Source organism: Dyadobacter sp. CECT 9275, assembly GCF_907164905.1.
GTDB classification, from domain to species: Bacteria; Bacteroidota; Bacteroidia; order Cytophagales; family Spirosomataceae; genus Dyadobacter; species Dyadobacter helix.
The window spans coordinates 748,699-864,041 of record NZ_CAJRAF010000001.1; the positions used below are offsets into that span (position 1 = coordinate 748,699).

Annotated in this window: 114 protein-coding genes (2 of these 114 only partly in view); 76 read left to right on the forward strand and 38 right to left on the reverse strand. The window is 44.6% G+C overall.

Annotation, left to right across the window (positions count from 1 at the left end; all coding sequences use genetic code 11):
- Positions 1-1,677, reverse strand: the 5' portion of a protein-coding gene (locus tag KOE27_RS02970) for a KUP/HAK/KT family potassium transporter (RefSeq protein ID WP_215237361.1). Its footprint begins 273 nt before the window's first position; only the first 1,677 of its 1,950 coding nucleotides appear in the window; the start codon lies at positions 1,675-1,677; its stop codon lies beyond the left edge, outside the window.
- Positions 1,678-1,768: 91 nt separating this feature from the next.
- Entirely contained in the window at positions 1,769-3,121 is a 1,353-nt protein-coding gene (locus KOE27_RS02975) for an Nramp family divalent metal transporter (RefSeq protein ID WP_215237362.1), read from the reverse strand.
- A 154-nt stretch (positions 3,122-3,275) separates the two neighbouring features.
- On the opposite strand from KOE27_RS02975, the gene KOE27_RS02980 reads away from it, so the two are divergent.
- The 10 genes from KOE27_RS02980 to KOE27_RS03025 all read left to right on the forward strand — a co-directional run bounded on the left by KOE27_RS02980 (position 3,276) and on the right by KOE27_RS03025 (position 14,194).
- Positions 3,276-3,938, forward strand: a complete 663-nt coding sequence (locus KOE27_RS02980) for a metal-dependent transcriptional regulator (protein ID WP_215237363.1) — start codon at positions 3,276-3,278, stop codon at positions 3,936-3,938.
- 13 nt (positions 3,939-3,951) lie between these two features.
- On the forward strand, positions 3,952-5,028 hold the full coding sequence (locus KOE27_RS02985) for an LptF/LptG family permease (protein ID WP_215237364.1): 1,077 nt from the start codon (positions 3,952-3,954) through the stop codon (positions 5,026-5,028).
- 3 nt (positions 5,029-5,031) lie between these two features.
- Positions 5,032-5,946: a DMT family transporter gene (locus KOE27_RS02990; RefSeq protein WP_215237365.1), complete on the forward strand. Its 915-nt coding sequence runs from the start codon at positions 5,032-5,034 to the stop codon at positions 5,944-5,946.
- Positions 5,947-6,090: 144 nt separating this feature from the next.
- Positions 6,091-7,041, forward strand: coding sequence for a glycosyltransferase family 2 protein (locus KOE27_RS02995; protein ID WP_215237366.1), 951 nt, complete (start codon positions 6,091-6,093; stop codon positions 7,039-7,041).
- On the forward strand, positions 7,034-8,446 hold the full coding sequence (locus KOE27_RS03000) for a DUF6056 family protein (RefSeq protein ID WP_215237367.1): 1,413 nt from the start codon (positions 7,034-7,036) through the stop codon (positions 8,444-8,446). Before KOE27_RS02995 ends, KOE27_RS03000 begins: the two co-directional genes overlap by 8 nt.
- Before the next feature lie 4 nt (positions 8,447-8,450).
- Positions 8,451-10,154: a hypothetical protein gene (locus KOE27_RS03005; protein WP_215237368.1), complete on the forward strand. Its 1,704-nt coding sequence runs from the start codon at positions 8,451-8,453 to the stop codon at positions 10,152-10,154.
- Between the two features lie 74 nt (positions 10,155-10,228).
- Positions 10,229-11,173, forward strand: a complete 945-nt coding sequence (locus KOE27_RS03010) for a glycosyltransferase family 2 protein (protein ID WP_215237369.1) — start codon at positions 10,229-10,231, stop codon at positions 11,171-11,173.
- Positions 11,174-11,177: 4 nt separating this feature from the next.
- Positions 11,178-12,647, forward strand: coding sequence for an MBOAT family O-acyltransferase (locus KOE27_RS03015; RefSeq protein WP_215237370.1), 1,470 nt, complete (start codon positions 11,178-11,180; stop codon positions 12,645-12,647).
- Between the two features lie 100 nt (positions 12,648-12,747).
- On the forward strand, positions 12,748-13,128 hold the full coding sequence (locus KOE27_RS03020; RefSeq protein WP_215237371.1) for a co-chaperone GroES: 381 nt from the start codon (positions 12,748-12,750) through the stop codon (positions 13,126-13,128).
- Between the two features lie 43 nt (positions 13,129-13,171).
- Positions 13,172-14,194, forward strand: a complete 1,023-nt coding sequence (locus KOE27_RS03025) for an aldo/keto reductase (protein ID WP_215237372.1) — start codon at positions 13,172-13,174, stop codon at positions 14,192-14,194.
- A 75-nt stretch (positions 14,195-14,269) separates the two neighbouring features.
- Here KOE27_RS03025 and KOE27_RS30015 read toward each other — a convergent pair whose 3' ends face one another.
- Both KOE27_RS30015 and KOE27_RS03035 read right to left on the reverse strand, forming a co-directional pair.
- Positions 14,270-14,647, reverse strand: coding sequence for a DUF2752 domain-containing protein (locus KOE27_RS30015; protein ID WP_406566841.1), 378 nt, complete (start codon positions 14,645-14,647; stop codon positions 14,270-14,272).
- The gene (locus KOE27_RS03035; RefSeq protein WP_215237374.1) at positions 14,634-15,092 is read right to left on the reverse strand and encodes an RDD family protein; all 459 of its coding nucleotides are present in this window, start codon (positions 15,090-15,092) and stop codon (positions 14,634-14,636) included. Before KOE27_RS03035 ends, KOE27_RS30015 begins: the two co-directional genes overlap by 14 nt.
- Positions 15,093-15,282: 190 nt before the next feature.
- Between KOE27_RS03035 and KOE27_RS03040 the strand changes: the two genes are divergently transcribed.
- The gene (locus KOE27_RS03040; protein WP_229252610.1) at positions 15,283-16,218 is read left to right on the forward strand and encodes a polysaccharide deacetylase family protein; all 936 of its coding nucleotides are present in this window, start codon (positions 15,283-15,285) and stop codon (positions 16,216-16,218) included.
- Between the two features lie 54 nt (positions 16,219-16,272).
- On the opposite strand, the gene KOE27_RS03045 is transcribed toward KOE27_RS03040, so the two are convergent.
- Positions 16,273-16,464 (reverse strand): cold-shock protein, encoded by a 192-nt coding sequence (locus KOE27_RS03045; protein WP_215237375.1) that lies wholly within the window; start codon positions 16,462-16,464, stop codon positions 16,273-16,275.
- Between the two features lie 258 nt (positions 16,465-16,722).
- Between KOE27_RS03045 and KOE27_RS03050 the strand changes: the two genes are divergently transcribed.
- The 14 genes from KOE27_RS03050 (at position 16,723) to KOE27_RS03110 (ending at position 34,435) form a co-directional block, all read left to right on the forward strand.
- Positions 16,723-17,706: a YheT family hydrolase gene (locus KOE27_RS03050; protein ID WP_215237376.1), complete on the forward strand. Its 984-nt coding sequence runs from the start codon at positions 16,723-16,725 to the stop codon at positions 17,704-17,706.
- 237 nt (positions 17,707-17,943) lie between these two features.
- A complete protein-coding gene (gene serA / locus KOE27_RS03055) occupies positions 17,944-19,848 on the forward strand; it encodes a phosphoglycerate dehydrogenase (protein ID WP_215237377.1) in 1,905 nt (634 codons plus the stop codon).
- Between the two features lie 144 nt (positions 19,849-19,992).
- Positions 19,993-21,066 carry an aminotransferase class V-fold PLP-dependent enzyme gene (locus KOE27_RS03060; protein WP_215237378.1) on the forward strand — a complete coding sequence of 358 codons (1,074 nt, stop codon included), beginning with the start codon at positions 19,993-19,995 and terminating at the stop codon, positions 21,064-21,066.
- A 162-nt stretch (positions 21,067-21,228) separates the two neighbouring features.
- Positions 21,229-22,677 carry a Gfo/Idh/MocA family protein gene (locus KOE27_RS03065; RefSeq protein ID WP_215237379.1) on the forward strand — a complete coding sequence of 483 codons (1,449 nt, stop codon included), beginning with the start codon at positions 21,229-21,231 and terminating at the stop codon, positions 22,675-22,677.
- Positions 22,678-22,821: 144 nt separating this feature from the next.
- Positions 22,822-23,229, forward strand: coding sequence for an RNA polymerase sigma factor (locus KOE27_RS03070; RefSeq protein ID WP_229252611.1), 408 nt, complete (start codon positions 22,822-22,824; stop codon positions 23,227-23,229).
- The gene (locus KOE27_RS29575) at positions 23,226-23,441 is read left to right on the forward strand and encodes an RNA polymerase sigma factor (protein ID WP_229252612.1); all 216 of its coding nucleotides are present in this window, start codon (positions 23,226-23,228) and stop codon (positions 23,439-23,441) included. Before KOE27_RS03070 ends, KOE27_RS29575 begins: the two co-directional genes overlap by 4 nt.
- Positions 23,442-23,529: 88 nt before the next feature.
- Positions 23,530-23,799: a hypothetical protein gene (locus tag KOE27_RS03075; RefSeq protein WP_215237380.1), complete on the forward strand. Its 270-nt coding sequence runs from the start codon at positions 23,530-23,532 to the stop codon at positions 23,797-23,799.
- Between the two features lie 122 nt (positions 23,800-23,921).
- Positions 23,922-27,455 carry a PVC-type heme-binding CxxCH protein gene (locus tag KOE27_RS03080; protein ID WP_215237381.1) on the forward strand — a complete coding sequence of 1,178 codons (3,534 nt, stop codon included), beginning with the start codon at positions 23,922-23,924 and terminating at the stop codon, positions 27,453-27,455.
- 64 nt (positions 27,456-27,519) lie between these two features.
- Positions 27,520-28,254 (forward strand): ThuA domain-containing protein, encoded by a 735-nt coding sequence (locus KOE27_RS03085; RefSeq protein ID WP_215237382.1) that lies wholly within the window; start codon positions 27,520-27,522, stop codon positions 28,252-28,254.
- A gap of 144 nt (positions 28,255-28,398) precedes the next feature.
- Positions 28,399-29,517, forward strand: coding sequence for a Gfo/Idh/MocA family protein (locus KOE27_RS03090; RefSeq protein WP_215237383.1), 1,119 nt, complete (start codon positions 28,399-28,401; stop codon positions 29,515-29,517).
- Positions 29,518-29,562: 45 nt separating this feature from the next.
- Entirely contained in the window at positions 29,563-30,441 is an 879-nt protein-coding gene (locus KOE27_RS03095) for a sugar phosphate isomerase/epimerase family protein (RefSeq protein WP_229252613.1), read from the forward strand.
- A gap of 19 nt (positions 30,442-30,460) precedes the next feature.
- Positions 30,461-31,528 carry a family 43 glycosylhydrolase gene (locus KOE27_RS03100; protein WP_229252614.1) on the forward strand — a complete coding sequence of 356 codons (1,068 nt, stop codon included), beginning with the start codon at positions 30,461-30,463 and terminating at the stop codon, positions 31,526-31,528.
- 68 nt (positions 31,529-31,596) lie between these two features.
- Positions 31,597-32,760, forward strand: coding sequence for a cellulase family glycosylhydrolase (locus tag KOE27_RS03105; RefSeq protein WP_215237384.1), 1,164 nt, complete (start codon positions 31,597-31,599; stop codon positions 32,758-32,760).
- A gap of 130 nt (positions 32,761-32,890) precedes the next feature.
- Positions 32,891-34,435 (forward strand): sulfatase family protein, encoded by a 1,545-nt coding sequence (locus tag KOE27_RS03110; protein ID WP_215237385.1) that lies wholly within the window; start codon positions 32,891-32,893, stop codon positions 34,433-34,435.
- Between the two features lie 82 nt (positions 34,436-34,517).
- On the opposite strand, the gene lysA is transcribed toward KOE27_RS03110, so the two are convergent.
- A complete protein-coding gene (gene lysA, locus KOE27_RS03115; RefSeq protein ID WP_215237386.1) occupies positions 34,518-35,747 on the reverse strand; it encodes a diaminopimelate decarboxylase in 1,230 nt (409 codons plus the stop codon).
- A gap of 42 nt (positions 35,748-35,789) precedes the next feature.
- A complete protein-coding gene (pyrF, locus tag KOE27_RS03120) occupies positions 35,790-36,620 on the reverse strand; it encodes an orotidine-5'-phosphate decarboxylase (RefSeq protein ID WP_215237387.1) in 831 nt (276 codons plus the stop codon).
- Positions 36,621-36,724: 104 nt separating this feature from the next.
- On the opposite strand from pyrF, the gene rfbC reads away from it, so the two are divergent.
- Positions 36,725-37,270, forward strand: a complete 546-nt coding sequence (rfbC, locus tag KOE27_RS03125; protein ID WP_215238354.1) for a dTDP-4-dehydrorhamnose 3,5-epimerase — start codon at positions 36,725-36,727, stop codon at positions 37,268-37,270.
- 33 nt (positions 37,271-37,303) lie between these two features.
- Here rfbC and KOE27_RS03130 read toward each other — a convergent pair whose 3' ends face one another.
- The 5 genes from KOE27_RS03130 to KOE27_RS03150 form a co-directional block, all read right to left on the reverse strand.
- Positions 37,304-37,984 carry a type 1 glutamine amidotransferase domain-containing protein gene (locus tag KOE27_RS03130; RefSeq protein ID WP_215237388.1) on the reverse strand — a complete coding sequence of 227 codons (681 nt, stop codon included), beginning with the start codon at positions 37,982-37,984 and terminating at the stop codon, positions 37,304-37,306.
- A 226-nt stretch (positions 37,985-38,210) separates the two neighbouring features.
- Positions 38,211-38,867, reverse strand: coding sequence for a response regulator transcription factor (locus KOE27_RS03135; RefSeq protein ID WP_215237389.1), 657 nt, complete (start codon positions 38,865-38,867; stop codon positions 38,211-38,213).
- 79 nt (positions 38,868-38,946) lie between these two features.
- On the reverse strand, positions 38,947-39,804 hold the full coding sequence (locus KOE27_RS03140) for a sensor histidine kinase (RefSeq protein ID WP_215237390.1): 858 nt from the start codon (positions 39,802-39,804) through the stop codon (positions 38,947-38,949).
- Entirely contained in the window at positions 39,791-40,069 is a 279-nt protein-coding gene (locus KOE27_RS03145; protein WP_215237391.1) for a hypothetical protein, read from the reverse strand. Before KOE27_RS03145 ends, KOE27_RS03140 begins: the two co-directional genes overlap by 14 nt.
- Positions 40,070-40,508: 439 nt before the next feature.
- On the reverse strand, positions 40,509-40,901 hold the full coding sequence (locus tag KOE27_RS03150) for a hypothetical protein (RefSeq protein ID WP_229252615.1): 393 nt from the start codon (positions 40,899-40,901) through the stop codon (positions 40,509-40,511).
- Between the two features lie 426 nt (positions 40,902-41,327).
- Here KOE27_RS03150 and KOE27_RS03155 point away from each other — a divergent pair, with 426 nt between their 5' ends.
- The 5 genes from KOE27_RS03155 (at position 41,328) to KOE27_RS03175 (ending at position 45,016) form a co-directional block, all read left to right on the forward strand.
- On the forward strand, positions 41,328-41,603 hold the full coding sequence (locus KOE27_RS03155) for a SelT/SelW/SelH family protein (protein ID WP_215237393.1): 276 nt from the start codon (positions 41,328-41,330) through the stop codon (positions 41,601-41,603).
- Between the two features lie 18 nt (positions 41,604-41,621).
- Positions 41,622-42,281 carry a porin family protein gene (locus tag KOE27_RS03160; protein WP_215237394.1) on the forward strand — a complete coding sequence of 220 codons (660 nt, stop codon included), beginning with the start codon at positions 41,622-41,624 and terminating at the stop codon, positions 42,279-42,281.
- 3 nt (positions 42,282-42,284) lie between these two features.
- Entirely contained in the window at positions 42,285-43,826 is a 1,542-nt protein-coding gene (locus KOE27_RS03165; protein ID WP_215237395.1) for a M43 family zinc metalloprotease, read from the forward strand.
- Positions 43,827-44,048: 222 nt separating this feature from the next.
- A complete protein-coding gene (locus tag KOE27_RS03170; protein ID WP_215237396.1) occupies positions 44,049-44,471 on the forward strand; it encodes an Hsp20/alpha crystallin family protein in 423 nt (140 codons plus the stop codon).
- A 209-nt stretch (positions 44,472-44,680) separates the two neighbouring features.
- Complete coding sequence (locus KOE27_RS03175) at positions 44,681-45,016, forward strand: hypothetical protein (protein ID WP_215237397.1); 336 nt, start codon at positions 44,681-44,683, stop codon at positions 45,014-45,016.
- Positions 45,017-45,066: 50 nt separating this feature from the next.
- Here KOE27_RS03175 and metG read toward each other — a convergent pair whose 3' ends face one another.
- A complete protein-coding gene (gene metG, locus KOE27_RS03180) occupies positions 45,067-47,145 on the reverse strand; it encodes a methionine--tRNA ligase (protein WP_215237398.1) in 2,079 nt (692 codons plus the stop codon).
- 341 nt (positions 47,146-47,486) lie between these two features.
- Between metG and KOE27_RS03185 the strand changes: the two genes are divergently transcribed.
- The 3 genes from KOE27_RS03185 (at position 47,487) to KOE27_RS03195 (ending at position 51,405) form a co-directional block, all read left to right on the forward strand.
- Positions 47,487-48,632: a DUF3179 domain-containing (seleno)protein gene (locus tag KOE27_RS03185; RefSeq protein WP_215237399.1), complete on the forward strand. Its 1,146-nt coding sequence runs from the start codon at positions 47,487-47,489 to the stop codon at positions 48,630-48,632.
- Between the two features lie 202 nt (positions 48,633-48,834).
- Positions 48,835-49,833 carry an NAD-dependent epimerase/dehydratase family protein gene (locus tag KOE27_RS03190; protein WP_215237400.1) on the forward strand — a complete coding sequence of 333 codons (999 nt, stop codon included), beginning with the start codon at positions 48,835-48,837 and terminating at the stop codon, positions 49,831-49,833.
- A 165-nt stretch (positions 49,834-49,998) separates the two neighbouring features.
- Complete coding sequence (locus KOE27_RS03195; protein ID WP_215237401.1) at positions 49,999-51,405, forward strand: tetratricopeptide repeat protein; 1,407 nt, start codon at positions 49,999-50,001, stop codon at positions 51,403-51,405.
- Here KOE27_RS03195 and KOE27_RS03200 read toward each other — a convergent pair whose 3' ends face one another.
- Complete coding sequence (locus KOE27_RS03200) at positions 51,406-52,401, reverse strand: glycosyltransferase family 9 protein (protein WP_215237402.1); 996 nt, start codon at positions 52,399-52,401, stop codon at positions 51,406-51,408.
- Positions 52,402-52,485: 84 nt separating this feature from the next.
- Between KOE27_RS03200 and KOE27_RS03205 the strand changes: the two genes are divergently transcribed.
- From KOE27_RS03205 to KOE27_RS03215, 3 genes are all read left to right on the forward strand, one after another.
- The gene (locus KOE27_RS03205; RefSeq protein ID WP_215237403.1) at positions 52,486-53,781 is read left to right on the forward strand and encodes a M16 family metallopeptidase; all 1,296 of its coding nucleotides are present in this window, start codon (positions 52,486-52,488) and stop codon (positions 53,779-53,781) included.
- 320 nt (positions 53,782-54,101) lie between these two features.
- The gene (locus KOE27_RS03210; RefSeq protein WP_215237404.1) at positions 54,102-55,343 is read left to right on the forward strand and encodes a purple acid phosphatase family protein; all 1,242 of its coding nucleotides are present in this window, start codon (positions 54,102-54,104) and stop codon (positions 55,341-55,343) included.
- A gap of 38 nt (positions 55,344-55,381) precedes the next feature.
- A complete protein-coding gene (locus KOE27_RS03215; protein WP_215237405.1) occupies positions 55,382-56,299 on the forward strand; it encodes a glycoside hydrolase family protein in 918 nt (305 codons plus the stop codon).
- An 11-nt stretch (positions 56,300-56,310) separates the two neighbouring features.
- Here the strand turns inward: KOE27_RS03215 and KOE27_RS03220 are convergent, their stop codons facing one another.
- A complete protein-coding gene (locus KOE27_RS03220; protein ID WP_215238355.1) occupies positions 56,311-57,549 on the reverse strand; it encodes a M16 family metallopeptidase in 1,239 nt (412 codons plus the stop codon).
- Between the two features lie 143 nt (positions 57,550-57,692).
- On the opposite strand from KOE27_RS03220, the gene KOE27_RS03225 reads away from it, so the two are divergent.
- On the forward strand, positions 57,693-58,811 hold the full coding sequence (locus KOE27_RS03225) for a tetratricopeptide repeat protein (protein ID WP_215237406.1): 1,119 nt from the start codon (positions 57,693-57,695) through the stop codon (positions 58,809-58,811).
- Between the two features lie 160 nt (positions 58,812-58,971).
- On the opposite strand, the gene KOE27_RS03230 is transcribed toward KOE27_RS03225, so the two are convergent.
- Both KOE27_RS03230 and ispF read right to left on the reverse strand, forming a co-directional pair.
- The gene (locus tag KOE27_RS03230; RefSeq protein ID WP_215237407.1) at positions 58,972-60,108 is read right to left on the reverse strand and encodes an amidohydrolase family protein; all 1,137 of its coding nucleotides are present in this window, start codon (positions 60,106-60,108) and stop codon (positions 58,972-58,974) included.
- Between the two features lie 11 nt (positions 60,109-60,119).
- Positions 60,120-60,638: a 2-C-methyl-D-erythritol 2,4-cyclodiphosphate synthase gene (gene ispF / locus KOE27_RS03235; protein WP_215237408.1), complete on the reverse strand. Its 519-nt coding sequence runs from the start codon at positions 60,636-60,638 to the stop codon at positions 60,120-60,122.
- Between the two features lie 273 nt (positions 60,639-60,911).
- Here ispF and KOE27_RS03240 point away from each other — a divergent pair, with 273 nt between their 5' ends.
- Positions 60,912-61,382 carry a Dps family protein gene (locus tag KOE27_RS03240; protein WP_215237409.1) on the forward strand — a complete coding sequence of 157 codons (471 nt, stop codon included), beginning with the start codon at positions 60,912-60,914 and terminating at the stop codon, positions 61,380-61,382.
- Between the two features lie 190 nt (positions 61,383-61,572).
- A complete protein-coding gene (locus KOE27_RS03245; protein WP_229252616.1) occupies positions 61,573-62,670 on the forward strand; it encodes an MBL fold metallo-hydrolase in 1,098 nt (365 codons plus the stop codon).
- 13 nt (positions 62,671-62,683) lie between these two features.
- Here KOE27_RS03245 and KOE27_RS03250 read toward each other — a convergent pair whose 3' ends face one another.
- Positions 62,684-63,154 (reverse strand): hypothetical protein, encoded by a 471-nt coding sequence (locus KOE27_RS03250; protein WP_215237411.1) that lies wholly within the window; start codon positions 63,152-63,154, stop codon positions 62,684-62,686.
- Positions 63,155-63,166: 12 nt separating this feature from the next.
- Complete coding sequence (locus KOE27_RS03255; protein WP_229252617.1) at positions 63,167-63,625, reverse strand: RNA polymerase sigma factor; 459 nt, start codon at positions 63,623-63,625, stop codon at positions 63,167-63,169.
- Between the two features lie 247 nt (positions 63,626-63,872).
- Between KOE27_RS03255 and KOE27_RS03260 the strand changes: the two genes are divergently transcribed.
- Entirely contained in the window at positions 63,873-64,532 is a 660-nt protein-coding gene (locus KOE27_RS03260) for an HAD family hydrolase (protein WP_215237412.1), read from the forward strand.
- Positions 64,533-64,541: 9 nt separating this feature from the next.
- Here KOE27_RS03260 and KOE27_RS03265 read toward each other — a convergent pair whose 3' ends face one another.
- The 3 genes from KOE27_RS03265 to KOE27_RS03275 form a co-directional block, all read right to left on the reverse strand.
- Positions 64,542-66,194 carry a hypothetical protein gene (locus KOE27_RS03265; protein ID WP_215237413.1) on the reverse strand — a complete coding sequence of 551 codons (1,653 nt, stop codon included), beginning with the start codon at positions 66,192-66,194 and terminating at the stop codon, positions 64,542-64,544.
- A complete protein-coding gene (locus tag KOE27_RS03270) occupies positions 66,191-67,375 on the reverse strand; it encodes a hypothetical protein (RefSeq protein WP_229252618.1) in 1,185 nt (394 codons plus the stop codon). Before KOE27_RS03270 ends, KOE27_RS03265 begins: the two co-directional genes overlap by 4 nt.
- Before the next feature lie 142 nt (positions 67,376-67,517).
- On the reverse strand, positions 67,518-68,186 hold the full coding sequence (locus KOE27_RS03275) for a C40 family peptidase (protein WP_215237415.1): 669 nt from the start codon (positions 68,184-68,186) through the stop codon (positions 67,518-67,520).
- 319 nt (positions 68,187-68,505) lie between these two features.
- Between KOE27_RS03275 and KOE27_RS03280 the strand changes: the two genes are divergently transcribed.
- The 10 genes from KOE27_RS03280 (at position 68,506) to KOE27_RS03325 (ending at position 76,901) form a co-directional block, all read left to right on the forward strand.
- Entirely contained in the window at positions 68,506-69,117 is a 612-nt protein-coding gene (locus KOE27_RS03280; protein ID WP_215237416.1) for a fumarylacetoacetate hydrolase family protein, read from the forward strand.
- Between the two features lie 47 nt (positions 69,118-69,164).
- Positions 69,165-71,117 carry a M23 family metallopeptidase gene (locus tag KOE27_RS03285; protein WP_215237417.1) on the forward strand — a complete coding sequence of 651 codons (1,953 nt, stop codon included), beginning with the start codon at positions 69,165-69,167 and terminating at the stop codon, positions 71,115-71,117.
- Positions 71,118-71,119: 2 nt separating this feature from the next.
- A complete protein-coding gene (gene bcp, locus KOE27_RS03290) occupies positions 71,120-71,578 on the forward strand; it encodes a thioredoxin-dependent thiol peroxidase (protein ID WP_215237418.1) in 459 nt (152 codons plus the stop codon).
- 91 nt (positions 71,579-71,669) lie between these two features.
- Positions 71,670-72,527, forward strand: coding sequence for a transketolase (locus tag KOE27_RS03295; protein WP_215237419.1), 858 nt, complete (start codon positions 71,670-71,672; stop codon positions 72,525-72,527).
- A gap of 51 nt (positions 72,528-72,578) precedes the next feature.
- Positions 72,579-73,613, forward strand: a complete 1,035-nt coding sequence (locus KOE27_RS03300; RefSeq protein ID WP_215237420.1) for an AAA family ATPase — start codon at positions 72,579-72,581, stop codon at positions 73,611-73,613.
- A complete protein-coding gene (locus KOE27_RS03305; RefSeq protein WP_229252619.1) occupies positions 73,574-74,176 on the forward strand; it encodes a DUF4276 family protein in 603 nt (200 codons plus the stop codon). The genes KOE27_RS03300 and KOE27_RS03305 overlap by 40 nt, the downstream gene beginning before the upstream one ends.
- Before the next feature lie 30 nt (positions 74,177-74,206).
- Positions 74,207-75,160 (forward strand): transketolase family protein, encoded by a 954-nt coding sequence (locus KOE27_RS03310; protein WP_215237421.1) that lies wholly within the window; start codon positions 74,207-74,209, stop codon positions 75,158-75,160.
- 198 nt (positions 75,161-75,358) lie between these two features.
- Positions 75,359-75,901, forward strand: a complete 543-nt coding sequence (locus tag KOE27_RS03315; RefSeq protein WP_215237422.1) for an RNA polymerase sigma factor — start codon at positions 75,359-75,361, stop codon at positions 75,899-75,901.
- Positions 75,902-75,957: 56 nt separating this feature from the next.
- Positions 75,958-76,407 carry a hypothetical protein gene (locus tag KOE27_RS03320; RefSeq protein WP_215237423.1) on the forward strand — a complete coding sequence of 150 codons (450 nt, stop codon included), beginning with the start codon at positions 75,958-75,960 and terminating at the stop codon, positions 76,405-76,407.
- Between the two features lie 17 nt (positions 76,408-76,424).
- A complete protein-coding gene (locus KOE27_RS03325; protein WP_229252620.1) occupies positions 76,425-76,901 on the forward strand; it encodes a hypothetical protein in 477 nt (158 codons plus the stop codon).
- Positions 76,902-77,053: 152 nt separating this feature from the next.
- Here the strand turns inward: KOE27_RS03325 and KOE27_RS03330 are convergent, their stop codons facing one another.
- The 4 genes from KOE27_RS03330 to hisB form a co-directional block, all read right to left on the reverse strand.
- Positions 77,054-78,628 carry a SulP family inorganic anion transporter gene (locus tag KOE27_RS03330; RefSeq protein WP_215237424.1) on the reverse strand — a complete coding sequence of 525 codons (1,575 nt, stop codon included), beginning with the start codon at positions 78,626-78,628 and terminating at the stop codon, positions 77,054-77,056.
- 45 nt (positions 78,629-78,673) lie between these two features.
- Positions 78,674-79,324 (reverse strand): carbonate dehydratase, encoded by a 651-nt coding sequence (gene can / locus KOE27_RS03335; protein ID WP_215237425.1) that lies wholly within the window; start codon positions 79,322-79,324, stop codon positions 78,674-78,676.
- 127 nt (positions 79,325-79,451) lie between these two features.
- Entirely contained in the window at positions 79,452-79,754 is a 303-nt protein-coding gene (locus tag KOE27_RS03340) for a hypothetical protein (RefSeq protein WP_215237426.1), read from the reverse strand.
- A gap of 393 nt (positions 79,755-80,147) precedes the next feature.
- Entirely contained in the window at positions 80,148-81,272 is a 1,125-nt protein-coding gene (gene hisB, locus KOE27_RS03345; protein ID WP_215237427.1) for a bifunctional histidinol-phosphatase/imidazoleglycerol-phosphate dehydratase HisB, read from the reverse strand.
- A 184-nt stretch (positions 81,273-81,456) separates the two neighbouring features.
- Between hisB and KOE27_RS03350 the strand changes: the two genes are divergently transcribed.
- From KOE27_RS03350 to KOE27_RS03365, 4 genes are all read left to right on the forward strand, one after another.
- Positions 81,457-82,050 carry a riboflavin synthase gene (locus KOE27_RS03350; RefSeq protein WP_215237428.1) on the forward strand — a complete coding sequence of 198 codons (594 nt, stop codon included), beginning with the start codon at positions 81,457-81,459 and terminating at the stop codon, positions 82,048-82,050.
- Between the two features lie 68 nt (positions 82,051-82,118).
- Positions 82,119-82,922: a PASTA domain-containing protein gene (locus KOE27_RS03355; protein ID WP_215237429.1), complete on the forward strand. Its 804-nt coding sequence runs from the start codon at positions 82,119-82,121 to the stop codon at positions 82,920-82,922.
- Complete coding sequence (locus tag KOE27_RS03360; RefSeq protein ID WP_215237430.1) at positions 82,894-84,759, forward strand: T9SS type A sorting domain-containing protein; 1,866 nt, start codon at positions 82,894-82,896, stop codon at positions 84,757-84,759. Before KOE27_RS03355 ends, KOE27_RS03360 begins: the two co-directional genes overlap by 29 nt.
- Before the next feature lie 30 nt (positions 84,760-84,789).
- Positions 84,790-85,098, forward strand: coding sequence for a rhodanese-like domain-containing protein (locus KOE27_RS03365; RefSeq protein WP_215237431.1), 309 nt, complete (start codon positions 84,790-84,792; stop codon positions 85,096-85,098).
- Between the two features lie 45 nt (positions 85,099-85,143).
- Here KOE27_RS03365 and folB read toward each other — a convergent pair whose 3' ends face one another.
- The 3 genes from folB to KOE27_RS03380 all read right to left on the reverse strand — a co-directional run bounded on the left by folB (position 85,144) and on the right by KOE27_RS03380 (position 87,535).
- The gene (gene folB / locus KOE27_RS03370; protein ID WP_215237432.1) at positions 85,144-85,494 is read right to left on the reverse strand and encodes a dihydroneopterin aldolase; all 351 of its coding nucleotides are present in this window, start codon (positions 85,492-85,494) and stop codon (positions 85,144-85,146) included.
- 65 nt (positions 85,495-85,559) lie between these two features.
- Complete coding sequence (locus tag KOE27_RS03375) at positions 85,560-86,528, reverse strand: DivIVA domain-containing protein (protein ID WP_215237433.1); 969 nt, start codon at positions 86,526-86,528, stop codon at positions 85,560-85,562.
- A 104-nt stretch (positions 86,529-86,632) separates the two neighbouring features.
- Positions 86,633-87,535, reverse strand: coding sequence for a WD40 repeat domain-containing protein (locus KOE27_RS03380; protein ID WP_215237434.1), 903 nt, complete (start codon positions 87,533-87,535; stop codon positions 86,633-86,635).
- Positions 87,536-87,576: 41 nt separating this feature from the next.
- Between KOE27_RS03380 and KOE27_RS03385 the strand changes: the two genes are divergently transcribed.
- Positions 87,577-88,206, forward strand: coding sequence for a 4'-phosphopantetheinyl transferase family protein (locus tag KOE27_RS03385; protein ID WP_215237435.1), 630 nt, complete (start codon positions 87,577-87,579; stop codon positions 88,204-88,206).
- Position 88,207: 1 nt separating this feature from the next.
- Here KOE27_RS03385 and KOE27_RS03390 read toward each other — a convergent pair whose 3' ends face one another.
- The gene (locus tag KOE27_RS03390) at positions 88,208-89,056 is read right to left on the reverse strand and encodes a transglutaminase-like domain-containing protein (protein WP_215237436.1); all 849 of its coding nucleotides are present in this window, start codon (positions 89,054-89,056) and stop codon (positions 88,208-88,210) included.
- A gap of 212 nt (positions 89,057-89,268) precedes the next feature.
- Here KOE27_RS03390 and galE point away from each other — a divergent pair, with 212 nt between their 5' ends.
- Genes galE through KOE27_RS03425 form a run of 7 tightly spaced genes read left to right on the forward strand, consistent with a single transcriptional unit; the run spans position 89,269 to position 96,210 of the window.
- Positions 89,269-90,288, forward strand: coding sequence for a UDP-glucose 4-epimerase GalE (gene galE, locus KOE27_RS03395; RefSeq protein WP_215237437.1), 1,020 nt, complete (start codon positions 89,269-89,271; stop codon positions 90,286-90,288).
- On the forward strand, positions 90,285-91,340 hold the full coding sequence (gene rfbB / locus KOE27_RS03400; protein WP_215237438.1) for a dTDP-glucose 4,6-dehydratase: 1,056 nt from the start codon (positions 90,285-90,287) through the stop codon (positions 91,338-91,340). The genes galE and rfbB overlap by 4 nt, the downstream gene beginning before the upstream one ends.
- A 2-nt stretch (positions 91,341-91,342) precedes the next feature.
- The gene (gene rfbA, locus KOE27_RS03405) at positions 91,343-92,209 is read left to right on the forward strand and encodes a glucose-1-phosphate thymidylyltransferase RfbA (RefSeq protein WP_215237439.1); all 867 of its coding nucleotides are present in this window, start codon (positions 91,343-91,345) and stop codon (positions 92,207-92,209) included.
- A 36-nt stretch (positions 92,210-92,245) separates the two neighbouring features.
- Entirely contained in the window at positions 92,246-92,887 is a 642-nt protein-coding gene (locus KOE27_RS03410) for an O-methyltransferase (RefSeq protein WP_215237440.1), read from the forward strand.
- A 30-nt stretch (positions 92,888-92,917) separates the two neighbouring features.
- Positions 92,918-95,305 carry a LysM peptidoglycan-binding domain-containing protein gene (locus KOE27_RS03415; RefSeq protein WP_229252621.1) on the forward strand — a complete coding sequence of 796 codons (2,388 nt, stop codon included), beginning with the start codon at positions 92,918-92,920 and terminating at the stop codon, positions 95,303-95,305.
- A gap of 4 nt (positions 95,306-95,309) precedes the next feature.
- Complete coding sequence (locus KOE27_RS03420) at positions 95,310-95,894, forward strand: DUF3109 family protein (protein ID WP_215237441.1); 585 nt, start codon at positions 95,310-95,312, stop codon at positions 95,892-95,894.
- A complete protein-coding gene (locus KOE27_RS03425; protein WP_215237442.1) occupies positions 95,863-96,210 on the forward strand; it encodes an MGMT family protein in 348 nt (115 codons plus the stop codon). The genes KOE27_RS03420 and KOE27_RS03425 overlap by 32 nt, the downstream gene beginning before the upstream one ends.
- Positions 96,211-96,257: 47 nt before the next feature.
- Here the strand turns inward: KOE27_RS03425 and KOE27_RS03430 are convergent, their stop codons facing one another.
- The 3 genes from KOE27_RS03430 to KOE27_RS03440 all read right to left on the reverse strand — a co-directional run bounded on the left by KOE27_RS03430 (position 96,258) and on the right by KOE27_RS03440 (position 99,190).
- Entirely contained in the window at positions 96,258-96,653 is a 396-nt protein-coding gene (locus KOE27_RS03430) for a hypothetical protein (protein WP_215237443.1), read from the reverse strand.
- Between the two features lie 239 nt (positions 96,654-96,892).
- On the reverse strand, positions 96,893-97,471 hold the full coding sequence (locus tag KOE27_RS03435; RefSeq protein ID WP_215237444.1) for a hypothetical protein: 579 nt from the start codon (positions 97,469-97,471) through the stop codon (positions 96,893-96,895).
- 255 nt (positions 97,472-97,726) lie between these two features.
- Complete coding sequence (locus KOE27_RS03440) at positions 97,727-99,190, reverse strand: sodium:solute symporter (RefSeq protein WP_215237445.1); 1,464 nt, start codon at positions 99,188-99,190, stop codon at positions 97,727-97,729.
- 107 nt (positions 99,191-99,297) lie between these two features.
- On the opposite strand from KOE27_RS03440, the gene KOE27_RS03445 reads away from it, so the two are divergent.
- From KOE27_RS03445 to KOE27_RS03455, 3 genes are read left to right on the forward strand one after another with little or no spacing between them, the layout of a single operon-like run.
- Positions 99,298-99,573, forward strand: a complete 276-nt coding sequence (locus KOE27_RS03445) for an ATP-dependent Clp protease adaptor ClpS (protein WP_215237446.1) — start codon at positions 99,298-99,300, stop codon at positions 99,571-99,573.
- A 27-nt stretch (positions 99,574-99,600) separates the two neighbouring features.
- On the forward strand, positions 99,601-100,221 hold the full coding sequence (recR, locus tag KOE27_RS03450; RefSeq protein WP_215237447.1) for a recombination mediator RecR: 621 nt from the start codon (positions 99,601-99,603) through the stop codon (positions 100,219-100,221).
- Positions 100,222-100,248: 27 nt separating this feature from the next.
- Positions 100,249-100,959 (forward strand): superoxide dismutase, encoded by a 711-nt coding sequence (locus tag KOE27_RS03455; protein WP_215238359.1) that lies wholly within the window; start codon positions 100,249-100,251, stop codon positions 100,957-100,959.
- A 173-nt stretch (positions 100,960-101,132) separates the two neighbouring features.
- Here the strand turns inward: KOE27_RS03455 and KOE27_RS03460 are convergent, their stop codons facing one another.
- Complete coding sequence (locus KOE27_RS03460; protein WP_215237448.1) at positions 101,133-101,762, reverse strand: hypothetical protein; 630 nt, start codon at positions 101,760-101,762, stop codon at positions 101,133-101,135.
- 58 nt (positions 101,763-101,820) lie between these two features.
- Entirely contained in the window at positions 101,821-102,933 is a 1,113-nt protein-coding gene (locus KOE27_RS03465) for a hypothetical protein (RefSeq protein WP_215237449.1), read from the reverse strand.
- Between the two features lie 904 nt (positions 102,934-103,837).
- Here KOE27_RS03465 and KOE27_RS03470 point away from each other — a divergent pair.
- Together KOE27_RS03470 and KOE27_RS03475 are read left to right on the forward strand one after the other, a co-directional pair.
- Positions 103,838-104,086, forward strand: a complete 249-nt coding sequence (locus KOE27_RS03470) for a helix-turn-helix domain-containing protein (protein WP_215237450.1) — start codon at positions 103,838-103,840, stop codon at positions 104,084-104,086.
- 507 nt (positions 104,087-104,593) lie between these two features.
- A complete protein-coding gene (locus KOE27_RS03475) occupies positions 104,594-104,911 on the forward strand; it encodes a hypothetical protein (protein ID WP_215237451.1) in 318 nt (105 codons plus the stop codon).
- Between the two features lie 403 nt (positions 104,912-105,314).
- Here the strand turns inward: KOE27_RS03475 and KOE27_RS03480 are convergent, their stop codons facing one another.
- Positions 105,315-106,658 carry a tetratricopeptide repeat protein gene (locus tag KOE27_RS03480; protein ID WP_215237452.1) on the reverse strand — a complete coding sequence of 448 codons (1,344 nt, stop codon included), beginning with the start codon at positions 106,656-106,658 and terminating at the stop codon, positions 105,315-105,317.
- A gap of 171 nt (positions 106,659-106,829) precedes the next feature.
- Here KOE27_RS03480 and KOE27_RS03485 point away from each other — a divergent pair, with 171 nt between their 5' ends.
- A complete protein-coding gene (locus tag KOE27_RS03485; protein ID WP_229252622.1) occupies positions 106,830-107,372 on the forward strand; it encodes a TlpA family protein disulfide reductase in 543 nt (180 codons plus the stop codon).
- A gap of 129 nt (positions 107,373-107,501) precedes the next feature.
- Here the strand turns inward: KOE27_RS03485 and azu are convergent, their stop codons facing one another.
- Positions 107,502-107,999: an azurin gene (azu, locus tag KOE27_RS03490; RefSeq protein WP_215237453.1), complete on the reverse strand. Its 498-nt coding sequence runs from the start codon at positions 107,997-107,999 to the stop codon at positions 107,502-107,504.
- Positions 108,000-108,102: 103 nt separating this feature from the next.
- Positions 108,103-108,705, reverse strand: a complete 603-nt coding sequence (locus KOE27_RS03495; protein WP_215237454.1) for a DUF6962 family protein — start codon at positions 108,703-108,705, stop codon at positions 108,103-108,105.
- 103 nt (positions 108,706-108,808) lie between these two features.
- Here KOE27_RS03495 and sucD point away from each other — a divergent pair, with 103 nt between their 5' ends.
- From sucD to porM, 7 genes are all read left to right on the forward strand, one after another.
- The gene (gene sucD, locus KOE27_RS03500) at positions 108,809-109,687 is read left to right on the forward strand and encodes a succinate--CoA ligase subunit alpha (protein WP_215237455.1); all 879 of its coding nucleotides are present in this window, start codon (positions 108,809-108,811) and stop codon (positions 109,685-109,687) included.
- A gap of 65 nt (positions 109,688-109,752) precedes the next feature.
- Positions 109,753-110,934 (forward strand): DUF4271 domain-containing protein, encoded by a 1,182-nt coding sequence (locus KOE27_RS03505; protein ID WP_215237456.1) that lies wholly within the window; start codon positions 109,753-109,755, stop codon positions 110,932-110,934.
- Between the two features lie 43 nt (positions 110,935-110,977).
- The gene (locus KOE27_RS03510; RefSeq protein WP_215237457.1) at positions 110,978-111,760 is read left to right on the forward strand and encodes a uroporphyrinogen-III synthase; all 783 of its coding nucleotides are present in this window, start codon (positions 110,978-110,980) and stop codon (positions 111,758-111,760) included.
- A 129-nt stretch (positions 111,761-111,889) separates the two neighbouring features.
- Positions 111,890-112,867: a PorP/SprF family type IX secretion system membrane protein gene (locus KOE27_RS03515; RefSeq protein WP_215237458.1), complete on the forward strand. Its 978-nt coding sequence runs from the start codon at positions 111,890-111,892 to the stop codon at positions 112,865-112,867.
- Between the two features lie 351 nt (positions 112,868-113,218).
- Positions 113,219-114,292 (forward strand): T9SS ring complex lipoprotein PorK/GldK, encoded by a 1,074-nt coding sequence (porK, locus tag KOE27_RS03520; protein ID WP_215237459.1) that lies wholly within the window; start codon positions 113,219-113,221, stop codon positions 114,290-114,292.
- A 120-nt stretch (positions 114,293-114,412) separates the two neighbouring features.
- Positions 114,413-115,228 carry a type IX secretion system motor protein PorL/GldL gene (gene porL / locus KOE27_RS03525; protein ID WP_215237460.1) on the forward strand — a complete coding sequence of 272 codons (816 nt, stop codon included), beginning with the start codon at positions 114,413-114,415 and terminating at the stop codon, positions 115,226-115,228.
- 102 nt (positions 115,229-115,330) lie between these two features.
- Positions 115,331-115,343, forward strand: the beginning of a protein-coding gene (gene porM / locus KOE27_RS03530) for a type IX secretion system motor protein PorM/GldM (protein ID WP_215237461.1). It continues 1,580 nt past the right edge of the window; 13 of the gene's 1,593 nt are visible here — the first part of the coding sequence; it begins with the start codon at positions 115,331-115,333; its stop codon lies off the right edge, out of view.

A 115,343-nucleotide genomic window follows, 5' to 3' on the forward strand; every position in this document is an offset into this window, starting at 1 on the left:
TTTATTCATCACCATATCTTCAACCACTTTTCTGAAAAACAAATTGATGCGCTGCTCAATACGGAATCCCAGCCGGAAATTGATCTTGATCACGTTGTCGTTATTATCTTCATCGGAAAGTACCTTGTACTCCATGGTATAAGGATCGTCCGTCGTATCCACGTGGATAAACCAGTACACATCAGCCCGTTTGGGCCTTTTCTGAAAAATAGAATAAATCACTTTGGTTTCTATTTCAGACGGCCTGGACGCGTTGGTCATAAAAACAAGGTGAGTGGAATACTTCGGGATGCTAATATCCCGGCTCAGTTCATGCAGGGCGGGCAGGTATTTTTCCAGCTTGGTGTACTCCGTCAGTCGGAGCTTGATATAAAATGCTCTTAGCCAGATACTCATAAGGCCTGCAACCAAGGCCCCTACCAAAATGGTAAACCAGCCCCCATGCGTGAATTTGAGCAGGTTCGCTCCCAAGAACATCCCCTCTATAAACAGATACAACAGCATGAAACCGATCACGATCCATAGATTGACCCTTTTCATATAGAGATAATAAGAAAAGAGTATCGTGGTCATGATCATTGTGAGGGTGATGGCAAGACCATATGCAGCCTCCATATTGGACGACTGTCCGAAATATAACACTACGCCAGAACAACCTAACCATAATAACCAGTTGATACTGGGTACATAAAGCTGGCCCTTCTGGTCGCTCGGATAAACAAGCCTGACTTTGGGCCAGAAGTTGAGGCGGATGGCCTCGGATATCAGCGTAAATGAGCCGGTGATAACGGCCTGGCTTGCGATGATAGCAGCCAGAGTGGCTATCACAACACCTGGTAGAAGCCACCATTCGGGCATTATTTCATAAAACGGTTTGCGGGAGTCGAGCACATTGCCCATTTCTGAAAGAAGCCAGGCTCCCTGTCCGAAATAATTCAATAAGAGACATATCTTGACAAAAATCCAGCTGATCCGGATGTTCTCTCGTCCGCAGTGCCCCAGATCTGAATATAATGCCTCTGCTCCTGTTGTACAAAGAAATACGGCTCCCAGCATCCAGAAACCTTCTTTGTGCTTTGTCAGCAGATCAAAGCCATACTTTGGGTTAAAAGCCTTTAGGATTTCTGGATGCTCCACAATCTGAAAAAGCCCCAGAACCCCAAGCATGACGAACCAGGTAACCATAATAGGCCCAAAGGCACGGCCAACCACTTTTGTGCCAAAAGCCTGGATGATAAAAATCAGCGTCAATATCCCGATCACAATCGGGATCGTCTGGATATTGGGGTAAATGAGCTGTAACCCTTCCACTGCGGAGGAAACGGAAATGGGAGGGGTAATGATGCCGTCAGCCAGCAGGGTACTTCCCCCGATCACTGCCGGAACCGTAAGCCATTTGGCATGTTTCCGCACAAGCGCATAAAGTGCGAAAATCCCTCCTTCCCCGCGGTTATCGGCTCTGAGAATCAGGATTACGTATTTTATGGTAGTTTGTAAAGTGAGCGTCCAGAATATGCAGGAGATTGATCCGTAAATTATTTCTTCCGTAATTTTTTCACGCAGAATGATCGCCTGCATTACATAAAGGGGTGAAGTACCAATGTCCCCGTATATGATACCGAATGCAACTAGCACACCGGCTGCGGAAATCTTATCTAAATTATGCTTGGATTCCATCTACTTATTTTAGAAAAACGGCGAAAGTTAGGAAACCGTTAGCAAAGTAAGTAGTTGAAACCGTAAAATTTAATTTGTTAATCCTGAGGACTTATCTGAACAAGGTATTAAATAACAGGTAGCCGTTCAGGCCAATGATGATCAGAGAAACCAGCCAGCTAAAAAAAGTGATGGCCCGGGAGTTTGCAAAGCTACCCATCAATGACCTCTTGGAAGTAAAAAATACCAAGGGTACAACAGCAAAACTCAGCTGAAGAGAAAGGACCACCTGGCTTAGTACCAGCAGGTCGGCCGTGCCCTTTTCACCGAACAGGTAGGAAACAATCAACGCCGGTAAAATGGCAATACCCCGGGTAATGAGCCTGCGAAGCCAAGGCTTAAGCCGGATATTCAGAAAACCTTCCATCACAATCTGTCCGGCCAGCGTACCGGTCAGGGTGGAGCTTTGGCCCGAGGCAAGTAGTGCCAGAGCGAAAAAAATGCTGGCCAGGCTTACCCCAAGCACCGGATCAAGCAGGTGATACGCGTCCGTGATGTCAGCAATTTCGAAATGCCCATTCTTATGAAAAGCGGTAGCTGCCAGTACCAGTATGGATCCGTTTATAAAAAAAGCAATGGCAAGTGAAACGGTGGAGTCGATGGTCGCAAATTTAATGGCGCTTCTTTTTCCTGTTTCATCCCGTTTGAAAGCCCTGGTTTGTACGATACTGGAATGCAGGTACAGGTTATGAGGCATCACCGTTGCCCCCAGGATACCGATTGCTATATACAACATGCCCGGATTGGAAACAATTTCCTTCCGGGGCAGAAGCCCGCTGGCCATTGCGGCTATGGAAGGCTGGGCCACGATCATTTCGTACAGAAAGCACAAGAGGATTGTTCCCATAAGGCCCGCTACAATACTTTCGATGATCCGGAAACCTTTCTGCTGAAAATAAAGGACAATGAGCACATCAAACGCTGTAAATACCACGCCGGCCGGTAATGGCAAGCCAAACAGCAGGTTGAGGGCAATGGCCGAGCCGATCACTTCCGCTAGGTCCGTAGCGGCTATTGCAATTTCTGACAATACCCATAATACCAGAGATACCGGTCGCGAGTAATAATCGCGGCAGGCTTGTGCAAGGTCCCGGCCGGTAGCAATTCCCAGCTTCAGGGCCAGATGCTGCAGCAGCATGGCAAAAAGGTTGGAGATAAGGATGACCGACAGCAGGGTATAGCCAAAACGTGAACCGCCTTCTATATCGGTAGCCCAGTTCCCGGGGTCAATGTAACCAACAGCCACCATTAAGCCAGGGCCGGTGAAAGCCATCATTTTTTTCCAGAAACCGGCACCCTCAGGTACCTCAATCGTAGAGTGAACCTCCGGAAGAGACAATAACTGTGTGGGCCTGTCTTTTGTATTAATGGGCAATGATTTATTGATTACTGGCTTGTCCAACATTTCAGAAATGTCTTTAAGAAAACAATTCGGTTTATTGAAAACAAAGATATATAAATGTTTAAATATATTTTTAGGTTTGTCTAAATTTTTTTAATTCCAAATAGTAAATTGTATTTTTGCCATTTAATACAGAATGCCTGGATATTAGGAGATCATGCAAAACTCTTTCACAGAAGAAAACTATCTGAAAATCATACATGCTCTTTCGGGCCGGGAGGGACTGGAGGTAAGTACCAACGCTCTGGCGGAAAGTACTGCAACCAGAGCTGCTTCTGTTACAGATATGTTACGTAAACTAGCCGAAAAAGGATTAATCAATTATAAAAAATATCAGGGTGTAACGTTAACGGAGACGGGTGAAAGGGTGGCGATCAGCGTCATTCGCAAGCACAGGCTATGGGAGGTGTTCCTGGTAGAGAAGCTGGGCTTTGGCTGGGATGAAGTGCACGACATAGCCGAAGAACTGGAACACATCCCGTCGGATATCCTGGTAGAAAAGCTCGATGCGTTCCTGGGACACCCCCGTTTTGACCCCCACGGTGACCCGATTCCTGATGCAAAGGGCAACCTGCTTGAGCCAGACTACCGGGTACTTACCGATGTACAGGTGGGAGAAAAAGTACTGATGATGGGGGTTCTGGATCACGCGCCATCATTTCTTCAGCATCTGGACCGATCCGGGATAACACTGGGCTGTGTGCTGGAGGTAAGAGAAATAAATGAATATGATAAGTCGGCTGCCGTACAGATTAATGGTGAACAAACGTTGTTTATAAGTCTCGAGGTTTCAAAAAATTTGCTCGTCCAACGCCGCTGAGACGCACCCTGACATGAAAATACTGGATCGTTACCTGATCAAAAACTTCCTGATCACTTACTTTTTTGTTGCGTTTGTCATTGTACTCATCATTTGTATGATCGACTACACTGAAAAAGTGGACGATTTTCTAGGAAAAAAGGCGCCTATCAATGCCATTCTTTTTGACTATTACCTTAACCTCATACCTTACTGGATCAATTATATCAGTCCTCTAATGGTATTTATTGCTACGGTTTTTTTTACATCAAGAATTGCAGCCCGTACCGAAATTATTGCCATTCTGAGCAGCGGTATCAGTTTTGGACGCCTGCTGGTACCCTATATGCTAGGGGCCTCGGTACTAGGGATTGTCACGTTTGTGCAGGTAGGGTGGGTTCTTCCAATTGCCAATAAAGTCAGGAATGACTTTGAAAAGAAATATGTAAAGCAGGAGTTTTATTTCAGCGGCAGAAATGTACACATTACCATCGCGCCTGATGTATACGCCTATCTGGAAAGTTATAACAACACTTCCATGACGGGGAATAAATTTACGATGGAGACCATCAAAAGTAACAAGCTGATTCAGAAGGTATCGGCGGATAGAATTGTATGGCAGCCCAAAAGTAAAAAATGGAACATGCAGAATATCCAGGTGCGGACACTGGACAGTTTACGGGAGACGGTCACCTATCCCAAAGACCACGATACCACCATCAATCTGTCGCCCAAGGATTTTGAAAGTGATTACAATCTGTTTGAAACATTTACTCTTCCCGAGCTGAACAGCTATATCGAATTGTTGCAAAGCCGTGGAGCCGACGGGTTAGAAGTATATCTGATAGAAAAATATACCCGTTTTACTCAGCCGTTTGCTATTCTGATCCTGACAGCCATTGGAGTGATTGTTTCAGCCCGAAAAAGCAGAAGGGGCGTTGGCTGGCAGATTGCGCTTGGATTCATGCTGGCGTTTATATATATCCTTTTCTTCCTGTTGTCAAAAGGAGTGGCGGAAGCTGGTAATATCAACACGCTTTTCGCTGTTTGGCTTCCGAACATTGTTTTTGCAGGTATAGGAATCATACTTTACAAAACCCTGCCCCGATAGTTTATGGTTACTTCTGCCACGCTTCGTTCTTACTTGCATCTGCATTTTCTGGTATTGATCTGGGGTTTCACGGCTGTTGTCGGGCTGATGGTATCCGTCTCACCCATCGTGCTGGTATTCTACCGTACGTTCATCGCCGTTGCGGGGCTGGCCATTGTGATTTGGGTCAAAAGGAAATCTTTCAGCGTTTTCAACAATGCGGATCTTGGGAAAATGCTGTTGACAGGAATCATACTGGCGTCTCATTGGATCTTATTTTTTGCTTCCGCAAGGGTATCCACCGCCTCGGTATGCCTGGCCGGTATGGCTACTACTTCGTTGTGGACAAGCTTTATTGAGCCATTTGTAAATAAGAAGCCGGTAAAACCGCTGGAAGTTGCTTTGGGTATGATGGCTTTTGCCGGGTTATATGTGGTTTTTCGTTTTGAATTTAATCATGCTTTGGGGCTCGGTCTGGCATTGGCTTCTGCGTTGTTATGTGCCATTTTTACGGTTGTTAACAGCAGACTGGTGAAACGCTATGACGGTTTTGTGATTACTTTTTATGAAATGATAGGAGCAAGTATCTTCACGCTGGCCTTTGCTTTTGTGGCTCGGTGGCAGGCCTGGACGCCAGAGTCTCCCATTTGGCCAGCTGCTGCCGACTGGATCTGGATCTTGTTTCTGGCACTGGTTTGTACGGTTTATGCTGCTGCTATGTCGGTAGAGCTAATGAAGCAGTTTTCCGCATATCTCATTAACCTTACGATTAATCTGGAACCGGTTTATGGGATTGCCCTCGCCTTTTTCTTTTTTGGCGAAAAGGAACGCATGACCAGCGGATTTTACTTAGGTACCCTGTTAATTCTGATGGCGGTTTTGCTTTATCCGGTACTGAGCCGCTGGCAGCCATCTGAAAAGAGCGTCAGCGGTTCATGAGTTTTCTTTTATGAAGGGCAGGAAATACCCATTCTCTGGTTACTATGTCCCGTTAACTAAATATAAAGTACAATTCATTACATCTTAATTCCCGATCAATTAGCGATATCTGCTATTTTTGTCCGCTGAACCAACTATATTCTAATGAATTCTCCGCGCCTACTATTGGTGATTCCGTGTTACAATGAGCAAGAAATTTTGCATTTGACTTATGCAGAGTTGTGCAGATATTATGCGGAAATAAAGGACAGAGGGCTTGTGGCACAGGATAGTAAGCTTTGTCTGGTGAATGACGGAAGCAGAGACAAAACCTGGGAAATTATAGAAGAATTGTGTGCAAAAGATGAAAATGTGATCGGGGTGAAGTTGTCCAGAAATTTCGGGCACCAGAGTGCTATCATGGCCGGGCTAGAGAAAAATATGGATGATTTTGATTGCTTCATCACCATTGATGCAGATCTTCAGGACGATATTAACGCCATTACCGGTATGATTGAAAAATACAGGGAAGGCGCTCGGATCGTATACGGAGTGCGGTCCGACAGGCGTTCGGACAGCTGGTTCAAGCGGTTTACTGCCGAAGGCTTTTACACCATTATGCAAAAAATGGGCGTGCCCGTGGTTTTTAACCATGCAGATTTTAGGCTGATGGATAAACGCGTGCTGCAGGAACTGGGTAATTTCAGGGAGATCAATTTATTCCTTCGGGGGGTCGTACCTCTGATAGGATTTAAAAACGAAAAGGTATTTTACAGCAGGCTGGAAAGGCAGGCTGGCGAATCCAAATACCCACTGAGTAAAATGCTGCTTTTTGCATGGAACGGCATCACGTCGTTTTCTACCTTTCCCATGCGGCTTGTATTGTATTTTGGTTTTTTTAATTTTTTTGTGGCCATGTTGATCGTGGGCTACATTCTCTTTTCTTACCTTGTGGGTTACACCGTCCCCGGCTGGACTTCCACCATGTTGCCGATCACCTTTTTCAGCGGTTCCAATATGATGGCACTAGGGCTGATAGGGGAATATATTGGTAAAATATACGAGGAGGTGAAAGGTCGCCCCCGCTACATTATTGAAAAAGTAGTAAATGAATAAGCTCTATAAAAAATACAGAATTTTCGGTAACTGGCTTAATATCATGTTTATGGTGAGTGTGCTCGCTCCTTTGCTGGTACTGGCCGTGTACAATCATCCGTCCATCGCAGACGATTACTGTTACATTGATACTGTTTTCAAGTACAGCTGGTTTGAAGCGATGAATTTTTACTATTCGGGCTGGACGGGACGGTATTTCGGTATTTTTCTGAATCACTCCAATCCGCTTCTTTTTCATTCCGTCATCGGTTTCAAAGTACTGCCGTTTATCCTGATCCTGGGATTGATCTTTTCACTTTACAGCCTTTTCAGGCACCTGACGCCCACTTTGTCGCGGCTGGCGCATCTGGGTTTTGCGGGCGTGGTGTTTTTTCTCTATCTGATCAAAATGGCCAGTATAGTAGAAGCTTTTTACTGGATGGCTGCTTTTGTAACTTACACGGTACCTAATACTTTCACCCTTTTCTGGATTGTACTGGTACTTCGCTGGTACAGGCAGGATACGCAGCCTGCGAAAACGCTAGTCGGCGTACTGGCTGGGTTTCTGATATTCGCTATTATCGGAAGTTCGGAAACCAATTTACTGGTCATTATGCTCCTTATTGCCGCTTGGTGGTTTTACAGGCTGGTATTTCAGCGCAAAGTGGATGGTTTTATGATTGCCATGATGGCCACGGCACTCATTTCCTGCTATTTGTATTTCAGTTCGCCCGGTAACCAGGCACGCTTGGGGGGAAATCCGTTGGGAGGGAATGTGATGTTTTCATTGATTTCTTCATTTAAGAAATTCGGAGAGCTTGCCTACGACTGGGTACTGAAGAGCCCTTTGCTTTTCTTTACCATTTTGTGGCTTGTTATACTTTCCCGGTTGTCAAAAGGTGCCAGGACCTACTTTTCCATTCCGGCTTGGTTTGCATTTCTGCTTTTCGTCGGGGTGGTAACCGCGCAGTTGTTTCCTTCGTATTATGGCGTAGGCATCGAGCCCACGCCACGGGTTGTGAACTGTGTTTACTTTTTCTTTCTAATCGGCTGGTTTTATGTGGCAGGGGTAATCTTCCATAATTTTAACCTGAGCGAAACCGGGATTTTTGACATCTCCAAGACCCGCTACGCGGTCATTTATTTTATTACGATATTATCAGTGATCCTATCGTTTTACAGAAGTAATAACGTACGGATCATGTATACGGATATTCTTACCGGCAGGGCTGCCGCGTTTGATAAGGAGAATTACGAGCGTTACGCCCTCCTTAAAAATTCAAAAGAGAAAGTGGTTTATTTGCCAGCTCTTAAAATTCGTCCATCCTCCCTTTTTGTGGATGATATTACCCCGGACAACAAGCATTGGTGGAATAAATGCCTGGCCGGGTATTATGGCAAAGAGGCAGTATACTTAGCTGAATAACAAAGTGGCATATAATAAGAAACAAATTGTAGGGTACCTGTCCGGGCTGCCGGTAATTCTATGGATCATTGTAATCCTGGCTTATTCAGTTAACGTACCATGGTATGATGATTTCGATCCATTCCCTGACTTTCTTCGTCAATGGATAAGTAGTGCTACGCTTACTGATAAGATTCTGCTTTTAATACGGCCTAATAATGAACATCGGATGGTGATTGGTAAACTTGTCACACTGATTTACTTCTGGCTGACAGGGAAACTCAATTTCACTTTTCTCCATATTGCCGGAGCTTGCTTTACAATGGGCACCCTTTATCTTTTCTGGTTATCTTTTAAAGAAAGTAAGATCAACTGGTGGTACTTTTTGCCAATCGTATTCCTGTTTTTTCAATTGCAGTATTATCTGGTATATCTCTGGGCAATTTGTAGTCTTCAGCATCAGCCAGTGGTTTTTTTTCTTTGTTTGTCCATGTTTTTTTTATCCAGAGGGCGTTTTGGCTGGGCGGTTGTGGCAGCTTTTCTTGCCAACTATTCCATGAGCAACGGAATCTTTGTATGGGCAGCGGGCGGGGCGGTTTTATTTCTGCGGTCGGATTATAAAAAACTTCTGATTTGGTGCATTGTAGGAGCGGTTGCTATCGGGTTATATTTTTACGGACTAACCACCATGGGAAATGAGGAGAGTATTGAATATCTCAAAAAATACCCTGAATTATCCGTATTGGGTTTTTTTGCTTTTTTAGGAGGCTTGTTTGATTTAGTACCGGAAAGAAAGATAGAGATTCGCACCGCCCTGCCTATCGTGATGGGTTTGCTGCTAATGATTTGGGTTGTGAAGTGGCTATGGTTCTTTATGAAGGATTGGGTGGATCATAATTTAAAAATGAAATTACATGTTGCGAAAATTTATGATCGGGATCCTGGAAATAAGGTATCTCGATTAAGCTGGTTTTTGCTGGGAGTAATGATTTTCCTACTAATCAATGCGCTTATCATTGGTCTGCTGAGGCCAAGATTTGGTTTTTTTGTGATGGTGGTAAGTAACTATAAATTATATCCCGCCTTATTTCTGATTGTTACTTACCTTGCTTATATTTCTTATCAGCCTGACCAGCACAAGCGGCAAATCATGTTGTTGATGGCAACGGCATTAAGTATTTTTATTTGGGCTATTTCACTGTACAGTTATCTACCAATTATCTCAGAAAGAAGCAAATATCTTAAAGTGAACGGATGGAACCAGGCACACCATGCATTTGGACTCGGGCATGTTCCATTTTCGGCAGGTGCTAAATATGTAGATACCGTAATGCAGGAAATGGTTAACAACGGAATTTATGAATATCCCGAAGAGATAAACTATATACCCAGGATCATTGAAAAACTTCAAGAGCCTGTTCGTTCAGATATACGGGCAAGTGTAATGATGAATCCGGATAACGTCTCAATCACAGAACCGCTGTCGCATTTGTCACTTGGAAGGTGGGATGGTACTTACGCGTTTCTTAGAAGTGAGAAGAAACTTTATTTATACAAAATGGCCCAACAAAAATACAACGGGCGAAATCTGTTAAAATCATACGACAAAGGTACTTATGTCCAAATTCCTCTTTCCTCGGTTGAGCCAGGAAATTATGAGGCCGGGATTTTAAAGATTGGCGGGGATGATTTTGACGGTGGGATTATTAAAAACATTACAATCCATTAAATAAAATCATTTTTAGATAGTTGGCCGAAAGGCGTATTTTTACCGCAACTGTCTGATATTAAAAATACAAAGCATTGGAAATTCCTCAAATATCAATAGTTGCACCATTATACAACGAGTCTGAATCGTTCACTCATCTTGTGCAGCGTCTTAATGCTCTGATGGATTCCATTTCACTGTTTGTTGAAGTCGTGTTGATCGATGATGGAAGCAGGGACGATACCGCACTGCGGATCCGCCAGCTGGCACTCACGGATAACAGGTATCATGGCGTTTTCCTTTCCCGCAATCATGGGCATCAGCTTGCATTAACGGCGGGTATAGCCGCCGCACGGGGAAGTGAGGCATTGTTTATCATTGACGGTGACTTGCAGGACCCGCCCGAACTGCTCCCCGAGTTCTACAAATTATACAAGGAAGGCAACGATGTGGTATATGCTGTCAGAAGAAAACGGAAGGAAGGATTTATCAAGCGGATGGGCTATCATCTTTTCTATCGTTTACTGAGCGTTATTTCTTATGTTGATATCCCGCTCGACAGCGGGGATTTTGCCCTCATCAGCCGCAGAGTGGCGGATGTAATGAATAAAATGCCGGAGGAAAGCAGGTACCTCAGGGGAATGCGTTCCTGGATCGGCTTCAGGCAGATAGGCTTTGAATACGAAAGAAGTTCCAGGGTGGCAGGGGAGTCTAAGTACAGTTTTAAGCAACTTTTCAGACTGGCTTATAACGGCATCTTCAACTTTAGTGAGTTTCCAATCAAATTTATGAGCAGGACAGGAGTAGCCGCAATCCTTATCTCTCTGGTCTATTTCGTCATAGTGGTGGTAAAAAAACTATTCTTTGCACATGTCATCGAAGGGTTTACTTCATTGCTCTTTGTGATCATACTCTTCAGTGGCGTACAGCTTCTGGCGCTGGGGATCATCGGAGAATATGTTTTAAGGATCTTTTTTCAGTCTAAGAACCGGCCTCTTTATATTATTAAGGAGGAAATAGTAAATCGAGAGTATATTTGATCCGATGCATTTTCATTCCATACAGTTTATAATTTTTTTCATTGTAGTTACGCTGGCTTATTTCAGCCTGTCGTGGCGTGGCCGCTGGATGCTGCTTCTGGCAACCAGCTGTTATTTTTATATGGTATTCAAGCCGGTATTTATTCTGATACTGTTTGGTACCATCATTATTGACTATTACGCCGGAATCTGGATTGCGAAAACACAGGATCAAAAGCGAAAAAAACTTTTATTGATTGTCAGCCTCATCTCCAATATAGGTATTCTGGCCTTCTTCAAATATTACGATTTCCTGGGAGACTCCGTTAACGGTTTGTTAAACTCTGCGGGCATTCGATCCGTCGTTCCGCCACTAGCGGGGCTCATTCCGCACCAGATAGCCGACTGGATGGTTAATGGTGCGGGTAAAGTTATTCTTCCCATCGGGTTGTCATTCCATACCTTTCAGGCCATGAGTTATACCATTGAGGTATATCGGGGTAACCAGCAGCCCGAAAGGCATTTTGGTATTTACGCACTCTATGTGATGTTTTACCCGCAGCTCGTGGCCGGGCCGATTGAGCGCCCGCAGAACATGTTGTTTCAGTACCACAGTTTTTTTCACTATGATTTTGAAAATGTAAAGGCGGGATTGATACAAATGGCTTTCGGGCTTTTTAAGAAAGTGGTCATAGCTGACCGGCTCGCCGAAGTGGTCAATTATGCTTACAACGATCCATCCCATCAGAATGGAATTACCCTGCTGGTGGCCACAGTTTTTTTTGCATTTCAGATCTACTGCGATTTTTCAGGCTACTCGGATATCGCCATTGGCGCGGCGCGTGTGATGGGTTTTACACTGATGGACAATTTCCGGACACCCTACGGATCTAAATCAGTATCTGAATTCTGGGGACGCTGGCATATCTCCCTGTCCTCCTGGTTTAGGGATTACCTCTATATTCCCCTTGGAGGAAACCGAAAGGGGGAGTATAGGAAGTATATGAACCAGTTTATCGTTTTTCTGGTCAGCGGATTGTGGCATGGGGCAAGCTGGAATTATGTGATCTGGGGAGGCCTTCATGGCACTTACCAGGTAACGGCCTCATTACGTGATAAATGGTTAAAAAAGGCAGGGATAGAAATACCTCAAAACGCTTTTATCAGGTATTTCAATATGGTTGTAACCTTTATACTGGTGACCATTGCCTGGGTTTTTTTCAGAAACGACCAGGCACCTGTTCATCGTTCTTTTTCTATTTTACATAAAATTGCGACTTTGTCCTGGAGAGAGCCGCTTTATTCTCCCTACAATGCGGTAGAAATGTGGTTTTGTGTTTTCCTGATCTTCTTTCTCCTCGTCAAGGAAAAATATTATGAGAGGATACCCTCTGAGAACTCAAAATTGTTTTACATCCTCTTGCCCCTGATACTCTTTCTTACGTATTTTCTGGGGGTTGTTACTGAAAATCAATTCATCTATTTTCAGTTCTGAATTATGGCCTGAGGCCTTAAACATTTGTTCCTGATTTTTTGTTACTAAAAACACGAAAGCTGAATATCTTTCGGGTCGAATTAATTATCCTGAATTAAATATGTACGAAGTTACGTCTGACAACCGGTTAAGAAGTCTTATTGTTGTGGGTGACCGGGTGCTGATCCGCCCCAAAAGCCCCAATGACCGAACCCACAGTGGGTTATACCTGCCCCCTACGGTCACAGAAAAAGAGCAGGTACAAAGTGGCTATGTGATCAAAGTAGGGCCGGGTTTTCCCATTCCGTCCGCAGCGGAAGATGAGCCTTGGAAAGAATCGGAGGAAAAAATAAAATATATGCCCTTACAAGCCAAGGAGGGAGATCTGGCCATTTACATTCAAAGAAACGCCATTGATCTTGAATACGATCAGGTGAAATATGTGATTGTTCCGCAGAGTTCAATCCTGATGCTCGACAGATCAGAAGATCTATTCGAGTAATTACTCATTTCGTTAGAGGATCACTAACCAAAACTTTAAATATATGAAATACAAGTTTTTGGGTAACACAGGGGTTTTGGTATCGGAGCTGTGTTTGGGTACCATGACTTTCGGAGGAAACGGGTACTGGGAAGCCATTGGCAAATTACAACAGGAAGAAGGAACAACCCTTGTTAAAACCGCTCTGGATAAGGGCATCAACTTTTTTGATACCGCCAATGTGTATTCTTATGGCAAATCAGAAGAGATCCTGGGGCAGTCCTTTAAGGATCTCGGGATAAAACGCAGTGAAGTGGTGATTGCCACCAAAGCCAGGGGAAGAATGGCTCCGGGCGTAAACCAGATAGGGTTGTCCCGGCTCCACATCATGGATTCAGTGGAAGAAAGTCTGAAAAGGCTGGGGACCGATCACATCGATATTTTTTATATCCATGGGGTGGATGCTTACACGTCCCTGGAAGAAACGATGCGCGGGCTGGAAGATATTGTGCGGTCCGGAAAGGTAAGATACTTAGGTGTAAGTAATCTCGGCGCCTGGCAGATCATGAAGGCCAATGGGATTGCAGAGAAGAACGGCTGGACAAAATTTGTTGCCTGCCAGCATTATTATTCCATTGCCGGACGTGATATTGAACGTGAACTTGTTCCGATGATGGAAGATCAGCATCTGGCACTTATGCCCTGGAGCCCGCTGGCGGGTGGATTTCTTTCAGGAAAGTTTACCCGAAATAACGAGACTTCCGGTGATAACCGTCGTGATGTATTCGATTTTCCACCGGTTGACAAGGAAAAGGCCTATGATATCATTGAGGTGATTCAGCCGATTGCGGAGGCACATGGTGCGTCTGTCGCAAGAATAGCACTTGCGTGGGTATTACACCAAAAACCCGTGACGAGTTTAATAATCGGCGCTAAAAAGCCTGAACAGCTTGCAGATAATATTGCGGCCACAGAAGTGGTGCTAACAGCAGAGGAACTTGAAAAGCTGGATCAGATCAGTGCTTTGCAAGTGGAATATCCTTCCTGGATGTTTGCACGGCAGGGACGGGACAGAATACCGGAATGATATTTTTAGGAACAAAGGGGATATGGACTTTGGCTATATCCCCTTCGTATTATACCCGGATAGCCCGCCGGAATATTATAGTATATTTCTTAAAACAGTAAAAATCAGGGTTGTTCCGGCAGCCAGAAATCTGACTTCAGTTCTTTTGAGCCATAGGTATATGGTCGCCTTCCCCGCCAGTTCCGAAAACAAAATTATTGCGGATAGTGGTAATACGATAAATATCAAGGCATTAAGATGAAACGCGGCGGTAAAGTTTCCGTGCAGAACCTGATGAAATGCCCGTTGCCCGCCGCACCCCCAGCATAACCACCCTGTGCTGTGGTGCACAAAGCAGGGTGGGCCAATGGGATAAACCGCAGGATCCAGCTGGTGGTAAACAAAAACCGCCGATAAGGAAAAAATAACCATTACGACGGTTTTGAGCGGGGGTCTGGAATTACTTGATAACATAATCCTTCACAACAATATCATGCAGTGCCTGTTCCTTGTCGTTGAATAAAGGCCAGAGCCACAGTAATATACATACGTTGGAAGTAACGTATTTGATCAGCGCCCTACCAAGTGCGGCGCCGAAAGTGAGGCGTTGCCCCTGCTCATCCACCACCTTGATCTTCATTAGAATTTTACCGATTGTCGCTTGCTTGGAAGAACTCACCATGAACGCCTCGTAAAGAATTGGCCCCAGTAACCCGGCAAGCAGAAGGGGTACCACCAATGTACCGACCAAAACGGCAACCGCGGCCTCGTCCTCGGCATCGGCAAAAGAGGAGGAGTTAAAAAGGCTGATCCCGAAAATCGGAAGGATGAGGACCGATATTACAAAGCCAAGAATAAGACTGTCAATGATCTGGGCTACAAGGCGATTACCAAAGCCGGCTAGGGTGGAATTCTCCATGAAATTTTCAGAGGTTTAAGTGCTTGAATATCTTTCAAGTAAGTATTAAGATTTCATATTCGCAAGTGGTTTCGGACGAAATGGGTTAATCGCAGCAATTTTATTTTTTCTGGATTTTTGACAGGTTGAAGGATTATATTTTACTTGTGGTATAATGCGTCTCAGGTATCTGTAAAATCAAATTTTAATCATGAAAATATTCATTTGGGTTGGCCTGTTCATGGGAAGTATCTGCCAGTTGTATGCACAAGAAAGATCCGTTGCCGTAACAATTGACGATGTACCTCAGGTAAATGTATACCATCAGTTGGGTAAAACATTTTCATTGTTAACCAGGCTTGATTCCCTGAACATTCCGGTTGCCATATTTATCAATGAAGATAAGTTAAATCAAACCGCAGACTTTGAGGGTAATAAGGCTTTGCTTGCCCAATGGATTTCAAGGCCTGGTATCACCGTAGGAAATCACAGTTATGCACATTTGAATTATGCAGACGTTGGTTACGAAATTTTTACAGAGGATATCGTCAAAGGCGAAAGGGTGACCAGGGAATTGGCGGAGAAATTTCATAAGCCTCTGAAATATTTCCGATTTCCGTTCAACAGCATGGGGAACGACAGCCTTCAGCATAAAAAAATGGCCGGGTTTCTTGAAAGCAAGGGATATCTCAATACCCCGTATACCGTTGAAAGTGAAGACTGGATGTATGACATGTTATACAACGACGCATTGGCCAGGCGAGACCTCGCGTATGCAGAAAGTGTTGGAAAACAGTATGTGGAAATGACCATTAAGCTCTTTGACCATTTCGACAGCCTTGCCGTTGCCCGCTACGGTCGTCCGGTAAAGCAAATTTATCTTTGTCATGATAACTTGTTGAATGCAAGGTACCTTGATAAAATTGTAAACGGTTTAAAAACAAAAGGTTATACCTTCATCAGCCTGGACGAGGCGCTTACCGATGGTATTTATAAATCGAAGGAATACTATTACGGTCGAGCGGGGTTTTCCTGGATATACCGTTACGTTCAGGATCCTGTCCGGCGAAAGACTATGGTGCGGACAGAACCGGTTAATCTGCCGGCTCAGCAGGCTTATGAGGAACTAATCAAAAGGAATAAATAAAAAAAGCATCCCGGACGATCAGGGATGCTTTCAAAAATGTTGTTATGATTAAACTTAGATAACGCGAACGTTAACTGCGTTTAAACCTTTTCTTCCATTTTCTACATCGTAAGACACTTTGTCATTTTCACGAATTTCGTCCTGAAGACCTGAAACGTGAACGAAAATGTCTTTCTCGCCATTTGCGGGCTGAATGAATCCAAATCCTTTGGAATCATTGAAAAACTTAACTGTACCTTCTGCCATTAGTATTGATCTTATAAGTATTGAAAGCCAAATGTATATAGAATTTACAGATAAACAAGAACAGTCCGGAAAAAGGTTTAGAATTAATCTACGTATGTATCGTTTTCAATGACAGGTATTTATGATTTAAACTTACAGTAATCTGGAATAAATCATATTATGTATTTGTTTCTAACGGAACTGGTGCAGGTTCTTTGCTATTATTTTATATTTGCAAAATGCACTTCAGTTCAGGAACAAAAAATCGTAAGACCTCCCATGCCGATTGTCCGCAATGATACGCACATACCTCCTTACTGGCTTCCAAACGGCCATTTTCAGAGTATTTACCCTGCGCTGTTCAGAAAAATAGAAGATGTTTTTTATGAGAGAGAACGCATCAACACACCGGATGAGGACTTCCTGGATCTGGACTGGGCGCTGAATCAGCAGAAGGCGGATATAGTGGGTACTCCGCTGGTAATCCTGTCACATGGGCTGGAAGGCAGTACCTCAAGCCAGTATGTGCTGGGGATGACCCGCCTGATGACGCGGTCGGGATATGATTGCCTGGCATGGAATTTCAGAAGCTGCAGCGGGGAAATGAATAAGGCTTCCAGATTTTATCACAGTGGTGCTACGGAGGATCTGGATCTGGTGGTACAATATGCAATTAAAAAAGGATACCGGTCTGTTTACCTCATTGGATTTAGTCTGGGTGGTAACCTTACACTGAAATATTTGGGAGAGCAGGGTTCTGAACTGCCATCCGAGATCCGTAAGGCACTTGTTTTCAGTGCACCCATGGACCTTAAAGCCTGCAGTATGGCTATGATACAGCCGCGTAACCGGGTGTATATGCACCGGTTTTTGAAATCACTCAGGCCCAAAGTAGATGAAAAGGCCAGGCTATTTCCGGATAAAATCGATATTAAATCCGGTCGATTTGTAAAAACGCTCTATGACTTCGACCACATCTATACAGCTCCGATCCATGGATTCAGAGATGCGGATGATTACTACGCGCAATGCAGTTCCATGCATTTTGTTGAAAATATAGGGATAGAAACACTGATTGTTAATTCGGAAAACGACCCGATCGTTCCCATTGCAAGCCTACCTTCCGATGTCATCGCCCGCCACGACAAGGTATTTCTGGAATCTCCGGCACAAGGCGGCCATTGCGGTTTCCGGCCATCGGTCTTGTCCGGAGGTATCTACTGGTCGGAACAGCGGGCGCTGGACTTTTTGAGATCTGCCTGAGTTTATTATTGGAATAGTACAAATTTTTCTTAATCAGGATATGCAGTAAAGAGGATGGGTAGATAAAATGATATGAACAGCTTTTTTATCCGCAGAATAAAAACTGATCCTTTCAATTTTTTGTTAGGGTGATAGTCGTGAGATTCGTAATTTTGTGCCTCATTTGAAAAGCACAGGATCAGCTTAGATCAGAGACTTTAATATTAAATTGGAAATTATTCAGTTATCTGCCGTTTCATGCCCACATTAACACTCAATCCCCCGTATATCATCATTGATTTTGACAGTACCTTCACCAAAGTGGAAGGCCTGGATGAGTTGGCTGCTATTGCACTTGCAGGAAGTTCGCAACGTGATCAGATTGTGGAGGAAATCCGTGATCTGACCAATAAAGGAATGAACGGGGAAATGTCGTTTGCCGAAGGGTTACGTAAAAGAATTGACCTTCTGAAAGCTAATAAGAGCCATATCGATGACCTCGTCACATTTTTACGTACTAAGGTGTCCGATTCGTTCTTGCGGAACAAGCAATTCCTGACAGAAAATGCGGACCATATCTTTATTGTATCAAGTGGGTTTAAAGAGTTTATTGTGCCGGTTGCGACTGAACTCGGCGTAAGAGCTGATCACGTTTATGCCAATGAATTCCGTTTTGATGCAGAGGGAAACATCGTGGGGATAGACGAAGAAAATGTACTTTCTACGGACGGAGGCAAGATTAAGTTGCTTGCCCAACTGAAACTGGAAGGAGAGGTGTATGCGATCGGAGATGGTTATACCGATTATCAGCTCAAAGAATCCGGATTGGCGAGCCGGTTTTACGCGTTTACCGAGAATGTAGAGCGTCCTAAGGTAATGGCCGTTGCGGACCATATTGCAACCTCTTTTGACGATTTTTTATACGATAACAAATTAAGTAGAAGCCAGTCTTATCCAAAAAGCCGCATTAAGGTGCTCTTGCTGGAAAATGTGCACCCGGCTGCGTTACGCGCCTTTGAGGAACAGGGTTTCAATGTTGAGTTTGTAAAAGGAGCACTGGATGAAGACGAGCTTTGTGAACGTATCAAGGATGTATCCATTATTGGTATCCGTTCCAAAACGAATATTACAAAACGCGTGCTGGAAAATGCTAACCGGCTGATGGCCATCGGGGCGTTTTGCATCGGTACGAACCAGATTGACCTTGACGAGGCGGCAAAACGCGGGATTGCTGTTTTTAACGCGCCATATAGCAATACGCGTTCCGTGGTAGAGCTTGCGGTAGGTGAAATGATACTGCTGATACGTAACACGGTTACCAAAAGTAATCAGATGCACCAGGGAGTTTGGGATAAATCGGCGGTGGGTAGTTTTGAAGTGCGCGGGAAAAAGATTGGTATGGTGGGTTACGGCAGCATCGGTACCCAGCTTTCTGTGGTGGCTGAGGCGCTGGGTATGCAGGTCTACTTTTACGACGAGGTAGAGAAACTTTCCATAGGTAATGCCCGCAAAATGAATACGCTGGAAGAGCTGCTTGCCGTTGCTGATGTGGTAAGCCTTCATGTGGACGGTCGCAAGGAGAATACCAGGATGATCGGTAAAAGGGAGTTTGACATGATGAAGGACGGCGTAATCTTCCTGAATCTTTCACGCGGTCATGTGGTGGATATACCTGCTCTGGCAGAGGCCGTGAGAAGCGGAAAAGTTGCAGGGGCCGGTGTGGATGTATTTCCTTACGAGCCTAAAACCAATGCCGAATCATTTGAAAGCGAACTCAGGGGATTGCCAAATGTAATTCTGACACCACACATAGGAGGAAGTACTGAGGAAGCACAGGAGAATATCGGACATTTTGTTCCAGGGAAACTACTTGAGTTTATGAATAACGGCAGTTCGTACGGAAGCGTTAACTTTCCGGAGGTTCAGTTGCCCAAGCTAAAGGATTCTCACCGTTTGCTTCACATTCATGCCAATGTACCGGGAGTACTGGCCAAACTGAACCATATTTTTGGCAAGAACAACATTAATATCACCGGGCAGTATCTCAAAACCAATGAGCATATTGGTTATGTGATCGTGGATATTGACAAAAATTATACAGAGGAATTTATTCAGGAAGTGAAGGAATTAGAAGGGACGATCAGGTTCCGGATGCTTTATTGATATTTTAATTGCCCGCTTGCGGGTAGTTGATCCGATGTTGTCAGGAATAGGTGGAATTTGCACGATTCCTGGCAACATACACATGAGCGAGCAAGATAGTGCTCACGTCTGACTTCAATCATTCAAACTTCTAGCCCAACAGAAATGCCGTTAACTTTTTTCACACCAGGACCAGCTCAGCTTTATCCCACTTTTGAAAAACACCTGCAGACTTTTGTAGCCGGCCAGCTGGGTTCGATATCTCATCGTAGCCAGCAATATCGGGATTTGCATAGGTTTACTGTGGAACAGCTCAGATTGCTGCTGAACGTACCCGATACCCACGCCATTCTGTTTCTGGGGTCGGCATCGGAGGCCTGGGAACGGATACTCTTCAGTTGTGTGGAGCTAGAGAGCTTCCATCTGGTGAATGGTTCGTTTTCCAAAAAATTCTATGACTACTCCAACGCATTGAATAAATATGCCCATAAGTATGAAAAGCCGATGGGGCAGGGTTTCAGTGCTGCGGAAATTGTAGTGCCAGAATATGCCGAATTAATGTGTGTGACGCACAATGAAACCAGCTCGGGTGTGCAGATGCCGGTAGCCGAGATACACAAGCTCAAAACAAAATACCCCGACAAATTCATAGCAGTTGATATGGTGTCTTCTGCTCCTTATCCTGAGCTGGATTATTCGCTGATTGATAATGCTTTCTTCTCAGTGCAAAAGGCATTTGGGTTGCCTGCAGGCCTTGGGGTTTGGATCGTGAGCGAAAAATGTCTGGAAAAGGCCCGATTGATTAAAGAACAATATTCAATTGGTGCCCATAACGATTTGCTGACGCTTTGGAAAAATGCGAAAAATAACGAAACTCCTGCCACACCCAATGTGATGGGAATATACCTGCTGGGAAAAATAGCAGAAGATTTTAATAGTCTGGGAGTAAGTAATATCCGGAAAGATACGGAACGGAAGGCACAGCTTTTGTATCAATTTATACAGAGTCACGATGCTTATTCGGCATTTGTGAATATAAAGGAATACCAGTCTCAAACGGTTGTTGTGGCCAACACGACACTGCCTTCTGCCGATGTTATCAAAGGTGCAAAGGCCAAAGGGCTTGTGGTGGGAAGCGGATATGGCGAGCATAAAGCAACACAAATCCGGATTGCCAATTTCCCTGCCACCTCCTTGGAACAAACGGAAGAGCTTATCAAAGTACTGGGCGATCTTTGATTTAAAGAAGATGGCCAGGCAAGCGCAGGATTTTATTATTCTGCGCTTTTTTTGTTCCCCATGGTTTATAAAGTAAAATCAGAATAGTCATATCTGGTCTTTTTACCGTATAACTTCACATATAATTCAGTTTGCCTGATCCAAAACCAAACTTTTTTAATAATGAATGACCAAACGAATCCGACTGAAAATCCCTCCCGCAGAGACTTTATCAAAACATCATCTTTGGCAGCGTCTTCATTTTTCATTGTTCCGCGTCATGTTTTAGGTAAAGGGTTTGTCGCACCGAGTGATAAGCTGAACATCGCCGGGATAGGAGTGGGCGGAAAAGGGAAAAGTGACCTTGCCAGCTTCGCCAAAAGCCCGAACGTAAATATAGTGGCACTTTGTGACGTGGATGATCGCCAGGCAGTTACCTCTCGCGAGAACTTCCCGAAAGCCAAGTACTACAAGGATTTTCGTGAAATGCTAAAAAAAGAAAAGAACAGCATTGATGCCTGTTCTATTTCAACTCCCGATAACACGCACGCCGTTGCCACACTGGCAGCGATGCAGCTCGGTAAACACGTATATACGCAAAAGCCCTTGACCCACGATATCTACGAAGCCAGGATACTGGGACAGGCGGCAAAAAAGTATAAAGTAATTACACAGATGGGCAACCAGGGTGGTTCGGGCAATGGTGTGAGGCGTATGAAAGAGATATATGATTCGGGTATCATCGGTGATGTGCATAAAGTGCTCTGCTGGACCAACCGCCCGGTGTGGCCGCAGGCCGTTCCTACCGACAATGTGGATCCGATACCGAAAGAACTTGACTTTGACCTTTGGCTGGGTCCGGCTCCCAAAGTAGGTTACAACAAGGAGTATCTTCCCTGGAACTGGAGAGGCTGGTGGCCGTATGGTACCGGTGCGCTGGGTGACATGGCCTGCCACATTATGGATCCTGTTTACAGAATTTTACCGATACTATATCCTGTTTCAGTGGAATGCAGTGTGGGTGGAACCTGGACTTTCACTTTAAGAGAAAAAGATAACAATCCCGACTGGACACCTTTCACTACTTCTATTCACCTGGATTATCCACGTAACGACGGAAAAGGAAATATCAAAGTGAGCTGGTATGACGGCGGTATCCTGCCCGAGTTACCTGAAGAATTACTTCCGGGCGAAGTTTTTGGAAATTCGGATGGTGGTGTACTGTTCATTGGAAGTAAGGGAAAACTGCTGGCCGACTGCTACGGTGCTAACCCACGTTTGCTTCCGTTGAAGGAAAACCAGATCGTCAATATTCCGGAGACCATTGCGCGCGTTCCCAATGAAGATCATTACCTGAACTGGGTTGACGCCTGTATAGCCGGATACGGTAAAGGGGTAACAAGCTCTCCCTTCGAGTACGCAGCCCCATTCACAGAAAGTATCCTGATCGGTAACCTGGCTATCCGCAGCTGGATGTTGCGCGACAATCCAGCTGCCAAGAGAACGGTAGATAAGTACAACGGACGCAAGAAGTTGTACTGGGATGCTGCTAACATGAAAGTAACCAACTACGACCTGGCAAACCAGTTTGTAAAAAGAGAGTACCGCGAAGGCTGGGACTTGAAATTATAATCTTCAATTGAAGGTATATACCCACAGCAATGGACCGCCCGGTTCATTGCTGTTTTGCTTTTTGGCTTCCGTTAATGTGCTAATATTAAATGATATTGATAGTATAACTGTGGCAAACCGCTCTTTGTCAAGAAATGTTAAAGAGTGAATACTACGGATAGCTTTGGTAAATGGTGTACGGAACAGCAGCTCTGGGGGGCCGTCAGGCAAGGAGATGAGCACGCCTTTACCGTTGTTTTTGAAAGGTATCATGGGATATTATACAACTACGGCTCCAAACTCACGGCAGATACAGCGCTCATTGAAGATGCCATCCAGGATGTTTTTATAGATATATGGCGATTGCGTGCAGGCCTGACTGAAAACATTTCTTCCATAAAATTTTATTTGTACCGGGCATTGAGGAGGCGGATCCGGGTGACATTGGAGAAATATCCTTCTGCTCAGGAGATATCTGGCTTATCGGACCCGGACATTAGCCCTTTGTCCTTTTCCGATTCAGAAACAATACTTATCGAAACGGAATCAAACCATCTCCGTAAAAAAGGGTGAAAGAACTGTTATCCCAGCTTCCTGAGCGCCAAGTGGAAGCCATTACCTTACGTTATTTTGACGGCTTCAGTGTAGATGAAATTGCACAGATTATGGGCGTAACGGATAAGTCGGTCCGGAATTTTTTGTATAAAGCACTTTTTTCGCTTCGCCAGACACGAGAGGTACTTATTTCTTCTATCCTGATTGTGTGGTCCTTATCCCATTTTTAGATTTTTTTTCAAAAAAAGTTTTATTGATCGGAGGTCAAATCTCTTATTCTACGCTCTTTCTGTTTGAAAGGCTAAACGACTTTCCCTGATGGCAAAAAAATATGATCCTTTTTCTCTGACCGAGCTGATCAGAAACGATGAATTTATCACATGGGTTTTACATCCTGATTCAAAAAGTGATTTGCAATGGGCGGCCTTTTTGGAACAGTATCCCGAAAAGAAAAAAACAGTAGAGTCTGCACGGGCTTATATCATTCTGCTGGCGGAAGATACCGGAAGAAGCAGGCCCAGCCAGGCCCAGACCGATAGAATGTGGAAAGCGGTAGAAAGTGGCATGTCAGAAAAAAAGACCGAGTAACCTAGTCAAAATGAGGTATAAGTGTGGGGATTCGCCCTCTGACCGGCGAATCTTCCAAATCATAAGTTAGCAAGTCCCCTTCTCGAAGAGTAGTCAATAGTTGATTTATTTAAAATCTGAAAATGAAAAAGATAGTAATCCTCAGTCTGGTAGTCCTGGTTTTATCCTGTACGCAAAAGAGCGGAACACACAACGGTACGGCCGGGAAAAGCGGAGCCGTCAATGCGCGCCGGGCAGAAGTCCTGTTCCTTGGACATAACAGCAAACATCATGATTCGGGCAAGTATGCACCCTGGCTTTCTATCAAACTGTTTCAGAGCGGAATCAATATGTCGTACACGGCAAATCTGGCAGATATCAATCCCGAAAATCTCAGCAAATATGATGGATTGATCATTTACGCCAATCATGATTCGCTACCAGCTGCACAGGAGGCGGCCATGAAGGCCTTCGTGGAAAGCGGAAAAGGACTTATTCCCCTTCATTCGGCATCTGGTTGTTTCAGGAATTCGGCCTGGTATATCAAAACCATCGGCGGACAGTTTGCCTCGCACAAAACCGGAACTTTCAGGAATGTAATACTAAAGCCCGGGCATCCGGTGATGAAAGGAATAACTGACTTCGAAACTTTTGACGAAACCTACGTTCACAAAAATCTGAATCCGGATAAAATCATTCTGGGTGAAAGAGTGGAGGGCGATCACCAGGAGCCCTATACCTGGGTGCGTAATGAGGGAAAAGGGCGGGTTTTTTACACCGCCTACGGTCATGAAGACAGTACCTGGACCAACAAAGGATTTCTGGATTTGGTAAGAAACGGGGTACTCTGGGCCGTCGGAGACAAAGTTGCCGGACAGATCGCTGCCCTTAAAATCCCAAATGTTGACATCTATCAGTCTGATACGATTTCACATTACACCAAACGACATATGGTGCCTAAGATGCAGGAATCACTTTCTCCTGCGGAATCCAACAAACTCACTCAGATACCTCCTGATTTTGAGATAAAACTTTTTGCTGCCGAGCCTGACATCACCAATCCGATAGCGATGGCTTGGGATGAACGCGGGAGATTATGGGTGGTGGAGTCTGTAGATTACCCCAATACCTTTAAAGAAACAGACGGTGCTGCCAATGACCGTATCAAGATCTGCGAAGATACTGACGGCGACGGAAAAGCGGATAAGTTCACCACCTTTGCCGACAACCTCAATATACCTACGAGCATGGTGTTCTCAAACGGGGGTATCATTGTTTCTATGGCACCGGATTTCGTGTTCATGAAAGATACCAATGGAGACGATGTAGCGGACGTAAGGGAGGTGATCATGACCGGCTGGGGAAAAAATGATACCCACGCAGGACCTTCAAACCTCATGTATGGCTTTGATAATAAAATATGGGGGGTAAACGGATATTCTGGTTTTAAGGGTACCATCAACGGAAAGGCTTACAGTTTTCCGCAGGGTGTATATCATTTCAAACCGGACGGAAAGGAATTTGAGTTTTTGGGCAACAGTAGTAACAATACCTGGGGGCTGGGCTTTACGGAGGATAACAATGTTTTTCTTTCCACCGCTAATAATACACACAGCGCTTTTTATTCCATGCCTGCCAAATATCTGCAGCGGGTTGTGGCTGACGCCGGTAATCCCATACAGGCCGTTCAGAAAATTGACGGACATTATGACGCACATGCGTTGACACCCAACCTGCGGCAGGTGGATGTGGTAGGCGGATTTACTTCTGCCGCCGGGCACCGTTTTTACACAGCCAGAAATTTTCCCAAAGAATATTGGAACCGCATTGCCTTTGTAACCGAGCCAACGATTCGTTTGGTACACAAATCCATTATTGAGCCGGACGGTGCAGGCTTTAAGGAAAAAGATGGCTGGAATTTTATGGCCAGTTCCGATGAGTGGTTTGGACCGGTCCAGGCGGAAGTTGGCCCTGATGGGGCCGTGTGGATAGCCGACTGGTACAATTTCATTATTCAGCACAATGTTTTTGTTCCGGCACAGTCTCCCGCCGAATTCATTATTCCGTTTAAGGAACAGCCGCATGGTCCTGGAAACGCTTTCAGCAGCCCCATGCGCGACCTGAGCCATGGCAGGGTATACCGCGTGATCTATAAAAATGCAAAAACAGGTACATCCCTCAGGCTTTCCAAAGAAGACCTGCCAGGCCTTGTTGCTGCCCTCGAAAACGATAATATGTTCTGGCGTATGACTGCCCAGCGCTTGTTGGTGGAGTCAGGTAAAGTATCCGTTGCGCCTGATCTGTACAAAATTATTAACAACCCAAAGGTCGATGAGATCGGATTGAATAGCCCAGCCGTTCATGCCCTTTGGACCCTGCATGGCCTGGGCCTGCTGGATGGCTCCAATACCGAAGCGCTTGCCGTGGTGAATAAGGCACTTACACATCCGGCCGCCGGGGTCAGAAAGGCGGCAGCCATGGTTTTGCCTAAAAATGAAAAGAGCTTTGGCGGAATTCAGCAACTTCTGCAGGATAAAAGCCTGAACACCCGCCTGGCGGCATTTCTTAGCCTGACCGAAGTACCAGCTTCCGATAAAATTGGGGAGGCACTTTATGAAGCTTCTCTGGATGAACGAAATGCGAAGGATGCCTGGCTCTCCAAAGCGATTTTGGCGGCGGCTGTCACCCATGAGAAAGGATTTATTGCAGCAGCTGCAAAGCGGTCGCGCAGTTCGGATTTCAGTGCGCAGATCGTGGACGCCCTGAAAAAAGAGACTTACGTTTTGGGCAGGAGAAATACGTTTCAGTTTTCTCCGGACGTCGCCGGAAAAGAAATCACGATCAGGGCCAGTGTGGTAAAGGCTAAGGATAAACCGTTAAAGGGTTTCATTGCCGGACAAGGTGGAAAGGATGGCGGATATGCCCTGTATATTCAGGACGGGAAAGTGATCATGGCCGTAAAACAGCATGGTATGATAAGCCAGGCGGCTACTTCTGAACCGCTGCCCGACAAGTTTGATGTAGCGGCCAGGCTGACTAAAGGGGGAAATATCGGCATTGAAATAGATGGAAAACTGGTAGCGCAGGGTAAGGCTCACATGTTATTTGCGGCGCCGCTTTCAGGCTCGGTCCGTACGGGAGAGGATGTGGAAGGAGAAGACAAGCTGGGTAGTTATGAAGGGCGTTTCGGTTTTGTGGGAAATTTTCAGAAGGCGTCGCTTGAGCTTAACAGGCCTGACGAAAGCAAAACTTCCCCCGAGACGACCACCGGAAATACGTCGACCTCAAAACCAGCTAATGCTCTCATCATTGATTTGAAAGTGGAAAAGGAAATTATGCAATATGATAAAAAGCTGATCAGTGTAAAAGCCGGGCAAAAGGTGGTGATTAACCTTGAAAACCCTGATGGCATGCAGCACAATCTTTTAATCATTAAACCTGGGACTCTGCAAAAGGTGGGTAAAGCAGCTGACGAGATGCTGTCTGACCCGAAGGCAGCCGAAAAAAGTTATGTTCCCAAAATGCCGGAAGTACTGTTTTCTACCAGGCTGGTCAATTCCGGCGAAACTGTGACCCTCGAATTTACAGTGCCCGCTACCCCGGGAGATTATCCCTATGTATGTACCTTTCCGGGGCATTGGCGGGGGATGAATGGAATTTTAAGAGTTACCAAATAAACCCGGATAATGTGCCCGGTTTTGTTGTCAATCTAATTTTTTTCTGAATTAACTTTTATAAGAGATGATCCATTCACTAAAAGCCTGCCTTGTTTTTATCATGATTATGGGCTTGGGGGTAGCTCATGCAAGCGGTACTCTAACCCCGAAAAAGAAAAGGCCCGTCCGGGTATTATTGGTAGGTGGCGGTGCTTCCCATGATTTTGACAGGTGGTACAAGGGGGAAGATGTGTCCACGCTTCAGAAAGGCGGTCTGGCGACGGTTGAGTATACCAGTGATCCAACCACTATCCTGTCGAAATTACCGGATATAGATGTACTTCTTCTTGCAAATAATCAGCCGATCAGCGATGCAGCCACCCGCAAGGCCATTTTTGCATTTGCCGATGCCGGAAAAGGCTTGGTGCTGGCGCATCCGGCCATCTGGTACAACTGGAAAGACTGGCCGGAATACAATCAAAAACTTGTGGGCGGAGGATCAAGAGGGCACAACAAATACGGGCCGTTTGACGTAACCATCACCAATCCCAAACACCCTGTGACCAAAGGAATACCGTCCACGTTTCATCTTGACGATGAATTGTACTATTTCATACCGGACAAAACCGGAACGCCGGTTGAGGTACTGGCAACGGCCAAAGCGGCAGATTCGGATAAAGTTTTCCCTAGCCTGTTTGTCGTGAAATATCCAAAGGGGAGGATCGTAGGTATCGCCCTGGGGCACGATGCAGCGTCGCATACGCTGGAATCTTACCAAACGATTTTAAGAAATGCCGTTAAGTGGGCCGCGGGCAGGTGATACAGTTTAGATTGAAGGGGTTTGCCCTGAAAGGGCCTAATCCCTTAACCATGGGCAACGCCCATGAAGCCTATGAGCCCCTAACATGCATGTAATGGAATTCATAACCAATAAAATCATTCATTACCAAATAAGATAGAAAACATGAGTCAGAAGCAAATCACAGTAGTCATTGTAGGGATGGGTTTTGGAAAAGAATTTATTCCTATTTATCAGAGCCACCCAAATATTAAGGCGGTTGGAATTTGTACGCGCAGCAAACAAACCCGTGATGAACTGGCTGCTAAATTCAATCTGGATGAAGACCTGGTTTTCGAGCATTTTGAAGACATTCCCGCAAGAGAAGATGTAGATGCCATTCACATTGTAACACCTGTTCCCGAACATGCCCGAATGACACTGGCGTCGTTGAATGCAGGAAAACATACGGCTTGTACCATCCCTATGGCGATGACCAAAGAGGATTGTATCGCTATTGTGGATGCAAAAAGAAAGGCAAAAAAAGTATACATGATGATGGAAACAGCGCTGTATACCCGGGAGTTTCTATATGGTCTGAAGCTGGCCGAAACCGGTGAGCTGGGGCGGATACAGTTTGTCCGCGGCTCGCATATTCAGGATATGAGCATGGAAGGATGGGGTGAATACTGGAAGGGATATCCTCCGATGTTGAACGGTACACACGCCATATCCCCCTTGTTGAAAATAAATAATACTATTGCCGAAACCGTAGTATGTCATGGCTCAGGGAGGCTTTCCGATGATCTGGCCAGTCGCTATGGGTCGCCTTTTGCGGTAGAAACGGCCACTTTCACCCTGAAAAATTCGGATGTTGTAGCAGAGGCCACGCGTTCGCTTTTTGATGTGGTACGGCAGTATCGTGAGAGTTATGATGTATACGGGACCAAAATGTCGTTTGAATGGGAGCAACTTCAGGACGAAAGTCATATCATTTTTGATGGCGGCGAAAACGCCAAACGGGTGGATGTTCCGGATACGGATGAGCTTTTGATTGAGCCGATCAAACATTTTACCAAACGTGAGAAAATTGATGACCCCAATCACGTATCGTTTCTGCAGGGAGCCGGACACGGCGGATCGCACCCCCATTTGGTGCAGGAATTTGTAGCAGCCATTATTGAAGGGCGAGACTCTGCCGTTGATGCTGCACTGGCAGCAAACTATACCTGCGCCGGAATTTGCGCGCACGAGTCGGCCATGAATGGCGGGATCAGGGTGGATGTGCCAAGTTTTGAAGAATAAAACTTAGGCCCATAGGCCCGCAACATTTGAGCCATGGGTTAACCTATGGCCATTATAATTAAAATTCCAACAGATATGTTATTCGGTGCCAGTACATTTATATGGGTATCTCCGTTTTCCACGGCAAATATCGATTTGCTTACCAAAGTAAAAAATATGGGCTATGACATCATTGAAATAGCCGTAGAAGATACCAGTATTATAGACTGGCGGTCAATGAAAACGGTGGCCCGTGATCTGGATCTGAAAATCACCATCAGCGGCGCTTTCGGTGAAGAGCGGGATATTTCCAGTACAAACCCGCAGTTCCGCCAGTTGGGAAAACAGTATATCGTTGACTGTATCAAAATTGCTGCGGATGTTGAGAGCCCTGTTTTCGGTGGACCGGTATATTCCGCTGTGGGAAAAACCAGGCTAGTTTCAGAGGAACAGAAAAAACAGGAGCGTGCCTGGTGCGTTGAAACCCTGGCAGAGGTTGGAAAAATAGCGTCTGATTATGGCGTGGTGGTTGGCCTGGAACCGCTTAACCGGTTTGAAACGGATATGGTCAACACGGTAGACCAGGCTCTGTCGATCGTCAACGAGGTTTCCAGCCCAAACCTGAAGATTGTTCTGGATACTTTCCACTCGAATATCGAGGAAAAGGATATCCCCGCTTCGATCAGAAAAATCGGCAAGGAACTGCTTTGTCATGTTCAGGGTAACGAAAGCGACCGTGGTACACCTGGAACCGGGCATCTGGAATGGCAAGGGATCAAAGAAGCTCTGACGGATATCGGGTATGAGGGAGCTGTGGTTATTGAAACCTTCGGGCAGCCTTCTAAAGAACTGGCTCGGGCCGCCTGCATCTGGCGCCCGCTGGCCAACAGTGCCGATGAACTTGCCAGCGAGGGACTTTTGTTTTATAAGAGCCTGTTTTCATGAAGAGTTCTATCATGGTGATATGATGAACGTCCTGTTTTCGTTGCTGCTGATCCTTTCTTTTTTAGGGGAATCTGGTATTATCAGGACAATAGCAATACCCGGAGCAGCTTTTGATCCCGCCGATTCTGCAAAGTATACCAATCCGGTTTTTGAACCCGTACTGGCGGATCCGTCGGTAATCAGGGGAACAGATGGCTGGTTTTACGCCTTTGGTACCATGGATGACTGGGGAGATGGAAAAGGTGCTCATTTGGTTCCAATCCTGCGTTCCCGGAATCTTACCCGCTGGACCTTCCTGAAGGATGCATTCATAAAAAAGCCATCCTGGAAAGAAAAAGGAGGGATATGGGCTCCGGATATTGCCAGGGTGAATGGCAGGTATCATCTTTATTATGCCTTTTCTACCTGGGGAGATACTGACCCCGGTATCGGATTAGCAGTGGCCGATTCGGTTACAGGTCCGTTCCAGGATCAGGGTAAGCTCTTTCTCAGTTTGGAAGTGAATGTCCCGAATTCAATAGATCCGTTCTACCTGGAAGACGCCGGCAGGAAGTATATTTTTTGGGGGAGTTATTCCAACGCTTCTAACCAGGGTACCTTTGGTGTTGAACTTGCCGGTGATGGAAAGTCGGTGCCGGACCTGGGCAAAAAGTTTAAAGTGGCAGCAGGAGACTTTGAGGCGGTGATGATACACCGGAGAAACGGATATTATTATTTTTTCGGGTCAAAAGAGAATTGCTGTGATGCTGAAAAAAGCAAATACCAGGTTCGTGTAGGAAGGTCTCAAAAACTTGCCGGACCCTATCTCGACCAAGAGGGAAAACCGTTGAAGGAAAGAGGGGCGGGTACGCTCCTGCTTCACCGGACCGAGACCGTTGCTGGTCCGGGGCATAATTCCAGAATCATAACCGATAAAAATGGACAGGATTGGATGTTATATCATGCTATTGATGTGAAGCAACCGAAGGTGCCCAGTGGAGCCAACCGACGGGTACTAATGCTTGACAAAATAACATGGAAAAACGGCTGGCCGGAAATCAAAAACCAGCAGCCCGGAATCATAGAGCAAAATGCACCTACGTTTTAAAAGATAGATACCGCGAAAATCAATTTCTGACCTTATTCAACACGACAATTCTAAATAAATCTGAACGAATGAAACTATTAAAAACGACACTATGGGCACTGGCAGCGCTTGTTTTATTCCAGAACTGTTCCAAAAAGGCCGACAGCGAGAAAGAGGAAAGTGCAGCGGCCGGGCAGCCTGCCAAACGGGAGATTTGGACCAAAGAGCAAGCCAAACAATGGTACGGCCAACAGGGATGGCTTGTGGGAGCCGACTTCCTGCCAAGCACGGCGATTAACCAGCTGGAAATGTTCCAGGAGGCATCCTTCGACACCGCCACCATCAACCGCGAACTAGGCTGGGCGGCAGGTATCGGGATGAATACCATGAGGGTATATCTGCATGATCTTCTTTATGAGCAGGATTCAACCGGTTTTTACAAGCGCCTCGACGTTTTTCTGGACATTGCCGCAAAACATAAGATCAGGCCCTTGTTTGTTTTGTTTGATTCCTGCTGGGATCCTTTCCCGAAATTAGGGCCGCAGCGTGCTCCCAAACCTGGAGTTCACAATTCGGGATGGGTGCAAAGCCCTGGTTTTGAAGCCCTGAAAGACAGTACGCAATACCCGCGCCTCGAAAAATATGTAAAAGGTGTTGTCGGTAAATTTGCAGGTGATGACCGTATCCTGGCATGGGATATCTGGAACGAACCCGACAATACCAATAACAGCTCTTATGGCAAAGTGGAGCTTCCCAATAAAGTGGATTACGTGTTGCCTCTATTAAAAAGCTCCTTCGGCTGGGCCCGATCGGTAAACCCTTCTCAGCCGCTTACCTCAGGGTTGTGGGCAGGAGACTGGACATCGTACGAAACGCTCAAGCCAATTGAAAAACTGATGATCGACGAGTCGGACGTGGTTTCTTTCCATAACTATGAAAATGCCGCCGAATTCGAAAAGAGAATCAAGCAGCTTCAGCAGTACGACCGTCCGATGATCTGCACAGAGTATATGTCGCGCGGGAATGGCAGTTTCTTTGAAGGCTCACTACCGATTGCCAGGAAGTACAACGTAGGGGCCATTAACTGGGGGTTGGTAGATGGCAAGTCGCAAACGATATACCCATGGGACAGCTGGAAAAAGACCTATACAAAAGAACCTGAATTGTGGTTTCATGATATCTTCAGAAAAGATGGTACACCTTACAGACAAGCAGAAGTGGATCTGATTAAGGAGCTGACGGCTTCCAAGTAAGATAATCAGCTTGTTTAAAAACCTTCTTAACGGTACACTGCCGGTTAAGAAGGTTTTTTATTTGCCTCTTTTCAGGTAGTAAAAAAGGTTGTGTGAGGTCTTTTTTTTGCGGAAGTACTTGACCTTGCTAATGAAAATATTCAAATTCTTTTTCCTTTCTTTTACATTCATACTTGCTTTCCCCGGCGTTGTTCTTTTCGCACAAAAGAAAGCTCAGAAACCTAACGTCATTTTTATATATGCCGATGACGTTGGCTACGGTGACCTGAGCTGTTATGGAGCGACCAGAATCAGTACACCCAATCTGGACCGGCTGGCTAAGGAGGGGGCACGGTTTACGAATGCTCATGCGTCGTCTGCTACCTGTACACCATCCCGTTATGCCCTGATGACTGGCGAATATCCCTGGCGCCGAAAAGGTACTGGTGTTTTACCCGGGGATGCCTCTCTGATTATCCCTACCGACCGGCTTACGCTTCCCTCACTTTTTCAGAATGCTGGATATAAAACCGGGGCCGTGGGGAAGTGGCATCTGGGATTGGGAAAGACTAATAAGCAGATCAACTGGAACAAACCCGTTTCAACCGGGCCCAACGAAGTTGGCTTTGATTATGCCTTTTATTTTCCAGCCACTTCGGACCGCGTTCCAACTGTTTTTATGGAGAATCACGAAGTGGTAGGGCTGGACCCCGATGATCCCATTGAAGTAGATTATGCTAAAAAGATAGGAAACGAACCCACAGGGGCCGAGCATCCTGAATTGCTTAAACTACCCGCATCTCCCAACCATGGGCATAATAACACGATTGTGAATGGTATCGGGAGGATTGGCTTTATGAAAGGAGGCAAACAGGCCCGCTGGACAGACGAAGAAATAGGGCTGGTCTTTTTGAACAAGGCTGAGTCTTTTATAGAAGAGAACAAAGCAAATCCGTTTTTTCTTTATTTTTCATTAAATGATATTCACGTACCGAGGATGCCAAGTACCCAGTTTAAAGGCAAAAGTGGCATGGGCCTGCGGGGAGATGTAATATTACAGATGGACTGGACAGTAGGGGAAATTCTTAAGAAGCTGGATGACCTCAAACTAACCGAGCATACCCTGATTATTTTTTCAAGTGATAATGGCCCCGTACTGGACGATGGCTACGCCGATAAAGCTGTTGAGCTTGCCAAGGGCCATAAGCCGGCCGGTAGCCTGCGGGGCGGTAAATACAGTGCGTTTGAGGGAGGGACGAGGGTTCCGTTCCTGGCAAGATGGCCCAGGGTAATCAAAGCCGGAACTGAAACTGACGCATTGGTGTGCCAGATAGACATGCTGTCTTCCTTTGCGGCTTTGTTGCAACAAAAACTTTCTTTTGAAGATGCGCCCGATAGCTTTAATCAGATAGATGCTTTCCTTGCAAAGCCGGTAAAAGGGCGTGAGTCACTCGTGTTACAGGGAGGTACATTAGCCCTTAAAAAGGGAAACTGGAAGTATATTGAGCCAAGTGATGGAATTGCTTATATGCCTCTGACGGGTACCGAAACCGGTAATGACAAAAAACCGCAGTTGTATGACCTGGGCAAGGACCTGGGTGAAAAAAGCAATGTTGCTGCCCAAAACCGGAACAAAGTAAAACTGATGCAGGAAGAGCTGGATAAAATCAGAGAAGCTGGCAGGAGCCGGTATTAGTTTGATACTGAACGTTTTTTTTGTAGTCATTTTTTGTAAACGGGAGCCGTAAGGGGCAGCCGTTTACAAAAAATGGGAACCTCTATAGTCCGTCCTGTGTACCGAGCAGATCCTTTAAAGATTCACGCCTTCTGATGAGCTTTGCGGAGCCGTGGTCTACCAGTACTTCAGCTGGCCTGAATCTGGCGTTATAATGAGAGCTCATCGTGTAGCCATAAGCCCCTGCATTCAGCATAACCAGAATATCACCCGGACGAACCTCCGAAAGTGTGCGGTCTGATGCAAAAGTGTCAGTTTCACAGATGTACCCCACCACATTGTATGTCTTTTCGGTTCCTCCCGGATTGGAGGTATTAAGTATATGATGATAGGAGCCGTACATCATCGGGCGGATCAGGTGGTTGAGGCCGGTGTCGACATGGACAAAATTACGTGCCGGATCCTCCTTGACAACCGTTGTGGTAGTAAGCAGGTATCCTGACTCGCTTACCAGGAATTTACCAGGTTCAAACCAAAGCTGCAACTCACGCCCATACTCGGCACAGAATTTTTTGAAACGCTCTGAGATTTTGGTACCAAGTAAATGCATGTCGGTTATTTCGTCGCCCGGCTTGTAGGATACCTTAAATCCGCCGCCAAGGTCAACGATCTGAAGGTCTGGGAAACGTTTGGCGGTTTCAAAGAGGATATCTGCAACCTGGATGAAAGGTTCGGCATCCTTAATGTCGGAACCGGTGTGCTGGTGCAAACCGATCACTTTAATGCCGTAACGGTTTACAACTTCCAGTATCTGCTCAATTAATAATACCGAAATTCCGAATTTGGAGTCGGCATGTGCGGTCATGATCTTGGCATTTCCACCCGCAGCCACATTCGGTTTGATCCGGATCAGGCAGGGTTTAGTACTGCCATAAGTCTTTCCGAACCACTCCAGAAGGGGTATACTGTCTACATTAACCAAAGCACCTGCTTCTACTGCCTCCTTCACCTCATGGAAAGGAACACCGCTGGGGGTAAAGGTGATCTGGCCTGCGTCGTACCCGGCAAGCCGCCCCATTTCAAATTCCCCGGGTGAGACTACATCCAGTTCTACACCAATTTCCCGCATCAGCCGGAGAATAGAAAGGTTGGTATTGGCTTTACAGGCATATTTGATTTTCATGTTCACCGAAGAGAAGGCCTCCTGCAGTTCTGCCACTTTGCGGCGGATGGTGCCACCGTCATAAACATACAACGGGCTGCCGTAAGTTTCTATCAGTTCTGACGGGCTAATGCCTTGTATTTGATAGGTATTGTTTTCTGAGAGCTGCATTATTTCAAATTGTAATTCTTGTTTTTATTGTCAGAACCGCCCTCAGGCGGTCAGATATTTGTCCAGATACACCGACATTTCCTCCTGGAGTTTCTTTGCCTCCAATCCGGCATGGAGGGCAAAATCTACACCATTACCAGCATATATGATACTTCGGGACGCGTTGACGAGCAGGCCGCATGATTTGTTCATGCCAAAACGGGAAACTTCCTCAAGGTTTCCTCCTTGTGCACCCACACCAGGAACCAGCAGGAAATGTGCGGGAGCAATGGTCCGGATATGCGCAATGTCCTGTGTCTGAGTGGCGCCAACAACATAGATCATCCTGTCGGCACCGGCCCACGTTTGTGATATTCGAAGTACTTCTTCAAACAAGGCCCCGTTTTCTGTTTTCAATCGCTGAAAATCTGAACTTCCTGCATTGGAGGTAAGCGCGAGCAGTATCACCCATTTTTCTTCAAATTCCAGGAATGGGAGTACGGAATCGCTTCCCATATAAGGTGCTACTGTTACAGCATCAAAGTCGAGTCCGGAAGATTTGGGGTCAAAAAAAGTGCGGGCATATAGTCCTGAGGTGTTTCCGATATCTCCCCTTTTTGCATCTGCAATGGTAAAATGGCTTTTTGGGATGTACTCAATTGTTTTCTGCAGACTTTCCCAACCCTTTGCACCTAATGCTTCGTAAAATGCAATATTGGGTTTGTAGGAAACGCAATATTCCGCAGTAGCATCTATGATCTGTTTGTTAAAGGCAAAAATGGGGTCCTGTTCTTTCAGCAGGTGAGACGGGATTTTTTTAATATCAGTGTCAAGACCAACACAGAGATAGGATCTCTTGGTTAAAATCTGTTCAAAAAGCGCTTCGTAAGTCATGATATTTTAAATATTGCGCCGAAATTACAACGTCTGCCAATAGATTCATAAATTTGTGCAGATATAAAATGATAACGTTCAGCAATAAAACCAACATAACACCCATGCACATCCGGGAAACATCGATTTCAGGTTTGATTGAGTTTACTCCAAGAATTTTTGAAGACGAAAGGGGGCTGTTTTTTGAATCCTTCAATAGTGCTTCGTTTGAACAGTACGGTTTGCCCACCAACTTTGTTCAGGATAACCAGTCTTTCTCTAAAAAAGGAGTTGTTCGCGGGTTACATTTTCAAAATGCGCCTTTTGCCCAAGGCAAATTGGTGAGGGTTATTTCCGGCCGGGTGTTGGATGTTGCCGTGGATATTCGTCCTGAATCCCCGACTTTTGGAAAGTACGAGGTTTTTGAATTAACCGGAGAACGTAATAACATGGCATATATCCCGGAGGGTTTTGCGCACGGTTTTGCTGCGCTGGAAGATTCCATTTTTAGCTACAAATGTACTAACGTATACAACAAGCAAAGCGAGTCGGGAATTTTATGGAATGATCCTTCCCTGAATATAGACTGGGGCGTGGCGAATCCTATTGTTTCTGAAAAGGACCTACTCCTTCCTACCTTCAAATCTTTATTCAGTAAACAAGACCTCTGAGACGCCGGGGATTGATTTTATCAGCTCGCCCGCCTATTTTTCAAAAAGCTCTTCCAGGGCTTTTGATGCAACTTTTTTGGCGGAGTTGGGATTCTGCCCGGTAATAAGCCGCTCGTCCATTTCGATGTACTCGATAAATGGTATTACAGATTTGGTGAAATGTGCCCCGCGTTCCTTAAGGACGTCTTCCAGATAAAAGGGTACTTCACTCACCAGGCTCATCAGTGTTTCTTCCATGCTGGTAAATCCGGTAAGGTATTTGTCCTGCAGCAGGTAGGTGCCGTCGGACAGGCGCACATTGATGAGCCCGCAAACTCCATGGCTGACGGCGGTTACCATTCCGCCATTTTCGTATATTTTCTGGGTTATTTCCTGAAGTCCTTTGTGGTCGGTCAGATCCCACATTGCGCCATGTCCGCCCGCGAAATAGATCAGGCGGTAATCTCCCGCGTTGATTTGAGAGGGGCTTAGGGAATTTTTAATTTTAAACTGAAATGCCTGATCCTCTGAATATTGAAGATTGATCTCGTCTTTCAGATCAAGGCTTCGTTCGTCCATAGGAATTTCTCCTCCCTGGGGGCTTACAATGTCAACCAATAAACGCCGTTTGACCATACAATCATAAAAGTGCGTCAGTTCATTGAGCCACAGGCCGGTTTTACCTGTTTTCGACGGATAGGAATCGTGGTTGGTACAGACAATGAGTACTTTCATGGCATGGCAGATTTGGTTTTTGAAAACCCGGTTTAACCAGGGAACTGAAACCTGGTAACAATCGGTGAAATATACCAGAATTTGGGTTCACTTGGGGTATTCATACCGGATAAATCAGAATCATTTCTGCTGAACGGGCAGTATACAGGTTTGGAAGGTTTTTTGGTAAAGTCCGGTTGGCGAGGCAGAGGCAAATAAAGAGAAGCCTTGGATGGCTAAGGTAAGTTTACAATAACTGGTTTTTGTAAGCAAAGGCCACGGCGGCGGCAGTGGTTTTAGTGCCGGTTTTTTCCAATACCCTCAGCCTGTGTCCTTCCACGGTACGTACGCTGATGAATAACTTTTCGCTGATTTCCACCGTAGATAACCCGTCACAGATCAGTTGTAAAACTTCCTGCTCACGCGAAGACAGTGCTACATTACAAGCATTGGGGAAAAAAGGATGTTTATTGGGCTGGCGATTTACCATTTTACGGTGCATGGCCTTGGAAACAAAATCGTTGTAGTAAAATCCTTCTTCTGCTACACGGCGGATCGCTTTTTCCACTTCATCCGGGCTGGTGTCTTTTAACAGGTATCCTTGTACGCCTTTTTCAAGCATATGGATCACAAAGCGATCCTCATTATACATGGAAACAACAATTACCTTAATCTCCGGAAAGCGTTCGAAAGCTAGCTCGGTTGCCTGGATACCATCCATTACGGGCATCTGCAGATCCATAAAGATAATATCGGGCGTGTTGTCCGGCAGTTTGTCAAGCAGTTCCTGTCCGTTGGCCGCTTCCAATACGAAATTAAAATCAGGGATGCCGCTCAGCATAGAAATAAATCCTTTGCGGAACAATTCATGGTCATCTGCGATGCCTAATTTTAATACTTTCATCAGGATTCTTATTAAATAATCATGGGGCTTGGCCGGATGCTGCTGCTTAGCCTTTGCAATTTACTCAACTTAGCTGAAATTAAAGAATGCGTTCTCTGCGGAATGGGTGTAATGGTTCGGGCCTGGTTTCGGTAACCGGCGCCACCGGAACCTGCGCAAGAGCGCTGGATCCTCCTTGTTCGGGCCTTTCATACTGAACGGTCCCGTTCACGATAGCCAGCCGGCTTTCAATTCCCAGCAGGCCCAGTCCGGCCAGGTTGTTGTCTTTTATTTGCTCAGGGTCAAAACCAATCCCGTTGTCTGTTACCCGAAGGTTGATATGCTTATGGTTAACTTCCAGTGATATGGCAATTTTAGAGCATCTGGAGTGTTTAATGGCATTGTTAACCAGTTCCTGCATGATACGGTAAAGAGTTAACTCTATCTTCTGGCCCTGCCGGGGGAAATCATCAGCGTTAGAATGGAAGGTGATCGTCAGTTGGTTACCTTCTTCCAGTTTATTGATGAACTCGGAGATCGCATCCGCAAGGCCGAACCTTTCCAGGGTTGTGGGTACCAGGTCACGCGTGATGCGGCGCACGTGCAGAATGGTTTCTTCTACCAGAGACTGGGATTTCCGCATGATCTGGTCTTCTTTCACACCCGATTCGGCCACCAGTTTACTGAGTTGATTGAGGCTCAGCTTGGTCAGCGATAACATAGTACCGATGTCGTCATGCAGATCCTGCGCGATACGCCTGCGTTCGGTTTCTTCGGAGTTGAGTGCGGTATCCAGCAGCAGCCGACTGTAATTTTTTTCGATGTCGTTCAGCTTTTTTTCTTCCTCGAATTTTCTTTTCTGATAATACATCACAAATGAGATAACAAAAAATGCCATCATCAGCATTGCAATGGAAGCAATGAGCAGTGCAAGTTTCAGCTCCTCAATGTTTTGCATAATTATTAATAGAGTGGTAATAAACACCGATTGCAATGAATAACATACTAATGATTTCAAAAATATTAGGGATATATTCCATGAAACCGATATCAACAAAGTTGTCCCATCTGAATGTGTAATGGAATATGGGCGCTATAAACACGAAGCTGGAGTAATACAACAGCAATCCTGAGCATACCCAGAAAAAAGGATAGGCCAGCAGGTTGTTAATTTTTAATGACAGAATCAGTTCACGGAAATATACCAGAATCCAGAATATCATCAGTACACTCTCTAGCGTCAGTGAGTACAGTAATAACTTGTGATCATGCAAATCCGAAATGTCTGGATTTACATGAAAAAGGTCCCATGCGAAAAATAGAAAGTTAAGAAATATTGAACCAGCAACCAACAGCCGGAAGGGTTTTGATTCAATTTTTACTACAAACATAGAACTCAATAGGGCATATCTGACGGGGATGCTTATGTTAAAAAAAATAACTGTGTTTGTTGATATGGAAGCGTAATGGAACATAGCCAGATCTACAACCACTTTAAATATCAGGTAGATCAGCAGAATACAAAAAACTTTGTCCTTGTAAGCTTTTTTGGATATAATTAAAAAAAGTGGGACGATACTGATTAATATTCCTGCGCTAACTAAAGGTTGTAGTTTGATTAAATTCAGATAGCTGTCAACCATTTACCATTTTATTAAAGTATTATTGTCCGCACTGCCGGGGACAAATCGGGCCACCTGTTAAAGCCTGTTGTTGCGGAGCATCCTTAAGTCCTGATCTTATGCCTTTGACAAGATCGTTTCCGTCTGCATCCACCGGTACTATGATAAGCCTGGAGGTATTTTTGCCTTTACCAAAAACAATTTCGTCAGCAGAGTGATCTTCCTGGCGGTTTCCGTAATACACCCTGAATCCCACACATTTATCACCATGTGCATCCATTAATTTTTTGAATTTATTGATGCCAAAAAATTCGGCTTCCACAAAATTCTCCTGTCTTCCAACAAACTCTTTCTCTCTTTTTTTGTGTGGGACAGTTAACTCCTGAACCTTTGATAATGTTACTAATTCGCCTTCGTCTCCGGTAAATTTCATCGTATTCAATGTTTTTAATATATAAAAGTCTATACGTAAAATTAGCACTAGGTATTTCAATAATCAAACGGTTGTGTATTTATTGAGTTAACGGTAAAATTCTTAACTTTCTTAAAATCATATTGTTATGTAATTGTAGTTTAAAAAAATGCGTAGAATTACCTGGTGTAACACGGTGATTTACGGCTTACTTAAATGGTATTTACCTGTTCGGGAAATTGGGGGTTTTCACGCTAAAATCAGGACTTCCGGTGATTTACCTTTGTAACAGGTAAAGTAATATTTTCAATAATAGGGATAAGGGTTAGGTTATTCGGAAAGCTGTTCCATCTTTGGAGCAGCTTTTTTATGCTTCACATTTCAGGAATAACCGGTTGAATCATGGAAAAGCCGTTACTTTGGCACTCCGGCAATCATAGATGATCCATGAAACCAAACGTTACCATTGAATATTGTCCAAAGTGTGGCTGGCTTTTACGAGCTGCATGGATGGCGCAGGAACTGCTTACTACCTTCCAGGACGATCTGAAATCTGTGAGTCTGATCCCTTCGGAAGTACCAGGGCGATACCAGATTACGTTAAATGAAGAACTGGTCTGGGACCGGAAACGCGAAGGCCATTTCCCGGAACCCAAGGAGTTGAAAAAACGGATAAGGGATATCATTGACCCTGAAAGAAACCTCGGACATAACGACAGGTAAATTATTATTAAAAAATTCATGAGACTAGGTATTACCAGCTTGCTCCTTTTGGGAGCGTTACATCTGAACGCCCAAAATAGGGTGGAGGACTCAATAACAGTAAAGCCGAAAAAGGCGTCGGTTAATTATTTTGGATTTCGTTTCGGAGGCTTGTCCAGTGATTTTAGTGGGAATGGAGGAGTGGGAATTCCTGCGCCGGGAGGGAAGTCGTTGCTGGGGTGGCATGCCGGTGGGGCGATGGATCTGTACACCAGGAAGTATTATAATGCCCGCGTTGAACTGTCCTATATTTCGAAGGGAGGGAAAGATACCTTTGGGAATGAGCGCATTGAAATGGAGAGTATGAACAGGTCTCAGTATGTCCAGCTCAGTGTTCTGCCGCTGATCGTAAAACCTGGTTTTAAAAAAATCAATCCCTATCTCGGACTTGGAGGGTACTACGCAAGGAGAGTCGCCATGAAGTCCAGAACCAGAACCAGTCTGGAGCCTGCGTGGGAGAATGATCCTGTAACGGCGCGGAACCTCAATGTGAAAAATGACTTTGGGTATTCTCTTTCTTTGGGTATTTATGTATGGAAAAGACCACTCTTAGAAATGCGTTATGAAGCCGGAATCCCTTCGGTATCCTCCACTTCCCGTATTAAAAACCGTTCTCTGGTGCTTTCCTTTTCAATTTAGCTTATGAATTCTTTGATAAAACCCGGTATCCGCTTGGTTTGTTTGATACTGGTCATCTTTATTTCCAGTGGTTGCGAAAAACAGATGACGCAGCCGGTGGACGATTTTTACCGTTTTGATAAAATGAGCCGGTTGACAATCAAGAAACCGGCTAAGACGGACTTCTTTCTTGGTATCGACAAGGCTGATATACCTTTGGAAGTAACCGCTTTCGACACAGAGGGGTTGATCATTAAAACACCCCAGGAAGCGGTTAGTTTTTATGCCAATGAAAACAAATTGGTCGACGAGTTGTTTACTCCTGACAAAGCTGGGGTTTTCAGGATAGTGGGGAAGCTGGCCGGGCAGGTGAGTGATACCGTTCGGCTAAGGGTGTTTGATCCGGCGTCCCTCACACTCCGGCTCACTGCGCTGGACGAAACGGATAATCAGCTCATTGCAAATGGGGTAGATACGCTCGGTTTTCGCATCGAGTTGCTATATGGTTCAGAGGTACTTAAGGTGGATATGCCTCTGGTACTTTATGTAAACGGAAAGGAAACCAGTCAGCCGTTTTCCACAACAGAAGCAGGTGAGTACAGGTTTGTTGCAAAGGGCCTTGGTATTGAAAGTAACGAAATTGTGATTAAAGCGATTTCCCTGCCTGCTTATGCTATCGTACGGCTTCCGGTGATCTTCCATGAAATCAACAGGCAAAATCTCACCGGAAATGAAATCAGGCGCCTCACCGACGGGATGACAAAGGCCTACCGGAATAAACTGAATCTGGCAAACGGGCCTAAGGACCAGAACGCAACGGATGTTTATGTTGAATTTTACCCCGCGACAAGAGGGCTGGATGGGAATCCGCTCTCAGTTCCGGGCCTGGACAGGGTGGCGTCCCAGAAAACGAGTTTTGCACAAGAAGATACATATTACGATTCCTTTAATTCTTTTTGGGATCCGGAACAGTACCTGAACATCTGGGTTTACCCGAATATAACCGGCAGTTATGCCAATGCCTCCTGGGCTTATTTTGGGGTTGTTACCGAGCCAATGGTAGGTATGGGAACAGGTGTGAAGGGTTCATCTCCCTGGTTTCCGTTTGGGATTTTCCTGAATGCCAGTCACTTAAGTAGTACTACTGAGGAGATACTTGCCCATGAAGTGGGGCATATGTTTGGCCTTGACCATGTTTTTGCCGGAAACGGCAGCAGTTTCGAGCCCTGTACAGCGGCGGATCCTGATCACTGTTCTGATACACCATATTATGACAGAAGAACATATTCGGATAACTTGTCGGCTGCATTTAGTGAGCGGTTTAAACGGACCTCCTGTGCTGGGGAACAATATACTTCTACCAATTTTATGGATTATTATTACGGATACAACAATTCCTTTACTCCCGAGCAGCTGAAAAGGGTACGCCATACCATAAGTTATGGATTGTGGCTTCCCACTCCTTTTAATGGTATGGTATCGGGTAGGAAAAGTGGGGTTTCTTCAATCGTTACAAGGCCGGCCAATCTTAAATACATCAAACCGGTGATTTGTGATCTGCATTGATTTTAATTATTTTAGTGTCATTTTGTCACTTGTTTTAAACTGAGCGGTAAAACTGTCAGTGTTGGTTGGGTGTGGATGGGAGAATAATTGCAATTAATATGGTTTTATGAATTTTCAGGTTAAGATAGGGCAAAGCCTTAAATTTTTTGTCTGATAATCATCTTTGGCACATTGTTTTTCGTTTATTATAAAAAATATCTGAAACCTAAATGATCAATGGCCATGGATAGCAAACTAAAAATACCGCAGGAAATGTTGATGAACATTGATTTCATCAACACAGTGAACGGTGGAATGAGTGAGCCTGCCATTCAGCTCGAAAAGGGAGAAGATGGTTTTGAGGTGGTTGTAAAAGTGCCAGGGATCGAGGTGGATGATCTGCAGCTGGAAATTGTAAAAGGAAAACAAAATTCCAACCATTTAAAACTATTTCATCTTTTACCAATATTTTCTCAGGAGTCGCTTCCCGGAGATGAGCAGTGGAGGTCAGTCCGCTTTATCAATACTTTTGTCATCCCGGACGGTGTGGATACGGAAAGTATTACGGCACGTTACGATGATATGAGCAGGCAGCTACTTCTCCACCTTCCCTTTGGGGATGAAAAGGGCCTCTTCCGCAGAAAAGTGGAAATACACCGCTGGTAGTAACCAGATTTCATACCGAAAAATGCTCATTGACCTTGTGTTGATGAGCATTTTTTAATGGGGGTATAAATGAATCCTGTTAGAATTGCATATTGTCAACAGATTGTATTAAGAAAACGGAAATATTTCGAGTCGTGTTTAAAAATACTTCTACATATCTGTATCTTAGCAGATAAGAAATAGATTACTCTCCATTCTTACTCAACGATATGAAAAAGTCAAACATTTTCGCTTACATAGAGCTGTCCAAACTGGTCGAGGAACTCAGATCAGCTTACGATTCTGGCCGCTTAAAGGATAAGTTAAAGTCACAGGCGGCGTACTTCAATATTATTGAACCCAGGTATTTTTCGGATGCATCTATCAGTGAATGGGAAGCCGTTCTTGATCTGATCCGTCAAAAGGGCGCCCGTACCGATGAGCAGGGTAAGGTTGTGTTGAACGCGGTAAGTAACACGATCGATCACCTGTCCGAAAAGGAGTGTATGGTACTGGCCGATAAGGTATATTTTGTTTTTGATAAAGTTAAAAAGGAATTTCAGTAGGATGTATAGGTATGGCGGATCAGGGACTCCCGCCATACCTGCACATATTTTTAACTCACGGTGGCTCCATTCCATACGTCTTTGCCAGGTTGCACAAAGGCCAGGCTGCCGTCACGGTCTTCTGCCATCAGAATCATTCCATGACTTTCCATTCCCATCATTTTTCGGGGAGCAAGATTGGCCAGGTACAATACCTTCCTGCCAATAATTTCCTCAGGCTTGAAATGCTCTGAAATGCCACTCAAAACCGTCCGCTGTTCGATACCGATATCTACTTTCAGTTTCAGGAGTTTTTTGCTTTTGGGAACTACTTCTGCTTCAGTAATGGTAGCAACCCGGATGTCCATTTTACAGAAATCGTCATACTGGATTTCCGGCCTTACTTCTGAGACCGTCTTGCTTTCCAGCTCATTGAGCCGTTTGGCGTCGTGTAGTTTTTGTACCTGTTTTTCAATGACAGTGTCCTCGATCTTCTCAAACAACAGTGCCGATTCGCCTATTGCAGAGCCTTCGGGCAGCAGATCCGGCCTGCCGGCATTGGCCCAGTTGGTATCACGCAGTCCAAACTGATCGAATATTTTCCTGGCCGTAAAAGGAAGTACCGGTTCCGAAACAATGGCCAGCGACGCAGCTATCTGGAGCGAGATATTCAGTATGGTATTTACTCTGGCAGGGTCGGTTTTGATAACATGCCAGGGTTGTGTATCAGCAAGGTACTTGTTGCCTGTTCGTGCCAGGTCCATGACCAGCGAAAGTGCCTCCCGGAAACGGTAGTTCTCCATTGACTCCGCAATTTTTGCGGGGAAAGCAGCCAGATCTCTTAATACATTCAGGTCAATTTCCAGCAATTCTCCTTGGGCAGGAACCGTACTTTCACAGAACTTCTGGGTAAGCACCACCGCCCGGTTGATGAAGTTGCCGTAAATTCCTACCAGCTCGCTGTTGTTGCGTGTCTGGAAATCTTTCCAGGTGAACTCACTATCCTTGGTTTCAGGAGCATTAGCCGCCAGTACATAACGCAGAACATCCTGTTTTCCGGGAAGTTCGTTCAGATACTCATGAAGCCACACCGCCCAGTTGCGGGAAGTGGAAATTTTGTCGCCTTCCAGGTTCATGAATTCATTGGCGGGAACATTGTCGGCCAGTATGTAATTTCCCTCGGCCATGAGCATAGCGGGGAAGATGATACAATGAAAAACAATATTATCCTTCCCTATGAAATGAACCAGCTTGGTTTGGCTGTTATCTTCTCCTTCCGCATTTTTTTTCCACCATTTTTCCCAGCCGTCTTCCGAACCGTTTTTTTGTAAAAGCCAGTCCTTGGTGGCGGAAATGTAACCAATGGGTGCTTCGAACCATACGTATAGTACCTTTCCGTCAGTATCTTCCACCGGTACTTTTATACCCCAATCCAGGTCACGCGTCATGGCTCTTGGCTTGAGGCCATCCTTCAGCCACGACTGGCATTGCCCGAAAACATTTGTTTTCCATTCGCTATGGCTGTTTACATAACTTTCAATATCGGGCTGCATGGTATCTAACGGAAGGTACCAGTTTTTGGTAGCCTTTAGTACAGGCTTTGCGCCAGACAATGTTGAGCGAGGATCCTTGAGTTCAAGCGGGCTCAGTGTTGACCCGCAACGTTCGCACTGGTCACCATAGGCATTCGGGTTGGCACAGACCGGGCAGGTACCCACAATGTATCTGTCGGCCAGGAACTGCTGAGCCGTTTCGTCGTAATATTGTTCCGTGGTTTCTTCTACAAAAACACCTTTGTCATAAAGGTCGCGGAAGATTTCCTGAGATGTCTTATGATGAACAGCCTTGCTGGTCCGGGAATAAATATCAAAAGAAATACCCAGTTCCTTGAAAGCCGCATCGATCTGAGTATAGTACTTATCCACTACTTCCTGCGGCGTCATACCTTCTTTTTTTGCCCTGATGGTGATAGGTACACCGTGTTCGTCTGTTCCACTGATGAAGGCAACTTCCCTGCCTTGCGAGCGGAGGTACCTGACGTATATGTCAGCAGGAATGTAACATCCGGCCAGGTGGCCAATATGTATGGGCCCGTTGGCATAAATCAGTGCCGCCGTGACGGTATATCGTTTTGGATTAGTAATGGGCATTGCTGAATGAAATAAAATTAAGACTTGTAAAATGATCTGAGCACTTTTAAGATAGGATCATTTGCAGGACAAAATTAGTAAAAAAGCTACCGGTAAATCATTCTTACCTCAGGAGGTTTTGCCAATAAAACATCCGGCTGGTTTTGAAAGGAAAAAGCGTGTGTGAATCATGGTCTTGATTCGGGCTGGATCACTATTTACGGCCGCCCATGTCTAATTTTCTAATCGCACTGATAGTCATAAGGTTCAGAAAAGAAAATGAAAGAAATTGAAAGAAAGTAGAAGTTCATAAGTTAATTTGTGCTGCGAATGTACATCACCACTATAATCTTTCAACGTAAATGAAAAAAGTATTTTATGCCGGCGTAACCGGGATTGTGATTTATGAAATAGCCAGCGTTTATTTCATTACCCCACTTCCGGGAAGTCAGAATCTAAATAGTATAGAACTAGCTTATTTTCTTCAGAGCTGGCGCTGGGTATTCAGGATCATCCTCTGGGTACTCGTATTGGCTGGCGGGGCCGCCGTTGTAAACAAGAAACCAATCTGGTTTCCTCTGGCTATGCTGGTGATGGCCCTGGGAATTACCTATGCCACTCATTATATCATGTCGGCAGATAAGATGTTTTATCAGCCTGTAAGACTGGAACACGAAATATCCGAAGAAAGTGTCGTTCACCAGGACAGGCTGGTACTCGGTATTTATGAAAACGGAGAGGCCAAGGCGTACCCCATTCAGTACCTGGGTTATCACCATCAGGTAAGAGATGTGATAGGCGGAAAGTCTGTGATGGTTACTTACTGTACGGCATGCCGGACAGGCCGGGTTTACGAGCCGTTGATCAACAACAGGGAGGAAGTTTTTACACTGGTTGGCATGGATCATTTTAACGCCCTGTTTGAAGATGCAACCACCGGGAGCTGGTGGCGCCAGGTGAACGGAGAAGCAGTAACAGGTGTATTAAAGGGTCAGCGTTTGCAGGAATTCCCAAGTATACAAACATCCCTGGGACAGTGGCTGAAGATGTATCCTGATAGCAGGATCATGCAGCCCGATCCCAGGTTCCAGGACGAATATGACCTCCTCAGTAAGTATGAAAACGGGTGGGGCAGTACAGGGCTGACCACAAGGGATTCGGTTTCATGGAGGGATAAGTCTTGGGTGGTGGGAGTAAAAATTGGGAAGGATACCAAAGCGTTGGACTGGAACCAGTTACTAAGGGAACGTCTGGTGGAAACTACAGTCGGCCGGACGCCTGTATTGGTAGCTTTGGGGAGTGACAACGGCAGTTTTTTTGCTTTTAAAAGAAATACACCTGCCGACCGCTTTACACTTAGAAATGATACCCTCTACTGCCGCGGAGAAGCTTATAATCTGCTGGGAAAAAATGTAAAACTTTCGGCAAAAGGTCTGGAGATGGTAAGCGCCTATCAGGAATTCTGGCATAGCTGGCGTACGTTTAATCCCGCAACAGAGCGGTATTAACCATTTGCCGCCCCCGATCATAAGAGGGTCCAGCACCTCTGAAAGGAAGGGCAGCGTTTTAACCAGGTTAGATAACACTACCAATAATTACTAAGGTAAATACTTGATGGGCGGATTTTTTATTGGTAAAGATTGAAATAAGCCAGCACATTTTGTCTGTCCGACTATATCTGCGATCTTTGAACGTACTGTTTTTAGCTATATGAAGATTTTGATTACCGGTGTTACCGGCCTGGTGGGAAGTGCAACGGCCAGGCGTTTTCTGTCCGGGGGGCATACTGTTTATGCACTTTTCAGGCCCGGATCAGACAGGACCCTGCTGGTCGACGTGGAGGAAAATATTCATTGGGTCGAAGGAGATGTATTGGATATCAGTTCATTAGAGAGAGCCGTGCAAGGCATGGATTATGTGATACATGCGGCTGCTGTGGTGTCCTTTGTACCCCGCGACAGAGCTACGATGTACAAGGTTAATCATGAAGGAACAGCCAATGTTGTTAACATCTGTCTGAAATATAAAACCCGTAAATTGTGCCACGTCAGCAGTATAGCTGCGTTGGGCAGGCCAGATCCCCGCAAAGTTCAGCCGGGGCGGGAAATTGTGCTGGACGAGAGCCAGCGCTGGGAAGATTCGCCCGAAAATTCGGAATATGCCAAATCCAAGCATCTTGCCGAATTGGAGGTGTGGCGGGGTATTGCGGAAGGGCTTGACGCAGTTATTGTAAATCCGGTTTTGATTTTGGGAGAAGGCGACTGGACAAAAAGCAGCACCCAGATTTTCAGATACGTTTATCAGCAAAAACCTTTTTACACCGGGGGAGTCTCCAATTATGTAGATGTAAATGACGTGGCGGAGGTGATTTTTCAGCTCCTGTTTTCAGATATTTCCGCTGAGCGTTTTCTGCTTTCGGCCGGCAGTATTTCTTATCAGGAACTATTCTTTCTGATTGCCGACACAATGAAAAAAAGGAGGCCTTATCTGAAAGTCGGAAGAAGGCTCTCAGGGATTATATGGCGGATCGAAGCCGTACGCACGTGGTTGCTTGGAACCAAGCCGCTGATCACCAAAGAAACCGCCCAATCCGGGGTCAGATTGATCAGATATGATAATTCGAAAATTAAAAATGCGTTAGGATTTAGGTTTCAGGCAATTGAGAATACTGTGGCCCGGGTAAGTGAAAGTTTACTAGCCCGGATTTGATAAAAGAGGAATTATTTCTAACTTTCTTACATTATTCATTCAGAAATCATTGAAAACGGCAGGGAGATTCCGCTTAAATATGGTTTTATTTGAAACCAAAATTCCGGCTTCCGTTAAATGATTATTCAGGTTCGTTAGCCTCTAACTCTAACCCACTCAATTGGTATGATGGAGAAAAATTTCGGGGAAAGAAAGGATTATTGGAAAGAAACACTGCTCCGGTTTGAAAGAATGCTGAAAACCAGCGAGCAGGAGTTTTTTGATTTGGAAACTTATGAAAGGGTAACGGGCCATTACATCGAAAAAGGAGACTGGGATAAGGCTTATCAGGCATGCGAACGGGGACTGGCGGATTATCCTTATTCACTTGACCTGCTTTTGAATAAAGTGCAGCTTCATGCCAACCGCGGAGAACATGAGCAGGCACTGGAAATGCTGGAACGTGCCTCACTATTCCATCCGGGAGATATTGAGATTTCTTATATGCAGGTCGCAATATCCAATATGATGGGCGAATACGAAGAGGCAATTGAACAGTTGGAAAATTTGCTGAACCGTGTTGATGATAAAGATGAGATATATTTTCAGATCGGTCAGACGTATCAGAATTGGGGTAAACTGGAAGAAGCGGTTCGCTATTACAAAAGATCTTTGAGGAACAATCTGGATAATGAAAATGCCTTGTATGAACTGGCGCACTGCCTGGAAATGCTGGGACAACTGGAAAGTCATCTGGAATATTATACCGAGCTGGTAGACAGAGCACCGTTTTCTCAGCATGCATGGTATAACCTGGGTATAGCGTATAGCAAGCTAGAACGTTATGAAGATGCAGTACAGGCTTATGAATATGCCACCCTGATCAAGGATGATTTTGGTTCTGCGTTTTTCCAGTTAGGCAATTCCTACATGAGCCTGGAAAAATATGAAGATGCCAAAGCACAGTATATCAGGGCCATTGAACTGGAAGGAGAGCAGCCGGAAACCTGCTGCTGCTTGGCGACCTGTTATGAGAAATTGGGTGAATTTGAGACTGCGATCAGATACTACCGTCAGACGGTCAAGCTGGATTCCCAGTGGGACGATGGCTGGTATGGGCTGGGAATTTGTTTCAACGAGCTGGGCCGCTGGTATGAAGCCGTAGGTTTTATCCGGAAGGCAATCCAGATCACAGAGCTGAATCCTGACTACTGGCTGGCGCTGGCTGAAACGGAGTTTAAAGTAGGAAATGTAATCTCGGCTTTCGAAGCCTTTGAAAAAGCCGCAGAAATTGAGCCTTCCAATCCGGATATCTGGCTCAAATGGTCTTACGTACTTTTTGAACAAGGCAATTATGCCAGAGCTTGTGACCTTTTGCAGGCAGCTATTGACGACATGCCCGAGGAAGCGGATCTGTATTACCGCATGGCTGTTTATCAGATTCATTCAGGGGATTACCGCGAAGCTTTAATTAATCTTGAAGCCGCGCTCACGCTGGACTATGACGCACATATCCAGTTATTTGATTTCTTTCCGGACCTCGAAAAGCAGAAGGCGCTCTACCGTATTATTGAGCAATACCGCGAAAAATAGTTATTTTAGGATATCCAGAAACTGGCTTGTCCGAATTTCATTTGCACAACGGAAATGCCCTTCGGGGCATTTTTTGTGCCCGTGCAGGCCACAGGGACGGCAATAAAGTTTTTCGGAAACCTCTATCAGGTGTGAGGAGTCGGACAATGGGCCGAACCCGAATTCCGGGATAGTTGAACAGAAAACAGCCGCCACAGGTGCATTCATAGCCGAGCTGATGTGCATAGGAGCAGAATCGTTCACATAATTCATGACTGCACTTTTCATCAACGCAGCCGACTCCAGAAAGGAAAGCTTCCCACACAGGTTTTCCGTTCTGGCCGGTAAATCCGACTGGTTTTTAATGCGATCTCCTAACTCCCGGTCGGTGGGTGCACCCAGTAAATAGATTGTATAGTTTTCGGGAAGGCTATTGATCAGGTCAATCCAGCCTTCCTGAGGGTATTGTTTTGTGAACCATACCGACGACGGAGCGATGCAGACATAAGGTGTTTGCTGATAGGCCCGTACGGTTGTAAAATCATCTTTGGATGGGTGCAGTCTGGGTTTCAGGCAAGGGTAACTGGTAAGTCCGTTCAGTAAGGAATAATTTCTCCGGATCTCGTGCACACCGTTTTCAATACTATGTACAGCCTTATGGGTAAAGAGGAACGAAAAAGGGTTTTTATCGAAACCCACTCTGATGGGCGCCCCTGAAAAGCCAGTGAGTATGCCTGTCGCTCCAAATCGCTGTAAGTTGATAACCCAGTCATAATTTTCTTTCCTGATTTGTTTCAGGAGCTGCCATAAGCTTTTAAACTTTTCTTCTTTCTTCTTCCAGATCAGTACATTTCTCAGGTAAGGATGATTGTGCAGCAGACCTTCATTTCCTTTTCGGACTAAAAAGTCTATCTGCGCATCAGGATCGGCCAGATGCAATGTCTCAATCAGTGACGTAGCCAGGATCACATCGCCAATAAAAGCAGTTTGTATAACCAGGATGCGCTTTGGACTCATGTTGGATAACAGTGTTTACGCAAAAGTCTGTAATTTTGCAGATATCACCGTAAATTATTGGTGAGTATTTTGTGTTAACATGGAATGAAGAGAAATAGCATACGCAAACAGATTATCCCGAAGGCCTCCTCCTTATTGCTGACAGAAGAGTACCAGCTTCATACCCTTGCTAACGGTATCAGGATCGCCCACAAGCAGGTACCGTATACCCAGATCGCCCATTGCGGTATTATGTTGGATATCGGTAGCCGCGATGAGCAGCCGCATCAGCAGGGACTGGCTCATTTTTGGGAGCATATGGCCTTCAAAGGAACTGAAAAGCGCAGTTCCTATCATATCATCAACAGACTTGAAAACGTAGGGGGTGAACTTAACGCCTACACAACCAAAGAAAAGATCTGCTTTCATGCATCCGTCCTGGACGATCATTTTGAAAAGGCGACGGATCTGCTGGCGGATATAGCTTTTCATTCGGTTTTCCCGGAGAAGCAGCTTGAGCGGGAAAGGAACGTGATTCTGGAAGAAATGTCCATGTATCTGGATTCTCCGGAAGATGCCATTCAGGATGATTTTGACCAGCTGGTATTTCCTGATCATGCATTGGGAAATAATATTCTGGGCACCATCGAAACCGTTAACTCCTTCGGAAGGGAGCATCTCTTTGAATTTATCAATCAAAATATCGATACCGAACGGATTGTTTTTTCTTCCGTCAGCCGCCTGCCTTTTACAAAGGTTATTCGCGTGGCGGAGAAGTATCTGGGAGAAATTGAGCATCGTACTACATCCAGGATTAGAAAAGCTCCTGATTCGTATGTTCCCGTAACCCAGAAAAAAGAGAAGTCCATTACGCAAGCCCAGTGCGCCATGGGACAACCCGCTTATCCCTTGCAGGATGATAAACGACTTCCGTTTTTCATGCTTGTGAATTTGTTGGGTGGCCCTGGCATGAACTCCCGGTTTAATTTGTCGCTCCGCGAAAAATATGGGTTTGTATATTCCATTGAAGGGAATTACACGCCTTATCTGGATACAGGTTTTATGGGCATATTTTTCGGTACTGAGCACAAGCAGCTTTCCAAAAGCATTTCGCTGATCAACAAGGAATTGAAAAGAATCAGAGAAGTACCGTTGACAACATTGCAACTTCACCAGACAAAGGTGCAGCTCATGGGCCAGCTGGCCATGTCGGAAGAAAGCAATATGAGCTTTATGCTGATGATGGCCAAGAGCCTGATTGATACCGGTCGGGTAGATTCACTTCCGGAGATATTCGCGGAGATACAGCAAATTTCATCCCTGCAGTTGCAGGATATTGCACAGGAGATGTTCAATGAGCAAAATTTCAGTTATCTGACCTTCCTTCCAGAACAGGATTAATGGCTGGGGGTAACTGTTAAGTCAAACCTGATTTGAAAGGTACCTGTATTTAAATTGCTGGAAGCCAGATACCCAGGCTTGACTCTTTCCCGATAACCTAACACTGCGTTACCAACCGCCTTCTGTATATTCTGAGGGCGGTTTTTTACATCCGTTTTGCGGAAAAGTAGCCTTTCCAGGGTGTTTTTGCGTAAACTATATGTGATTACACCAATTATTCTGACTATTTCGTGATGCGTGCAAATTATTATTTAAAAAGTTATTGCCGATTCTTTTGTATTAATTTTCTCCTTGTACTTGGTTTAGTTTCCGGACACCGGGTGCTTGCTCAAAATACTGCAAATCCCTACCAGCCTGCTGCCCAGCCCGACAGGATTATCCTGAATGTTACGCAGGATCCGTCCACCTCTATGGGTGTTAACTGGCGTACAAGCGATTCGGTAAAAGAAAGTTTTGCCGAGATTGCGATCGCAAGCCCTGATCCGCGTTTTGTAAACAAAGTCAAAAAAAATACCGCCAAAACCGAAACCTTACAACTCGAAGGTATCCTGGCAAGTTATCATTCGGTCGTTTTTGACAACCTGGTCCCCAATACCAAATATGCCTACCGCGTAGGGCAGGGTGAAACCTGGAGCGAATGGATTCATTTTAATACCGCTGGGAAACCGGGCGAAAAATTTTCGTTTATCTATTATGGTGACGTGCAGACCAATATCCGTTCATTATGGTCGCGCGTAGCACGTGACGCTTATGCAAAAGCTCCGGATGCCGTATTGATGATGTATGCGGGAGATCTTATCAACCGTGCTAACCGGGATGTGGAATGGGGCGACTGGTTTGAGGCGGGTGGTTTTATTCACAGTATGATTCCGGGATTTCCTTCGCCGGGTAATCACGACCACTATGACGGCCCGGATGGCAAAACGCTGACTTCCATTTTCTGGCGTCCACAGTTTGTACTTCCTGAAAATGGTCCTGCTGGATTGGAAGAAACATGTTATTATTCAGACATTCAAGGGATGCGTTTCATTTCGCTGAATTCGGATCTGGCCGAAGAGTCGGACGAGTTCCTGGAGAAACAAAAGGTCTGGATGGAAAAGGTATTAAGTAACAACCCAAACCGCTGGACCTGCGTAACTTTTCATCATCCCATTTATTCGCCCAAGTCGACAAGGGACAATAAGCGCATGCGTGAAACTTTTAAACCGCTTTTTGATCAATATAAAGTTGACCTGGTACTCCAGGGGCACGATCATACCTATGCCCGCGGAATGGCGAAAATCCCGATGGCAAAGAAAGGAGAAACCTCAGGAACCATGTATGTGGTATCTGTGAGCGGACCTAAAATGACTGATTCCAATGTAGAAAAGCGTGACTGGATGGATCGTTCAGCGCTTTACACCCAGTTGTACCATGTCGTAAAGGTAGAAAAGGATAAACTTACCTTTGAAAGTTATACGGCTACCGGAGAGCTTTACGATGCTTTTGATCTTTTAAAACAAAAGGGAAAAATTAATAAACTTGTTGACAGGATACCTGCCAATGTTCCTGAGAGAAGATAAGATTGGATTTTTGCTGTTCAAAGTTTAAAACAGAAATAATGAAAACCTATTGTTTATTCCTGAGCCTGGTGATATTTGCCTGCAATACTGCAAAAAAGGAAGAATCGAAATCAGACGAATTCCCACCTGAGCTTACCAATTTTGAAGCATATAGCGGAAATCCGTTATTCGAAGGTGCTGGTGATTCGCTGAAATGGGATGAGAAAATCAGAGAGCGTGGTTTCATTCTTAAAGAAGATAGTACCTGGTATATGTGGTATACCGGATATACCCGTAAAACGGGTGACGAAATAAAGTACCTTGGCCTGGCCACCTCACCAGACGGATTGAAATGGACACGATATACCGGAAATCCTATCTATACAAAGCTTTGGGTTGAGGATGTATTCGTAATGAAATCGGACAGCCTGTATTATATGTTTGCAGAAAGCAAGAATGATCTGGCACATCTGTTGACTTCCGCCGACAAAATTAACTGGACTGATCAGGGAGAGCTGGATATCCGGCTGAAAAATGGGCAGCCAATAGAAAAGGGCCCGCGGGGAACACCATCTGTCTGGAAAGAAGGAGATACCTGGTATCTGTTTTACGAAAGGAATGATGCCGCCGTCTGGCTGGCTACCTCGAAGGACTTAAAAACCTGGACCAATTATCAGGATGAACCCGTTCTTGAGTGCGGGCCGGGGGAATATGACCGGTATGCGGTTGCAATGAATCAAATTGTCAAACATAACGGGCGCTATTATGCTTATTATCATGCTTCGGCTTTTAAGGACTGGCATGAGTGGTCTACCAATATAGCCGTGTCTGAGGACCTGATCCATTGGAAAAAGTACGACAAAAATCCCATACTGCGGGATGATACTTCCAGTGGCTTAGTGGTAAACGATGGTAAGCAATACCGGTTGTACACCATGCATCCGGCGGTAAAAGTTTATTTTCCTAAGGGCAACTAATCGTGTTTGGTTCAGGAATTTGAGCGATAATACATAGTAGTGCCGTTTTCCGGCTTAAGGATAGTACGCGCTGCTTCGTGGATATCGGCGGAGGTCAGGTTCCGTATCAGTGCGGCATCTTCGTTTGCCCAATCCACGTTTCCTGCATTGGCTGCAAAAGCCAGGTTCATAGCACGGTTGAGTAGTTCCACTTCCGAAAACGCAAGTGTTGCTTCGGTCTGGTTTTTAACTTTAATGAGTTCTTCCTCACTTACACCTTTGTCCAGCACCTGAGCAAGCAAATCGTTCACAGCGGCATCCGCTTCTTCTAGTGATACGCCCGGGTTAAGATTTCCTTTCACAAGAAACAAGCCAGGATCCAGAGAAGAAGTAATACTGGCACTGATACTGTTGAACAATGGATTTTCTTTCAATAGCGATTGGTATAACCTGGATGACTTGCCTCTTCCGAGGATATCACTCAGCAGATCACCGGCATAAAAACCGTCGTCGTAACGGCCAGGCATGTGAAATACTTTGATCAGGCTGTTTAACGGAACCTGAGCAGAAGTTTCGAGAAACCTTGCCTCGGTTTGTAATGGCTCTTTCGGGATTTGCCGGATGTATTGTTCGCCAGCGGGTATCCCTCCAAACCATTTTTCGGCAAGTTTTTTGACCTGTTCCAGTTTAACAGCTCCGCCTACCACCATGACGGCGTTGTTGGGGCGGTAAAATTTAAAGAAAAAATGGCGGACGTCGTCCAGTGTGGCGCGTTCTATGTGCTCAATATCTTTGCCTATGGTAGCCCACCGATAGGGGTGCTGCTGATAGGCCACCGGGCGCAGTTTGAGCCACATATCTCCATACGGCTGATTGAGATAACGTTGCTTGAACTCCTCAATAACCACTTTCCGCTGAACTTCCAGTACATTTGGGTCAAATGAAAGGCTGAGCATACGGTCGGCTTCCAGCCAGAATGCCGTTTCAATATTGTTAGCCGGAAGTGTGATATAATAATTAGTAATATCCGGAGAGGTAAAAGCGTTGTTTTCTCCACCGACCTTCTGTACAGGGATGTCGTAGTCGGGAATATTAGCCGAGCCGCCAAACATCAGGTGTTCGAACAAATGGGCAAATCCGGTCCGTTCTTCATCTTCGTCACGGGAGCCAACGTTATACAAAATATTGACGGCGGCCATTGGAGTTGAAAAATCCTCATGAACAAAAACTTTAAGGCCATTATCCAATGTAAACTGCTCGTAACGAATCATAGAATGGGTATCTGATTTATTTTTCAAACAATTCCCGAATTATGTGCCTATGGCAGAAACCAGGGCATACAATTTTGGGTTATAAGCAAAGCTACTGTTCAGGTGGGACTCCACCAAACCATTTCCGTTTTATCCATTTAGCCATGCACTTCAGAGCAACACTGTTTTTTTTAATTCTGTTCTTTTTTTTTACAGGGCCCGGAGCCAGAGGCCAGCTTCTCAACGATCCTGCTGCTATAAAAACAATTCAGGGGGCGCTGGATAAAATTTATAACTATGAATTTGCGGAGGCGGAAAAAATCATTAACCAGGTAGAGGGCAAATATCCGGGCCATCCCGTGATCCACATTCTAGACTCCTTTATACTCTTCTGGCGGTATCTTCCTATTAAGGATAATCCCGTTAAAGCAAAAGAATATGTTCAAAAGCTGAATGCCTGTCTTTCCGCAGTGGAAAAGCGTTTTGGTAAAGACAGCAGAGATCCGGAAGCAGTGTTTTATGTGATGGTTGCGAGGGGTTATCTGGCCATGATGTACAATTATAAAGGGGAAATGCTCAATGCCGCCGGCGAGGGGAAGAAGGCCTACAATGCTTTTCTGGAAGGGTTGAAACTAATCAGTAAAAACCCTGAGTTTTATTTTACTTCCGGTATGTATAACTACTATGTGGTCATATATCCGGAAATACATCCAATTGTGAAACCGCTGATGGTGTTTTTCAAGAAGGGGGATAAAGCGTTGGGAATGAAACAAGTGGAAACCGGTACCCGCCTGGGCACGATCACCAAGGCAGAATCCTGTTTTTATCTGTCGCATCTGTATCTGAAATATGAAGACAGGCCTGAGAAGGCGGTGGTATATATGCAACGGCTGGTAGATCAGTATCCTCAGAATCCGATTTACCTGATGAAGTACATAGAGTCCTTGGTATTAGCCGGGAAGTATGACGAGGCGGAATCTCTGATGCCTCCATTGAAGCGTTTGCAAACAGGCTTTTTCCCTGCATCATGGCATACTTTTCAAGCAATTATTCTGGAAAAGCGCGACAAAAATGATACTGCAGCCCAGCGCGAATACCTGGCCGCGCTTAGACTACCCCACGACGACCAGTACACCGAGGAATATACCCCCATGGCCTATGCAGGTTTGGCGCGTATCGCCAAAAGGGAAGGCAATCAATCCAAAGCCAAAGACTACTATAAAAAATGCCTGGATAGGGCAGAGTACACCTCTTTGATCAAGGAAGCCAGGAGCGGGCGGTGAGAGTTAAATGGAGTTTGCAGTTTTTAGTTGACAGTTCACAGCGCTACCAACCCGGCCCGCCGCCCACTTTGAACTGCTTACTTAAAACTTAAAACTACCTGCTTACTTAACACCGCCTACTGCCCACCGCCCACTGCCTACTTAAAACTAAAAACTGAAGTTACTCTGGAAAGAGGCTCTTATCCAGGCCTGGGATAATTTTCAGGGCATTTTTGTAGTACAATTTTTTAAGTACCTCATCCGGAAGTCCCATGCCATACATACGCCAGAAAGCGTGGTATTTTTTGTGATAGGGGAAATACTCGTCCTCCGTTTCCAGCACCCTGAAATACGTAGTATATTCGGAGGGTACCCAGCTGTCTTTCCCGAAAAGCACGCGATCCTGATATTTAGTGAAAAACTTTTTGGCATTCCGGGGTTGGCGACCCAGTTCAGCGATTACCGCACCAATTTCAACATACATGTTGGGGAATACCGTCATAAGGCTATCCAGCTTTTTCAGGTTATTGGGGTACCATCCCATGTGCGCGTTGATGAAAGTTGTCTTGGGATTATTACGGAAAATAGCATGCTGCTCAGCTATGAGTGAATCAAAAGGGACGGGATCGTTTGCTCCGCGGCGGCGGCCCGGGTGCGTTTTTAATTCCAGCCAGCGCTCGTTATAACGGTCCATAGGGTCCCAGAACGACGGCACATCCGCAGTATGTATCAGGACGGGTATCCCCAGTTGGCCGCACTTTTGCCAAACGCCCTGGAGCCGCGGATCACTCACCGCCACCCGGTTCCCTTTGTCATCTTTTATTCCGCTAAAACCCAGGCTTTTATAAATTTTCAACCCCTTGGCACCCATTTTTACATCTTCCTCCAGCTGTTTGACAGCCCTGGCGGTCCAGTCTTTTTCACCAAACCCTTTAAACTGCAAATTGGTAAATACCGCGATCCTTTTTGGTTCATTTTTGGCGACATTTTCCAGAGAGCCTTTCAGCGTTGCAGTACCCTCCGCCCATTCCTGAGACCAACCGCGCCCGCTGAGGTTCACCATGATAGCCATATTTAGGCTGTCCATCTGAGCTGTCAGGTTTTTAAGGTTCTGGGTAGGCATCTGGTACTGATGGTTGTGCACATCAATAAAAGGGAATTTTGCCCTGCGGGTGATATGCTCTTCTACCTTGAGGGTAGAAACAGGATCGTATTCTTCGAAACCAAGCGGTTCTTCACTGAGCTTATTCTGTTGTGCCGAAGAGCAGTTAATACCCAGGAACAAAAGTAAAAGGGGTAGTATATGATATTTTTTCATCAGGTAAGGTTTTACGACAGACGGCTTAATAAGGGATCAATCTTAAAATCGGTTTTATAAATGAGTGCAACACAATGCGCTGCAATTCCTTCCTCCCTTCCTACAAAGCCCAGCAGCTCCGATGTGGTTGCTTTAATGGAAATATCTTCTTCGCTCATCATCATCACACCCGCAAGGCAGGCTTTCATTTCGGGTATGTATGGGTTTAATTTGGGATTTTGCAACACGATGGTGACGTCAGCATTCCCCACTTCATATCCCTTTTCCCTGATCATTTCCATTACTCTGGCCAGAAGAATCTTGCTGTCGACGCCCTTCCATTGAGGGTCCTTATCCGAAAAGTGGTAACCGATATTCCGCATATTGGCTGCACCTAAAAGTGCATCGCAAAGAACATGGCAAACAACGTCGGCGTCGGAATGGCCCTTGGCTCCATGGGTGTGCGGTATTAAAATTCCGCCCAGCCAGAAAGGCCTGCCTTCTGTTAACTGATGTACATCATACCCTTGTCCGATCCGGAATGGAAACATAATCAACTGCTTAAATTAGATACAGATGCAAGTTGGCGATTGAATCCCAAACGACAATGTATATCGGTAGAGAAACTTACAGAATTTGAAATGACCGGTTGTTGGAACTTCAAAGGATTTAATGCCGATTTAATAACTTAACTATTTAAAAACGCGGTTAATGAGGTAAATTGCCGATATTTAGAACGTTTACGAGGCAGGCCGGTGGCCCGGCGTAAAACATGCGGAATCGTTATTTTAATAGTATTTTTTACTCCATAGAACCAAATATTTATGAAAACGAACATTGGGATATCTGACGAAAATACCCAGGAGGTAGCATTTCTTCTTAACAAATTACTGGCCAATGAATTTGTGTTGTACACAAAAACCCGCAATTACCACTGGAACATCGGAGGTATGAATTTCTTTGAGTTACACAAACTTTTCGAAGGGCAGTATGAACAGCTTCAGGTGATTCTGGACGACATAGCCGAACGGATCAGGGCCATTGGTCATTACTCTGAGGCACGCCTGGAGGATATATTAAAACTGACGGATTTGCTCGAGACCCCCTATACCAATGATGAAAAGACTCAGCTGAAAAATCTGCTGGATGATCATGAAACCATCATTCGTATCCTGAGAACGCTGGCTACTGATTTTGCTGATAAATATAAAGATCTGGGTTCCAGTGACTATGTAACCGGTTTGCTGCGGGAGCATGAAAAAATGGCCTGGATGTTACGGGCTTTTCTGAAATAAGGTAAATCCGGGAAGTGCTACGATCAGGCGGGTATTGAAAGTATGAGACTTTTTTACCCGCTTTTTTGATGTTTAAGAAATCATAATCAGGTATTTAAAGTACTGCACTGGTTAAATATTGTCATTGAATCCAATATTATCTTTGGAAATGAACTGTAAGCTAAAAACCATACTAAAACGGACGATTCTGATGCTTATTTCTCTTATCATTTTTTTTGCCATAGCTGTTTTTCTTATTCTTCAGTTGAAATCCTTTGGCAAAGAACCCACGGGAGCCCGTCTGGAGAGGATCCGGAAATCTCCTAATTATAGAAACGGCAGTTTTCAGAATCTCACCAAAACACCGGTGAATGCCGAAAATTCTAGCTTTACCAAAATATTAGTGATGTTTATGTTTGGCAAGGACAAAAATGCCGAACCGATTGTCCCGCTGCCTTCAGTGCGTACCAACCTGAAAGGGCCGCCTCAGACACAACCGACCATCACTTACTTCGGACATTCCTCTTACCTGATCCAGATTGACGGGAAGAATATTCTCATGGATCCGGTATTCTGCGAACGTACTTCGCCGGTTCAGTTTTTGGGGTCAAAAAATTTTGAGGGAACACATGTTTACGGCCTTGTAGATATGCCGCGGATAGATTTTGTATTCCTGTCTCACGACCACTATGATCACATGGATTATGAAACCCTCAGGGAGTTTACTGGGAGGGAAACCCGCTTTGTAGTACCGCTCGGTGCCGGCGAGCATCTGGAATATTGGGGTATATCACCGGCGCATATCACAGAATTGGATTGGTGGGAAGAAACCAGCGTGGTACCGGGTTTGAAAATAACCTCCACTCCGGCGAGACATTTCTCAGGCAGGAATTTCAACAGGGGAAAGTCGCTGTGGACGTCTTATGTGATGCAGTCGGACTCGTACAGGATTTTTCTCGGAGGGGACTCAGGCTATGAAAAACATTTTGCAGAAATCGGCAGTAAATTCGGTCCTTTTGATCTGGCCATTCTGGAATGCGGCCAGTACAACGAAATGTGGCCTTATATACACATGATGCCTGAGGAAACCGCCCAGGCTTCTGTTGATCTGAGAGCCAAAGTGTTATGGCCTGTCCATTGGGGAAAATTTGCGCTTGGTATGCATGCATGGAACGAGCCCATTATCCGCGTATCTAAAAAAGCAGAGGAGATGGGAATCAAACTGACGACGCCGAGAATTGGTGAACAAATTGTACTTCCTAATACTTTACCTGATCAAAAATGGTGGGAATTACCCATGAAAGAATGATTCAGCTATTCAGCTATTCAGGTGTTATGGTTTGGCTGGCTTTCAGCTGATCAATTTCTTTTTGCAGGGTCGTGGATTTAAAGTAATAGTACAGGCCCAGGATCAGGAATATTTTGGATAAAACAAAAATGGTTATAAAAGCCGGCCGCCAGTATTTATGTACCTTAATGTGGGTATCACTTACTTCAATTTCAAGGAATTTTTCTTTAGACGCATGAGGATTTTCTGTCTGCTTTTGCGGAGGTGATTTTTGTAGGTCGGAGCGGGTAGTTTTTAATAAAATAAGGTTCCGGATGACAGGCGGCGGAGTAACCGATTGCGTATGAAAGAACGCATTTATGCCCTTTTCGAGGTCTGCCAGATAGTCCGCCATGGCAGGTTCATCCTGTACAAACTGCTGAACGGCCTTTTTTTCTTCTGCGGATGCTAATCCCAGAATAGATACTTCCAATATTCCGCTGCTGATAAATTCGTGTGTCTTCAAAGTTAATTTCTGTTAGGAGTTTCTTGAGGACTGAAAAAAGTCGTGAAACGATTTCAATACCTCGGATTTAGAAATGCTTAACTTTTCAGCCACTTCGTCGGGGGTATATCCCTGGCAAAAAGCGAGGTCAAATATCAGTTGGGGTGAGTTTACAATGGGTTCCGCCGTACTTTCGCTATGAGCAGGTACTACCGACATTAACTTTCTCTTGGCCTCAACCGCCTTAGCCCTTGCCAGTTTGATCACACAGGCACCAAACGAAAAGGGGTAGCTGTTGCAGGACTGGAGTAACGGAGAAGCAAAAACCTCCACCAGTATCTCCTGAGCAAGATGAGGTTGCGGTATAATCTGCAGAATGATGCCGTATGCCATGGCTCCGAACTTATCGTACACTTCAATTGAGGTAAGGTTTCCGGAAGTTACTGAGGCCGTGCTTTTATCAAAATTCGATAATTGATCTAGTTCAGTCATGAGCCCTGATTATTAGGATCTGTGATGGGTAATAAGTTATCTCTTAAAACGGCCGATGAAATACGGGCCATTGAGGTAAAGATAGAAATTAATCTAGTAAAAAATAGTAGAACTTCTGTAAATGATTTTGTGGTTTTTGAAATTTTAAATGTAGTTTTTTTTAGATTTTTATCAGGCTGAAACGGAATAAAACAGGAAGAGATGGGTAGTCTTTTACAAATCAGCTGTTGATGTATACATTTACAGCATGAACAAGGAAATTGCAGTAATTTTTGACATGGATGGCGTCATTTGCCATACCAATCCCTATCATTCCATCGCTTTTCGGGAGTTTTTTTCAAGCCGGAACCTGTCGCCTACGGATGAGGAGTTTGCAGAACATATGTTTGGCAAAAGTAACAGTTACATACTTTCGCATTTTTTGCAAAGGCCTATAACAGGAGTGGAGCTGAGCCTGCTGGAGGATGAAAAGGAAAGCCTGTTCAGGAAAATCTATGAGCCATTCATAGAGCCCATAAGCGGTTTTCCGTTTTTCGTAGAAGACCTTTATGCCAATGAAGTGAAACTTGGTGTGGCAACTTCGGCACCAAGGGCAAATCTCGACCTTATTTTTAGCAAAGTAGCCATACGGGAAATGCTGGGATCGATACTGGCGAGTGAAAATGTAACCCGACACAAACCCGATCCTGAGGTGTACCTCAAATCCGCGCAGCATCTGGGTGTGAAGCCAGACCAGTGTGTGGTTTTTGAAGATTCATTTTCTGGCGTATCCGCTGCCAAAAATGCCGGGATGAAGGTAGTAGGGGTGTTGAGCTCACATACTCCTGAAGAGCTGCCGGTCTGTGATTTATATGTTAACAATTACGAGGGGCTGGATTTCAGGAGCGTTGCAGCTTTGTTCAGGTGAGCCCTGTTCCTATAAGTTCAGGTTATCTTTAACACTGACGTCAAAAGCGCCTGTAAGTACCTTACCGTTACGTTTCACCTGTAGGAAAATCCTGTATTTTCCGCTTTTGGGAAAAGCGTAAGGAAACGAAATACGGTTGCCGTGCTCCATGCCCATGGCGCCATTGGCAGTTGTTTCATACATACCCATCTCGGTCATCAAAAGCTGTTCACGCTGAAGTACATTCATAGACTTTAACTTGGTCAAATACTGATCAACGCTATCCCTGAAAATGGCTGGGGACGGTTTTGGAGCTATTTGTGAAGTATCTGCGAGTCGTTTTCTGAAACTTTGTCCGGCTGCCGAAGCGAAGGTACCTCCAGGATGCAAATGAATGTACACAGAGCCATCAGAGCGAAACAATGCCACGTGTCCAAGCATTCCCAGGTAAGGTTCGGGGAGGCAGGCACTTCCGTCGGGATTGTACATTTCGAAATTGAGCTGGTAAGGTTTTCCGGCTTCCAGTGGCTGGTCCGATTTCCCTTCCCACACCGCATAGGAGCCATCTTTGAAAACGGTTTTGGAACCCGGCTTTCCGCAGATCACAAAGTTTTCTGTTGCAGGGGCTTTGCCAGGCGCATTCATAGGATCTGTGATTACATAGGTATCTTCTTCTGCGGTGATCTGGCTGTGGGGCGCGTGGTGGCCTGGGGGGATATCCAGGGTATCCGTCATGGTTTCGCCAAAGCCTGAGTACCGGACGAAATCCGAATATACCAGATACCTGCCTGCGGGCAACTCCGGTAACCAAGCCTCAAAAGTGGTGCTGTCCTTACGTTCCGGATGGAGGTGAGCAAATGCATCCAGTCCGGGGATACGAACCAGGAAAGTATGCATCAGTTTGCCGTGGTCAGGGATGATGGTACTCAGCATGGTTCCACGCTTGTTGTCTGCCCAATCGGTAGTATCAATTTTCAATTGAAAGCGCCGTTGATCTCCCGTTCTTAAAATGGCTGAATGCGCGGTAAGCGGTTTGTACAAGTATCTCCGATAGTGAGCAGCCCAGCTATCCCACCAGCTGCTTCCTGCATACAATATCAGCATGCAGATGGCAGAAGCAATTCCCATATTAACCCATCTTTTGCGTTTTCTGGCAGCGGACAGAGCTTCCCCGGGGCGAAGCAGGCCGTCACTTACACTGGCTCCGATGGCCGTGATCATCAGTACGAACAGCAGTAATGCAAGCGCGGCAAGTCCCATACTCAGTCCGTTGGGCATGTCGCGCTGAGCAGTGGATGCTGCGGCCAACGGAACAACCAGCTGGGCTTTCCCCTGTTGGCCTTCTATCATTAGCTGGACACCGGATGACCCCGGCTCCATAAGCCAGACCATCCCCTGGAACTCTCCCGCTACACCTTCCACTTTTTGAAGCAGATCTGGAGAAGGTGCGCCTTTATCACCTGACCTGTAAAAAATAGGACGGGCGGAAATATGTTTTACATTGCCACTTTCTACAAACACGGTGATCTGTGCCGTGCCGGGGATCACATCTGGCGGCTGGATACTGACCATAATCTGATAGGGCCCCGCCTGTCCCTGCATTTGTACGCCGGAGCTGCCTACATGCGCATGTGCAATCTGCAGGGAGAGGAATAAAATAAGTAAGAGCAGTAATTTTTTCATCGTTGAATTTTATTCATCCATTTTCCCCAGGCCAGTCCGACGCGCGCGGACACAAGGCTTGATACGAATGCTATGGCAAGGCCTTTGTACAATTCTGTGGTGGATTCCAGCATCCAGGGTGCAAATTTATAACGGAATTCAAAATCAGGCTTATTCCCGAAATACCAGGAGGTACTACCGAAAAACCAGTTACGTGCATGTGGCGACTCCATCAGAAAACCGCCGAAATTCCATTGGACCACAAAGAATACGATCAGGAAAATGCTGCCAAGTGCCATGGCTAGCCACCAGTCGTTCAGATGGTGGAGGCGTAAACGGAGGTAATCCAAAATCATCGCCGGAATCACCAGAAGCAACGGAAACATGAAACCCTGATAATGCGTAATATGATTCATGATGGGGCCGAGCTTGGGTTCCGCGGGGAACAACGGAATAATCCATAAGGTGAGCAGCATTAAGGCTGTGTATACCCCTGTTACCGCAGTGATGGTCCATCGACCTGATATGGCTCTTCCCACGGACAGCAGCAGGACAGGAAAGGCAGCGGCACCGTAGATATAATAACTGGACCGGTGTGATTCCATTCTTCCTATTTCTTCTGAAAGCAATGTGAACCACATGGTAAGCAAAAAACCAGCCGACAATGAAAACAGCCAGAAAAGAATGGTATCAAGGAATTTTTTTCTGGTTGCGCTCAGGTTTGCCCTGAAAGGTAATTGGTTTTTGACGGCAATCACACTGATCATTGCTCCAAATTGCACACTGATAATACCCAGCGCAAGTACTGTATGGGGCGGAGACAGGATGGTGATGTCCAAACCGTAGGTATTGTGCCACCAGTCGTCAAACGGAGCGGAGGTAAGCATAGCCAGTGCACCCCAGACACAAAAAAGAGAGCCCAGAGAGCTGTAAAAAATTCCCCAGACTTTCACACTTTCAGATTTTTCGGAAATACTTCCCCAGAACGTTTTTCGCAAAATCTCGTAACCCGAAAAAACGCCGGAAACTACGGCCCCCAGATAAATAATAAGGTGAGGAGGCGACAACAGGCCATCTCTTCCGATGCTTAAATGCCAGCATATATCCCAGATAAGCCCTGTGATCACACACAGGGAGGAAAATACGGTAGCATAGATGTATAAAGGAATCCTGTATGGGGCATTTTCATGAACTGAAATCATTCGGCCGGTTTTTGAAGGAGGGATTGTAGTGGTGTCCATAACCTTTGGTTGGATCCGTAACAGTTTCTTTTACAAGTGATTTAATAACTCCCATTTATTTTCAGGATAAATGGCGGGAGCCTTCTGTTATACTGTAAAAATACTAAAAAGGACGCATTGCCTTCACAAATCTTCCCTTGAAATACGTCGAAAAGAGATTGTCCTCACGCACACCTCTGGAGGTAGAAGCATGGATGAAAATGATCTCCTGATCACTACGGACGTCAGTAACGATTCCGGCATGGGATACATATCCTTCCTTACCTGCTTCAGGAACAAAAAATACCCAGTCGCCCGGCTGGATTTCCTGTATGGCGTTTATCTCTTTCCCAAACTCCGACTGCTGCCAGGAAATCCGGGGGACTTTCACCCCGATTTCAGCGTATACCGAGCAGATAAGGCCTGAACAATCAATTCCGTTTTTGTCATTTCCTCCGGACCGGTACGGTGTGCCGGTATAGGTGCGTGCCTGGTCAATTACTTTGGCAACCTCTGCACTATAAGGTACTGCCGGCCTTGTATAAGTAGCTCCGGATACCGGTGGTGTATTATTCTTTTTGGGTGGTGTTGTGCTTCTGCCGGAACCTGGCCTGGCCGGAGGGCGGGAAGAAGGCCTTGCGGAAGCAGTACTGCCTGACGACCGTGATTTGCTGTTCCTGCCTGATCGCGGCGAGGACTCTTTGGATGGTGTTTTACGAAGTGTATCGCAGGAAGTTATGAGTATAGATAGTGTGAAAAGATAAAGGAAATAAGGGAATATCTGTTTTCTCATGTACTGATTTTTTATTCTTGTTCCGCAGGTCAAAGCTGCTCGGAGTTTTCCGGGCCGAAGTTTTACTTATGTGCAATTAACGATACATATATTAAAAAATGATTCATTTGATCAGAAAAAGACAAAGCTACGTGCTGAAAGCTGTGCCGGAAAGGTGGATGTATCTTTGGGGTACCTGCTTGCGAGGGTTGCGCTGGGAAGCGGGTACTGTTAAAAATCGTTCGAAAAGTTATGTCGCTGACGCCATAGTCAGTAGTTTTGTCGTTTGATTTGGAAGGGGTTGCCTTATCAGTATTAATATTTTAAGCTTTTAGACGAAATGAAAATTATTTGTGTAGGACGTAATTACACCGAACACATTGAAGAGTTAAATAACGAGCGTCCTGACGCGCCGGTTATATTTTTGAAACCTGAAACGGCTCAGATCCGCCTGGGGGAGCCGTTCTTTTATCCCGACTTTTCAAAGGATATTCATTATGAGGTAGAGCTCGTTGTAAAAATAAACCGGGTAGGCAAGAATATTGAAGAACGTTTTGCGCATAAATACTATGATGAGATAGGAGTGGGTATAGACTTCACGGCCCGTGATCTGCAATCGGATTTAAAGGCAAAAGGGTTGCCGTGGGAGCTTGCTAAGGCATTTAACGGCTCTGCACCGGTATCTGATTTTATCAATGTATCAGAATTTGAAGACATTCAGAATATCAATTTCAGCCTCGACGTCAACGGAGAGACCAGGCAAAAAGGGAATTCTTCCATGATGTTATACCGTATCAATTATCTGATTTCGTTCGTTTCAAAATTTTTCCTTCTTAAAAAAGGAGACCTCATTTTTACCGGAACGCCCAAAGGAGTAGGTGCGGTGCAGATCGGGGATACACTCACTGCTTTTATTGAAGGAAAACAGATGTTACGTTTGCCCATCAAATAAATCCTTATATCAAACCAGCGTTTCAGTTTAATCACACACCCATCTTGATGTACAACTGCTTGGGAGCCAAAGTCCGTTATTTTGCTTTACTATTCTTCTGTATTTCTATTGTGTCGGTGGCGCAAAAGCAATCCTATCCTAAAGGTTACTATCAGTTTCCTATCCGTCCCGGGCTGCCCAATTCACTCGCCGGAGGACTGGGCGATTTGCGCACCAACCATTTTCATGCAGGAGTGGATATCCGCACCCAGCAGCGGGAAGGGCTTCCCGTGTATGCCGCGGCCGATGGGTACGTCTTGAAAGTGGCCGTGCAGAGGGGCGGATATGGTAATGTAATTTATCTCAGACATCCCAACGGGCAGACTTCGGTATATGGTCATTTGCTGAAATTTTTGGATGAGGTGGGTGATTACGTAAGAAGCGAGCAGTATAAAAAACAGACTTTTGAAATTGATCTTTTTCCCCAGGCTGGCAGATATACCTTTAAAAAGGGCGAGATTATTGCTTTGTCGGGGAATACGGGCGGGTCTGCGGGGCCTCATCTGCATTTCGAGATCAGGGATTCCAAAGATAATTATCTTAATCCGCTGTTTTTTGGATTTAACGAGATCAAAGATATCACACCACCTAAATTTGTGAATCTGGCGATCAGGCCGCTGGACATTAATGGGAGGGTGAATGGTCAGTTTGCCAGAATACCTTACACGCCTGTAAAACAGAAGGACGGGTCCTACAGGCTGGAACAACCCGTAACAGCCACAGGTACCATAGGGATAGATTTACAGGCTTTTGACCAAATGACGGGAACGGGTTTCCGGTACGGGCTGCAATGTATTGAGATCAGAATGGACGGACAGGAGGTATTTTCTTACAACATGGAAATTTTTCCGAATGCCGCTACAAGGGATTACAACAACCTGATCGACTATGACATGGAGCAGGAAACCGGTCAGCGGTTTTTGAGGTGTTACGTTCCGGATGGGAATAAGTTCAATCTTTATAAAACCAATGGATATCAGGGGAAACTGATGATTCGGGATACCCTTAGTCACCAGATAAAAATCAGGATATCTGATTCTTACGAGAATTTCAGCGAATTGACTTTCAGTATCAAGGGAGAATCCAATGATGGTAGTATCGCCGTTCCGGAAACAGAAGCGAATCCGGAATGGGTACAAACTGAAATTGATGAAAATGTCTTGAAAATAAGGGCTGCCAGGTACCAGAGTACTAACCCCGTGGCCACCTACTTTGCCTCTGGGAACCAGATAAAAGCGAGGGCGGTGGGCTATCAGAGCGGTGCCGCTGTTTTTGTTTCGGATCTCAGGGAGTTCATGCCTGATTCCGTACAGATTGGTAATATCACTACCAAAACCTATTTCCGCAAAGCGCTGATGCCCGGTATCCCTCAAAAATACGAGTCCGAAGGCTGGTCGCTTGAAACCGATAGCACCAGTCTTTTTGATACCCTTTACCTAGCAGTGCAGCGCAATTACACCACGCTTAAAGTCAATGACAGAGGCACAGCACTGAGAGATCGGGTGAGGCTTACATTTAAATCGGAAATTCCGGTTACAGATAAGGCAAGAACGCATATGTACCGGTACGTGAATGGTGATTATCGTTTTGTGGGAGGAGAATGGAAGGGAGATGTCATTACATTCGAAACGAAGGAATTAGGTACTTTTATGATGCAGACAGATACCGTTCCCCCAAGGCTCAGGCTGACGGAAAACAGCGGACAAAGGATCACAGGGTACATCGGCGACGGTTTGTCGGGTATCGACAAGTTTCGGGCCATGGTAAATGGTACTTGGGTCCTGCTCAATTATGATTATAAAAAAGGATATATCTGGTCAGAAAAGCTGGATAACGGTGTGCCATTTGATGGAGATCTGCTGGTTGAAGTTACGGATAGGGCGGGAAATAGTACTATCTTGCAGACTGAAATAGTTGAAAAACCAAAAGTGGTCAGAAAACCAAGGAAAAAAAGAAAATAGATATGGAACTTCAGGTGGGTGATGTTGCTCCGGATTTTACGGCTAAAGATCAGGATGGAAAAGAAATAAAGCTTTCGGCATTCAAGGGTAAAAAGGTGATCATGTATTTTTACCCTAAGGATGATACCCCCGGTTGTACGGCTCAGGCCTGTAATTTAAGAGATAACTACGATGTACTGCTTCAAAAGGGATATGTTGTACTGGGTGTGAGTGTGGACAGCGAAAAATCCCATCTTAAATTCATCAAGAAATTTAACCTGCCTTTTCCGCTCATAGCTGATACTGAACACGCTATTGTTGAAAAATATGGCGTATGGGTAGAGAAAAGTATGTATGGCCGTACTTACATGGGTACTGCCAGAACCACTTTCGTGCTGGATGAAGACGGGGTTATCACTGAGATTATTGAAAAAGTGGACACAAAAGATCACACCGATCAAATTCTTCATCAAACTGAATAAGAAACAGTCATACTTAAGATTGTTTTCGTACTAATTTTACATCTTGCCAAGCGGGTAGCAGTATATACCTTGAAAATCAATAAAGAACAAAATGGAAATTGAACAATTAGAAAAAGTTGCATCACAAGTTCGCCGGGATATCGTTCGTATGGTGCATGGTTGCCAGTCGGGGCATCCCGGAGGATCTTTGGGCTGCACCGAGATATTGGTTGCACTATACTTTGAGCAAATGAAGCTTAAGGAAGAGAACGGCAAACCGGTTTTTGATATGGATGGAACTGGAGAGGATCTCTTTTTCCTTTCCAACGGACATATTTCTCCGGTATGGTATAGTGTTCTTGGCCGTAAGGGATACTTCCCGGTTGAGGAAATGGCTACCTTCAGAAAGCTTGATTCAAGGTTACAGGGCCACCCAACTACCCACGAACATCTGGAAGGTATCCGGATCGCCTCAGGTTCTTTGGGCCAAGGTATGTCGGTTGCAATTGGCGCCGCTTTGTCTAAAAAACTCAATAAGGATAACGAAACCGTTTTCGTCCTGATGGGCGATGGCGAGCAGCAGGAAGGGCAGGTATGGGAAGCAGCTACATTTGCGCCGCACCATCAGGTAGATAACCTGATTGCTTTCATTGACCTGAACGGCCAGCAGATCGACGGCCCGACGGTGAAAGTGATGAATAACCTCGACCTGGGTAAAAAATATGAGGCTTTTGGCTGGGAAGTGATTTCCATAGAAGAAGGCAACGATATGGCGGCGGTTGTAAAAGGACTTTACGAAGCCAAGTCGAGGCTGGGCCACGGCCGGCCGATCATGGTATTACTGCATACCGGTATGGGCTTCGGCGTGGACTTTATGATGGGAAGTCACAAATGGCACGGAGTGGCACCAAACGATGAACAATTGGCCGCCGCGCTGGGACAGCTGGAGGAAACTTTGGGAGATTATTGATAGCTGTGGGCTTTTAGCCAACAGCAAAAGTACCGGGTTACTGATTCATTTATGAAGATTGAAAAACTCAGGATTAAAAATTTCAAATCCCTCGTTGACCTTGAAATCATCGAGCCAAATCCCTTTAGTGTTTTTGTAGGGGCAAATGGTGTTGGGAAATCGAATATTTTTGAGGCGCTGGAGTTTTTTTACTACGTGAACTCGGTTTATCCAGATGCACCAGGAAATCCGAAGGTTTCTCAGAAGATTACGTTTCAGATGTTTGATGGAGTGAACCTACTGTCATTCAGGGAACAAAATAGACAAGCTAGCATCGAATTGCATGTTGAAGTAGGCTCTATCCACTCATCCATTTATAGTACAGGCAGCACTGAAAACGATCTTTTTTATATTGTAAGTGATGGAACCTTTTCAGACCGGAGCTTTTCAGAAAATGCCAAAAATGGAGCTGCGAATAAATTATTCAAGAATTTCTCCAGGATTTTTATTGGTCAAAGTCGATTAGAAAGAATCAACGCACAAGTACGTTCGAATGAAAGATTGACTATAACCGCGAGCAATTTGGAAAAAGTTTTAAAGCGGTTGCTTTTTGATGAGAACAGAAGAGAAGATATGATAGATTACCTTCGGTTACTCATTCCTGAATTTGAAAGATTGGAAATTCATTCAGACAATATTGGAGGGACAGACACACTTTTAATTTATGAGAAGGGCTCAGACAAACCTTTTAATAGAAGCTTGATTTCCGACGGTACTTACAATATACTTTGTTTGCTAACAGCCTTATATCAGTCGGATGAGCCGCAGTTTCTTTGTATTGAAGAACCGGAAAATGGGCTGAACCCGTTCGTGGTAAAAGAACTGGTGAATCTTTTCAGGAACGCCTGCGAAGAAAAAGGACATTATATTTGGCTGAATACCCATTCTCAGACTCTGGTTGAGGCGTTAACTCCTGATGAAATCATTTTGGTGGATAAGGTCAACGGAGAAACACAGGTTAAGCAGATCAAAGGAATGGATTTACATGGTATACCCACAGACGAAGCATGGTTTTCAGGCGCTTTGGGAGGGGGTACACCTTGGTGAGGATCGGGTTTGTTGTAGAGGGATATACCGAAAGGATCATTTTGAAATCTGATGGTTTTCGGGAATATCTTAAAGAGAAAAATTTACAACTTATCCATGAAATCATCGTTGCCGGTAGTAAGGATAACCTGGCGCCGGCCAGAATTACAAGTTATGTTCAGGTACTGAGAGACAATGGCGCTGAGGTGATTGTGGTGCTTAGAGATCTTGACGACTGTTTGAGTATTGAAGAAGCAAAATCGAAGGTGATTTCAGATACTGATATTGAGAAAGTCATAGCAGTCCAGGCGATTGAATCCTGGTTTCTGGCAGACTCAAAAACTTTGGGAGATATTCTCAATGTCCCCGATTTTTATTTTGATATGCCAGAAGAACTGGTTGCACCATTTGAAAAGTTGAAGGAATTAAGAATGAAATATTCGGGTAGAGGAATTGGAGATAAAAAAGTGTTTGCCAGAATTATGGTAAGTAACGGTTTCTCCGTTCAAAGGGCAGCCAGTCACCCCAATTGCCCAAGCGCAAAATATTTTTTAAATAAGCTGGAATCGCTAGCGGTTAATTAATAAAGATTAGAAAATAGAAAAGATACAATAATGAAAAAATACACTTTCACAGAAAAGAAAGATACCCGTTCGGGATTTGGTGCAGGCATGCATGTTCTTGGACAACAAAACCCCAATGTTGTAGCCCTTTGTGCTGATTTGGTTGGCTCTCTCAAACTTGAACCCTTCATCAAGGAAAACCCCGAAAGGTTTGTCCAGTGTGGTATCTCCGAGGCTAACATGATCGGTATCTCAGCGGGACTAACCATTGGAGGAAAAATACCTTTTGCAACTACCTTTGCCAACTTCGCAACAGGTCGTGTTTATGACCAGATACGCCAGAGCGTGGCATATTCGGGTAAAAATGTGAAGATATGTGCTTCACATGCAGGCCTTACGCTGGGTGAAGATGGTGCAACCCATCAGATCCTGGAAGATATCGGTATGATGAAAATGCTTCCTGGAATGACGGTGATCAATCCGTGCGACTATAACCAGACCAAAGCAGCAACCATTGCCATCGCCGAGCATGACGGGCCGGTTTATCTGCGTTTCGGACGTCCGGTTATTCCTATTTTTACCGATGCGGATCAGAAGTTTGAAATTGGTAAAGCATGGATGGTAAATGAAGGGACAGACGTGAGTATCTTCGCTACGGGGCATATGGTATGGGAGGCGATTCAGGCTGGTGAACAACTGGAAGCGGAAGGTATCAACGCTGAGATCATCAACATTCACACTATCAAACCGTTGGATGAAGAGGCTGTTTTAAAATCGGTTTCCAAAACAGGTTGCGCTGTGACTGCCGAAGAGCATAACCGTATCGGCGGGCTGGGCGACAGCATTGCTCAGGTGCTGGTTAAAAATAAACTGGTTCCCCAGGAATATGTTGCCGTGAACGACAGCTTCGGGGAAAGTGGGACACCAGCCCAATTAATGGAAAAATACGGCCTTACGGCAAAGGATATTGTTGCGGCCGCTAAAAGAGCGATCAGCAGGAAATAGAAAGGCACACAGTTTTTGCTTAAATTGAATAAGTCTTGCAGCGGGTCCCGGATGACGGGCTTACTGCAGGACTTAAATTTTTATTAGCCCTGTTATGGAAAAACAATAATAATTGGTATTCTTACAGGTACAAGAAATCAGAAGCCGGAGGACAATCGGATGAACCTGCGCCGAGGCTATCAGGTTATTAGTTATTAAATGTCTGACGAAGAGTTATTAGCCCTTTTTGAGAATCCTGATACGCGGCGAAATGCGTTCAACCAGCTGGTGCGCAAGTATCAGCAGAAAGTGTATTGGCTGGTGAGGAAGATGGTAGTCGACCATGACGATGCTAACGATATTACCCAGGACGTTTTCATCAAGGCCTGGTCGGCGCTGGAAAATTTCAGGGGAGATTCCAAACTCTATACCTGGCTATACAGAGTAGCCAGCAACGAGGCGATCAACTTTTTGAACAAGAAAAGAAGGAGGTTTTTTGTCCCGATTTACGATGTTGAAAATGAGCTGAGCGAAAAACTGGAATCGGATCCGGAACTGAGTGGGGATGTTATTCAGTTGAAACTCCAGAAGGCCTTGCTTAAATTGCCTGAAAAACAGCGCCTTGTTTTTAATCTTAAGTATTTTGAAGAGCTGCCTTATGAAGAGATTTCCGAAATAACAGGAACCTCGGTGGGTGCTTTAAAAGCTTCCTATCACTGGGCAACAAAAAAAATTGAAGATTTTTTAAATGATACGGATTAAACTTTTTTAGGCTAAAAGAGTCAAATCCCTGAATTTCAAAAGTAATTCGCAAGATCATGGACAAAAAACGTATACGGCTTGAAGACCTGAAAAAGGAGACGCCATTTTCAGTGCCGGAAGGTTATTTTGATAAATTACCACATATCATACAGGCAAAAATTCCACCGGTTAAGGAACGCAGAAAAAGCATCATACCCGGCTGGACGTGGCAACGAGGAGTGGCGCTGGTATCTGCTATGGCCCTGATCTTTGTGCTGGTATGGGTTACAGTCCCCGAAAGACAAGGGGCTTTGGGAAATGAGCCTTTAAGTGACGTAAGTGATGGCTCCATTATCCAATATCTGGAAGATCAGAACATCAGTTATTACGATTTGAGCGAGCACAACGTTGTTCAGAAGGCTTTTGAAACAGACTCAACCGTGATGTTTTATCTGGATAATATGGATGAAGATATCATTGAACAGCAGATTCTTGATGCCCCGGTGAGGGGTTTGGACAAGATTTGACCCTAACAATTTAAAAAATGAACTTATTATCATCAAAATTGATCTTTCACAGGGCGAGTGGCCTGGTGCTGTTATTAATGGTAACCTTTACAGCTTTTGGGCAACGGAGGTCGGAAGAAGAGATTAAGCGGATTCAGGACGCAAAGATTGCCATTATTACCAACAGACTGAATCTGACACCTGAACAATCCGTTGGATTTTGGCCGATGTATAACGAATTTTCTCAAAAGCGCAGAGAGCTGCATCGGGCGCAGCGCAAAATTATTAATGATAAAAAAGCGGAGGGCCAGACAGACGAGCAGGTATTGAGTAACCTCAAGGAAGTGCAGGAGCTCAGACAAAAGGAGCTTGATCTGGAAAAGGATTATCAGAACCGCTTTTTAAAAGTAATTTCTGCGAGCCAGGTGGTCGAGTTGTATAAGGCCGAACGAACTTTTAATGATATGCTCATTCAACGTCTCAAACAAAGAAAGGAAGAAAAACCAAACGAGTAATCGGCTTATTACATAAATGCCTTTCCCGTCCCGGATATTTCCGGTGGCGGGATTTTTTATTTTCAAAAAGCGGATGATTAAAAATCAGAACCCTGGTGTGGAGACGATAATCCGCCATACCAGGGTTCTGACTGCGTTTGATACAGGATTTTTTAGTGCCCGCCTATGATCGAGACTTCTTTGATACCCTTCGTTTCAACCTTGATATTTCGCAAAGGTGCCGAATGCTTTCTGAAATCCTGGATAATTTCCAGTACATCATAATCAATATCAATAGACCGGGTCCCATCGATAATCACGGTTGAATTATCGGGAAGATTGTCCAGCGTTGCGCCGATACTGCCTTTGTTCAGAAAGGTTACTTCCTCCGATAATATCAGAGTGATTACCTCACCATTGCGATGTTCTTCTTTAACATACTGGTAGGAATGCTTGTAATTCTTCCGGAGAATGAAATAAATAGCGATTACCATTCCTATGGCAATGCCTTTGAGCAGATCGGTGCTCAGGATGGCAATGATGGTTACGATAAAAGGGATAAACTGTTCCTTCCCCAGCCGGTACATGCCGGTGTAAAGAGAAAGTTTGGATAGTTTATAACCAACCACCAGCAGAATAGCTGCCAGAGAAGCCAGGGGTATATAATTCAATAATTTGGGAATCAGCAATGCGGAGAGAAGCAGGATGGTCCCGTGTATGATCGTAGCCATTTTGGTCCTTCCACCTGCTTCCACATTGGCTGAACTACGAACAATAACCTGAGTGACCGGCAACCCGCCAATAAGCCCGGATGTCATGTTGCCTATACCCTGGGCAATTAATTCCCGGTTGGTAGGGGTACTCCGTTTATATGGATCCAGTTTATCCGTTGCCTCAACGGATAGGAGAGACTCAAGACTTGCCACCACAGCCAGTGTAACCGCGACCGTATAAACCTCGGGCTTTGTGTAGGACGTGAAATCCGGTGATTTAAAAAAACTAAAGAAATCCTGCAAACTGCCCGCAACCGGAAGCTGTACGAGGTGGTCACCACTGACAGCCAGGCCCGGAGCAAATAGGTTAAACCCGATATTCATCAGTACCCCCAGTAGAACAACAAACAAAGCACCCGGTAAGAATTTGAAAAGCTGGATACGTTTCATAAAAGGCTTGTCGAACAGGATCAGCAGACCCAACGAAACGGCCGATATGATGATGGCCCCGGTGCTACTGTACCGCACCGCGTTGTAGAGTTCTGTCAGTGTGTTCTGCCCGTCTTTTTGTTGAAAGGCCTCATCTCCCATGAAATCGGCATCGTAACCAAAGGCATGTGGTATCTCCTTTAATATCAGTGTAATACCTATGGCTGCCAGCATTCCTTTAATCACTGAGGATGGGAAATAATAACCGATGATTCCGGCTTTCATGATACCGGCAATAACCTGAAGCGCACCTGCTAAAATTAATGCTGCCAGAAAGGCCTCAAAACTTCCCAGTGTATCAAGTGCAGAAAGTACAATAACAACCAAACCGGCAGCAGGCCCGGATACACCGAGAGGTGATCCGCTGATGGCACCTACGACTATCCCGCCGACCATTCCGGCAATGATACCGGAAAAGAGTAGGTCGGGCCTGCCAGTGGAGGCAAGTGCCACCCCCAGGCAAAGTGGTAATGCAACCAGATAAACGACCAGGCCCGAAGGAAAATCGTATTTTAGGTTTGAAAGCAATTTCTTATCAGACGACATGCGCAAGAGTTTTAATCAATGAGTGAGACTAGTTTCGGGAATAGGTTACGCTAACTGGGGTTCGGATTCAAACCGGTATACCGACTCAATTTTGCTGGTATCACCTGCGGTAACGTTAAGATCTTTAAGTATCCCGTTCTTTACATCGTAAACAATACCATGCACCAGTAACGGTTTGCCATTTGCCCAGGCATTTTGCACAATAGATGTTTTGCTCAGATTGTACACCTGCTCGGTCACGTTAAGCTCAACCAGCCTGTCGCTCCGCTCTTTCATATCTTCAATGGCACCGAGCTCATTTTCGTGCAGGCGGTAAACGTCCTTAATGTTCCGTAACCAGTTGTCTATCAGTCCTACCTGTTTATGGGACATCGCAGCATTTACGCCTCCGCAGCCATAGTGCCCCACAATCATGATGTGTTTTACCCCAAGCACATTCACAGAGTAATCCAGTACGCTTAGCATGTTCATGTCCGTATGTACCACCATGTTGGCAATGTTGCGGTGCACGAATATATCTCCTGGTGAGGTCCCTGTAATTTCATTGGCAGGCACACGGCTGTCCGAACAACCAATCCACAGGAACTCAGGGCTTTGTCCGTTAGCCAGTTTGTTGAAAAAATCGGGATCTTCTTGTGTTACCTGTTTAACCCAATTCTTATTGTTTTCAAATAATTTATTATATGACTTAATCATAGTAGTACCAAATGGTTGTAAATGGATGGAAAGAGAAGGAATAAAATACCATACGCAAGTGCAGTCAATCCCGATTTCGTTTCAGGACCCAAAGCTTACGGGGTAAAAAAAATAGAATGGGGAGCGATCAGGCCAGTTCTGGGGGAGGAGAAAAGAGATTGCGGTAAATCTCATTTTCAAAAGAAACATGGTACGCAAACACCGATTTGAGGGAGGTGTCAAATACCTGTTTTTCAATTTCAATTACGGAGTTGACCAGCTGCAGGTCATCCATCATTTTCTCTGTTTCGGTTTCAGAGTTTTCATTTTCGCAACTGCCAGAGTCGCACTGTACTATAGATTTGCTTTTTGCCAACAGCAGCTTGTCCACATTCGCAGCCTTGCAAATGAGAAAAAGAGTGAGCAGCAGGAGGCAAAAACTTCTTAGCAAACCAAAATAGCGTTTATGGACACATAATCTGCAAACAGTGTTGGATTTAGAAACGTTCGGCTCCCTGCTTTTCTTATTGTATATGAGCAAAAATGGATGAGCGGTCCTAAATCGGGGATGGCAATAAAAAAAGGGGTGTTATAAAACAACCCCTTTTTTTATTACGGTCTCCAGCCTTTTTCATGGTTCTCCAGCCATCTGCCTACTAAAAAAGCAGAAGTCAGCAAGACTACATAAAAGGCTATCATGATAATTGTCATTTGCATAATGTACCCGGTTTTCTGATTCAATAATGACAAAAATAGTTAAAAATAGATTAGAAGAGTTAAACCAGTGTAAAAAAATGGAACCGCTGGGCCGCATTAAGTATTTTAAACGGTCTTACTTTGGCATTTATAATACCCCCTTGGTCGAAGGCATAAAATCCAATGCTTTCAAGTCTCGTTTCACCGCCATTTTTATGGCCTTGGCAAAGGCTTTAAATATAGATTCAATTTTGTGGTGCTCATTTTGTCCTTCCACTTTGATATTCAGGTTGGACAAGGAGGTATCAGAAAATGATTTAAAGAAATGGTGGAACATTTCGGTAGGCATTTCGCCGATACGCTCTCTTTTAAATTCGGCATCCCAAACCATCCAGGGGCGGCCCGAAAAATCAATCGCTACCTGCGCAAGTGCTTCATCCATAGGTAGTAAATAGCCATACCGGCTGATCCCCCGTTTGTCACCCAGTGCTTTTCGGTATGCCTCTCCCAAGGCGAGTGCAGTATCTTCAATGGTATGGTGTTCGTCTATATGGAGATCTCCCTGTACCGAAATTTTCAAGTCAGCGCCGGAATGGCGGGCAAGCTGATCAAGCATGTGGTCGAAAAAGCCCAGTCCGGTTTCTATTTCCGACCTACCGCTACCGTCCAGGTTAAGCTCCACTTTAATCTGTGTTTCCTTGGTGTTGCGCTTCACAACCGCGATGCGGGAAGGTAATTTCAAATGTTCATAGATAGCATCCCAATCTGTTGATACAAATGCCAGAGAGCCCTTAAGATCCGAAGGTACCGTTTGGGCAGCTTCGGGTTCTGCATAAAACAGCGCTTTTGCACCCAGATTTACAGCCAGTTGGATATCCGTGAGGCGGTCGCCAATGACGTAGCTGTCAGCCAGGTCGTATTCTTCGGAAAAATATTCGGTGAGCATAGCCGTACCGGGCTTCCGTGTTGGCAAATTTTCCTCGGGAAAACTTCTGTCAATATGTACCTTGGCAAAATGAATATTTTCGTTGGAAAGTGTGGTTAGCATTTTAAGATGAGCTGGCCAGAAAGTGTCTTCCGGGAATGAGGCCGTTCCAAGCCCGTCCTGATTAGTTACCATAACCAGTTCATAATCTGTTTCCTCGGCAATCCGACGTAAGTTGGAAATCACTTTGGGTAGAAATTCGAGTTTCTCCAGTGAGTCAATCTGGAAATCTGTCGGCGGCTCAACAATAATAGTACCGTCGCGATCAATAAATAACACTTTCTTCATTTAACAGGAATATTGAGATAATTACTAGTCAAGACAAATGCATTTCCTAATTTTGTTCAAATTTCGTAAACTAACTCGGATAGAAAAGCTATCCATTAAGGAAAAGACAAATTGATTGGTAAAAAACAGGATTGGACTAGTCGGTTTGCCGGGGTTTGAAAGATACATTTAAAGTTAAGTCAGGATGTTTACAGGTATTATTGAGTCGCTGGGAGAGATTCTTGAAATTAGTGAAGAAGGAACTAACCGTACATTCACGCTCACTTCGCCAGTTGCGACAGAACTGAAGATAGACCAAAGTCTTAGTCATAACGGGGTATGTCTTACGGTGACGGGCGTGGAAGGCAACCGCTACCAGGTAACTGCAGTGGAGGAAACCTTGAAGAAAACCAACCTGGGTTTGCTGAAACCCGGAGACCAGGTTAATCTGGAGCGGTGCATGCCAGCAAACGGACGATTTGACGGGCATATTGTACAAGGGCATGTAGATCAGACGGGGACCTGCGTTTATGTAGAAGAACGCGAGGGAAGCTGGCTTTACGATTTTGAATACGATTCTTCGCAGGGAAACCTAACGGTCGAAAAAGGCTCCATCTGTATCAATGGGGTGAGTTTAACCGTTTTTAATTCCGAAGAAAAGAGGTTCAGGGTAACCATAATTCCCTATACTTATGCCTTTACAAATTTCAACAGGCTGGCCGAGGGAGATACCGTGAATCTGGAGTTTGATATTCTGGGAAAATATATCAAACGGATTATCGGTTCGTATAACCTATAGTGCATTGGGTTCTTTTAATTATTACCTTTATTTTTACCGACTTATAACATTCCTGTTTACTTAATTTCATGGCCAAGATAAGCACTCAATCCCGTTCGGATCTTTTCATACATATCGGAATTATCTTTTCCCTGCTGCTGGTTTTTTTTCTGGGCTTTTTCTTCGTTTACCTGCCTTTTACAACCAATCACGGAGAAGCGATTACGGTACCTGATCTTAAGAAAAAAAGTGTTGAAGATCTGGAAGATTTTCTGGATAGCCGGGATCTGCGGTATGAGGTGAGTGACTGTACTTTCGTGGCCGGTCTTCCGGCGCTGACCATCATTTCACAATATCCGCAGCCGGGGGCAAAGGTAAAGGAGGGACGTAAAATTTATGTGACGGTGGTTTCCAAAACGGCACCTCTGATCAAAATGCCGAAACTTACGGATATGACACACCGCAGCGCACAGATGTATCTGCGAAGTGTTGGCCTGGAAGAAGGTGCGATCACCTATGAACCGGATATGGCCCAGAATGCCGTTCTCAGACAAATGTATAACGGGCACGAGATATTACCAGGACAGCCGATCGCGAAGGGGTCCAAGATTGACCTAGTATTGGGTGAGGGACTTGGTACCGCCCAGTTTGAGGCGCCATCTGTGACGGATATGCCGCTGGACGAAGCCAAAATTGCTATCATAGGTGCAGGCTTGAAGGTGGGGCAGCAAATGGTGGTACCTGCTGAAGAAGGCCAGGCCGGGGGCACAGTGGTACGTCAAAATCCGGATGCAGGAACAAAAGTAAGAATTGGTGATGTAATAGACGTGTGGGTTACCCCACAAGCACCTGAATCAGAATCGAATGGCAACACACAACCAGAACAGTTATAGGGTATCCCTGGCAGGAATTTTAAGTATCACACTGATTTTTCTCAATAGTTTACAGGTAATCGCACAACTACAAATCGTACCGATTTCTGTTGGACAGGCCAACACACAGCCGGATGCAGTTCCTAACCAAAAAGTGAGTGCCAGCCTGGGACTTCCTTTTTTTGATGATTTTTCGACAACAGCAACTCAATCCCCGGATCCTCATTTCTGGATGGCAGGCAGCGGGGTTTTTATTAACAATACCCTAACAACTGGGCACCCCTCCGTGAATGTGGCTACTTTTGACGGCCTTAAAGCAAACGGTACCCCCTATAATTTTACCAATCCGTTATCTCAAAATTATACGGATACCCTCACCTCACTGCCAATAGACCTCCAGGGAAAGACTGCGGCAGACTCGGTATACCTGAGTTTTTACTGGCAGTCCAAGGGATTAGGTGAGAAACCGGACTCAAGTGACTTCTTTCAGCTCGAGGTTTTGAACAGCAGCCAGCAATGGACGGCACTCTGGAAAAGAAATGGTTATGAATTGGATACCTTGTTTCACCAAGAGTTTGTCGTTATTAAGGATCCCTTATTATTTCATTCGGGTTTTCAGTTTCGTTTCAGGGCTTATGGGCGTAATTCGGGGGCATACGATATGTGGCACCTCGATTATGTATACCTGAATGCCAAGCGCTCCAGCAAAGACATTTACATCCGTGATATTGCGGTAAGAAATCCGCTGACTTCTTATTTGAAGACTTATACGGCCATGCCGCTGGATCATTACGCCCGAAATCCGGCAGGATTTACTGCGGCCAATGTGGGTACCCAAATCGTAAATCATTACAATAATGAAAATTATACCTCCTTTGTATTAACGGTAAAGGATGAAATTTCCGGGGCGGTGTTCAAAGGCGGACAGGAGGGATCTACTTATATAGGCCCTTTGAAAGAGCTCGTCAAATCGGTTACCATTTTGCCGCTAACAGTGAGCACCACACTGGCGAGGATGCGGATCAGATATAAGTTTGATATGCTCACCACAGATAACAGCAATCCAAGTATCCCGAGTATTGACCTGCGCCGAAATGATAGTATCAGCGCAGTGGCTGATTTAAGTGATTATTTTGCCTACGACGATGGCAGTGCGGAATATGGCATACAGATCAACCAGAAGCTGGGAAGAGTGGCGATAAGGTTTGTGATGGCAAAACCCGATACCGTGGGTGGGGTAAGGATGTCGGTGGTTCCATTCAATAAGGATATTTCGGGGCAGTCGTTTACACTTCAGCTGTGGAGTAATAAAAACGGAAAGCCCGACCAGCTCTTAACGCAAGCCGCCGTAGCGGCCAGATATGGAACTTCAAGAAACAGTTTCAATGAATATACTTTTGGAAAAGCCGTTGCAATAACAGACACTTTTTATGTGGGCTGGCTTCAGGTGAATGAACAACCGCTCACCGTTGGCTACGACCTGAACTCGCGGCTGGGAGCAGATAAGGTATGGTATAACCTGGGGACGGAGTGGGTGCCGGGCGCTGACCTGAAAGGAAGTATCATGATTCGCCCGTTTATGACTACCAAAGGGCAGGAAGTGGTGACCGGGACGGAGCCGGGGATATCTGCAAAAAGTTTTTTTTATCCTAACCCTTCTCAGGGAATTATATCCTGGAAAGATTTGGTTTTAGACAGGATAGAGGTATACACTGTGAACGGCAATTTGGTGAAAGTTATTTCACCAGGTTATGAGAGCAGGTCGGCCAGCGTGACGGAACTGCCGGGTGGACTTTACATTTTTAAGGGATATAACGGTAAGAGGCAAATAACTCAGAAAGTCGTGATTTTCAGGTAAACAAAGTTTCTATTTTAAATTTATATAATTATGGATATTACAGTTGAGGAATTAAAGGAAAGGCTGGAAAAGGGGGAAGACCTTCATTTTTACGATGTTCGTGAAGAGCATGAGTATGAAGAGGATAACCTGGGAGCCGTACTGATCCCGTTGGCCGAGCTGCCGGACCATCTGGACGAACTTTCAGCACTTAAGGACGAAGAGATCATTATCCATTGCCGCTCGGGAGCCAGAAGTGGCAAGGCTGCTGCTTTCCTTCAGTCGCAAGGTTATACCAACGTCAGAAATGTGCTGGGAGGTATTCTGGCTTATCGTGAGCTGGAAGAATCAGAATCATAAGGGCACGTCCTGAAGCCGGACGATACGAACAGTCCGGCTTTATTATTATCCTTCCATGGTGATCACCGCCCGCGTGCAGACACCTCCCACCGGAGGGTTAAATTTGGATACCTTTACGATAACCTTATCAACGAGCGGATATTTTTCTCTCACGCCGCGGATCACCCTGAAGCCAATATGCTCAAGTAATCGTGCAGGGTCTTCCATCACTTTAGCTGCAATGCGGTAGATGATTTCGTAGTTGACGGTTTCGCTGAGCTTATCGTTTTGGGCAGCTTCCACAAAATCCGTGATCACGGTAATATCCAGTGCGTATTTGTTTCCAATGCGTTGCTCTTCAGGATAATAGCCATGATATGCAAAGAACTCAAGGCCTTCCAAACTTATTGTTCCCAATACTGATTTAAAATTATCGGTTAGTATCCTGAGATAATCCGGTGAGAAAATAATTGATTCCTGGATCAGATCTGATCAAAGAAGGAGCCGCCGCCGTTTTTCTTGGGGGTGCTGGTATCCGGCGTACGGGGTCTGTTAATGGCCGGTGAAGCGTCCCGTGCTTTTTCTGCGCTCCGGTGCATTTCTTCCAAAGCCTCATTTGCTTCTTCGGCTGCCGTTTTTTTCCTGTTTTCGATCGGTATCGCAATCTCGGAAATGACGGGTTCCGGCGCTTTATAGGCTGGCTCCGGTATAACAACTGTTTCTTCGGGTTCCATCTCTTTTTCTTCTTCAGCAGGATGTTCAGGAGCAACAATTTCCAGAACAACCTCATTTTTTTGCTCTTCAACGATTGGGTCCGGTTCTACCGCAGCAGTCTCTTCTTTGGGTGCCGTAAAATAAGCGGCCTTTTTGGGAATTTCGATCTCCGAAACATGCTGTCTGATTTCTTCCATACGGTTCAGAACGGACTCCTTGTCATATTTCTGCTCAAAGCGTTCTACGGTATCCATTGTATTATTAGCCAGGGAAGAAAGCTGCACCACAAGGTTATCCCTGAAATTTTCAATAGCCCGGAAATCTCTTTCCTGCAATTTAATCTCAGCCGCAAATTCCTCCTTGAAGCGTTTTAATTTTTCTTCGGTTTCCCGGATAATCTGGTTGGTACGGGCTTCGGCTTCTGCAATCATTTCGTCAGACCTTACCTTGGATTCGTCAATCCGTTTGTCCGCCGCGGCTGTTGCCTCTTTCTCAATCTGGCGGCTCGCATCTTCAGCCGTTTTTAAGGTCCTGAAAAGAGTGGTTTCTATATCTTTTAACTTGGCAAGTTCTTTCTCAGCATATTCCAGTTGCATTTTCAGCAGGTTGTTCTCGCTGGTATAGCGCTCCCATTCCTGCGACAGGGAGTTTAGGAATGCGTCCACAGCATCCGGATCATAACCCCTGAAAATCTTTTCAAACGTGTGTTTACGTATGTCTATAGCGGAAATTTTCATGCTGTTATTTATGCTTTGGTACTGGTTTAAAAAAGGATGTGTAAGTTAAAGATATAAGAATCATATTTCAAAGTATTTGCCAATATAACCATTTTAAAAGTACGCTAGCGGTCCACCTCCCATACCGAAATCATCCGGTCATCACTGCATGATACGAGCTGATTCTCATAGCTTGTCCATAATAATTTGTTAACGGAAGTTCCATGCCCGGCGTGTCTTGCGCGGTCAATTATTTTTTTTAGCCTGAAAGTTTCAGCATCCCATATCTTGATCGATTTATCCATGCTGGCAGTCGCAAAAAAACGGGTATCCGGGCTGTAAGTGATATGGTTGATGGCATACATATGCGCCGGAATATCCATGATCTGCTGATAATGATCTGAAACATCCCATACCTTCAGATAAGCGTCCCGCCCGGAAGTGAGGAGGTACCTGCCGTCAGGGGAATAACATACCGTGAACACCGAATTGGAATGTGCCATCAGTGTTTTTTTTAATTGAAATCCGTCCGAATCGAACAGATGGATATTGGATTCACTGTCTCCAACGGCGAATTCGGAGCCCATGGGATGTATGGCGATGCTTCGGATACTTTTGTTGCTGACCTTTATGTGCTTTTGTACGGACAGCGTGGGAATGTCCATCACAAGAATTACACCGTCGCCAAGTGCAATAAATGCCTTCGTTCCGCTGATTTGTATGTCAAAAATTGCAGCGGCGGTAATTTTTGAGGTTTTCTCGATCCTATTGTTTATTGTATCCAAAATCTGGATTCCTTCGTAATTTTGGCCAATCCAGAGAGACGCGTTCGTTGGGTCATAACAAAGTGAATACACCGAAACACCGGCGCGGGCTACCAGGTCACCGAGGTCGGGGCGGGTAAGGTTCCAGCGGATAACGTAACCATCACCGCCGGCGGAATAAAATCCATGTTCCGAACGGTCGGGAACAACGGTATAAACACTGTCGCGATGGCCGGAAAAAGTATCTATTTTGCGAATATTCATAAGTTTGGTATTTCTCACAAAGATTTAAAAACAGAATAATTATGCCGCTCGTTCATTCCGAAAAGCTGGAAGGCAACACAACATTGTTTCTCTGGAAACTGGATGAGGGTGAGGAGGAGCTCAGAGCGCGCCTCGGTTCCAAATATAACCTGGAAGATCTGGAGTCCATCACCCATCCTCAGAAAATAAGGGAATGGCTTGCCAGCAGGCTGCTCATCCAACTGCTGGTTGAAGGAAATGAAACAATTTATGAAGGAACGCAGAAGGATGAACACGGCAAGGCTTTCCTGGTGAATAACAATCATCATATTTCTCTAACGCACACACATGACTATGTGGCTGCCGTAATCAACCCGGATCTGCCCGTGGGGATTGACATGGAAAAGGTTGATTACAAATTACAACGGACCGCCAATAAATACCTTTCCCCGGAAGAGTATGCTCATGCGGACGGTGAGCTGAAAACCTTATGCATTTACTGGTGTGCCAAAGAAGCTTTGTATAAACAGTATGGAAAGAAAAAGATCAGTTTCAGAGATGCTATCCATGTAGCGCCTTTTGATTCAGGTGACACCCAGGTAAATGGTTTTTTGAGAGACGAGGAAATATTTATCACAGCCAGGGTTTTTCTCCGGTGGTTTGATGATCACTGCCTCGCTGTTTCGTGCTGATTTATACTTCGTCCTGATTATCCAGGGTTGACTTGAGAATTTTCTCGATCTCAGTCATTTTTTCATGCTCACTTGTCTTTTCATAAGACAGGATCAGATTCCTCAGAACCCGCTGGATAATTTCCAGATTGGTGCAAGGCTGATAGAACATTTCCTTAGGTTTGATGTTCAGCTGAGCAATGTAATGGTCGATATCCGTTTTGGAAAAGATAATTCCACGACTGAATACATTGATATAAAACTGCGCTTTTTCGCTCTTATACGTGAGAACAAACAGGTTGGGGAGGTTGACGCCATACACAGGTAACCCCAGTTTCCGGGCAATGAGCAGATAAATGACGCAGAGCGTAATGGGATTTCCCCTGCGGTTTTCCAGAACCACATTGATCATGGAATTAGACGGAGAATGGAAATTTTTAGTATTTGCCGCAAAATTCATGGGTCCGAAAAAGATGCTGTTGATCCGCTTGATCTGATCCACCGCATTCATTTCTTCCTTAAACTGAATCCATATATCGTAGTATAACTGTTCAATTGAACTGGCCAGTTTTTCCATGGTAAGGTCGGGGTAGTGGTAGGTCGCCAGTATCCACATCCCTTCCAGCAGGTCAAGCCCGCCGCTGTTTTTCCATTGCACCAGCCGATCCATCATAATGCTCAGCTGGAGTTCGTGGATCAGTTCCTCTATCTTACGTTGTATATTCGGATTGAAGCTTTCTTCCCATTCCGATTCCAGAAATGGGATAATACTTCCTCCTAAGGACAAGATTCTCCCCTCAACATGCTCGCTCACTTCGTGATCTTCATCGTCGAGCAAGGATACCAGCGCTTTTATTTCTCTCTTATTCATAATCCTCATATCTGCTTTTACCAACGAACGGATAAATAAAAACATTTTTTTTTTATGGACGTCAAATTTTCTACTTTTGCCCGGAAAAAATTGCAGTTTGAAGAGGTATATCCGTTACGTCGTCAGATATAAAAAATGACTGGGATGCCGGATAATTAAGGTTTTAACTAAAAAAATATCTATTTAGACATCTTTGATTTAACAGACACTATATGAAAATTCTTGTAACAGGCGGAGCCGGATTTATTGGTTCACACACAGTGGTGGAACTTCATAGTGCAGGATTTGAGCCTGTAATATTAGATAACCTCTATAATTCAAACCGAGAGGTACTCAACGGTATTAAGCAAATAACAGGCAAAGATTTTCCTTTTTATGAATTAGACTGCAATGATATTGAAAAGGTAAGAGCGTTATTTGAAAAGGAGCAGTTTGACGGCGTTATCCATTTTGCTGCCTACAAAGCAGTAGGGGAGTCGGTTGAAAAGCCCTTGAAATATTATGAAAACAATATCAACTCCTTGATGGTACTTCTTAGAGTAATGGAGGAGTTTAAAGTAAATAAATTTGTTTTTTCATCTTCCTGTACCGTTTACGGACAGCCGGATAGCCTGCCTGTAACAGAGGACACCCCGCGTAAGCCGGCCACTTCTCCTTACGGGAATACCAAGGCCATTGCGGAGGACATCATACGGGATCATGTTCATGCGGGGCCCGGACTCAGGGCAATTTCTCTGCGGTATTTTAATCCGATTGGTGCGCATGAAACCTCTCTGATCGGCGAATTACCGAACGGCGTACCCAGCAATCTGGTACCCTTTATCACACAGACAGCGGCAGGTTTACGTAAATCCCTGACGGTTTTCGGGAGTGATTACGACACGCCGGACGGCACCTGTATCCGTGATTTTATCCATGTCGTTGACCTGGCCAAAGCACACCTTAAAGCACTTCTTTTATTGAAAGATGTTTCTGATGAAAACTTCTATGATGTTTTCAATGTAGGAACAGGAGAAGGATATACAGTACTTAACCTGATCAGGACTTTTGAAGAAGTTAATAATCTTAAATTAAATTATACCATCGGGCCGCGCCGTGAGGGTGATGTTGAGAAAATATACGCGCAGTCCGACAAAGTGAATAACGTAATGAAATGGCGCGCCGAAAAAACAATGGCAGAAGCCCTTCGGGATGCGTGGAACTGGCAACTAAAATTAGTAAACACTTTATGAAGAAGATTTTGATTACAGGAGGAGCCGGTTTTATCGGCTCTCATGTTGTACGCAGGTTTGTGCTGCATCATCCTGAATACCATATATATAACCTCGATGCGCTGACCTACGCGGGTAACCTGGAAAACCTGCGGGATGTTGAAAACGCTCCCAATTATACTTTTGTAAAAGGAGATATCGTAGATGCGTCTTTCATCGACAGTTTAATTTCCGAAAATGATTTTCACGGGATTATCCACCTTGCGGCGGAAAGCCATGTGGACAGGTCGATCTCAGATCCAATGTCTTTCGTGATGACCAACGTGGTGGGTACCGTCAATTTATTGAATGCCGCCAAAAAGGCATGGGCAGGTGACATGGCCGGAAGGAGGTTCTACCACGTTTCTACGGATGAGGTATACGGTGAACTGCACGATCCCGGAACATTCTTCCTGGAAACCACCAAATATGACCCGCGGTCGCCTTATTCGGCTTCTAAAGCCTCTTCGGATCACTTTGTGAGGGCCTATCACAATACCTACAAACTCCCTGTTGTAATATCCAATTGCTCAAATAATTATGGCCCTAATCATTTTCCGGAAAAGTTAATTCCGCTCATGATCCATAATATCCTCAATAACAAACCGCTGCCAGTATACGGCAAAGGGGAAAACATCCGTGACTGGCTTTTTGTGGAAGACCATGCAAGAGCGATTGACGTGATTTTCCATAAAGGTGTAAACGGGGATACTTATAATATCGGGGGGCATAATGAATGGACGAATATTGACCTGGTGAAGCTGTTATGCGGCCTGATGGATAAAAAACTGGGCCGGGCAGAGGGTGAATCCGCTGCGCTTATTACCTATGTTACAGACAGAGCAGGGCACGATCTGCGGTATGCCATTGATGCAACGAAATTATCCGAGGAATTGGGCTGGAAGCCTTCGCTTCAGTTTGAGGAAGGCCTGGAACGGACGGTAGACTGGTACCTGAATAATAAAGAATGGCTCCATAACGTCACCTCCGGAGAATATAAAGGATACTACGATTCAATGTATGTTAACCGATAAACATGAAAGGAATTATTTTAGCCGGCGGTTCCGGCACAAGATTACACCCGCTTACCCTTGCCGTTAGCAAGCAATTGATGCCTGTATACGACAAGCCCATGATTTATTATCCTTTGTCGATACTCATGTTATCGGGGATCAAAGAAATACTGATCATTTCTACACCCCATGATCTTCCGCATTTTGAGAAACTGCTGGGTGACGGTAGCCGCCTGGGTTGCTCTTTTTCCTATGCCGTTCAGCCGAGCCCGGATGGCCTTGCCCAAGCATTTATTATAGGTGAAGAATTCATCGGGAATGATAAAGTGGCGCTGATCCTGGGAGATAATATTTTTTATGGCTCTGGTCTTTCCAAATTACTGCAGTCGATCAACGATCCGGACGGGGGAGTGATATTTGCCTATCAGGTGCAGGATCCGGAACGTTACGGCGTGGTGGAATTTGATGCAGAAAACAAGGTAATTTCTATTGAAGAAAAACCTGAAAAGCCCAAGTCCAATTATGCAGTTCCTGGGTTGTATTTTTATGATAATGATGTAGTTGAGATTGCCAAAACAATCCCTCCGTCGCCCAGGGGCGAACTGGAAATCACTGACGTCAACAGAGTGTATCTGGAAAAAGGTAAGCTGAAAGTGGGCGTCCTCAACCGGGGTACGGCCTGGCTGGATACCGGTACTTTCCAGTCGCTAATGCAGGCTGGGCAGTTTGTACAGGTAATAGAAGAACGCCAGGGATTAAAGGTGGGATGTATCGAGGAGATTGCTTACAGAATGGGCTTTATTGATGCAGAGCAGCTCAGAGAAATAGCAAAACCATTGGTAAAAAGTGGTTACGGAACCTACCTCGAGCGCATTGTTGCCAATTCCTGACACTGAGCCAATTGATTTTATCTGATAAATTTCAATATGAAGTTTATTTCTCCTGATATTGAAGCATATTGCGAATCTCATACTGATGAAGAAAGCGATCTGCTGAAAACATTAAACAGGGACACCTATGCCAATGTACTGGCACCCAGGATGCTTTCTGGCCAGCTGCAGGGAAGGTTCCTGTCGATGGTTTCCAGAATGGTGCGGCCGGAACGTATCCTGGAAATTGGTACCTATACCGGTTATTCAGCCATTTGCCTCGCAGAAGGGCTCGTGACTGGGGGAAAGCTGATTACGGTGGATATCAACGAAGAGCTTGAAAACCTGGCAAATGGTTATTTTAGTAAATCAGCATTTGCATCACAAATTGACTACCGGATCGGCGATGCACTCGAAATAATTCCTACGCTGACTGAAACTTTTGACCTGATATTTATTGATGCGGATAAAATAAATTATCTTGCATATTATCAATTGTGCCTTCCCAAGGTACGAAGCGGTGGATTTATTATTGCGGATAATGTTTTGTGGAGCGGGAAAGTCCTGGAACAGAAAGGGAAAATAGATAAGGATACCCAAGCGTTATTAGATTTTAACCGAATCGTAAACGAAGACCGCCGGGTTTCTAACATTCTGCTTCCAATACGGGACGGATTAATGGTACTCCAAAAATTATAGGTCTCCAAATTGACAACCATTTTATTTTTTATGACTTCTGTTTACACCTCTAAGCTTAGAGAACTGGGGCTGACCATCACATTTTTCCTGCTGATTGCAGCCAGGGTAATGGCCCAGGAAATCCCCGAAATACCTTCAAGTGTATCTTTTGGTGGGGTCACCGTTAAGTTTGACAGAAATGCTCAGAATATTATTGAAGAGGACATTAAAAGCCTGATGGGCAATAAAAAGTTCTGGGAAGAGAAAATGGACCGTGCCATTTTGCACTTTCCCATTGTCGAAGGTATTCTGATGGACGAAGAGGTGCCCATCGATTTTAAATACCTGGCAGTTCAGGAAAGTTCTTTTAAGCCGGACGTTGTTTCGAGCTCCAACGCAGTGGGATACTGGCAGTTTAAACCGGAAACAGCAAGAGAACTTAATTTACGGGTTGATGACGAGGTGGATGAACGTAAGAATATAAGTTCTTCAACCCATGCCGCAGCCTGGTATCTCAAAAAAAATAACCAGCAATTCAATAACTGGGTTTCAACACTGTATTCGTACTATCTGGGTGCTGGAGGGGTAAAAAAAATAGTACCGCCGAACTGGACTTACGCAAGAGAAGTAACGCTTACAGGAAAAACTGACCGCTATGTACTTCGGTTTTTTGCGCATAAAATAGCGCTGGAGGCGGGTATCGAACGTCATCGGAGTGCGAATACGCTAGTTCTTTTTGAATCCGAAACTGGCAAAGGGCAGACATTTGATGAAATTGCCCGGTCGCTCGGGGTGAATGTACAGGATCTTCAGGCTTATAACCGGTGGTTTAAAGGAGATCGGGTACCTTCCGACAGGGAGTATTATATGATCATTCCGAGTCCTGCCAATCAGGCGTCGGCAGTAAGAACGAGGTTGTCGTCACCCGTTGCGGCTAGTCAGCCGGAAGAAATTGTGCGTCCTTATGAGCCAACGGGCTTTCCGGTGTTAAAAGTTTCAAAGGAAATGTCGGAAAAAAACGGCCATACCTTTTATCAAATCAATGGCTTGCCGGGTATACAGGCGAAACAAGGAGACAAACCCAAAACGCTTGCGAGTGAAGGAAATCTCAGAGCGCCCCGCTTTATGCGACACAATGATATGCTTCGGGATATGGCGCTGGTTCCGGGAAATATATACTACCTGGCTAAGAAAAATAAAAAGGCAGCTACTCCTTTTCATACTGCCCGTCCCGGTGACACCTGGCATGGCGTTTCGCAACAGTATGGGATCAGGCTGGTGAATCTTCTCAAATACAACAGAACCATTAGCAGAAACTTTCCTATTGAAACGGGACAGGTATTGTGGTTAACTAAAAGGAGACCAAGAAAACAGCCTGTTGAGATTGTGCCACCGAAATCTACCACACCTGCACCAGTGCCAGCAGAGGAGCCGGTAATTGCAGCTGCACCCGCTCCTGTGGTTACACCACCTGTGGCAGAACCAGCCGTTTCCGTTCCCGAAAAACGATCGGGAAGAAAGAAATACAAACCTGTTCTGGTAGAAAATAAGGACTCGGGAAAGGGAAATCAGTCTTTTGAGAGCGAGCCATCTGCGTCGGGAAATGTTCCGCCCAACGAGGCCGACCGGTCTGCCGGCGGTTCAAAAAGCCAGTCAACAAACGACAGGGTAGTAATTATAAATCAGGACAATCCTTCGGCGCCAGCCAGTAACCCTACCCTATATACCCGTTCCGAATCTTCCAAATCAGCTAAATCACCTCAGTCAGGCAAGCCTGACGTACCGGTGGGCTCCGGCCGTACAGGTAGTGCGGCAGCTTCCGCACCTCAAATGCACCAGGTTGCTGCTGGAGAGACTTTATTCAGTATTTCACGTAAATACAATGTTCCTGTGAGGGAGCTGTTGGCAATCAATGATATGACAACCAGCAGTAAGCTTGTTACCGGACAACGGATTAAGGTACCCCAAAGCGCAGGTGCACCAGAGGCGGGTACTGAGCTTTTAGCGGTGAAACCGGAAGTGAGGCCTGTTAAACCTGCTGAGGCTGCCAGAGCGCAGGAATCTGAGGCTATAAAAACGGTTGAAGCAGGTTCGGACTTCCATATTGTACAACCGGGGCAAACCTATTACAGCATTTCCAAAATGTACGGCTTGAGCGTAAATGAATTGTTAGCCATTAATGGACTAAGGAATACCGAACATTTGGAAGCAGGCCAGAAATTGCGCGTAACCAAAGAAGAAGGCTCTGATGCAGTACCTTCAAGGTTGTCGTCGGCTGTTTCCAATACCGATGCCCTGATTCATACTGTTGCTGCTGGCGAAACTTTGTTCGGCGTAGCTCAGCTCTATAAAACATCGGTGAATGAGGTGAAAAAACTGAACAATCTTTCAGGGAATAATGTGGTGGTAGGACAAAGACTTAAAATTCCTCAACGCTAAGATCATGATTTTAATAGATAATACCTGTATTAGTGATGATATTGAAGATCAGTTCTTTGTATGTGATCTTGATAAGTGTAAGGGAGCCTGTTGTGTGGAAGGTGATTCAGGCGCTCCTCTGGACGAAGAAGAACTGACAGTTCTCGATGAAATTTATGATAAGGTAGCGCCCTATCTGTCGGAAGAGGGAAAACAGGTAATTGCCCGGGAGGGTAAGTATACAAAGGATTGGGATGGAGATTATGTAACGCCGGTGATCAACGGAAGGGAATGTGCTTATGCTATTTATGATTCAAAAGGCATTCTCAAGTGCGGTATTGAAGAGGCCTATAATGATGGCAAAATAAGTTACAAAAAGCCTGTTTCCTGTCATCTTTATCCGATAAGGGTAACTAAGTACGAGCAGTATCACGCACTTAACTATGACCGTTGGGGAATATGCAGCCCCGCTTGTGATTTGGGACAAAAACTGGGTGTGCCGGTTTATCAGTTTCTGAAAGAACCACTGGTCAGAGCTTATGGGCCGGAATGGTACCAACAATTAACGCAAGAAATAGATGAACGTCGGGCAGCCAGAGAAGAAGCATAATGACTTTTTTCAAAATGTTTATGACGTTGTACGCCTTATTCCTGCCGGAAGAGTTACCTCTTACGGTGCAATAGCGGCGTATCTGGGAAGTAAGGGAGGAGCACGGATGGTGGGCTGGGCGATGGGAAGCAGTTATACCGAACATGGAATACCGGCTCACAGAGTTGTTAACAGAGAAGGTGTTCTGACGGCTAAAATGCAATTTAGAACACCGACCACGATGCAGGAATTGCTAGAAAAGGAGGGGGTTATCGTAAAAAACGATAAAATACAAAACTGGAAGGAAAGGTTCTGGGATCCTGAAAAGGAGTTATAATTACAGCAAAGAGCTCCGTTTGCCGGAGCCCCTTGCTGTAAGATGTTTTAGTTGACAGCGATGAACCTGGTATTGTCGGTTTTTAGCTGTATTTCCTTGGTGATTTTTCCTCCTACTGAAGTTATTTCAAAAGTATATACGCCGTCGGCCATAGTTTCCAGGTCGAAAACCCGGCGATACTTTTCTTCATTCTGACCAACTGATTCGGTGTAATACACCATGCCAGATTTGTCCTTTAAATAAATATTCAATTTTCTGTCGCTGTCGTTGTCAATCGCCAGTTTAACTTTGCTGGTACCCTGTACCTGAAAAAGACTTGCAGCAAATTTTACATTTTTTTTCCCTTTGTCAGCAGTGGTATCAGCATTGGCATTAGAAAAGGAAAACAAGGAAAGAGAAAGTGCAGCGGCACAGAACAGGTTTGAAATTGATTTGATTTTCATGACTATAGATGTTTTAAATTTTTGGTCTCCGATTATCCGGACAACTTAATATATAAAAAACAATATGCCAGACATCCGAATGATTACAGATATCTCCCATATTGTTTTTTGTAACTAAATGAAAATCAATTTGTTGTAATCTGTTTGAGATCGAATGGCACAAGGTTAGCCAGCCGTTTAACTGTTCGTTTGCGAACACCGTTTTCTGATTACGAACAATTTTAGGAAGTCATGCAACTTTAGATCTTGTTTTTACCTCGGCTCTCATTAGCGATTTTCTGAATCAGCGGAAGACGATTAGCAGGTATCAGATTTTTGTAATCCCAGAAAGCGGTAACACATACAATTTTCCATTGCCCGTTAATTTTTTCCATGAGGCGTACTTCTTTACTGTGGTGAAAATTCTTTTCTTCCTGGTCACTATTGAACTGGTCCCAGGTAAGGTAGGCAACGTCATCACCATAGAATTTGTAAATCATGTTTTTTCGTTCGACTTTGGGGTGACTGGAAACAGGTTCAGGGTTTTCGGCTATGTATTTTCCGATCTGTTTATTAATGTCATCCCAGCCAACGTTGGAGTCAAAGGTGCCATCGTTGTTGCTCCATGCCTGAAAAGCATAATCAGTTTGTGCATAATTGGATTTCCAGGCTTCGTAATTTCTTGCAAAAAAGGACTCGGTTTCATTCTCGATCACAGTTTTAATAGCTTTTTTTTCACTTTCGAGATGAGCTTCCTGCATTTTCTTCTCTTCGTCGGCATTTTTGCCGCAGGACCAGAACAGTAGTGTAATGGTTACAAAAAATGATAGTGTTTTCATTTTGTACAAAGTTTAGTTTGCTAAAAGAATAATTCAAACTCACTGCACCCAAACAAACATCCATCAAATAATCTTCAGAGGTATCTCTGAATTCGCTTATAAATTTATCATAAAGTTAATATTTTTTTGTATTTATAAAAGTAAATAGGAATATATTTCGTGCCTAACCACGGACGCGTTTTACATGCCCGCTGAGCGTAATAAAAAAAGCGCCCTTTCAAGGAGCGCCCCACTAAATAGTGCAGGTGATACTGGCTACAGACGGGCCACGCTATGTTGACTTTTACCCTTTAAAAGCCACAAGCCGATAAAAGTGATGAGTCCGTTAATGATCAGCCTTTCAAAGCCGAATTTGTATCCATTGAACCACTCAGCCGAATGATCACTGATAACATAGGTTATAACAGGGGCGGCAATACATACCAGCGGTACCCACTTATCCAATACAGGCCTGCGCATAAAGGCCCCGAATGAAAATAGCCCCAGCAACGGGCCGTAGGTATAACCTGCGAGGTCAAAAACGGCCGTAATGACTTCTTTGCTGTTGAGCTTGTTAAATACCAGAATTACCAGATAAAAAACTACCGAAAAGCCGATATGTACCCAGAATTTGATAGCAGACCGTTTCCCCTCTGGACGTTTTTCAATATCCATAAAGTCGATACAGAACGCTGTTGTAAGGGCGGTTAGTGCAGAGTCGGAGCTGGCATAAGTGGCGGCCGTAATGCCCAGTAAAAACGTAATTCCCACCACAATTCCCAAATGATTGAGTGCCAGCATAGGATAGAAATCGTCCGTTTTGGCCGTAACCGGTATACCCTGTGAGCTGGCATATACGTATAGCAATGCGCCCAGGGACAGGAACAAAAAGTTAACGATTACGAGCACAACCGTAAACCAGAACATGTTTTTCTGCGCTTCTCCGATATTTTTACACGTAAGGTTTTTTTGCATCAGGTCCTGGTCCAGGCCGGTCATGACGATGGCAATGAATACCCCGGCAAAAAATTGTTTGAAGAAATTCTTCGGATCGTTTGTGTCCCAGTAAAAAATCTGAGCATACCCGCTGTCCCGGACCGTTTCCCAGATGGCCGCGGGGCTTCCCAGGTGCAGTTCCTGAGAAACCAGCACAATGGTCAGTACAACGGCTGTGATCAGGAAAAAGGTCTGTAAGGTATCGGTCACAATGATGGTTTTGACTCCCCCTTTGAAAGTGTAAACCCATATCAGAAAGATGGTGATGGCAACGGAAATTTCAAACGGAACACCGAGCGGCTTAAACAAAGCGATCTGCAGAACCTGTGCAGCAACGTACAGCCTGACCGCCGACCCCACCGTCCGGGACAGGAGAAAAAAGGCAGAGCCCGTTTTATAGGACCAAAAACCAAACCGTTGTTCGAGATAGGAATAAATGGAAATAAGGTTGAGCCGGTAATAAAGCGGCATAAGTACCGTGCCGATCACCAGGTATCCCAGAATGTAGCCGAGTACTACCTGAAAGTAAGAAAACTGTATGTTTGCTACTGCACCGGGAACCGACACGAAAGTGACACCGGAAAGCGACGTCCCGATCATCCCGAAAGCAACCAGGTACCAGGGAGACTGCCGGTTGGCCGTAAAAAAAGTATTGGTGTCCGCTCCTCTGGAAGTGTATATCGAGACAGTGATAAGCAATCCAAAATAGACGACCAGTATGAATAACGCTATGAGTGGGTTCATTAAAAGTGGATTAATTTGAAACCGGAAGGTATTAAAAGAAGGTACTAAAACTTCCGATACTCTTTGTTTTTGATTAGATTTGCTAATCAAACAGAAATTTGGTTGTTATGCAAGTCCTGATAGATACAGACGAAGAAATTCTGGAGAAAACCGTTGAAACGGATATTAAAAAATTGGTGATTTACAATGATGATGTCAATACTTTCGATTGGGTAATTGATACACTCATTGAAGTTTGCAACCATTCCAGCGAGCAGGCAGAGCAGTGCACAATTATTATACACTACAAAGGCAAATGTTCCGTGAAGGAAGGTGAATTTGAGGAACTGGTACCGATGCGAAACGAGATATGCAAAAGAGGGATATCAGCAGAAATTCATTAATACTCCTTACTTTTTTAAACTGCCTTCATGAATTACCCCTCACGTCTTATTGAGGATGCCGTAAGTGAAATTTCCCGTCTTCCGGGAATTGGCAAGAAAACAGCGCTACGTCTGGCATTACATTTGCTGAAAAGAGAAGAGGCGCAAACCTTGTCTCTTTCGGAAGCGCTGGTGAATATGCGTACCAAAACAACTTACTGCCGGAAATGTCATAACATCGCGGATGACATCTTGTGTAATATATGTGGCAATTTTAAAAGAGATCAAACGATTATCTGTGTAGTTGTTGATACCAGGGACGTTTTGGCAATAGAGGCAACCAGCCAGTATCGTGGGCTATACCATGTTTTGGGCGGTATCATCTCCCCCCTGGAGGGAATAGGTCCGGCCGATCTGAAAATTGATTCTCTCCTGGCTCGTGTTGATCCGGAAGGCTCGGAGGAAACGGACAAGGTGCAGGAGATTATTCTTGCATTGAGTCCAACCATGGAGGGAGATACTACGGCATTCTATTTGCAGAAGAAATTAAAACCTACCGGAGTGAAAGTGAGTACCATAGCACGGGGCGTTCCTATTGGCGGAGATCTGGAATATGCCGATGAAATCACCCTGGGGCGGAGTATCGTGAGCCGGGTGGCTTACGATTGATTGCTAAATTTTAACAAATTTCAAATGATGAATAGAAAAGAATTTTTGCGTACAATGGCTGGTGGTACATTAGGTGTTGCTGCGTTGGCTGATGTAGCTTTTGCTGGTTTATCCAATGTTTCATCTCTTGAAACGGCTCCTTTTAAACAAGCTCCGCTTCCTTATGACTTTGCTGCTCTGGAGCCCAGCATCGATAAAATGACCATGGAAATTCACTATGGCAAGCATCATGCAGCCTATGTTAAAAATTTGAATGACGCTGTAAAAGGTACCGAGTTCGAGAAGAAATCTTTAGAAGAAATTATAAAATCCATTAGCAAAGCGCCAACAGCGATCCGCAATAATGGAGGCGGGCACTGGAACCATACCTTTTTTTGGGAAGTAATGGGCCCAAAAAAGGGAGGCGCACCCAAAGGAGCCGTAGCCGATGCAATCAATGGGCAGTTTGGTTCTTTTGATAAGTTCAAAGAGGAATTTGGCAAGGCAGCTACCACCCGCTTCGGATCGGGGTGGGCCTGGCTGGTTGCAAAGGGAGGAAAACTGGCTGTGGGTTCCACGCCCAATCAGGATAATCCTTTAATGGATGTCAGTGACGTGAAGGGCACGCCAATTTTGGGCCTTGATGTCTGGGAACATGCTTATTACCTGCATTATCAAAACAAACGTCCGGATTATATCAAGGCGTTCTGGGATGTTGTGAACTGGGATGTTGTAGCCGAGAAATTGAAAAAAGCCTGATGGGCTCTTATGGATAGAGTTAAAGTAAGAGGGGGTCTCATTTTAATTTGGGACACCCTCCATAACGAAATGTTAAGACTTCCAATTTACCCTACTGATTGAAAGTGGTTTTTTGATTCTCAGTGCTTATATTTTGTAAATAATCGTCTCCAGATTTATTAATATACTGAGGTCTAAAAGCGTTTTCCAATTGACAGTAAAAATTGTGGAAATAGAACATCACCATTAGTGTCCAGTTGAAGGCCTGTGATCGCACCGATTGCGCAATTATTTGTAAAATTATGCCTGGCAAATATTTGTAAGGTTCCTCCAGCTGACACTATCCGTTGCGGTTCTGTATTTCGATTAATTCTTAGTGGCAATGGATATCCCGTAAGTGCCGGGAATAGAATCTCCCTGTCGTCCGCTAAGGAGGAGGATTGGAAGCGCACTAATAGACCTGCCTTACCGCCCATCTCAAATTTGTTAGTTCTCAAAAAGTAATACCCTATTTTTCCTGCAACCTGTACGGCTGCGATGGTATACCTATATGATAAATCTTGTTCGGGCAAATTGTCTATTTTTACTTTCAAGATGTCAGCACCATCATGTATAGTAGTGGCCAATTCGGTTGACCATAAAAGTCTTTGGCGAAATATCCTTTCATATTCCATACCTATCATCAGGCCATAGCTGTCTCCTGTGCCAAGCTTTGCAAGCCCAATACTACTACTTATGATTTTACGAGGAAATGGTTGAATACTTTGGCTAAGCGATGACTTTACTATGAATAGGCAAACGAAAAGTATTTGTATTTTTCTCATACGCTCATTTTTATTTCGGTACCGGACTCGTTTCCGGCGCCACCAATATATGCATTGATTAAAATCTCCTTTTAAAATTCATGAAACTTATTTGATATACCTGAGTTGCTGGATCAGTAAACTGAACCATTGAAAGTCCAAAGTTATTGTCATCAGACCCATGGTTCACTGTGTAGGATAGCGCGGGAAGTCCATTGGAAGAGGGGACCGAAACTGTAGTGGAGGAGGTCCCCCCTCCATCTCGTTCCCACCAGTTTTCGATCGTATAGTTGCCCCAATTAATAGGATTCCAGTTTCCAACTGAGTGCCCAATTTCGTGCCATACCTGATTTCGGAAGTTTTTCCGTTTAAGTTTTCCGAAATCGCGATTTGAGATCTCCACATTATTTGCACTGCAAATTATTACCTTAAATTCCAGTTTTCCAGACGTCCAGTGTTCTATCGAGTTTAAGTCAGTTACTTGAATGATACCTCCATATTCCGCACCGCCATTAACCCTTGCACTGTTTTGTTCAACATTTTCATCAGTACCGATTACATAAATGTCATTTTCCCAAGCATATTCTTCATCCACCTTTTGAACAAAAAACCAAACACCGCTATAAGGAGATTGAATCATATATCCATTTAAAGCAAGTGGTGGAGTGTCGGGGAAGTAGTCTGATGAAGTTCGACCGCCAGCATCTGCACCGGCAGTGATTGCATCTGCTTGAAGTACGGCAAGAGGTTCTGTTGTTACTACTTCTGATACTCTCGCGGTGGAATTCTCAACCATACTCTCTTCTATTGTTTCAGCTCGCGGATAGAAAATAAGTGGTTCGTTGTAGTGAACTAAGGGTCTTATTTGCCTAATAAGAGCCTCAAGTCGTTGCATAGGAGCTTTATATTCTTCTTGGTCTTTATATTTTGCGATAATATCTCTAATATAAACGTTGTAATCGCCATGCTTTTGTTTTAGGCATTCTTCCAATACGAACTGTCTAAATTGTTGTTCTTTGGCTAAGGACAAAACTTCAACCATGACCTTTAGTTGGAGTTCTCGTAGAGGGCTATTAACAATTTCAAGCGGATTGTTGTCCGTTTTTTGAACCACGTGCATCTCATTCTGGCAATTTGTAAGTAATCCTGCGAGGAGGACTGCAATCGATAAAGGCTTTAAATTTTTTGACATAGCTGTGTGAATTGAATTATGAATAAATGAAACTTTCAATATAAAAATTTCTTACTGGTCAGGAATTAATTTTGCGTTATTTTAACGTTAATTCGGGGCAATAATTTCTCTTTTTTTATAAATCAGGTAAATATTGATATATTTATTTATCTACATTTAAGTACTATAATCAATGGATTTCCATTTTTTTATTAAGTTAATATACCGAATATTTTTGCGTTGTAAACGATCCTTATCCAAAGAAATCAAAGATTTGAAGCGGGTACATTTAGTCCCGGATAAGCAGCCTATAAACCTGACGTTGAGCATCTCGGACTCTGAGATATTGACAATTTTAGTTTGTTTTTATTTGAGGGCTTATAGAACCTTTTAGTATCAACAGGTGGTTCTGGGTCATTGGGCGGATTTATTTCTAATTCTCTGTCTTACAAAATGTATTTTTGAAAGACAGAGAGGTTGTTTTATCGTTTTAGCTTTATTCTTCAAAGAAAATATTTAGAAAAGTGTTCTGTAATCAGTCTATCGTTGTTTTCCGAGCTTCATTCTGTTCTGAATATCAGTACTACTCATCAAACTTCAAAACGAAGTTTTAAAATGCATCCTGAAATTTTTAGTTTTTTTCGAAAGCTAAATATTTTATATAATTACTATCGTTCAAAAACTTCGTGGTATCTACATCCAAGTTAAGCCGAGTAAGTTACTTCTATACCCAGATCGAGTCTAACCTGCGTATCTTTTTTATAATACGCAGAACTAAATTGTTTATTGGTCAAAATTAATTTTACGAATCGCAAACAACAATTTATTCAGGTTGTGAAATACAACTTCTCATGTTGTATTTCACAACCTGTGCAGTCAACAATTATTTGAGTTTTATCTTGTAACAGCCGTTAGGTACCTAAGTATGGAGGATTTTTATAAAACATTACGTCCCATCAGAACTTTAAGGGGAATGAAGCAACAGGAACTTGCTTTTTTATTAAATGTCAGGCAGCAATCAATTAGCAAGATGGAAATAGGACTGATAAAGATCAGTTCCCAAACGGCTAAAAAGATAGCTGTTCATTTTGGTTTTGAAACCAAAGAGGATATGTTGAATTTTTATATGTCCTTGTTCAATACACCTCTTGAAAACAAGAAAGAGCACGAATAGGTTTTCCTTCTTCTCGATCTTCGGCAACATTTATAGAACTAATTTAAGAGGATGTTTGGGATTTGAGTGAGAAGAACGAGGGGCGTGCCATCGTTGCAGTGACTAAATATTCAAGACTTGATTAAAAGGTATGTTAGACTAATGGCACGTGCCATTTCGCTATCCTGAGTGGATAGGCAATTTCGGGATTTCTAATTCGAAAACTAAAGGAAATATGATTTAAAATCGATTGGATGTACTTTTTTATGTCCAAACAGGTTGTTACTGGGTCGCCTGGTGGTGGAGAATCACCTCTGATTGTTCTCCTACATGGCAGTCAGTTTACTGGCATGTCAGCCGATGGAAAACACAAAATACTCTTAGCGAGATCAATTGTTTTCTCAATCAAGTTGATCGAAAGGAGAAAAAATAAACGAAAATCCATCACCTTTTTGTGAAGATGGCTAAAATGCTTAGTTATTTTCAATGATTTTGAAACCGTGGTACGGATGTAAACAAAAAAAGTAAATGGACGGAATTGCAAGTATTAGTCGATACTGGCTGAGGAATACGGTTTGCTCATATCATGCCGGTAGTCAGCATGATGGCCCTGCTGCTTTAAATCTTTGTGCCGATATTTTTTATCAAAAGGTTATCCTAATCGGACCGCCGAAGCGGTTCGACTACAACGTTGTTTTCGCTCTAAGAATGAAGGTGTTCGGTATCAAATTGGAAAAGGCATCTCGTGGAGAGTGGGTCAAGGGCTTTGTTCACGTAGCTAAAGGTGGACAGTTGAATGGATCATCTCCTGGACCAATTTCTTTTGAAAGACGTAAAGGATTATAAATATACCGTCTCTTCTTCCATTGTATTGATACTTTTGGTAAATAGTCAACTGACTTTATGGAGAATCAAGCCTATTGGCCAAACATAATTCTTAAACAAGTTCAAATTCTTTTCCTTCTCTCATACAGGAGGGTGCATTTCGATTCTAAGTAGCTAAAAGATCGGTAATTTTCTTCCGGGACTATCATGCAGGGGAGCTAATATGGAATAAAATCCGTCAGCTGCAATCCTGTGCGAAGCCTGTTAATCAGAGTTAATCGGTTATGTGGCAAACATAATTCGGCGATTTTTTCTCATTCGAAGTTTTGAAATACACGCACAGGAAACAATAAAGACGAATTGCTTTCTTTTATCTAACAAACGGTAAGATGAATTTTGGTGATTTTTTTAGCCACCTCTTCTTCTAATTACAATAACTACTTATCGCCTTGTAGGCCTGCAAGTAACCGAGTTCTCCCGCTTTGCTGAGATCCAGACAGCCTTCGTGCGTTTGTCCCAGGCTGTTTTTAAGAATACCCCGGATGTAATATGCTTCCGAAAAATCAGACCTGAGTTTAATGGCACTGCTCATGTCAAGTACCGCGCCCAGCTGATCGCCTGCCGCTGAACGGATCAGGCCTCTGGCGAAAAATGCAGACGTGTAGGTAGGGGTAAGTTCAATAGCTGCGGTCATATCATTTGCGGCACCGTTTCTATCTCCAATTTTTGATTTGCTGATACCACGGATGTAATAAGCCTCAGCTCTTTCTTCGGACAGTGGATCTATTTTGAGCTGTGGCTGTACCTGATCCCGGAGGTCATCAAGAATAGCTTTGGTGATTTTGCCTGGGTATACTGTTTTTTTCGGATTCCCTATATAAATATTTTTAAATTCTATCGCCTTGTCCAGGTCGGCAATGGCGCCACGCTGGTCGTTGAGTTTGTTCTTTGCAAATCCACGTCCATAGTAGGCTTCATAACTGTCAGGGTTGAGCTGAATGGTTTTGTCAAAGTCAATAATGGCTCCTTCGTAATCTTCAAATTTGTTTTTGGCAAATCCCCTCTTAGTATAGTATAAACTTTCATTAGGACTGAGTTCAAGGGCACGGGTGAAATCTGCGGCAGCTCCCTGATAATCTCCAAGCTCTATTTTGGCTAGTCCGCGGCTGGCATAGGCACCAGTTCTTTTAGGACTAAGTTCAATTACCCGAGTGAAGTCGGCAAGGCTGCCGGAATATTCCTGCAGGTCCTGCTTGCAGTTACCTCTGGCATACAATGCCGAAATATCATCCGGATTAAGTAAAACAGCCTTGTCCAGATCTACCATTGCAAGCCGTAAATTATTAAGCTTCGCATAGCTGACACCGCGGTTATAGTAAGTTTTGGCCTCATCCGGATTCAGCTCAATCGCTTTGGAGTAATCCTGCAGCGCCGAACGAAAATCTTCCTGGATACTCTTGCTTACGCCCCGGCTCTGATAGTACATCGCCTCTCGCGGGTTGATTTCGATGGCACGATCATAATCCAGGATAGCTCCCCGGTGGTCTTTAAGGTTGGCTTTAGCCAGTCCGCGGTTGAAATAACTCGGGGCATGGTCAGGGCTCATGGAAATCACCACAGTATAAGCCTGCATGGCTCCTGCGAAATCACCGGTACGGGCTTTGGTATTTCCTTCTTCAAAATATTCGGCTGCAGAACGCTGTGCAAAAGTAGGATGGGATAGTAACAGGGTAAGCGAAGCAAGTGAGCTCAGTAAAAAAACTTTCATGAATGTAGACCTTTTCCTCAAATCTGATAAGATATAATATTGCCTATAAAAGTATTTAAATTCTCTGTCTGCATCAAATAGGCCCCGCCGTATTTTTGAAATAGACGGATGTATCCTTTTACTTATATTATCCCTATTTTTACGTTGTTGTAAAAGAAGTTGTTAACTAACATGAACGAAATGGAAACCGGGAGAAGATTTCTTGTGATCATACTGATTCTTGTCGCTATGGGAGCGATATATTTTGTATTCGTTAAGGAGCCGGAGTCAGTGAGTGTTAATAGTACGGGTGAAGTTCCGAATCCTGCCTCGCTCTATCTTTCCAATCTGAAGGATCTGGAGGGGAATCCGATTGCGATGGATGAAAATAAGCTCGTGTTTCTGAATATATGGGCCACCTGGTGCGGGCCTTGTAATATGGAAATGCCAGGTATCCAGAAACTATATGATAAATACAAGAATCATAAAAGTGTTGCTTTTTATATTATTTCGGACGAAGACGCTGAAACAGTAAATCCTTTCATTGCCCGGAAGGGATACCAATTGCCATTTTATCAATATGCAGGTACTTACCCAGAGGCGTTGGATGGAAATGCCATTCCTCGTACCTACATTATTCACAAAGGTAAAATTCTGGCAGAGCAAACGGGTGCTTCCCAATGGGATACGCCAGAAGTGGTAAGCTTGATCGAAAAGAATATTTCGGAGATTTAGCAGCTTGATTGGGAGTTTTGGGAAGTTAACAGTAGGCAGTAAGAAGTAAGCAGTAGGCAGTGGGTATAAACAGAAAGAGGAGCTGGATCACCCCAGCTCCTCTTTCTGTTTAAATACTATCAGGAGAAATTACTCAACGATAAAATCGCCTTTCATTAACGCATAATGGCCAGGGAAGCTACAGATAAAGGTATATTTTCCTTTTTTTGGAGCAGTGAATTCAATAGTATCACTTTCTCCGCCACCTACAAGCTTCGTGTGTGCTAAAATGCTTCCCTCTTCTGATTTTGGGATATAGTCCGTTTCACGGGCAGCAGCTGCTTTGGACCCGAAAGCGGCAACGTCCACACCTGGCTTAAGTAATACCCAGTTATGCCCCATTGCTGCTTTTGCAAGCTTGCCTGAATGCGTTAAGGTAAGTTTCACTTTCTGGCCTGCTTTTACTTTGATTTCTTTCAGGTCAAATTGCATGGCATCGCTGCCTTTGATGGTAATGGTTTTAACCTGTTTTGCATCACGTGTTTCGACAGCAGCTGTCAGTGTTTTAGCGTTAACAGGGTTAAGGGAGTAACTTCCAAATGCTACTACAGAAGCGAGCAGGAGCATACCAGACTTTATTCTTTTCATCTTAAAGTTATAGTAAACTTGTTTGTTTAAAATTTAACTGGTGCAAGTTACTACATGGCTTTTTAAAAAAACAATCCGTTAACAATTGTTTGGAAACATTCTGTCAAAATAACAATTTGTATTCATTTTTGACCGCCTTTCCCACGCATACAATAGCCAGGGTAAGCATGTAATGATAGATATCCACCGGATTCATGGGGATGTTCAGCCGGGCTGATTTGCTTGCCAGTGCCAGGAACATCATCGCAAATATTACCCAGAGGGCGCTTTTTTGCCTGCCGCCCAGTCCCAGGCAGGATACGATCATGGTTACCACAATACAAAATGACTGGATGATCAGGCCAATATATTCAACGTTAAACCAGGTAATGCAATAAAGCAAAAGCAGGCCAATGCTGATGGTGGAGACGAGCTGAAAAGTTTCAGTTTGTGTCTGCCTGATCAGCGACCAGCTGGCAGATACCAGGCACACTGCACCGAGCGTCATCTCGGCAGCCTGGGTTATTTTTAACAGGCCCTGAAGGTTTTCTTTGCCCGTATGTACCACCAGGTCGGTCAGGGCATTCAGCGAAAGGCAGAAAAGAAAAATTCCCCATAACAGGCGGTTATTGGCAGGCTGAGATCCGAAATGGCGGAAAAAGATATATATCCCTGTGAAACTCAAAACAAGGTTGGAAAAAAAATGAGGATTTGTAAGAATATTCATATAACAGCCCTGGATTCTCAAAAAAGCAATTTACAAATTCTGGCTACATTTTGCTACTTCGTGCTTTTCGTCCTACTTTTACCAAAAAAACTGATTTACCAACATGAGCGTTTTAGTTAATAAAAATTCTAAGATTATAGTTCAGGGATTTACCGGTTCTGAGGGTTCTTTTCATGCCCAGCAAATGATAGAGTATGGTACCAATGTTGTCGGCGGGGTGACTCCAGGCAAAGGCGGCCTTTCCCATCTTGACAGACCGGTATTTAATACAGTGGACCAGGCTGTTCGTTCAACCGGAGCAGACGTGGCCATTATATTCGTACCGCCAGCTTTTGCTGCAGATGCTATTATGGAAGCAGCAGATGCAGGAATAGCTGTGATTGTGGCTATAACAGAAGGCATTCCTACAAAAGATATGCTGTTTGCCAAAGAATATATTAAAGGTAAAAACACGCGCTTGATTGGTCCTAACTGCCCTGGTATCATTACTGCCGAGGAGTGTAAAGTGGGTATTATGCCAGGTTTTATCTTCAAAAAGGGAACGGTTGGACTTGTTTCTAAATCAGGTACATTGACTTACGAAGCGGTTGACCAGCTGACCCGCGCCGGATTGGGGCAAACCACGGCCATTGGTATCGGAGGTGACCCCATTATTGGTACCACTACCAAAGAGGCAGTTGAATTACTGATGAATGATCCTGAAACCGAGGCAATTGTGATGATTGGTGAGATCGGGGGTAGCATGGAAGCGGAAGCCGCCAGTTACGTGAAGTCGACAGGTAATAAAAAACCGGTGGTAGGTTTTATAGCTGGCCAAACTGCACCCAAAGGCAGAAGGATGGGCCATGCAGGAGCCATCATCGGAGGAGCTGACGATACCGCGGAAGCGAAGATCAGAATTATGAAAGAATCAGGTATTTTTGTAGCAGAATCTCCTGCACTCATCGGAGAAACAATGCTTCTTGCTCTTGGTAAAAAATAATTGTTGGTACTGTTTCTTTAAATATAATAGAGAGGGCGGGGGAAACCCGGCCCTTTTTCATACACATGAAGTCCATCCGGTTTCTGTTCATTTGGGCTTTCCTGGTTTTTCTACTACCCTTCGGTGCACAGGCGCAGGGGGCCGGTAAGGTTGTGCCTCCGGATGAATTTTTTCCGGTATACAATTTTCATTACGACTGGCTGGTTTTTAACAATCAGTACAATGACTTTGTGCCGTTTTCACAAGGCCTCAATGAAGATTCCCGTTCGGTAAGCGTATATGTTGACCTTGTTAAAAACCGTAGGTACAGTTTGTTGTTTAAAACTGAAAATGAAGGATACCTGTTTCTGGAAGGGGCTTTACAACGGCGGATTGCTGCCAATAAATGGGTTCAGTTTAATATAGACAGCCTCTACCGCATTTACAAAAAAGATGAGTTACTGTTTACAGTGTACGGGAGCTCCGGAATTTTGGACAAGACCTTGCTGATATGCAATAAAAAGACGGCGAACGGGATGAACCTCATGGATAATCCCAGGGCCAGTTTCATTAATATCCGTCCGGTGGCAGTATCCCCCTTCGGGAATTTTGCAATACTGGCTTCCATGATTATCCTCATCATCTGCGGATGGGTTTTCAACACAGATCCGCTCTCTTTCGAGAGGCTGGTGAATCCCATTGAGTTTTTTAATAATTCACCCCGCGATCAGTTATCCAAAGTCAATAAACCATATAGTTCCAACGTCGTATTCTTTGTACTGGGGTCCTCCATGCTGATGAGTTTTATTCTGGTTTTCCTAACCACCCAAAAGATAAATCTCTTTTCCGTAGACACGATCCTTTCCGAGCAGAACGGTACCTTGCAGTTCCTGGGCGATTTTTTTCTGATTTCCATCCTCTTTTTTTTGCTGACCTACGGGAAGTACATTCTGATGGTGATGGTGGGGAACGTACTCAATCTGGATAAGTTGGTAGATACCTTATTTCTCAAAATAGTACAATCATCTTACCTGTTTCATGCGGGGCTCTTTCTTCTTGTTTTTATGCTAAGCTTCAATCACGCACCATGGATGGAGTCGTGGAGGCCTTATATACTTTTACCATTTCTGTTTTTTTATTCTGTACGCTTTCTGGCTTTGTATGTTGTGGTCAAGCCAGCGGGGACACTTATTAATCTGTATTTATTTTCGTACCTTTGCGTCATCGAAGTGATCCCCCTCATTATTGGCATCAAATTTGCCCTGTAAAGGAACGAGAGGAATGGGACTTAAAATTAATTGAGGATTTTACATGAGTGAGACTATCAAATTTGATCAGGAAAGGCTGAGAAAGGTTACCAGCCTTCTTGTAAGCCAGTCCAGACCAGCAGACGAAAACTCCCCGTATTTTGAATTAGCGAAGAAGTATAATATCAAAGTGGATTTTCGTCCTTTCATTCAGATCGATGGAATTTCTTACAAGGATTTTCGTAAGCAAAAAGTTAATATCCTCGATCATACTGCTGTTATTTTCACAAGCAGGAACGCCATTGACCACTTTTTCAGGATCTGTAACGAGGGTAGAATAGAGGTACCGGCTACCATGAAGTATTTTTGTATTTCAGAGCAAACCGCCAATTATCTCCAGAAGTACATCGTGATCCGTAAACGCAAAATTTTTACGGGTACCAAAACAGCTGCGGAACTAATAGAACTGATGCGTAAGCATAAAAAGGAGAAGTTTTTGTATCCTTGTTCGGATGTCCGCAAAAATGATATTCCTGAGTTTGCGGACACGGAGGAATTCCATTTTACCGAGGCAACGATGTATCAGACTGTCCCATCCGATTTGTCCGATCTTGAGGATGTTTATTATGATATCATTGCCTTTTTCAGCCCGTCCGGTATTAAATCCTTATTCGAAAATTTCCCAGATTTCAAGCAGAACGTTACAAGGATTGCAGCTTTTGGACCTACCACTGCCAAAGCGGTTGAAGACGCAGGCCTGATACTTGATATTCAGGCACCTTTACCCAATGCTCCGTCAATGACCGGCGCGCTTGAACTATACATCAAAAAGGCCAACAACGGTTAAAAGAATCAGTCGAAAAAGGGCCGGGAAAATTTCCCGGCCCTTTTTTTATTATATATCAATTTTTTTGAGCAATATGCGTTATTGAATAAAATATCGGGGAATACCGGATGTTTAAACCATTTCAGAAGCATGACCCTTACTTTTACGATTCAAAATATAAAATGGAGCGGGCTGAGTGCTGTCTTTTTACTGTTGTCCACAGTCGCTTTTGCTCAAAAGGATGCACAGTTCAGCCTATTTTCGTTAAACCAGCTTTATTTAAATCCTGCCGCCGCAGGTGCTGACGGGCTTACCAGGTTTCAGCTCACGCACCGGACCCAGTATGCAGGATACCAGTCAACCAATCCGGACGATGCAGGCGGAGCCCTGTCAACACAGATGGCCTCTTTCAGTATGCCTCTGAAAAACTTCGGGATTGGTTTTTATGCACTCAATGACAAAAGCGGGCCCCGTAACGATCAGGACTTTAAGCTCTCTGCTGCCTACCATATACCTCTGGGAGGAGGAAAATTGCAGATCGGAGCCAGCGCAGGCCTCTTCAGGCAGTCTATTGACTATGGAAAACTAAGGGCCAGAGACCCTGATGATCCCTTGATACAGACCGGGGTGGTTGCGGAGATGAATCCCGATTTCGCAGCAGGTGTCCGTTACGAAGCCGATGCATTTTATGTGGGAGTTTCGATGAATCACCTCTTGCAGCCCAAGTATCAGCTGGGTGCCGAAACTGCTACCAACCCGTTACCACGAACAGCTTACTTCAACGCTGGTTTTAATATTGAGCTGGGTTATCTTCTGGATATACAGCCTATTGTTTTGGTAAAATCCGATATTTCAACCATTTCCGCGGAAGGAGGAGCAACCGTCACCTATAACAAGCGTTTTTGGCTTGGAGGTACCTACCGGCAGCAGGATACCTATTTTATCCTCATGGGAGGGATTTCCTTTTTACCGGATCAGTCACTCCGGCTCTCAGGAGCGTATGACATGGTGTTGGGAGGAAACAAGACAAAAGCGCCGTCTTCATTTGAGGTAATGCTCTCATATGCACTGTCTTCTCCGAAATTCGGGAAGAAAACAATTATAAGAACCCCCCGTTTCCGGTTCTGAACTCAACGCTAAATCAGGGTTGGATATTTACTGTTTTGCATTAAAATAATCTAATCTGTTAAAATTGCTGTACAGTGTTTGATCAATTTGTGCTTTACAAAGATGGTCAACCTGTTCTGTTTGCGAAAGTTTACTTTATATTTGTAAAATTATACTGCTTTATACAATTAACTAAAAAAGTTACGTTATGACGGCAGATTTTTGGAAAAGGAGTTATTAACAGGTTTGCATAACTGAATAAATCTTAATTTCTTTATCCACACTGTTACTTTTGTTTTTTTTTCGGTATACTATATAATCAACGGTTGACGTTTTTAGGCTGACATTTATTACTCAAATATCAAAATCACTATGAATGTGAAAGTATTCTATCGGGATGGAGTCAAAAGCCTGCTTTTGTTATCCGCACTTATGCTTATGCAGAGCTGCGGTTTTATCAAAAGCAAGTTTGGAAAGGGCGGGAAGGAAGAAAGTGGTATCAGCAATGGAGAGATCACGGCAACTGAAAGAAAGGGTTTTAAACAAACTACACCTGCAGGGATGGTTGTCATTCCATCCGGGTCCTTTATCATGGGGCAGGCCGACGAGGATATAGCGTCCTCCATGAATAATATGAACAGAAGGGTAACCATCAGTTCATTTTTTATGGATGATACCGAAATAACAAACCATGAGTATCGCCAATTTGTGAATGCCTTGCTGGTCGATTCCGTTTCGGTTTTGGGAGAAGAGGAAATAATGTCAAAATATTACCCTGATACCACTGCATGGAAAAAGGATTTCGCTTTCACCAACGGAGATCCGATGGTTGAATATTATTTCCAACATCCAGGTTTTGATACTTACCCTGTAGTTGGAGTGAGTTGGCTGGCAGCCCAGTACTTCTCTAAATGGCGGACTAATATTTTACACGATTTCCAGAATAAAGAGGGGCAGTTCAATTCCACTGGTTGGCGTTTACCAACTGAGGCCGAATGGGAATGGGCAGCCAGAGGAGGCCGTGCCGTGGCGAAGTATCCATGGGGGAATCCATATACTATGAATGCTAAGGGGTGTTTCTTAGCTAATTTTAAACCTCAACGGGGTAATTTTGATTCTGACGGTTATCCCTATACAGCTCCTGCAAATGCTTATAACCCAAATGATTTTGGTTTGTACAACATGGCAGGAAACGTAGCAGAATGGACGCTGGATGCTTATGCAGATAACGCCTCTGCCATTGTGTGGGATATGAACCCCAAATATGATAATCCAGACGAACCCCGCAAAGTTGTAAAAGGTGGTTCATGGAAAGACATCGCCTACTATCTTCAGACTGGTACCCGCTCTTTTGAATATGAAACAGAGCGAAGGGCTTTTATCGGGTTCCGTTGTGTAATGGACAACGTAAACGACAGAGGTGGAGCCCGTGCTCGTCGTCGCTAAAATATAAAATTTCGGAGGAAGCAGTGTCTTAACAAGCTCTGCTTCCTTTTTTACGGCCTTCTCTAATCAAATTATTTTCTAAGTAACTCTTTTTATTCACTGTAACCGATTTTTATTCGTATGGCTAAGGATAGCGGACCTAGTTTTTTTTGGGATAAACTAGTACCAACAATATATAGCGCCGGTGCTGCCGTCGTTATTTTAGGAGCGTTAGCAAAAATTCAGCACTGGGATTTTGGAGGTCCATTGCTTACAGCGGGGTTGGGTACTGAGGTTTTGATTTTCTTATTATATGCATTGCAGACATTAACCCAAAGCACTGATAAAGAACCGGATTGGACACGCGTTTACCCAGAACTTTCCGATGACTACAAAGGGCCGGCAATTGACAGATCTGCCCCCGTTGTCGGAAGCGGCATCACAGCCAAACTTGATAATATGCTTGATAATGCAAAGCTGGGACCCGAAGTTTTCGATAGCCTGGGGAAAGGTTTCAGAAATCTGTCGGAAACGGTTGGTAAAATTTCGGACCTTACAGATGCGACCGTGGCTACCAATGACTATGCCAGAAATGTGAAAACGGCATCGGTTGCCATCAGCGATATGAACAAGTCCTATGGCGTAGCCATTACTGCCATGACCTCCATGGCTGATGCAACCAAGGATGCACAGAACTACCGTGAAAAATTCCAGGAAATCACCAAAAATATGGGCGCCCTGAATGCCGTTTATGAACTCGAATTACAGGATACTACCAAACACCTGAAAGCCATGAATGCTTTCTATGGCAACCTTACCACAGCTATGGAAAATATGGCGGATGCAACCAAAGAATCTCAGGTGTTTAAAAATGAGATGTCCAAGCTGACCACCAACATATCATCGCTGAACAATGTATATGGAAATATGCTGACAGCAATGCGTGGCAATGCCTGATCATAAATCCCTAACAAGCATATAGTAAATCCTTCGTGGTCTCCTTTTAAAATGTTTGTTATCATAAATTATTTAATCACTGATAACTGATTACTGAACAATATGGCAGGTGGCA

Coding starts and splice junctions, on each gene's coding strand:
- KOE27_RS02975 (WP_215237362.1), bottom strand. CDS start 3,121: ATGTTGGACAAGCCAGTAATCAATAAATCATTGCCCATTAATACAAAA.
- KOE27_RS02980 (WP_215237363.1), top strand. CDS start 3,276: ATGCAAAACTCTTTCACAGAAGAAAACTATCTGAAAATCATACATGCT.
- KOE27_RS02985 (WP_215237364.1), top strand. CDS start 3,952: ATGAAAATACTGGATCGTTACCTGATCAAAAACTTCCTGATCACTTAC.
- KOE27_RS02990 (WP_215237365.1), top strand. CDS start 5,032: ATGGTTACTTCTGCCACGCTTCGTTCTTACTTGCATCTGCATTTTCTG.
- KOE27_RS02995 (WP_215237366.1), top strand. CDS start 6,091: ATGAATTCTCCGCGCCTACTATTGGTGATTCCGTGTTACAATGAGCAA.
- KOE27_RS03000 (WP_215237367.1), top strand. CDS start 7,034: ATGAATAAGCTCTATAAAAAATACAGAATTTTCGGTAACTGGCTTAAT.
- KOE27_RS03015 (WP_215237370.1), top strand. CDS start 11,178: ATGCATTTTCATTCCATACAGTTTATAATTTTTTTCATTGTAGTTACG.
- KOE27_RS03020 (WP_215237371.1), top strand. CDS start 12,748: ATGTACGAAGTTACGTCTGACAACCGGTTAAGAAGTCTTATTGTTGTG.
- KOE27_RS03025 (WP_215237372.1), top strand. CDS start 13,172: ATGAAATACAAGTTTTTGGGTAACACAGGGGTTTTGGTATCGGAGCTG.
- KOE27_RS30015 (WP_406566841.1), bottom strand. CDS start 14,647: ATGTTATCAAGTAATTCCAGACCCCCGCTCAAAACCGTCGTAATGGTT.
- KOE27_RS03035 (WP_215237374.1), bottom strand. CDS start 15,092: ATGGAGAATTCCACCCTAGCCGGCTTTGGTAATCGCCTTGTAGCCCAG.
- KOE27_RS03040 (WP_229252610.1), top strand. CDS start 15,283: ATGAAAATATTCATTTGGGTTGGCCTGTTCATGGGAAGTATCTGCCAG.
- KOE27_RS03045 (WP_215237375.1), bottom strand. CDS start 16,464: ATGGCAGAAGGTACAGTTAAGTTTTTCAATGATTCCAAAGGATTTGGA.
- KOE27_RS03050 (WP_215237376.1), top strand. CDS start 16,723: ATGCCGATTGTCCGCAATGATACGCACATACCTCCTTACTGGCTTCCA.
- serA (WP_215237377.1), top strand. CDS start 17,944: ATGCCCACATTAACACTCAATCCCCCGTATATCATCATTGATTTTGAC.
- KOE27_RS03060 (WP_215237378.1), top strand. CDS start 19,993: ATGCCGTTAACTTTTTTCACACCAGGACCAGCTCAGCTTTATCCCACT.
- KOE27_RS03065 (WP_215237379.1), top strand. CDS start 21,229: ATGAATGACCAAACGAATCCGACTGAAAATCCCTCCCGCAGAGACTTT.
- KOE27_RS03075 (WP_215237380.1), top strand. CDS start 23,530: ATGGCAAAAAAATATGATCCTTTTTCTCTGACCGAGCTGATCAGAAAC.
- KOE27_RS03080 (WP_215237381.1), top strand. CDS start 23,922: ATGAAAAAGATAGTAATCCTCAGTCTGGTAGTCCTGGTTTTATCCTGT.
- KOE27_RS03085 (WP_215237382.1), top strand. CDS start 27,520: ATGATCCATTCACTAAAAGCCTGCCTTGTTTTTATCATGATTATGGGC.
- KOE27_RS03090 (WP_215237383.1), top strand. CDS start 28,399: ATGAGTCAGAAGCAAATCACAGTAGTCATTGTAGGGATGGGTTTTGGA.
- KOE27_RS03095 (WP_229252613.1), top strand. CDS start 29,563: ATGGCCATTATAATTAAAATTCCAACAGATATGTTATTCGGTGCCAGT.
- KOE27_RS03100 (WP_229252614.1), top strand. CDS start 30,461: ATGATGAACGTCCTGTTTTCGTTGCTGCTGATCCTTTCTTTTTTAGGG.
- KOE27_RS03105 (WP_215237384.1), top strand. CDS start 31,597: ATGAAACTATTAAAAACGACACTATGGGCACTGGCAGCGCTTGTTTTA.
- KOE27_RS03110 (WP_215237385.1), top strand. CDS start 32,891: ATGAAAATATTCAAATTCTTTTTCCTTTCTTTTACATTCATACTTGCT.
- lysA (WP_215237386.1), bottom strand. CDS start 35,747: ATGCAGCTCTCAGAAAACAATACCTATCAAATACAAGGCATTAGCCCG.
- pyrF (WP_215237387.1), bottom strand. CDS start 36,620: ATGACTTACGAAGCGCTTTTTGAACAGATTTTAACCAAGAGATCCTAT.
- rfbC (WP_215238354.1), top strand. CDS start 36,725: ATGCACATCCGGGAAACATCGATTTCAGGTTTGATTGAGTTTACTCCA.
- KOE27_RS03130 (WP_215237388.1), bottom strand. CDS start 37,984: ATGAAAGTACTCATTGTCTGTACCAACCACGATTCCTATCCGTCGAAA.
- KOE27_RS03135 (WP_215237389.1), bottom strand. CDS start 38,867: ATGAAAGTATTAAAATTAGGCATCGCAGATGACCATGAATTGTTCCGC.
- KOE27_RS03140 (WP_215237390.1), bottom strand. CDS start 39,804: ATGCAAAACATTGAGGAGCTGAAACTTGCACTGCTCATTGCTTCCATT.
- KOE27_RS03145 (WP_215237391.1), bottom strand. CDS start 40,069: ATGATATTCTGGATTCTGGTATATTTCCGTGAACTGATTCTGTCATTA.
- KOE27_RS03150 (WP_229252615.1), bottom strand. CDS start 40,901: ATGAAATTTACCGGAGACGAAGGCGAATTAGTAACATTATCAAAGGTT.
- KOE27_RS03155 (WP_215237393.1), top strand. CDS start 41,328: ATGAAACCAAACGTTACCATTGAATATTGTCCAAAGTGTGGCTGGCTT.
- KOE27_RS03160 (WP_215237394.1), top strand. CDS start 41,622: ATGAGACTAGGTATTACCAGCTTGCTCCTTTTGGGAGCGTTACATCTG.
- KOE27_RS03165 (WP_215237395.1), top strand. CDS start 42,285: ATGAATTCTTTGATAAAACCCGGTATCCGCTTGGTTTGTTTGATACTG.
- KOE27_RS03170 (WP_215237396.1), top strand. CDS start 44,049: ATGGATAGCAAACTAAAAATACCGCAGGAAATGTTGATGAACATTGAT.
- KOE27_RS03175 (WP_215237397.1), top strand. CDS start 44,681: ATGAAAAAGTCAAACATTTTCGCTTACATAGAGCTGTCCAAACTGGTC.
- metG (WP_215237398.1), bottom strand. CDS start 47,145: ATGCCCATTACTAATCCAAAACGATATACCGTCACGGCGGCACTGATT.
- KOE27_RS03185 (WP_215237399.1), top strand. CDS start 47,487: ATGAAAAAAGTATTTTATGCCGGCGTAACCGGGATTGTGATTTATGAA.
- KOE27_RS03190 (WP_215237400.1), top strand. CDS start 48,835: ATGAAGATTTTGATTACCGGTGTTACCGGCCTGGTGGGAAGTGCAACG.
- KOE27_RS03195 (WP_215237401.1), top strand. CDS start 49,999: ATGATGGAGAAAAATTTCGGGGAAAGAAAGGATTATTGGAAAGAAACA.
- KOE27_RS03200 (WP_215237402.1), bottom strand. CDS start 52,401: ATGAGTCCAAAGCGCATCCTGGTTATACAAACTGCTTTTATTGGCGAT.
- KOE27_RS03205 (WP_215237403.1), top strand. CDS start 52,486: ATGAAGAGAAATAGCATACGCAAACAGATTATCCCGAAGGCCTCCTCC.
- KOE27_RS03215 (WP_215237405.1), top strand. CDS start 55,382: ATGAAAACCTATTGTTTATTCCTGAGCCTGGTGATATTTGCCTGCAAT.
- KOE27_RS03220 (WP_215238355.1), bottom strand. CDS start 57,549: ATGATTCGTTACGAGCAGTTTACATTGGATAATGGCCTTAAAGTTTTT.
- KOE27_RS03225 (WP_215237406.1), top strand. CDS start 57,693: ATGCACTTCAGAGCAACACTGTTTTTTTTAATTCTGTTCTTTTTTTTT.
- KOE27_RS03230 (WP_215237407.1), bottom strand. CDS start 60,108: ATGAAAAAATATCATATACTACCCCTTTTACTTTTGTTCCTGGGTATT.
- ispF (WP_215237408.1), bottom strand. CDS start 60,638: ATGTTTCCATTCCGGATCGGACAAGGGTATGATGTACATCAGTTAACA.
- KOE27_RS03240 (WP_215237409.1), top strand. CDS start 60,912: ATGAAAACGAACATTGGGATATCTGACGAAAATACCCAGGAGGTAGCA.
- KOE27_RS03245 (WP_229252616.1), top strand. CDS start 61,573: ATGCTTATTTCTCTTATCATTTTTTTTGCCATAGCTGTTTTTCTTATT.
- KOE27_RS03255 (WP_229252617.1), bottom strand. CDS start 63,625: ATGACTGAACTAGATCAATTATCGAATTTTGATAAAAGCACGGCCTCA.
- KOE27_RS03260 (WP_215237412.1), top strand. CDS start 63,873: ATGAACAAGGAAATTGCAGTAATTTTTGACATGGATGGCGTCATTTGC.
- KOE27_RS03265 (WP_215237413.1), bottom strand. CDS start 66,194: ATGAAAAAATTACTGCTCTTACTTATTTTATTCCTCTCCCTGCAGATT.
- KOE27_RS03270 (WP_229252618.1), bottom strand. CDS start 67,375: ATGATTTCAGTTCATGAAAATGCCCCATACAGGATTCCTTTATACATC.
- KOE27_RS03275 (WP_215237415.1), bottom strand. CDS start 68,186: ATGAGAAAACAGATATTCCCTTATTTCCTTTATCTTTTCACACTATCT.
- KOE27_RS03280 (WP_215237416.1), top strand. CDS start 68,506: ATGAAAATTATTTGTGTAGGACGTAATTACACCGAACACATTGAAGAG.
- KOE27_RS03285 (WP_215237417.1), top strand. CDS start 69,165: ATGTACAACTGCTTGGGAGCCAAAGTCCGTTATTTTGCTTTACTATTC.
- bcp (WP_215237418.1), top strand. CDS start 71,120: ATGGAACTTCAGGTGGGTGATGTTGCTCCGGATTTTACGGCTAAAGAT.
- KOE27_RS03295 (WP_215237419.1), top strand. CDS start 71,670: ATGGAAATTGAACAATTAGAAAAAGTTGCATCACAAGTTCGCCGGGAT.
- KOE27_RS03300 (WP_215237420.1), top strand. CDS start 72,579: ATGAAGATTGAAAAACTCAGGATTAAAAATTTCAAATCCCTCGTTGAC.
- KOE27_RS03305 (WP_229252619.1), top strand. CDS start 73,574: ATGGTTTTCAGGCGCTTTGGGAGGGGGTACACCTTGGTGAGGATCGGG.
- KOE27_RS03310 (WP_215237421.1), top strand. CDS start 74,207: ATGAAAAAATACACTTTCACAGAAAAGAAAGATACCCGTTCGGGATTT.
- KOE27_RS03315 (WP_215237422.1), top strand. CDS start 75,359: ATGTCTGACGAAGAGTTATTAGCCCTTTTTGAGAATCCTGATACGCGG.
- KOE27_RS03320 (WP_215237423.1), top strand. CDS start 75,958: ATGGACAAAAAACGTATACGGCTTGAAGACCTGAAAAAGGAGACGCCA.
- KOE27_RS03325 (WP_229252620.1), top strand. CDS start 76,425: ATGAACTTATTATCATCAAAATTGATCTTTCACAGGGCGAGTGGCCTG.
- KOE27_RS03330 (WP_215237424.1), bottom strand. CDS start 78,628: ATGTCGTCTGATAAGAAATTGCTTTCAAACCTAAAATACGATTTTCCT.
- can (WP_215237425.1), bottom strand. CDS start 79,324: ATGATTAAGTCATATAATAAATTATTTGAAAACAATAAGAATTGGGTT.
- hisB (WP_215237427.1), bottom strand. CDS start 81,272: ATGAAGAAAGTGTTATTTATTGATCGCGACGGTACTATTATTGTTGAG.
- KOE27_RS03350 (WP_215237428.1), top strand. CDS start 81,457: ATGTTTACAGGTATTATTGAGTCGCTGGGAGAGATTCTTGAAATTAGT.
- KOE27_RS03355 (WP_215237429.1), top strand. CDS start 82,119: ATGGCCAAGATAAGCACTCAATCCCGTTCGGATCTTTTCATACATATC.
- KOE27_RS03360 (WP_215237430.1), top strand. CDS start 82,894: ATGGCAACACACAACCAGAACAGTTATAGGGTATCCCTGGCAGGAATT.
- KOE27_RS03365 (WP_215237431.1), top strand. CDS start 84,790: ATGGATATTACAGTTGAGGAATTAAAGGAAAGGCTGGAAAAGGGGGAA.
- KOE27_RS03375 (WP_215237433.1), bottom strand. CDS start 86,528: ATGAAAATTTCCGCTATAGACATACGTAAACACACGTTTGAAAAGATT.
- KOE27_RS03380 (WP_215237434.1), bottom strand. CDS start 87,535: ATGAATATTCGCAAAATAGATACTTTTTCCGGCCATCGCGACAGTGTT.
- KOE27_RS03385 (WP_215237435.1), top strand. CDS start 87,577: ATGCCGCTCGTTCATTCCGAAAAGCTGGAAGGCAACACAACATTGTTT.
- KOE27_RS03390 (WP_215237436.1), bottom strand. CDS start 89,056: ATGAATAAGAGAGAAATAAAAGCGCTGGTATCCTTGCTCGACGATGAA.
- galE (WP_215237437.1), top strand. CDS start 89,269: ATGAAAATTCTTGTAACAGGCGGAGCCGGATTTATTGGTTCACACACA.
- rfbB (WP_215237438.1), top strand. CDS start 90,285: ATGAAGAAGATTTTGATTACAGGAGGAGCCGGTTTTATCGGCTCTCAT.
- rfbA (WP_215237439.1), top strand. CDS start 91,343: ATGAAAGGAATTATTTTAGCCGGCGGTTCCGGCACAAGATTACACCCG.
- KOE27_RS03410 (WP_215237440.1), top strand. CDS start 92,246: ATGAAGTTTATTTCTCCTGATATTGAAGCATATTGCGAATCTCATACT.
- KOE27_RS03415 (WP_229252621.1), top strand. CDS start 92,918: ATGACTTCTGTTTACACCTCTAAGCTTAGAGAACTGGGGCTGACCATC.
- KOE27_RS03420 (WP_215237441.1), top strand. CDS start 95,310: ATGATTTTAATAGATAATACCTGTATTAGTGATGATATTGAAGATCAG.
- KOE27_RS03425 (WP_215237442.1), top strand. CDS start 95,863: ATGAACGTCGGGCAGCCAGAGAAGAAGCATAATGACTTTTTTCAAAAT.
- KOE27_RS03430 (WP_215237443.1), bottom strand. CDS start 96,653: ATGAAAATCAAATCAATTTCAAACCTGTTCTGTGCCGCTGCACTTTCT.
- KOE27_RS03435 (WP_215237444.1), bottom strand. CDS start 97,471: ATGAAAACACTATCATTTTTTGTAACCATTACACTACTGTTCTGGTCC.
- KOE27_RS03440 (WP_215237445.1), bottom strand. CDS start 99,190: ATGAACCCACTCATAGCGTTATTCATACTGGTCGTCTATTTTGGATTG.
- KOE27_RS03445 (WP_215237446.1), top strand. CDS start 99,298: ATGCAAGTCCTGATAGATACAGACGAAGAAATTCTGGAGAAAACCGTT.
- recR (WP_215237447.1), top strand. CDS start 99,601: ATGAATTACCCCTCACGTCTTATTGAGGATGCCGTAAGTGAAATTTCC.
- KOE27_RS03455 (WP_215238359.1), top strand. CDS start 100,249: ATGAATAGAAAAGAATTTTTGCGTACAATGGCTGGTGGTACATTAGGT.
- KOE27_RS03460 (WP_215237448.1), bottom strand. CDS start 101,762: ATGAGAAAAATACAAATACTTTTCGTTTGCCTATTCATAGTAAAGTCA.
- KOE27_RS03465 (WP_215237449.1), bottom strand. CDS start 102,933: ATGTCAAAAAATTTAAAGCCTTTATCGATTGCAGTCCTCCTCGCAGGA.
- KOE27_RS03470 (WP_215237450.1), top strand. CDS start 103,838: ATGGAGGATTTTTATAAAACATTACGTCCCATCAGAACTTTAAGGGGA.
- KOE27_RS03475 (WP_215237451.1), top strand. CDS start 104,594: ATGGACGGAATTGCAAGTATTAGTCGATACTGGCTGAGGAATACGGTT.
- KOE27_RS03480 (WP_215237452.1), bottom strand. CDS start 106,658: ATGAAAGTTTTTTTACTGAGCTCACTTGCTTCGCTTACCCTGTTACTA.
- KOE27_RS03485 (WP_229252622.1), top strand. CDS start 106,830: ATGAACGAAATGGAAACCGGGAGAAGATTTCTTGTGATCATACTGATT.
- azu (WP_215237453.1), bottom strand. CDS start 107,999: ATGAAAAGAATAAAGTCTGGTATGCTCCTGCTCGCTTCTGTAGTAGCA.
- KOE27_RS03495 (WP_215237454.1), bottom strand. CDS start 108,705: ATGAATATTCTTACAAATCCTCATTTTTTTTCCAACCTTGTTTTGAGT.
- sucD (WP_215237455.1), top strand. CDS start 108,809: ATGAGCGTTTTAGTTAATAAAAATTCTAAGATTATAGTTCAGGGATTT.
- KOE27_RS03505 (WP_215237456.1), top strand. CDS start 109,753: ATGAAGTCCATCCGGTTTCTGTTCATTTGGGCTTTCCTGGTTTTTCTA.
- KOE27_RS03510 (WP_215237457.1), top strand. CDS start 110,978: ATGAGTGAGACTATCAAATTTGATCAGGAAAGGCTGAGAAAGGTTACC.
- KOE27_RS03515 (WP_215237458.1), top strand. CDS start 111,890: ATGACCCTTACTTTTACGATTCAAAATATAAAATGGAGCGGGCTGAGT.
- porK (WP_215237459.1), top strand. CDS start 113,219: ATGAATGTGAAAGTATTCTATCGGGATGGAGTCAAAAGCCTGCTTTTG.
- porL (WP_215237460.1), top strand. CDS start 114,413: ATGGCTAAGGATAGCGGACCTAGTTTTTTTTGGGATAAACTAGTACCA.